The organism is Pseudarthrobacter sp. SORGH_AS 212, assembly GCF_030818145.1.
Classification (GTDB): domain Bacteria; phylum Actinomycetota; class Actinomycetes; order Actinomycetales; family Micrococcaceae; genus Arthrobacter.
This window is the reverse complement of sequence record NZ_JAUTAA010000001.1, coordinates 171,398-286,740: the sequence shown is the minus strand read 5'-3', so window position 1 is coordinate 286,740 and position 115,343 is coordinate 171,398. Positions and strand designations below refer to the sequence as shown.

88 protein-coding genes and 4 pseudogenes (1 of these 92 cut by a window edge) are annotated in these 115,343 nt (G+C 66.9%); 60 read left to right on the top strand and 32 right to left on the bottom strand.

Translation table 11 applies throughout. The features are described from left to right. Window positions 1-266 precede the first annotated feature (266 nt). The 21 genes and pseudogenes from mraZ to dnaE all read left to right on the top strand — a co-directional run bounded on the left by mraZ (window position 267) and on the right by dnaE (window position 24,935). Window positions 267-695, top strand: a complete 429-nt coding sequence (gene mraZ, locus QE394_RS01255; RefSeq protein ID WP_009358613.1) for a division/cell wall cluster transcriptional repressor MraZ — start codon at window positions 267-269, stop codon at window positions 693-695. A 182-nt stretch (window positions 696-877) separates the two neighbouring features. Then, entirely contained in the window at window positions 878-1,870 is a 993-nt protein-coding gene (gene rsmH, locus QE394_RS01250) for a 16S rRNA (cytosine(1402)-N(4))-methyltransferase RsmH (RefSeq protein ID WP_349033550.1), read from the top strand. Continuing rightward, window positions 1,867-2,511, top strand: coding sequence for a hypothetical protein (locus QE394_RS01245; RefSeq protein WP_045732409.1), 645 nt, complete (start codon window positions 1,867-1,869; stop codon window positions 2,509-2,511). Before rsmH ends, QE394_RS01245 begins: the two co-directional genes overlap by 4 nt. A gap of 44 nt (window positions 2,512-2,555) precedes the next feature. Beyond that, window positions 2,556-4,358, top strand: a complete 1,803-nt coding sequence (locus QE394_RS01240; protein WP_056077561.1) for a penicillin-binding protein 2 — start codon at window positions 2,556-2,558, stop codon at window positions 4,356-4,358. A gap of 79 nt (window positions 4,359-4,437) precedes the next feature. Next, on the top strand, window positions 4,438-6,075 hold the full coding sequence (locus QE394_RS01235; protein ID WP_349033549.1) for a UDP-N-acetylmuramoyl-L-alanyl-D-glutamate--2,6-diaminopimelate ligase: 1,638 nt from the start codon (window positions 4,438-4,440) through the stop codon (window positions 6,073-6,075). Between the two features lie 6 nt (window positions 6,076-6,081). Next, window positions 6,082-7,548, top strand: a complete 1,467-nt coding sequence (gene murF / locus QE394_RS01230) for a UDP-N-acetylmuramoyl-tripeptide--D-alanyl-D-alanine ligase (RefSeq protein ID WP_349033548.1) — start codon at window positions 6,082-6,084, stop codon at window positions 7,546-7,548. Next, entirely contained in the window at window positions 7,545-8,654 is a 1,110-nt protein-coding gene (mraY, locus tag QE394_RS01225; RefSeq protein ID WP_056077552.1) for a phospho-N-acetylmuramoyl-pentapeptide-transferase, read from the top strand. The genes murF and mraY overlap by 4 nt, the downstream gene beginning before the upstream one ends. Beyond that, window positions 8,636-10,213 carry a UDP-N-acetylmuramoyl-L-alanine--D-glutamate ligase gene (gene murD / locus QE394_RS01220; RefSeq protein WP_349033547.1) on the top strand — a complete coding sequence of 526 codons (1,578 nt, stop codon included), beginning with the start codon at window positions 8,636-8,638 and terminating at the stop codon, window positions 10,211-10,213. Before mraY ends, murD begins: the two co-directional genes overlap by 19 nt. A 2-nt stretch (window positions 10,214-10,215) precedes the next feature. After that, window positions 10,216-11,559 carry a putative lipid II flippase FtsW gene (gene ftsW / locus QE394_RS01215; RefSeq protein ID WP_056077546.1) on the top strand — a complete coding sequence of 448 codons (1,344 nt, stop codon included), beginning with the start codon at window positions 10,216-10,218 and terminating at the stop codon, window positions 11,557-11,559. Window positions 11,560-11,565: 6 nt separating this feature from the next. Continuing rightward, window positions 11,566-12,666, top strand: coding sequence for an undecaprenyldiphospho-muramoylpentapeptide beta-N-acetylglucosaminyltransferase (murG, locus tag QE394_RS01210; RefSeq protein ID WP_261620561.1), 1,101 nt, complete (start codon window positions 11,566-11,568; stop codon window positions 12,664-12,666). Beyond that, window positions 12,663-14,058 (top strand): annotated as a pseudogene (murC, locus tag QE394_RS01205) (UDP-N-acetylmuramate--L-alanine ligase). Before murG ends, murC begins: the two are co-directional and overlap by 4 nt. After that, the gene (locus QE394_RS01200; protein ID WP_056077536.1) at window positions 14,051-14,989 is read left to right on the top strand and encodes a cell division protein FtsQ/DivIB; all 939 of its coding nucleotides are present in this window, start codon (window positions 14,051-14,053) and stop codon (window positions 14,987-14,989) included. Before murC ends, QE394_RS01200 begins: the two are co-directional and overlap by 8 nt. A gap of 186 nt (window positions 14,990-15,175) precedes the next feature. Continuing rightward, window positions 15,176-16,423, top strand: coding sequence for a cell division protein FtsZ (ftsZ, locus tag QE394_RS01195; protein ID WP_056077533.1), 1,248 nt, complete (start codon window positions 15,176-15,178; stop codon window positions 16,421-16,423). An 8-nt stretch (window positions 16,424-16,431) separates the two neighbouring features. Beyond that, complete coding sequence (locus QE394_RS01190) at window positions 16,432-17,121, top strand: polyphenol oxidase family protein (protein ID WP_261620563.1); 690 nt, start codon at window positions 16,432-16,434, stop codon at window positions 17,119-17,121. Then, complete coding sequence (locus QE394_RS01185; protein ID WP_349033546.1) at window positions 17,114-17,872, top strand: YggS family pyridoxal phosphate-dependent enzyme; 759 nt, start codon at window positions 17,114-17,116, stop codon at window positions 17,870-17,872. Before QE394_RS01190 ends, QE394_RS01185 begins: the two co-directional genes overlap by 8 nt. Before the next feature lie 70 nt (window positions 17,873-17,942). Beyond that, window positions 17,943-18,473 carry a cell division protein SepF gene (sepF, locus tag QE394_RS01180; RefSeq protein WP_056077525.1) on the top strand — a complete coding sequence of 177 codons (531 nt, stop codon included), beginning with the start codon at window positions 17,943-17,945 and terminating at the stop codon, window positions 18,471-18,473. Between the two features lie 121 nt (window positions 18,474-18,594). After that, window positions 18,595-18,882 (top strand): YggT family protein, encoded by a 288-nt coding sequence (locus QE394_RS01175; protein ID WP_056077522.1) that lies wholly within the window; start codon window positions 18,595-18,597, stop codon window positions 18,880-18,882. Between the two features lie 176 nt (window positions 18,883-19,058). Beyond that, window positions 19,059-19,745: a DivIVA domain-containing protein gene (locus QE394_RS01170; protein WP_349033545.1), complete on the top strand. Its 687-nt coding sequence runs from the start codon at window positions 19,059-19,061 to the stop codon at window positions 19,743-19,745. Window positions 19,746-19,835: 90 nt separating this feature from the next. After that, the gene (gene lspA / locus QE394_RS01165; RefSeq protein WP_349033544.1) at window positions 19,836-20,408 is read left to right on the top strand and encodes a signal peptidase II; all 573 of its coding nucleotides are present in this window, start codon (window positions 19,836-19,838) and stop codon (window positions 20,406-20,408) included. Continuing rightward, window positions 20,401-21,327, top strand: coding sequence for an RluA family pseudouridine synthase (locus QE394_RS01160; protein WP_261620565.1), 927 nt, complete (start codon window positions 20,401-20,403; stop codon window positions 21,325-21,327). The genes lspA and QE394_RS01160 overlap by 8 nt, the downstream gene beginning before the upstream one ends. A gap of 50 nt (window positions 21,328-21,377) precedes the next feature. Continuing rightward, window positions 21,378-24,935, top strand: coding sequence for a DNA polymerase III subunit alpha (dnaE, locus tag QE394_RS01155; protein WP_261620566.1), 3,558 nt, complete (start codon window positions 21,378-21,380; stop codon window positions 24,933-24,935). An 83-nt stretch (window positions 24,936-25,018) separates the two neighbouring features. Here dnaE and QE394_RS01150 read toward each other — a convergent pair whose 3' ends face one another. After that, window positions 25,019-25,519: a flavin reductase family protein gene (locus tag QE394_RS01150; RefSeq protein ID WP_056077511.1), complete on the bottom strand. Its 501-nt coding sequence runs from the start codon at window positions 25,517-25,519 to the stop codon at window positions 25,019-25,021. A 153-nt stretch (window positions 25,520-25,672) separates the two neighbouring features. Here QE394_RS01150 and QE394_RS01145 point away from each other — a divergent pair, with 153 nt between their 5' ends. The 3 genes from QE394_RS01145 to nrdR all read left to right on the top strand — a co-directional run bounded on the left by QE394_RS01145 (window position 25,673) and on the right by nrdR (window position 28,301). Then, window positions 25,673-26,215, top strand: a complete 543-nt coding sequence (locus tag QE394_RS01145) for a hypothetical protein (protein WP_349033543.1) — start codon at window positions 25,673-25,675, stop codon at window positions 26,213-26,215. A 9-nt stretch (window positions 26,216-26,224) separates the two neighbouring features. Then, entirely contained in the window at window positions 26,225-27,601 is a 1,377-nt protein-coding gene (hisD, locus tag QE394_RS01140; protein ID WP_349033542.1) for a histidinol dehydrogenase, read from the top strand. 196 nt (window positions 27,602-27,797) lie between these two features. Then, window positions 27,798-28,301, top strand: coding sequence for a transcriptional regulator NrdR (gene nrdR, locus QE394_RS01135; protein WP_056077502.1), 504 nt, complete (start codon window positions 27,798-27,800; stop codon window positions 28,299-28,301). 203 nt (window positions 28,302-28,504) lie between these two features. Here nrdR and ppgK read toward each other — a convergent pair whose 3' ends face one another. Together ppgK and map are read right to left on the bottom strand one after the other, a co-directional pair. Beyond that, the gene (ppgK, locus tag QE394_RS01130; protein ID WP_056077499.1) at window positions 28,505-29,308 is read right to left on the bottom strand and encodes a polyphosphate--glucose phosphotransferase; all 804 of its coding nucleotides are present in this window, start codon (window positions 29,306-29,308) and stop codon (window positions 28,505-28,507) included. Between the two features lie 90 nt (window positions 29,309-29,398). After that, the gene (gene map, locus QE394_RS01125; RefSeq protein ID WP_349033541.1) at window positions 29,399-30,277 is read right to left on the bottom strand and encodes a type I methionyl aminopeptidase; all 879 of its coding nucleotides are present in this window, start codon (window positions 30,275-30,277) and stop codon (window positions 29,399-29,401) included. A 120-nt stretch (window positions 30,278-30,397) separates the two neighbouring features. Here map and QE394_RS01120 point away from each other — a divergent pair, with 120 nt between their 5' ends. After that, complete coding sequence (locus QE394_RS01120) at window positions 30,398-30,562, top strand: SPOR domain-containing protein (RefSeq protein ID WP_156368347.1); 165 nt, start codon at window positions 30,398-30,400, stop codon at window positions 30,560-30,562. 33 nt (window positions 30,563-30,595) lie between these two features. Here QE394_RS01120 and panB read toward each other — a convergent pair whose 3' ends face one another. After that, on the bottom strand, window positions 30,596-31,486 hold the full coding sequence (gene panB, locus QE394_RS01115) for a 3-methyl-2-oxobutanoate hydroxymethyltransferase (RefSeq protein WP_261621164.1): 891 nt from the start codon (window positions 31,484-31,486) through the stop codon (window positions 30,596-30,598). A gap of 275 nt (window positions 31,487-31,761) precedes the next feature. On the opposite strand from panB, the gene QE394_RS01110 reads away from it, so the two are divergent. From QE394_RS01110 to QE394_RS01100, 3 genes are read left to right on the top strand one after another with little or no spacing between them, the layout of a single operon-like run. Continuing rightward, complete coding sequence (locus QE394_RS01110; protein WP_056077714.1) at window positions 31,762-33,102, top strand: glutamine synthetase family protein; 1,341 nt, start codon at window positions 31,762-31,764, stop codon at window positions 33,100-33,102. Window positions 33,103-33,111: 9 nt separating this feature from the next. Next, window positions 33,112-36,126, top strand: a complete 3,015-nt coding sequence (locus tag QE394_RS01105; protein WP_349033540.1) for a bifunctional [glutamine synthetase] adenylyltransferase/[glutamine synthetase]-adenylyl-L-tyrosine phosphorylase — start codon at window positions 33,112-33,114, stop codon at window positions 36,124-36,126. Then, window positions 36,116-36,664, top strand: coding sequence for a GNAT family N-acetyltransferase (locus QE394_RS01100; RefSeq protein WP_056077488.1), 549 nt, complete (start codon window positions 36,116-36,118; stop codon window positions 36,662-36,664). Before QE394_RS01105 ends, QE394_RS01100 begins: the two co-directional genes overlap by 11 nt. 278 nt (window positions 36,665-36,942) lie before the next feature. On the opposite strand, the gene glnA is transcribed toward QE394_RS01100, so the two are convergent. Beyond that, a complete protein-coding gene (gene glnA / locus QE394_RS01095; RefSeq protein ID WP_015936802.1) occupies window positions 36,943-38,367 on the bottom strand; it encodes a type I glutamate--ammonia ligase in 1,425 nt (474 codons plus the stop codon). A gap of 309 nt (window positions 38,368-38,676) precedes the next feature. On the opposite strand from glnA, the gene QE394_RS01090 reads away from it, so the two are divergent. Continuing rightward, window positions 38,677-39,114, top strand: a complete 438-nt coding sequence (locus QE394_RS01090) for an RDD family protein (RefSeq protein WP_056077435.1) — start codon at window positions 38,677-38,679, stop codon at window positions 39,112-39,114. 22 nt (window positions 39,115-39,136) lie between these two features. Here the strand turns inward: QE394_RS01090 and QE394_RS01085 are convergent, their stop codons facing one another. The 4 genes from QE394_RS01085 to lipB form a co-directional block, all read right to left on the bottom strand. Then, window positions 39,137-39,508 carry a DUF3817 domain-containing protein gene (locus QE394_RS01085; protein WP_056077432.1) on the bottom strand — a complete coding sequence of 124 codons (372 nt, stop codon included), beginning with the start codon at window positions 39,506-39,508 and terminating at the stop codon, window positions 39,137-39,139. Window positions 39,509-39,662: 154 nt separating this feature from the next. Further along, on the bottom strand, window positions 39,663-40,415 hold the full coding sequence (locus tag QE394_RS01080) for a DUF4191 domain-containing protein (RefSeq protein WP_056077429.1): 753 nt from the start codon (window positions 40,413-40,415) through the stop codon (window positions 39,663-39,665). Between the two features lie 86 nt (window positions 40,416-40,501). Further along, window positions 40,502-41,521, bottom strand: coding sequence for a lipoyl synthase (lipA, locus tag QE394_RS01075; protein ID WP_349033539.1), 1,020 nt, complete (start codon window positions 41,519-41,521; stop codon window positions 40,502-40,504). Then, a complete protein-coding gene (gene lipB, locus QE394_RS01070; protein WP_349033538.1) occupies window positions 41,518-42,186 on the bottom strand; it encodes a lipoyl(octanoyl) transferase LipB in 669 nt (222 codons plus the stop codon). Before lipB ends, lipA begins: the two co-directional genes overlap by 4 nt. Window positions 42,187-42,335: 149 nt before the next feature. Between lipB and QE394_RS01065 the strand changes: the two genes are divergently transcribed. Then, a complete protein-coding gene (locus QE394_RS01065; protein ID WP_349033537.1) occupies window positions 42,336-44,030 on the top strand; it encodes a serine/threonine-protein kinase in 1,695 nt (564 codons plus the stop codon). 47 nt (window positions 44,031-44,077) lie between these two features. Here the strand turns inward: QE394_RS01065 and QE394_RS01060 are convergent, their stop codons facing one another. After that, on the bottom strand, window positions 44,078-44,989 hold the full coding sequence (locus QE394_RS01060; RefSeq protein ID WP_056084777.1) for a TIGR01777 family oxidoreductase: 912 nt from the start codon (window positions 44,987-44,989) through the stop codon (window positions 44,078-44,080). Between the two features lie 73 nt (window positions 44,990-45,062). On the opposite strand from QE394_RS01060, the gene QE394_RS01055 reads away from it, so the two are divergent. Further along, a complete protein-coding gene (locus tag QE394_RS01055; protein WP_349033536.1) occupies window positions 45,063-48,623 on the top strand; it encodes a S41 family peptidase in 3,561 nt (1,186 codons plus the stop codon). Window positions 48,624-48,713: 90 nt separating this feature from the next. On the opposite strand, the gene QE394_RS01050 is transcribed toward QE394_RS01055, so the two are convergent. The 5 genes from QE394_RS01050 to QE394_RS01030 form a co-directional block, all read right to left on the bottom strand. Beyond that, the gene (locus QE394_RS01050; RefSeq protein WP_015936811.1) at window positions 48,714-49,142 is read right to left on the bottom strand and encodes an OsmC family protein; all 429 of its coding nucleotides are present in this window, start codon (window positions 49,140-49,142) and stop codon (window positions 48,714-48,716) included. Between the two features lie 199 nt (window positions 49,143-49,341). Then, on the bottom strand, window positions 49,342-49,692 hold the full coding sequence (locus QE394_RS01045) for a hypothetical protein (RefSeq protein WP_015936812.1): 351 nt from the start codon (window positions 49,690-49,692) through the stop codon (window positions 49,342-49,344). Between the two features lie 165 nt (window positions 49,693-49,857). Further along, window positions 49,858-51,612: a 2-oxoglutarate dehydrogenase, E2 component, dihydrolipoamide succinyltransferase gene (gene sucB, locus QE394_RS01040; protein WP_349033535.1), complete on the bottom strand. Its 1,755-nt coding sequence runs from the start codon at window positions 51,610-51,612 to the stop codon at window positions 49,858-49,860. Window positions 51,613-51,726: 114 nt separating this feature from the next. Continuing rightward, the gene (lpdA, locus tag QE394_RS01035) at window positions 51,727-53,109 is read right to left on the bottom strand and encodes a dihydrolipoyl dehydrogenase (protein WP_015936814.1); all 1,383 of its coding nucleotides are present in this window, start codon (window positions 53,107-53,109) and stop codon (window positions 51,727-51,729) included. Between the two features lie 253 nt (window positions 53,110-53,362). Then, the gene (locus tag QE394_RS01030) at window positions 53,363-54,886 is read right to left on the bottom strand and encodes a leucyl aminopeptidase (protein ID WP_349033534.1); all 1,524 of its coding nucleotides are present in this window, start codon (window positions 54,884-54,886) and stop codon (window positions 53,363-53,365) included. Window positions 54,887-55,141: 255 nt separating this feature from the next. Between QE394_RS01030 and QE394_RS01025 the strand changes: the two genes are divergently transcribed. From QE394_RS01025 to QE394_RS01010, 4 genes are all read left to right on the top strand, one after another. Next, window positions 55,142-56,080, top strand: coding sequence for a PAC2 family protein (locus tag QE394_RS01025; RefSeq protein ID WP_056084759.1), 939 nt, complete (start codon window positions 55,142-55,144; stop codon window positions 56,078-56,080). Between the two features lie 51 nt (window positions 56,081-56,131). After that, on the top strand, window positions 56,132-57,478 hold the full coding sequence (locus QE394_RS01020; RefSeq protein WP_056084755.1) for an MFS transporter: 1,347 nt from the start codon (window positions 56,132-56,134) through the stop codon (window positions 57,476-57,478). Between the two features lie 156 nt (window positions 57,479-57,634). After that, window positions 57,635-58,924 carry a DUF4192 domain-containing protein gene (locus QE394_RS01015; RefSeq protein ID WP_349033533.1) on the top strand — a complete coding sequence of 430 codons (1,290 nt, stop codon included), beginning with the start codon at window positions 57,635-57,637 and terminating at the stop codon, window positions 58,922-58,924. A gap of 281 nt (window positions 58,925-59,205) precedes the next feature. Then, window positions 59,206-60,507 (top strand): RNA polymerase sigma factor, encoded by a 1,302-nt coding sequence (locus tag QE394_RS01010; protein ID WP_056084749.1) that lies wholly within the window; start codon window positions 59,206-59,208, stop codon window positions 60,505-60,507. 252 nt (window positions 60,508-60,759) lie between these two features. Here the strand turns inward: QE394_RS01010 and QE394_RS01005 are convergent, their stop codons facing one another. After that, window positions 60,760-60,981 carry a hypothetical protein gene (locus tag QE394_RS01005; protein ID WP_015936820.1) on the bottom strand — a complete coding sequence of 74 codons (222 nt, stop codon included), beginning with the start codon at window positions 60,979-60,981 and terminating at the stop codon, window positions 60,760-60,762. A 257-nt stretch (window positions 60,982-61,238) separates the two neighbouring features. Between QE394_RS01005 and QE394_RS01000 the strand changes: the two genes are divergently transcribed. Continuing rightward, window positions 61,239-63,347 (top strand): DNA topoisomerase IV subunit B, encoded by a 2,109-nt coding sequence (locus QE394_RS01000; RefSeq protein WP_349033532.1) that lies wholly within the window; start codon window positions 61,239-61,241, stop codon window positions 63,345-63,347. Window positions 63,348-63,397: 50 nt separating this feature from the next. On the opposite strand, the gene QE394_RS00995 is transcribed toward QE394_RS01000, so the two are convergent. Further along, window positions 63,398-64,390, bottom strand: a complete 993-nt coding sequence (locus tag QE394_RS00995; RefSeq protein ID WP_056084743.1) for a M56 family metallopeptidase — start codon at window positions 64,388-64,390, stop codon at window positions 63,398-63,400. Window positions 64,391-64,396: 6 nt separating this feature from the next. Then, window positions 64,397-64,780, bottom strand: coding sequence for a BlaI/MecI/CopY family transcriptional regulator (locus QE394_RS00990; RefSeq protein ID WP_015936823.1), 384 nt, complete (start codon window positions 64,778-64,780; stop codon window positions 64,397-64,399). 261 nt (window positions 64,781-65,041) lie between these two features. On the opposite strand from QE394_RS00990, the gene QE394_RS00985 reads away from it, so the two are divergent. From QE394_RS00985 to cydD, 3 genes are read left to right on the top strand one after another with little or no spacing between them, the layout of a single operon-like run. Further along, entirely contained in the window at window positions 65,042-66,646 is a 1,605-nt protein-coding gene (locus QE394_RS00985; protein WP_261620719.1) for a cytochrome ubiquinol oxidase subunit I, read from the top strand. Between the two features lie 18 nt (window positions 66,647-66,664). After that, window positions 66,665-67,714, top strand: coding sequence for a cytochrome d ubiquinol oxidase subunit II (gene cydB, locus QE394_RS00980; protein ID WP_349033531.1), 1,050 nt, complete (start codon window positions 66,665-66,667; stop codon window positions 67,712-67,714). 10 nt (window positions 67,715-67,724) lie between these two features. Beyond that, the gene (gene cydD / locus QE394_RS00975) at window positions 67,725-71,246 is read left to right on the top strand and encodes a thiol reductant ABC exporter subunit CydD (protein WP_349033530.1); all 3,522 of its coding nucleotides are present in this window, start codon (window positions 67,725-67,727) and stop codon (window positions 71,244-71,246) included. A gap of 27 nt (window positions 71,247-71,273) precedes the next feature. On the opposite strand, the gene QE394_RS00970 is transcribed toward cydD, so the two are convergent. Continuing rightward, the gene (locus QE394_RS00970) at window positions 71,274-71,792 is read right to left on the bottom strand and encodes a DinB family protein (protein WP_056084732.1); all 519 of its coding nucleotides are present in this window, start codon (window positions 71,790-71,792) and stop codon (window positions 71,274-71,276) included. Window positions 71,793-71,956: 164 nt separating this feature from the next. Between QE394_RS00970 and QE394_RS00965 the strand changes: the two genes are divergently transcribed. Continuing rightward, the gene (locus QE394_RS00965; RefSeq protein WP_261620722.1) at window positions 71,957-72,757 is read left to right on the top strand and encodes a GNAT family N-acetyltransferase; all 801 of its coding nucleotides are present in this window, start codon (window positions 71,957-71,959) and stop codon (window positions 72,755-72,757) included. 29 nt (window positions 72,758-72,786) lie between these two features. Here the strand turns inward: QE394_RS00965 and QE394_RS00960 are convergent. Then, window positions 72,787-75,295 (bottom strand): annotated as a pseudogene (locus tag QE394_RS00960) (DNA topoisomerase IV subunit A). An 81-nt stretch (window positions 75,296-75,376) separates the two neighbouring features. Between QE394_RS00960 and QE394_RS00955 the strand changes: the two are divergent. From QE394_RS00955 to QE394_RS00935, 5 genes and pseudogenes are all read left to right on the top strand, one after another. Beyond that, a complete protein-coding gene (locus QE394_RS00955; protein WP_349033529.1) occupies window positions 75,377-78,061 on the top strand; it encodes a GNAT family N-acetyltransferase in 2,685 nt (894 codons plus the stop codon). 174 nt (window positions 78,062-78,235) lie between these two features. Beyond that, entirely contained in the window at window positions 78,236-78,979 is a 744-nt protein-coding gene (locus tag QE394_RS00950) for a DUF5998 family protein (protein ID WP_056084721.1), read from the top strand. Next, a pseudogene (locus QE394_RS00945) lies at window positions 78,979-80,230 on the top strand (nucleotide pyrophosphatase/phosphodiesterase family protein). The gene QE394_RS00950 and the pseudogene QE394_RS00945 overlap by 1 nt, the downstream one beginning before the upstream one ends. Further along, on the top strand, window positions 80,223-80,954 hold the full coding sequence (locus QE394_RS00940) for a thymidine kinase (RefSeq protein ID WP_056084845.1): 732 nt from the start codon (window positions 80,223-80,225) through the stop codon (window positions 80,952-80,954). The pseudogene QE394_RS00945 and the gene QE394_RS00940 overlap by 8 nt, the downstream one beginning before the upstream one ends. Window positions 80,955-81,108: 154 nt before the next feature. Next, window positions 81,109-83,115 carry a DUF222 domain-containing protein gene (locus QE394_RS00935; protein ID WP_349035355.1) on the top strand — a complete coding sequence of 669 codons (2,007 nt, stop codon included), beginning with the start codon at window positions 81,109-81,111 and terminating at the stop codon, window positions 83,113-83,115. 99 nt (window positions 83,116-83,214) lie between these two features. On the opposite strand, the gene sepH is transcribed toward QE394_RS00935, so the two are convergent. Beyond that, the gene (gene sepH, locus QE394_RS00930; protein ID WP_349033528.1) at window positions 83,215-84,606 is read right to left on the bottom strand and encodes a septation protein SepH; all 1,392 of its coding nucleotides are present in this window, start codon (window positions 84,604-84,606) and stop codon (window positions 83,215-83,217) included. A gap of 191 nt (window positions 84,607-84,797) precedes the next feature. Continuing rightward, window positions 84,798-85,283 carry a DUF3093 domain-containing protein gene (locus QE394_RS00925; RefSeq protein ID WP_056084712.1) on the bottom strand — a complete coding sequence of 162 codons (486 nt, stop codon included), beginning with the start codon at window positions 85,281-85,283 and terminating at the stop codon, window positions 84,798-84,800. Between the two features lie 139 nt (window positions 85,284-85,422). Here QE394_RS00925 and dut point away from each other — a divergent pair, with 139 nt between their 5' ends. From dut to QE394_RS00905, 4 genes are all read left to right on the top strand, one after another. Then, a complete protein-coding gene (dut, locus tag QE394_RS00920) occupies window positions 85,423-85,944 on the top strand; it encodes a dUTP diphosphatase (protein ID WP_056084709.1) in 522 nt (173 codons plus the stop codon). Between the two features lie 97 nt (window positions 85,945-86,041). Continuing rightward, window positions 86,042-86,755 carry a DUF3710 domain-containing protein gene (locus QE394_RS00915; protein ID WP_261621194.1) on the top strand — a complete coding sequence of 238 codons (714 nt, stop codon included), beginning with the start codon at window positions 86,042-86,044 and terminating at the stop codon, window positions 86,753-86,755. 4 nt (window positions 86,756-86,759) lie between these two features. After that, the gene (locus QE394_RS00910; RefSeq protein ID WP_261621197.1) at window positions 86,760-87,113 is read left to right on the top strand and encodes a hypothetical protein; all 354 of its coding nucleotides are present in this window, start codon (window positions 86,760-86,762) and stop codon (window positions 87,111-87,113) included. Beyond that, a complete protein-coding gene (locus QE394_RS00905) occupies window positions 87,110-87,970 on the top strand; it encodes a DUF3159 domain-containing protein (protein ID WP_349033527.1) in 861 nt (286 codons plus the stop codon). Before QE394_RS00910 ends, QE394_RS00905 begins: the two co-directional genes overlap by 4 nt. Window positions 87,971-88,293: 323 nt before the next feature. On the opposite strand, the pseudogene QE394_RS00900 reads toward QE394_RS00905, so the two are convergent. Next, a pseudogene (locus tag QE394_RS00900) lies at window positions 88,294-88,947 on the bottom strand (TrkA family potassium uptake protein); the annotation flags it as partial. Further along, window positions 88,944-89,618, bottom strand: a complete 675-nt coding sequence (locus QE394_RS00895; RefSeq protein WP_349033526.1) for a TrkA family potassium uptake protein — start codon at window positions 89,616-89,618, stop codon at window positions 88,944-88,946. The gene QE394_RS00895 and the pseudogene QE394_RS00900, both read right to left, overlap by 4 nt. Before the next feature lie 119 nt (window positions 89,619-89,737). On the opposite strand from QE394_RS00895, the gene QE394_RS00890 reads away from it, so the two are divergent. From QE394_RS00890 to QE394_RS00855, 8 genes are all read left to right on the top strand, one after another. Continuing rightward, on the top strand, window positions 89,738-91,714 hold the full coding sequence (locus tag QE394_RS00890) for an APC family permease (protein ID WP_056084698.1): 1,977 nt from the start codon (window positions 89,738-89,740) through the stop codon (window positions 91,712-91,714). Next, complete coding sequence (locus tag QE394_RS00885; RefSeq protein WP_349033525.1) at window positions 91,711-93,096, top strand: TRAM domain-containing protein; 1,386 nt, start codon at window positions 91,711-91,713, stop codon at window positions 93,094-93,096. The genes QE394_RS00890 and QE394_RS00885 overlap by 4 nt, the downstream gene beginning before the upstream one ends. Window positions 93,097-93,276: 180 nt before the next feature. Continuing rightward, on the top strand, window positions 93,277-96,102 hold the full coding sequence (locus tag QE394_RS00880) for an aconitate hydratase (RefSeq protein ID WP_056084692.1): 2,826 nt from the start codon (window positions 93,277-93,279) through the stop codon (window positions 96,100-96,102). 141 nt (window positions 96,103-96,243) lie between these two features. Continuing rightward, the gene (gene dxs, locus QE394_RS00875; protein WP_349033524.1) at window positions 96,244-98,217 is read left to right on the top strand and encodes a 1-deoxy-D-xylulose-5-phosphate synthase; all 1,974 of its coding nucleotides are present in this window, start codon (window positions 96,244-96,246) and stop codon (window positions 98,215-98,217) included. A 47-nt stretch (window positions 98,218-98,264) separates the two neighbouring features. Then, window positions 98,265-98,849, top strand: coding sequence for a DUF402 domain-containing protein (locus QE394_RS00870; RefSeq protein ID WP_056084685.1), 585 nt, complete (start codon window positions 98,265-98,267; stop codon window positions 98,847-98,849). Next, window positions 98,846-99,406, top strand: coding sequence for a hypothetical protein (locus QE394_RS00865; protein ID WP_056084683.1), 561 nt, complete (start codon window positions 98,846-98,848; stop codon window positions 99,404-99,406). The genes QE394_RS00870 and QE394_RS00865 overlap by 4 nt, the downstream gene beginning before the upstream one ends. A gap of 9 nt (window positions 99,407-99,415) precedes the next feature. Continuing rightward, the gene (locus QE394_RS00860; protein ID WP_349033523.1) at window positions 99,416-100,393 is read left to right on the top strand and encodes an aldo/keto reductase; all 978 of its coding nucleotides are present in this window, start codon (window positions 99,416-99,418) and stop codon (window positions 100,391-100,393) included. A gap of 66 nt (window positions 100,394-100,459) precedes the next feature. Continuing rightward, window positions 100,460-101,485 carry a nucleoside hydrolase gene (locus QE394_RS00855; protein WP_268158047.1) on the top strand — a complete coding sequence of 342 codons (1,026 nt, stop codon included), beginning with the start codon at window positions 100,460-100,462 and terminating at the stop codon, window positions 101,483-101,485. A gap of 71 nt (window positions 101,486-101,556) precedes the next feature. Here the strand turns inward: QE394_RS00855 and QE394_RS00850 are convergent, their stop codons facing one another. After that, a complete protein-coding gene (locus tag QE394_RS00850; RefSeq protein WP_349033522.1) occupies window positions 101,557-102,981 on the bottom strand; it encodes a mycothione reductase in 1,425 nt (474 codons plus the stop codon). 245 nt (window positions 102,982-103,226) lie between these two features. Here QE394_RS00850 and QE394_RS00845 point away from each other — a divergent pair, with 245 nt between their 5' ends. From QE394_RS00845 to QE394_RS00835, 3 genes are read left to right on the top strand one after another with little or no spacing between them, the layout of a single operon-like run. Further along, window positions 103,227-104,069: an ECF transporter S component gene (locus tag QE394_RS00845; RefSeq protein WP_349033521.1), complete on the top strand. Its 843-nt coding sequence runs from the start codon at window positions 103,227-103,229 to the stop codon at window positions 104,067-104,069. Between the two features lie 12 nt (window positions 104,070-104,081). After that, entirely contained in the window at window positions 104,082-104,825 is a 744-nt protein-coding gene (locus tag QE394_RS00840) for an energy-coupling factor transporter transmembrane component T (protein ID WP_349033520.1), read from the top strand. 2 nt (window positions 104,826-104,827) lie between these two features. Next, complete coding sequence (locus QE394_RS00835; RefSeq protein ID WP_349033519.1) at window positions 104,828-106,492, top strand: ABC transporter ATP-binding protein; 1,665 nt, start codon at window positions 104,828-104,830, stop codon at window positions 106,490-106,492. 26 nt (window positions 106,493-106,518) lie between these two features. Here QE394_RS00835 and QE394_RS00830 read toward each other — a convergent pair whose 3' ends face one another. The 7 genes from QE394_RS00830 to QE394_RS00800 all read right to left on the bottom strand — a co-directional run. Then, window positions 106,519-108,684, bottom strand: coding sequence for a 3-hydroxyacyl-CoA dehydrogenase NAD-binding domain-containing protein (locus QE394_RS00830; protein ID WP_349033518.1), 2,166 nt, complete (start codon window positions 108,682-108,684; stop codon window positions 106,519-106,521). Further along, window positions 108,681-109,976: an acetyl-CoA C-acyltransferase gene (locus tag QE394_RS00825; RefSeq protein WP_349033517.1), complete on the bottom strand. Its 1,296-nt coding sequence runs from the start codon at window positions 109,974-109,976 to the stop codon at window positions 108,681-108,683. Before QE394_RS00825 ends, QE394_RS00830 begins: the two co-directional genes overlap by 4 nt. A 127-nt stretch (window positions 109,977-110,103) precedes the next feature. Then, window positions 110,104-111,435 (bottom strand): HRDC domain-containing protein, encoded by a 1,332-nt coding sequence (locus QE394_RS00820; RefSeq protein WP_349033516.1) that lies wholly within the window; start codon window positions 111,433-111,435, stop codon window positions 110,104-110,106. A 70-nt stretch (window positions 111,436-111,505) separates the two neighbouring features. Next, window positions 111,506-112,156 carry a DUF3000 domain-containing protein gene (locus QE394_RS00815; protein WP_056084653.1) on the bottom strand — a complete coding sequence of 217 codons (651 nt, stop codon included), beginning with the start codon at window positions 112,154-112,156 and terminating at the stop codon, window positions 111,506-111,508. Window positions 112,157-112,211: 55 nt separating this feature from the next. Beyond that, complete coding sequence (locus QE394_RS00810) at window positions 112,212-113,309, bottom strand: low specificity L-threonine aldolase (RefSeq protein ID WP_261620544.1); 1,098 nt, start codon at window positions 113,307-113,309, stop codon at window positions 112,212-112,214. 73 nt (window positions 113,310-113,382) lie between these two features. Then, window positions 113,383-114,117, bottom strand: coding sequence for an SDR family NAD(P)-dependent oxidoreductase (locus QE394_RS00805; RefSeq protein WP_056084649.1), 735 nt, complete (start codon window positions 114,115-114,117; stop codon window positions 113,383-113,385). After that, on the bottom strand, window positions 114,114-115,343 hold the 3' portion of the coding sequence (locus QE394_RS00800; RefSeq protein WP_349033515.1) for a DUF6421 family protein. The gene runs 135 nt beyond the window's last position; only the last 1,230 of its 1,365 coding nucleotides appear in the window; its start codon lies off the right edge, out of view — the gene reads right to left on this strand; it ends in the stop codon at window positions 114,114-114,116. Before QE394_RS00800 ends, QE394_RS00805 begins: the two co-directional genes overlap by 4 nt.

Here is a 115,343-nt window from a genome sequence, read left to right as displayed (position 1 = left end):
CGGCGGGTCTTTTCCTGTTTAACGCTGTTAGCGGCCATTTCACGCAGTTGCCGGCTTTCCGCTTCCCGCTGCGCCCTGGAAATCCACTCCACTTCCCACCACCCGCAGAAAATGGCGCCATTCCGCGGCCGATATCCCAATTTCGCGGTTCACCACGCCCGATTTTGCGTTGACTGTGGGGGAAAGTGGAGTAATGTGGAGGACATAAGAGGGTGGTTGCAACATAGGGGATGTGCATTTCCTGATATCGGACAGGCGGTGGGCCAGTGTTTCTGGGCACTCACTCGCCGCGCCTGGACGAGAAGGGACGGATCATTCTCCCCGCCAAGTTCCGTGAGGAACTGGCTAGCGGGCTGGTGCTCACAAGGGGCCAGGAACGTTGCATCTACGTCTTCAGCGAGAAGGAATTTGCACGGGTCCACGAGCAGATGCGGGAGGCGCCAATCTCCTCCAAGCAGGCACGTGACTATATCCGTGTCTTTCTCTCTGGGGCCTCTGACGAGGTACCTGACAAGCAGGGGCGCGTGACAATTCCTCCCGCGCTCCGGGAGTACGCAGGACTCGGAAGGGAACTGGCCGTCATCGGCGCAGGCTCCCGTGCCGAGATCTGGGACGCCCAGGCCTGGAATGAATACCTCGCGGAGAAGGAAACAGCCTTCTCTGAAACGGACGATCCCATTCCGGGCATTCTCTGAATCCCGGAGCGGTACGCAGGAGTTTCACGCAGGAAGTTTCCTGGATGAGATCTCCAGCCGGCCGATCGGCCAGCCAACCTGACTCACTTCCCCGGAGCCAGGCAGGCGGGACGGTAGGTACGGATGGGGATCTGATCCCGGAAACGAAAAGCAGCTACCACAACGGCGAGAAAGGACGAGGCATGAACGAACAACCGAAGCCAACGTCCGAACGCCATGTGCCGGTCCTGCGGGACCGGTGCATCAATTTGTTGGCCCCCGGATTCGAAGCTGCACGGCAGCAGGGCAGGGCCCCGATCGTCATCGATGCCACGCTGGGTATGGGCGGGCACTCCGAAGCCATGCTCCAGCGGTTCCCGGACCTTCACCTGATCGGCATTGACCGTGACGAGGAAGCACTCGCCCTTGCGGGGGAGCGGCTTGCACCGTTCAGCGCGAGGACGGACCTGGTCCACGCCGTTTACGACGAAATCCCCGAAGTCCTCGCGGACCTCGGCGTAACCGAAATTTCCGGCATCCTGATGGACCTTGGCGTTTCGTCGCTCCAGCTTGACGAACGGGAGCGCGGCTTCGCCTACTCCTTCGACGCTCCCCTGGACATGCGGATGGACACCAGCCGCGGGCAGACTGCTGCTGACGTCGTCAACACGTACAGCGAGGAAGAGCTGGTCCGGATCATCCGGAAGTGGGGCGAGGAGAAGTTCGCTGGCCGCATCGCGAACCGAATCGTCGCTGCACGTGGCGGGAAGCCGTTCACCACCACCGGAGAGCTGGTGGAGCAGATCCGGTCAGTCGTCCCTGCCGGAGCTGCCAAGTCGGGTGGACATCCGGCCAAGCGGACCTTCCAGGCGTTGCGGATCGAAGTCAACGAGGAGCTCGACGTCCTGGAGCGCGCCGTCCCGGCCGCCGTGGATGCGCTGGCCATGGGCGGGCGAATCGTGGTCATGTCCTACCACTCCCTGGAGGACAAGATCGTCAAGGCCGTCCTCCAAGGCCGCTCCAAGTCCTCCGCCCCGCTCGGGTTTCCGGTGGAACTGGAAGAGCATAAACCCGAACTCAAGATCGTGACCAAGGGCACCGAGGTGCCCACCGCCGTCGAAATCGCCGAGAACCCCCGTGCCGCCTCAGCCAGGCTCCGTGCGGCGGAACGAATCAGAGCCAGGAGAGCTGCATGAGCACCGCTGCCGTCAAGAACTTTCCCGCCGCTCCCGGCAATCCGGCGCAGCGCGAGGAACGGAAGAGCCGTACCCCGCTGTCCGTGGTGCGCAGCATGCCCCGCAAGCGGCGTGCTCCTTTCGTCGTCCTCTGCTTCGCCATGCTTGCGGTAGCACTGGTGGCAGTCCTGGTCCTGAATATCTCGGTATCCACTGCGCAGTACCAGCTGGTTGAACTGCGCGCCAAGCAAAGCACGCTGACCAAGCAGAACCAGGACCTCACCCAGCAGGTGCAGAATTTCGAGGCCCCGCAGAACCTTGCGGCCAAGGCCAAGGACCTGGGAATGGTGGCTTCAACCGTCAAGGGCCAGATTGACCTTTCCACGCTGTCCGTCACTGGCAAGGCCACGCCGGCAGTGAAGGGCGCCACTGAAGGTGCCGTCATTCCTGCCCCGGCCGTCCCCGGGCAGCTGATCGTCGTGCCGCCGGCCTCAACGGGTGAACCCCTGGCAAGCCGCAAACCGGCGGCAGAAACCCCGCCCGCCGCAGCGGCTCCTGCCGCTGAGGCGCCCGCAGCGGCAGCGCCCGCCCGCCAGGCCTCAGCGGCAGAACTTAACGGCGGCACGGTTCCCGCACCGCAGCAAAAGGTGCCCGGACAGTAAGAGCGGGACTGGCAGGCACGAGGGACGAACAGCAAGGAAGATCAGTGGCGCAGAGGACCGGTAAGGCAGCGAACGGCAAAGCGCCCAACCCCACCAGGCGGTTGCGCCTGGGCCTGGGCATCATGCTCACGCTCCTGCTGGTGGTTGGCGGAAAGCTGTTCCTGGTACAGGGCCTGGACGTCGGTGGCATGGCTGAAGCCGCCCTCAACAAGCGGATGACAGAAACGGTCCTGCCTGCCGAGCGCGGCAGTATCCTGGATGCCAACGGCACGGTCCTGGCAAACAGTGTGATCCGCTACAACGTGGTGGTGGACCAGCAGCTCAATACAAAGACCGAGACCTACCGGCGCCTGGATAATGTAGACGGTAAGGAAAAACTCGTCGAGGTCAGCCGCGACCAGGGCCTCACCGAGCTGGCAGCAGTCCTTGGCATGGACAAGGACGCCATCGTCAAAGCCGTTACCGGTGAGTCGCGCTACTACATCGTGGCCAAGGACGTAAAGCCGGACGTCGAGGACCGCATTTCCAAACTCCAGGTGCCCGGCATCGTGACCGAAGGCGTCAGCAAGCGCGTTTACCCCAACGGCTCCGTGGCGGGCGGCATCATCGGCTTCCTGCAGGAGGGCGGCAGCGGACAGGCCGGAATCGAACAGACGCAGGACGCCCTCCTGAAGGGGTCGGATGGCAAGCGCCTGTTCGAAATCGGGGCCGACGGACTCCGGATCCCGGTGGGCGTGGACGAGCTGACCGCACCGCAGGACGGCAAGAACGTCAAGCTCACCATCAACTCCGACCTCCAGTACTTTGCGCAGCAGGCCATCCAAAGCCAGGCGGACAAGCTCAGCGCCGAATGGGGCGTCATCATTGTGATGGACGTCAAGACCGGCAACCTGGTGGCCATGGCGGACACCAACTCCCCGGATCCGAACAACCCGGGCCTCGTGGCGGCCAAGGACCGCGGCGTCCGCGCCGTTACCGCAGCCTACGAGCCGGGTTCGGTGGAGAAGATGCTGACCGCAGCGGCCCTGATCGAGGAGGGCAAGGCCAACCCGCTCAGCGAATACACGCTGCCACCCTCGTATACGGTCAACGGCCAAACGTTTACCGACTCCTTTTCACACGGCACCGAGAAGCGCACCCTCGCGGGTATCCTGGGCTACTCCATGAACACGGGCACCGTGATGGCCGGCCAGGCCCTGAGCAAGGACCAGCGCCATGACTGGTTGCAGAAGTTCGGCATTGGCGAGGCCCCGGACATCGGGCTCCCCGCTACCGCCTCCGGAATTCTGACCCCCGCAGACCAGTGGGACGGGCGGCAGGAATTCACCGTCCTCTTCGGTCAGGGGGTGTCACAGTCCACCCTCCAGACCGTGCGGGCCTTCCAGTCAGTGGCCAACAACGGGGTGATGCTCCAGCCGCGACTGATCGACTCGTATGTTTCCCCCGACGGAACCGAGGAAAAGGTACCGGCAGCACCCGCCACCCAGGTTGTTTCTGACAGCACCGCCCAGCAGGTCCAGGACATCCTGGAAAGCGCCGTCACCGAGGGCCAGATCAAGGATGCCTCCATCGACGGCTATCGGGTCGGTGCCAAGACCGGCACCTCGGAATCGCCCTGCGACGACGGCAAGTCCGGTTTCTGCGGCTACACCGCCTCCATGGTGGGCATGGCGCCGATGGATGATCCGCGGTTTATTGTTGAGGTGGTACTCCAGCGGCCCAAGGGCAGCATCTACGGGATTACCAACGGGCCGGTCTTCCGGTCGGTCATGAGCCAGGCACTGCGGACCTACAACGTCCAGCCGTCCACCGGCGAACCGGCCAGGCTGCCCCAGTTCGCCAAGTAGCACCCCGGCGCCACCACGCTGCAGCAGCGCCCGCTGCGGCCACAGCCGGGCACGGTCCACTAGCACCATCGGAGATTCCTTGTCAGAGTTCACGCCGTCCCACAGCAGCGCCGTTCCGGCCGCTCCTGCCAGCAAAGCCAGGTTCCGGCCCGCCGCCGTCGAACCGGTCCGGCTGGAGAGCATCGGCGTCGCCGTAGGCGTCGCAGTTCCCGGACATGCAGCAGGCGTCACGGTAACGGGAATCACCCTGAACTCCCGGGCCGTCGAAGCCGGAGACCTGTACGTCGCCCTTCCCGGAGCGTCCCGCCACGGTGCGGACTTCGTGGCACAGGCCGTGGAAGCGGGGGCGGTGGCCGTCCTGACCGACGACGCCGGTGCGCGCCTGCTGGCGCTGGGTAATGACACCCCGGTGCCGGTCCTCGTGGTGGACAAACCCCGCAACGTGGTGGGCCCGCTCTCCGCGGCCATCTACGGCAGCACCGACGCCGCCGACGAGGACTTCACGCTGTTCGGAGTGACAGGCACCAACGGCAAGACCACCACCACGTACTTCATCAACTCACTGCTGCGCGCCCTCGGCACCCGGTCCGGCCTGATCGGCACCATCGAGATCCTCGCCGGCACGGAGCCCATTCCAAGCCTGCTGACCACCCCCGAATCGACCGAAGTGCACGGGCTGCTCGCACTCATGCGCGAACGGGGACTGGGGGCGGCAGCCATGGAGGTTTCCTCGCACGCCATCTCATACCAGCGCGTGGACGGCGTGCTGTTTGACGTGGCCGGTTTCACCAACCTGACGCAGGACCACCTGGACCTTCACGGCACCATGGATGACTACTTCGCCACCAAAGCCGACCTCTTCACACCGGCGCGCGCCCGCAGGGCAGTAGTGACGGTCGACGACGAGTGGGGCCGCCGCCTGGCCGGCACCGCCGGCATCCCGGTCACCACCCTCAGCACGGACGGGCAGGCAGCCGCAGACTGGGCGGTGGCCGCCACAGAACCCCGGGCCCTCGGCACCTCGTTCACCCTCAAAGGCCCCGACGGCGCAGAACTGCGCCTGCACACCGGGCTGCCCGGCAGCTTCAACGTCGCCAACGCCGCACTGGCGGCGGTCATGGTCCTCTCCGGCGGTGTGGACCCCGCCGTGCTTCAGGACGCCCTGGACACGGCCGACCCGTTCACCGTTGCCGTCCCCGGACGCATGCAACTCGTCGCCGAGCAGCCGGCCGCCGTCGTCGACTTCGCCCACAACACCGATGCGCTGGCCCGTGCCCTCGAAGCCGTCCGCCCGCCGGCGCCGGGCTCCCGGCTGATCGTCGTCTTCGGTGCCACCGGCCAGCGCGACCAGGGCAAGCGCCCCGCCATGGGCGCGGTGGCCGCCCGCCTGGCGGACACTGTCATCATCACTGACGACGACCCCCACGACGAGGACGCAGCTGCCATCCGCGCCGACGTCCTGGCAGGTGCGGAAGACGCGCGGAGCAGCGACGCGCTGCCCTGCGAGATCCTGGAGGTCTTCCCCCGCGATGAAGCCATCCGACGCGCAGTGGAGCTCGCAGGCCCGCTGGACAGCATCCTTGTGGCCGGACGCGGCCATGAAGTCTGGCAGGAAGTCAAAGGCGTCAATCTTGCCCTTGACGACCGCGTGGAACTGCGCAGCGCCTTGACAGCCAGGGGATTCAACGTTCTCCAAGACGACCGGATAGAGTCCTAGACCGAGATGATTGCTTTTACTGCGGCCGAAATCGCCGACATCACCAAGGGGCGCCTGGACGCCGATCCCGGAATCACGCCTACATCGGTAGTGACGGACTCCCGCGAAGCCACACCGGGCTCGCTGTACGTGGCCAAGCCCGGAGAACACGCTGACGGGCATGACTTCATCGCTGCAGCGTTCGAATCCGGCGCCGTCCTGGCTCTCGTGGAGCGCCCGGTGGCCAGGCCTGACGGCAGCTCCTACCCATCTGTACTGGTGGAAGACGCCGTCCTTGCCATGGGTGCACTGGCCGCGGAGGCCGTAAGGCGCATCCGTGCCGCCCGCGCCGCAGCGGGCCAGGTACTCACCGTCGTCGGCATCACCGGCTCGGCAGGCAAGACCACCACCAAGGACCTCCTGGCGGGGCTGTTCGCCTCCCAGGGCTCAACGGTGGCGCCGAAAGGTTCCTACAACGGCGAGGTGGGCGTTCCGCTGACCGTCTTTCAGGCGGACGAGGGCACGTGCTATCTCGTGATCGAAATGGGAGCAACCGGGATCGGGCACATCCGGTACCTCGCCGACATGGTGAAGCCGGACATTGGCGTGGTCCTGGCCGTCGGCACAGCCCACGCCGGCGAATTCGGGGGAGTGGCGAACATCGCCCTCGCCAAGGGGGAGATGGTTGAAGGCCTCTCCGCCGGCGGGACCGCGATCATCAACCTCGACGACGACAGGGTGGCCGCCATGCGCAGCCGCACCGCGGCCACCGTGCTCGGCTTCAGCGCTGAAGGACGCGACGGAGCCGCCGTGCAGGCCCTTGGCGCCGACACCAACGAACAGGGCAACCCGGAATTCGACCTCCAGCTGCCCGGCGGTGACGGCCCGCACCACGTGGCCAGCAAGCTCATCGGGTCCCACCACACCGGCAACCTGCTCGCCGCGGCGGCTGCGGCCTTCGCAGCCGGCATGTCCGGCGCAGACATCGCCGCCGGCCTGAGCCGCCAGGGCGCGGTAAGCCGCTGGCGGATGGAACGCACCGAACGTGCGGACGGCGTCACGGTGATCAACGATGCCTACAACGCCAATCCCGAATCCATGCGGGCGGCGTTGCGCACGCTCGCCGACCTGGGGCGCGGCAGGCGCACCTGGGCGGTGCTTGGCGCCATGCTTGAACTCGGTGCCGACTCGATCCGGGAGCACACCGCCGTGGGCACGCAGGTGGTCCGGCTCAACATCTCCAGGCTGGTGGTGGTGGGCCGGGAGGCGCGGGCCCTGTATGTCTCAGCTGTCCAGGAAGGCTCCTGGGGCGACGAATGCCTGTTCGCCGAAACTCCTGAGGAGGCCTATGAACTCCTCAATGCCGAACTCCAGCCGGGCGATCTGGTCCTCTTTAAGTCCTCCAACAGCGTGGGCCTGCGCCATCTGGGCGATCGGATAGCATTACCCCCACAAACCCCCCTGAACGCCGATGAAAGGAGCACACTGCTGTGATTGCACTTTTGATCGGCGCCGGGCTGGCCCTGCTCTGCGCCCTCGTCGGAACGCCGCTGTTCATCAGGCTGCTGGTCCGCCGCGGCTACGGCCAGTTCATCCGCGACGACGGACCCACGTCACACCACACCAAGCGCGGAACGCCCACCATGGGCGGCACCGTGGTGGTGGCCGCCGTCCTGCTCAGCTACGGGCTCACACACCTCATCATGTTCCTGATGAACCCGGATTCCCCGGGGCCGTCCGCCTCCGCCCTGATCCTGCTGTTCCTCATGGTGGGCATGGGCCTCGTCGGGTTCCTCGACGACTTCATCAAAATCTCGCGGCAGCGAAGCCTGGGCCTGGACGCCAAGGCCAAACTGATCCTGCAGGCCGCCGTCGGCGTCATCTTCGCCGTACTGGCACTGAACTTCCCGGACGAATCCGGGCTCGCACCCGCCTCCACCAAGATCTCGCTGGTCCGTGACCTGCCCTGGCTCGACCTCGCCTTCGGGGGGACCGTCCTCGGGGCCATCCTCTTCGTGGTCTGGTCCAACCTGATCGTCACTGCCGCCACCAACGGCGTCAACCTCACCGACGGCCTGGACGGGCTGGCGGCCGGCGCCTCCGTCATGGTCTTCGGCGCCTACACCCTGATGGGAATCTGGCAGAGCAACCAGGCCTGCGGTTCGCCGCGGGAAGCCGGCAGCGGCTGCTACTCCGTCCGCGACCCCCTGGACCTCGCCCTGCTGGCGGCCATCATGAGCGCAGCCCTGGTGGGCTTCCTCTGGTGGAACACTTCTCCGGCCAAGATTTTCATGGGCGACACCGGCTCCCTGGCGATCGGTGGTGCCATTGCCGGGTTCGCGATCCTCTCGCGCACCGAACTCCTGCTGGGCATCATTGGCGGACTCTTCGTCCTCATCACCCTCTCCGTCATCATCCAGGTGGGCTACTTCAAAGCCACCGGCGGCAAACGGGTCTTTAAAATGGCACCCCTGCAGCACCACTTCGAACTCAAGGGCTGGGCCGAAGTCACGGTGGTGGTCAGGTTCTGGATCCTTGGCGGCCTCTTCGTCGCCGTCGGGCTGGGTATCTTCTACGCTGAATGGGTTGTGCTGCTGTGACCGTTTCCCCCCGCCTGGAAAACCTCGTTACCTGGGACTCTGACTGGTCCGGGCTGCGCGTGGCAGTCACCGGCATCGGCGTCTCCGGCTTTGCCGCCGCGGACACGCTGATCGAACTGGGCGCCCGGGTAGTGGTGGTCGACGCCGCCACCAGCGACACCGCCAAGGCCTCAGCAGACACCCTGAAAATCGTCGGTGCCGCCGATGTCCTTCTTGGCGAAGAAGCTGTTACCCGCATTCCGCGGATCGACGGTGAACTGCCGGAACTGATCGTCACCTCGCCGGGCTGGCGTCCGGACCAGGCACTGTTGGCTGCAGCAGCCCGTGCACACATCCCGGTCTGGGGCGACGTCGAACTTGCCTGGCGGGTCCGCCAGCGCGAGGGACGCAAGACCGCCGACTGGCTGGCCATCACCGGCACCAACGGCAAGACAACCACCGTGGGCCTCACCGAATCCATGCTGCGGGCCGCAGGGCTGAAGGCCATCGCGGTGGGCAACGTGGGCAAGCCCATCCTTGACGCCATCCGGGAACCCGTCGAATACGACGTGTTCGCCGTCGAACTCTCCAGCTTCCAGCTGCACTGGGCGGAATCTCTGTCGCCGCTGGCCAGCGTGTGCCTCAACGTTGCCGAAGACCACGTGGACTGGCACGGCTCCTACGACTCCTACCTGGCGGATAAGGCCAAGGTCTACGAACAGACCCAAAAGGCCTGCATTTACAACGCCGAGCAATTCGAAACCGAGCGCATGGTGGAGAACGCCGACGTCGTGGAAGGGTGCCGTGCCGTCGGCTTTACCACCGTCACTCCGGCGGTCAGCATGCTCGGCGTCGTGGAGGGCCTCCTGGTGGACCGGGCCTTCATCGAAGAGCGGCGGGACAGCGCCGCGGAACTCGCGGCCATGGCAGACCTTGGTCCGATCGCTCCCCGGCACATGGTGGCCAACGCGCTTGCCGCCGCGGGACTTGTCCGCGCCTACGGGGTCGACGCCGCAGCTGTCCGCCAGGGGATCCGCGACTACGTTCCCGGCGACCACCGCATCCAGCCGGTAGCCCGCCACGAAGGCGTGCTGTGGATCAACGATTCCAAGGCCACCAACCCCCACGCCGCCGCAGCTTCACTGGCGGCTTTCACCAACGTCGTCTGGATTGCCGGCGGCCTCTCAAAAGGCGTCACCTACGACGACCTGGTCCGCGAGCAGGCACACCGGCTCAAGGCCGTGGTACTGATCGGAATGGACTCCTCGGAGCTTGCCGGGGCCCTCCAGCGACACGCGCCGGATGTCCCCGTGATCGCGGCGGCGCCGGGTGACACTGAAGAGGTGCAGACTGCTGCAGCGGAAGGTGCCACCGGTACCCGTTCCCCCCTTCCCGGGGAACAGGTCATGTCCCTGGCCGTTGCGACAGCAGCCCAGCTGGCCGGCTCCGGCGATACTGTGCTGATGGCTCCCGCAGCTGCTTCCATGGATCAGTTCTCTTCCTACGCACACCGCGGCAACACATTCATCGAAGCTGTCCGCGGGCTGGTGGAAGGGCAGGCCAAGACCGGCGAGGAGTAAGAATGGTCAGCACGCCAACGCGCCGGCAACCAAGCGGGCGGCCAGGCCGTCCGGCCGGCACCGGCTCCACCGCCACAAAGGCGCAGCGCCCGGCACCCGTCACGGTCCGGCTCAGAAACGGCTACCGCAGGTTCTGGTCAGCCCTCGAAGGCACCGGAACGTCGCGGAACGGTTCCACGTATTACCTCATCCTCGGCTCCACCCTGGCACTGACGGCGATCGGGATCATGATGGTCCTGTCGGCCTCCAGCGTGGAATCCATTGCCGCCGGAAAATCGCCCTATGGAGACGCCCTGAAGCAGGGCATGTTCGCGGGCATCGGCATCTTCACCATGTTCGTCCTTTCCCGGATCAACGTGGTGTGGCTCAAGCGCCTCGCCTGGCCCGCAATCATCGCCGCCATGGTCCTGCTGGCCCTGGTGCAGGTGGTGGGCGCGGAAGTCAACGGCAACAAGAACTGGATCGACCTCGGCGGCATCACCTTCCAGCCCTCCGAGGCGTCGAAGCTCGCCCTGGCACTATGGATGGCCACCGTACTGGCCATGAAGGGCAAGTTGCTCCGGCGCTGGCAGCACGTCTTCGTCCCGGCCATCCCGGTGGCGGTCATCGTTATCGGGCTGGTGCTGATCGGCAACGACCTCGGTACGGCCATGATCATCATGATGATCGCCGCTGCCGCGCTGTTCTTCGCGGGCGTACCCCTTTACTTCTTCGGCATCGCCGGGCTGCTGGGGGCCGCCGGTGCGGCAGTCATGGCCATCACCAGCTCCAACCGGATGTGCCGCATCACCTCCTGGTGGACAGGCGAATCCTGCGCCGACGGCATCGACGCAAACTACCAGGCCACCAACGGTCTCTACGGGCTGGCTTCGGGCGGCTGGTTCGGTGTGGGGCTGGGACAAAGCCGGCAGAAGTACAGCTGGATCCCCGAGGCCCACAACGACTTCATCTTCGCCATCATCGGCGAGGAACTCGGCCTGGTGGGCACCGTCGTCGTACTCATCCTTTTCGCGATCCTCGGCGCCGCCATCTACCGCGTGGTGGTGGCGCAGGAAGACACCTTCCACCGCGTCCTGGCCGGCACCATCATGGTGTGGCTCCTGGGCCAGGCCACTGTCAACATGTCCGTGGTGACCGGCCTCATGCCGGTGATCGGCGTACCCCTGCCCTTCATCTCCTATGGCGGCTCCGCGCTGCTGATGTCCCTCTGCGCCATTGGCGTGGTGCTTTCCCTGGCCAGGGAGCAGATGGCGCCTGCCATCCGTCCCAAGCGGATGCTGAAGTTCAAGGCCACAGGGCGGGAGAAAGCCCCCCGGAACAAGAAGACTGCAAGAAAGCGTGCCTGATCCCACATGAACCCGAAGAACCCCTCCATCGTCCTCGCGGGCGGCGGCACAGCCGGCCATATCAGTCCCCTCCTTGCCATCGCCGCGGCCGTGAAGAATGCCTCGCCGGACGCCGCCATCCTCGCCGTGGGCACGCCGTCCGGGATGGAAACCCGCCTCGTCCCGGCAGCAGGGGTTGAACTGGCGACGATCGACCGGGTCCCGTTCCCGCGCAAACCGTCGGCCGACCTGTTGCGGCTCCCGGCCAGGCTCGCCGGGGCGGTCCGCCAGGCCGGCGACATCCTGGACCGCGCTGACGCCGACGTGCTGGTAGGCGTGGGCGGATACGTGTGCACGCCGATGTACCTCGCGGCCCGGAAGCGCAGGATCCCCGTCGTCATCCACGAGGCGAACGCCCGCCCCGGGCTCGCCAACAGGGTGGGCGCGCTGATGACTTCGCGCGTGGCCGTCGCTTTCGAAGGAACTCCGCTGCGGCACGCCGTCCACGTCGGCATGCCCATGCGGACGGAAATCTCGGGCCTGGACCGGAACGCTGCGCGGACTGCCGCCCGGGAGGCCCTAGGACTTGATCCCCGGCAGCCCACCCTCATCGTCACCGGCGGATCCTCCGGTGCCCAAAGCATCAACCGCACCATCGCTGCGTCTGTGGGGCAGCTGGCTGCCGCTGGGATCCAGACCCTGCACATCACCGGGCGCGGCAAGTCAGTCCTGGACGGGGCCGGCCAGCCGCTGGCCGCACCGGGCTACCGCCAGGTGGAGTACGTGGACGGAATGGAACTCGTCTACTCGGCGGCAGACGTGCTGCTGGCCCGCTCCGGCGCGGCGACCGTCTGCGAAGTGGCAGCAGTGGGCGTGCCCGCCGTCCTGGTGCCGTTGCCGATCGGGAACGGGGAACAGGCACTGAATGCAGCCGGCCTGGTGGCCGCCGGCGGCGCCCTGCTGGTCCAAGACCGCGACTTTACTGACGAATGGCTGGCCAAGGAACTGGTCCCGCTGGTTACCGACAAGGAACGGCTGGCCACCATGGAGGCCAACTCCTACCGGCTGGGCGTCCGTGACGCCGACCGGCGGATGGCTGCCCTCATCCTGGAAGCGGTGTCCGCATGAGCAACCGTGACCTTTCCGGCAGTAAAGCCCAGGGTTCCCTGGCATCCCTGGGCCGGGTTCACTTCATCGGGGTGGGCGGAGTCGGTATGTCCGCCGTGGCCAGGATCATGGTGGCGCGCGGCGTCCCCGTCAGCGGATCCGATGCCAAGGACCTTCCCGTCATGGGCGACCTCGCCGCAAAGGGTGCCAGGATCGCCGTCGGCTACGACGCCGGCAACCTGGGCGATGCCCAGACCGTTGTGGCGGGTTCGGCGATCAGGGCGGACAATCCCGAGCTGGCTGCGGCCCGGCAAGCCGGGCTGCCCGTGCTGCACCGGTCCGAAGCGCTGGCTGCCACGATGGGGGAGGACACGGTGGTGACCATCGCCGGTACCCACGGCAAGTCCACCACTACGTCCATGGTCACGGTTTTGCTTCAGGGCGCCGGCCTGGACCCATCGTTTGCCATCGGCGCCAACGTCCCGTCCCTGGGCGTTAATGCCGCGAACGGCACGTCTGGAATCTTTGTGGCGGAGGCCGACGAATCCGATGGTTCGTTCCTGAACTACCGGCCGCGCATCGCCGTCGTGACCAACGTCGAAGCCGACCACCTGGACCACTACGGCACAGCCGAAGCCGTGTACGAGTCATTCGACAAGTTCGCCGCCCTGCTGCCCGCCGGCGGACTCCTTGTGGCCTGCGCCGACGACCCCGGCGCGCGGGCACTGGCCGACCGCACCCGCCAGGCTGGCAACACCCGGGTCCTGCTGTACGGCACCGCCGGCGACGCCGACCTGAAGCTTCACGACGACGGCCCCGGCAGCGTTGCCGTGTCCACCGCAGAAGGGCGGTTCGACCTCGCTCTGCAGGTACCCGGCCGGCACAATGCGCTGAACGCGGCGGCCGCGTTCGCCGTCGCGCTTGAACTCGGGGTTGCACCCGGCGCTGCCGCGTCAGCCCTGGCCTCCTTCTCCGGCGCGTCCCGCCGGTTCGAACTGAAGGGCGAAGCCCGCGGCGTGCGGGTGTTCGATGACTACGCACACCATCCCACCGAGGTCCGCGCTGCCCTTTCCGCCGCGCGCTCCGTCGCGGGGGGAGCACAAGGTGCATGTGCTGTTCCAGCCGCACCTGTTCTCCCGTACCCGGGAATTTGCCCGGGAGTTCGCTGAGGCCTTGGACCTGGCGGATACTGCGCTGGTCCTGGACATCTACCCTGCCCGCGAAGACCCCATCCCCGGCGTCACCAGTAAGCTCATTGCCGACCACATGGCCGGCCGGGGACGCCTGGTGAGTGCAGACGAGGCCGTCGCCGCCGTCGCGGACGCGGCCACCGACGGGGACATTGTGCTGACCGCCGGCGCCGGCGATGTGACCGGATACGGTCCGCGGATCGTGGAGGCCCTGCGTGGCTAGCACGCGCCGTCCCACCTACACCCCGACGGGCCGTAAAGGCCCCGCGTCCGGTACCGGGCGGAGCAAAACGGATGCCGCAGGCTCCCCGGATGCGGACGAGGTGATTTCGGCGTCGCGGAGCGTACCGGTCCAGGCATCAGAGAAGCCGCCCGCACGCACCAGCGGGACAGGCGGCAGGAAAGCGCCAGCAGCTGATTCCGGCCCGGCCGCCAACGTCCTCGCCTTCCCGGAACCCAGGGGAAAGCGGCGCAGGCGGAGGTTGCTTGTGGTGGTGTGCACTGTGTGCGCGCTGGTGGCTGCCCTCCTGGCCGGTGCCGTGTACTCGCCGGTGCTTGCGCTGCGCACCATCTCCGTGTCCGGCACGTCACTGCTGACCCCTGCCCAGGTCCAGGCGGCGCTCGAACCGCTGCAGGGGAAGCCGCTGCCGCAGATCGGCGACGACGACGTCAGCCGGCTCCTCGAGCCACTGGTCCAGGTCAAGTCCGTGTCCGCTGAGGCCAGGCCGCCCTCCGGGCTTGCCGTCACCGTGCACGAACGGGTGCCCGTGGCCCTGGTCAAGCAGGGGGAGCAGTACCAGTTGGTGGACGTGGACGGCGTCCAGCTGGCTACCACCGCGGACCCGGCGTCGGTATCCCTGCCGCTGATCGACGGCGGCGCCGGTGCCATTGGACAGGACCTGTTCAAAGCCACCGCCGCTGTGCTGGGCGCCCTTCCCGCGGATGTCCTGGCGAAGTTGTCGAACGCTTCGGCCAAGTCCGTTGATGCGGTGGAGCTCAAGCTGGTGGACGGCCAGACCATCGTGTGGGGCAACGCCTCCGAGAAGGAACTCAAAGCCAAGGTCCTGGCCGCGTTGCTGAAGGTTCCGGCTGATGCGAAGAACCCCGTACGGGTCTACGACGTCAGTGTTCCGCGGCATCCGGTGACACGGTGAGCCGCTTTCTTTTCCGGTATTAATCCGACACGCGGACCCGGTTATTGAATGTGGGAACCAGAGGAAATACCGTCACAGACATGAGTTACTTGACATAACTATAACCTTCAACTCGAAGGTTAAGGTTACAGGCTTCAAGCTCACCATCAGTTTTTCGCAATAAGACACGAACAAGGGACACGTAACGTGGCAGCTCCGCAGAATTACTTGGCCGTCATCAAAGTCGTCGGCATCGGCGGCGGTGGCGTGAACGCAGTCAACCGCATGATCGAGGTCGGCCTCCGAGGTGTTGAATTCATCGCCATCAACACCGACGCCCAGGCACTGCTGATGAGCGACGCCGACGTCAAGCTCGATGTAGGCCGGGAACTGACCCGCGGCCTCGGAGCCGGCGCCAACCCGGAGGTGGGCAAGCAGGCTGCCGAGGACCACGCCGACGAAATCGAGGAAGTGCTGCGCGGAGCCGACATGGTCTTTGTGACCGCCGGCGAAGGCGGCGGAACCGGCACCGGCGGCGCGCCCGTCGTCGCCCGCATTGCACGTTCCCTTGGCGCCCTGACCATCGGTGTCGTTACCCGTCCCTTCACCTTCGAAGGCCGCCGCCGCGCGGGCTCGGCCGAATCCGGCATCGACGCGCTGCGCGACGAAGTGGACACCCTGATCGTGATCCCCAACGATCGCCTGCTCTCCATCAGCGACCGCAACGTCTCGGTCCTCGACGCCTTCCGCTCAGCCGACCAGGTGCTGCTCTCCGGCGTCCAGGGCATCACCGACCTCATCACCACCCCGGGCCTGATCAACCTCGACTTCGCCGACGTCAAGTCGGTCATGCAGGGTGCCGGCTCCGCGCTCATGGGCATCGGCTCCGCACGGGGCGAAGACCGCGCCGTCAAGGCCGCGGAGCTTGCCATCGCCTCGCCGCTGCTGGAGGCCTCCATTGACGGCGCCCACGGTGTGCTGCTGTCCATCCAGGGCGGCTCGGACCTCGGCCTCTTCGAGATCAACGAAGCCGCACGCCTGGTCCAGGAAGTTGCCCACCCCGAAGCGAACATCATCTTCGGTGCCGTCATCGACGACGCCCTCGGCGACGAAGCGAGGGTCACCGTCATCGCAGCAGGTTTCGACGACGTCAAGGCCACCTCGCCGTCCATGGACCAGTCCCAGCCGCAGGCACAGGCTGCGCCGCAGCGCCCGGCAGCACCTGCCCCGTCGCAGGCGCCGTCCGCCGGTAACCACCAGGGCGGCAGCCACCAGTCGAACGTCCAGCCGGTCCACGCAGGCGTCGGTGCGGCCGGCCTGAGCAACTGGGGCCAGCAGCGCCCCACGGCGGTACCCGCAGACTCAGGTTTCGACGTGGACCTGCCGTCCGTCGTGGAGCCGGACCTTACCGGCAACCACCAGGACGACCTGGATGTCCCCGACTTCCTGAAGTAGGCAGCGGCTTGTTCCACTGGCGGGCCGGCATCCTTCCGGGGGTGTCGGCCGCTTTCACGAACAGCGACGCCGGTAACCTGGCACTCCACGTCGGAGACGATCCCGAGTCGGTTCGGCAACGCCGGGCACGGCTCGAACAGGAGCTCGGCGTCAGTGCCGGCAGCCTCCGGTTCATGAACCAGGTCCACGGAACTGACGTGGCCCTGATGGATGCTGTCAGTCCCGCTCCCGAGGCGGATGCGATGGTGTCACGCGGCACTCCGCTGGCCGTGATGGTGGCGGACTGCATCCCCGTTGTCCTGGCCGGCGCGTCGGCCGACGGACCCGTCCTGGCGGTAGTCCACGCCGGCCGTCCCGGCCTTGCCGGCGGAGTCATCCCCGCGGCCCTGGAGCGCATGGCCTCATTAGGGGCCACCGGCATCCGGGCCTGGCTTGGGCCATCTATTTGTGGGCGCTGCTACGAGGTTCCTGGTGCCATGCAGGAGGAAGTAGTTGCCGCAGTGCCTGCCACCCGGAGCACAACCTCCTGGGGCACTCCCGGCCTCGACCTGCCAGCCGGCGCGCGGAGCCAGTTGGAACACGCCGGAGTGACTGTCGAATACAGCGGGCCTTGCACCCTTGAGACGCCGTCCCTGTACTCCTACCGCCGGGACCGCCACACCGGCCGATTTGCAGGGCTGGTGTGGTGCCATGAATGACGCCGCAACAACTGGTGATCCCCGCTTCCGTGAACTCGCCGGGCGTCTGGACGCGGTACGGGAGCGCATCGCCAGGGCAGTCGGGTCGGCCGGGCGCGAAGGCCAACCGCCCAGGCTGATCGTGATCACCAAATTCCATCCGGCGGATGACATCCGCCGGCTGGCAGCCCTGGGCGTCACGGACGTCGGCGAGAACAGGGACCAGGAGGCCGCGGCCAAGGCGGCCGAGCTGGCTGAGGCTGGCCTGGCGTGGCACTTCGTCGGCCAGCTGCAGACCAAAAAGGCCAAGTCGGTGGTGCGCTATGCAGCTGCCGTGCACTCGGTGGACCGGCCCCAGCTCGTTGATGCGCTGGCCAAAGCGGTGCTCAACGAACAAGACGCCACAGGGCGGGCGCCATTGGACTGCTTCATCCAGGTCAGTCTCGAAGACGACGCCGGAGCGCACCGGGGCGGCGCGTTGCCCGCTGACGTTCCGGCGCTGGCCGATCGGATCGCCGCCGCGGAGGGGTTGCGCCTGGCAGGTGTCATGGCGGTGGCTCCGCTCGGTGCCGCACCCGAACCGGCCTTCGAAAACCTCCGCCGGGTCTCGGAACTGCTGGTGCAGGCCCACCCGGCGGCATCCGGTATTTCGGCCGGCATGAGCCAGGACCTTGAAGCTGCGATCAAATTTGGGGCGACACACCTGCGGATCGGCTCCGATATTCTCGGATCGCGTCCGGCCGTGGGGTACAGTCGGGACTGTTGGAAGTGATGGGCGGGGGACTCCAGTGCTGTTCAAGTCATTGGGCGGCCCGCTTACGGGACACGATTAGGAGTCGACCATGGCCGGCGCTCTGCGCAAGACAATGATCTATCTTGGGCTCGCCGACGGCGATGAGCATTACGAGTCCGAGGAACTGAACACACGTAAGGATGAGGACGAAACGATGGAAGCAGACCGCGAGGAACGCCGTGCACCTGCACCCGTCCGCGAGGTCAGCCGTGAAACGTCCTACACCCCCGAAGAGGAATACCGGGCCCCTGTGACCCCCATCAAGCGTGCGGCCTCCAGCCGCGAAGAGACCTCAGGCCTCCGCCAGATCACCACTATCCATCCCCGCTCCTACAACGATGCCAAACTCATCGGTGAGAGCTTCCGGGACGGCATTCCTGTGATCATGAACGTTACCGACATGGGTGAGTCGGATGCCAAGCGGTTGGTGGACTTCTCCGCCGGGCTGGTGTTCGGCCTGCGCGGCAGCATCGAGCGGGTCACCAACAAGGTGTTCCTCCTGTCGCCGTCCTACGTTGAGGTCATCGGCGACGACAAGAAGGCCAGCGACACCCAGGCCAGCTTCTTCAACCAGAGCTGACCCGCAGACGTTGAACAGATGCCAGGCAGGGACACCTGTCTGGCATCTGTGCTGAAATAGACACAACACATCGGCGCCACCGCGGCATCGGCTTTTTGAACATGGAGATATGAGTTAAGGCATGGGAATTGTTTTCGGACTTGTCTATCTCGCGCTCCTGCTGTTTTTTGTTGCCCTGATCATCCGCCTGGTATTCGACTGGGTGCAGATGTTCGCCCGGGAATGGCGGCCCCGCGGCGTTGCCCTGGTGGTGGCGCACGCTGTCTACTCGATCACGGACCCGCCCCTCAAAGTGCTGCGCCGGCTGATTCCGCCGCTGCGACTGGGCGGGATCTCGCTGGACCTTGGCTTCCTGATCCTCTTCATCGCTGTCAGCATTGCGATGGGAATCACCAGGAGCTTCGCCTGATTCAGAGATTTACACCCATGCAACGCAAGACGGTGCCACCGGGACCGGATAGTGTAAAGCAGGGAAACTCGAGTTTGACACTGCAGTGTTGAATTAGAGATAGCAGACCAAATTTAGGTACCGTAGTTTTGACGGCCGGAAGGCCTACTGACTAACCAGACCAGTGAGGTGACCAGATGGCTTTGACGCCAGAAGACGTTGTCAACAAGCGCTTTCAGCCGACCAAGTTCCGCGAGGGCTACGACCAGGATGAAGTTGATGACTTCCTGGACGAGATCGTCGTTGAACTTCGCCGCCTGAACCAGGAGAACGACGAGCTCCGCAAGAAGCTCTCCGAGGCTGGTTCCAGCGTTCCGGCAACCGCCGCTGCCGCCCCTGTGGTGGAGAAGGTTCCCGCGCCCGTCAAGGCTGACAAGGACGAAGCCCGCGAAAAGGCCGAGGCTGAGGCCAAGGCTGCCGAAGCGAAGAAGAAGGACGTCCAGCCGGCCGCTCCCGTCGCCGCAGCCCCTGCAGCCGCAGCGGCCTCCACGTCCACCCCCTCCGCTGAATCTGCTGCCGGCCTGCTGGCCATGGCGCAGCAGATGCACGACCGCCACGTCGCCGACGGCCAGTCGCAGAAGGACAAGATCATCGCCGAGGCGCAGATCGAAGCCAGCAGCCTCGTCAACGACGCCCAGGAAAAGTCCCGCAAGATCCTCGGTGCACTCGAGCAGCAGCGCTCCGTCCTGGAACGCAAGGTGGAGCAGCTCCGCGGCTTCGAGCGCGACTACCGTTCACGCCTGAAGGCCTACATCGAAGGCCAGCTGCGCGATCTGGATGCCCGTGGCTCCGTGGCGACGCCGGAAGTCAGCGAAGCCAACTAGCACGTACAGCACGTATTCTGAAAGCCGGTGGCTGAGGATTCCTCGGCCACCGGCTTTTGGCATTGACCCGGTTTTACGAATGAAAGCACCATGACTGACGAACTTGCCGCCGACGCTGCACGCCCTGTCCCGCCGTCACCCCGCCCACAACGCGGGGTGCTGCTGTCCTTCTTCGCCGGATTCGCAGTATTTGCCTACGTCTTCGACCAGCTGACCAAGGTGTGGGTGACATCCGCCATGGTGGAGGGTGAACGCATCCCGGTTCTGCCGCCCCTCCTGCACTGGTACTTCATCCGGAACTCCGGTGCAGCCTTCTCCATCGGCGAGAACGTCACGTGGGTGTTCTCCATCATCATGGCCGCCGTCGCTGTCGCCATCCTTTTCCAGGTCCGGAAGCTGGGTTCTGTCTGGTGGGCCCTTGCGCTGGGCCTGCTGCTGGGCGGGGCGCTCGGCAACCTGACGGACCGGCTCTTCCGGGAACCTTCATTTGGCATGGGCCATGTGGTGGACTTCATCCAGCTGCCCAACTTCGCCATCTTCAACATCGCCGATTCCGCGGTGGTCTCCGCTGTGGCCATCATCTGCATCCTGACTCTCCGCGGCATTTCCCTGGACGGAACCCGGGTGCATGCCGAACGGAAGGGCACGGACGCTGATGCCTGAGCAAATTATCGTCACGGAAGAGTATGGTGGCACCCGCGCGGATGCAGGCCTTGCAGCCATTATGGGAATCTCGCGCTCAGCCGCCGCCGCCCTGATCGCGGAAGGGCACGTACTCAGCCGGGGTAAAGCCCTTGGCAAGTCAGCGAAACTGGCGGCCGGCGACACGCTGGAGGTCACCATTCCGGAGCGGCGCGATCCGCTGGAAGTCGTGGAGGAAATTGTGGAAGGCCTGAAGATCCTGCTGGACGACGACGATTTCGTCGTCGTCGATAAACCGGTGGGGGTCGCCGCGCACCCTTCTCCCGGCTGGGTTGGGCCCACCGTGGTGGGTGGGCTGGCCGGTGCCGGCTACCGCATCTCCACGTCCGGTTCGCCGGAACGGGCCGGGATTGTCCACCGGCTCGACGTCGGGACGTCCGGCGTGATGGTGGTGGCCAAGTCCGAGAGGGCCTACACAGCCCTCAAGCGGGCGTTCAAGGAACGCACGGTGGACAAGGTGTACCACGCCGTGGTCCAGGGCCTGCCGGATCCCCTGACCGGAACCATCGATGCCCCCATCGGCCGCCACCCGGGGCACGACTGGCGGTTTGCCGTGACGGAAGAGGGCCGGCCATCCGTGACGCACTATGAGGTATTGGAAGCCTTTGGCAAGGCGTCCCTCGTGGAAGTGCACCTCGAGACCGGCCGCACGCACCAGATCCGCGTCCATTTCTCCGCACTCCGCCATCCCTGCGCGGGCGACCTCACGTACGGCGCCGATCCGCGTCTGGCCGCAACCCTTGGACTCACGCGGCAGTGGCTCCATGCGCGGGAACTCGGCTTCGACCACCCGGTGACGGGTGAGCGGGTGCGCGTGGCCAGCGACTATCCCCAGGACCTGGCCTTCGCCCTCGACGTGCTCGCCTCGGGACAGGCCTGAGCGGCATCGTCCTGGCAGTGCCGTAACCAGCCAGCGCATAGAATAGTGCGGTGACTTCCAGCAATGATTCGTTTGTCCACCTGCACACCCATACCGAATACTCCATGCTGGATGGAGCCGCCCGGCTGGGGGAGCTGTTCGACGAAACCGAACGGCTGGGCATGCCTGCGCTGGCTACCACGGACCACGGCTACCTGTTCGGTGCGTTCGATTTCTGGCAGAAAGCCCAGGCCAAGGGCATCAAGCCCATCATCGGCGTCGAAGCCTATGTGACCCCCGGAACAGCGCGGACTGACAAGGAACGCGTGCGGTGGGGCGACGAATCGCAGCGCAAGGACGACGTCTCCGGTGGCGGTTCGTATACCCACATGACGCTCCTGAGCTACAACAACGTGGGCATGCGGAACCTTTTCCGCGCATCCTCCATCGCATCCCTGGATTCTGTCTTCGGAAAGTGGCCGCGGCTCGACCGGGAACTGCTCAACACCTACTCCGAGGGCCTGATCGCCACCACCGGCTGCCCCTCCGGCGAGGTCCAGACCCGGCTGCGCCTTGGCCAGTACCGCGAAGCCGTGGAAGCCGCGGCGGAATTCCGGGACATTTTCGGTGCCGAGAACTACTTCTGCGAACTGATGGACCATGGGCTGGACATCGAGCGGCGCGTCACCGGTGACCTGCTGCGCCTGGCCAAGGAACTGAACCTGCCGCTGGTGGCCACCAACGACCTCCACTACACCCATGAGCACGATGCGAAGGCGCACGAGGCGCTGCTGGCCATCCAGTCCGGCTCGACCCTGCTGGAGCCCACCTACGACAACGGCGGCTCCCGTTTCGCGTTCTCCGGCAGCGGCTACTACCTGAAGTCTCCGCGGGAAATGCGCGAGCTCTTCCGCGACCACCCTGAGGCCTGCGACAACACCCTCCTGATCGCCGAGCGGTGCGAAGTGTCGTTCAACACGAACGCCAACTTCATGCCGCGGTTCCCCTGCCCTCCGGGTGAGGATGAAACCTCCTGGCTGGTCAAGGAAGTGGACCAGGGCCTGCAGTACCGGTACCCCAAGGGCATCCCGGACGAGGTCCGCAAGCAGGCGGACTACGAACTGGGCGTCATCACTTCGATGGGCTTCCCCGGCTACTTCCTCGTGGTGGCGGACTTCATCAACTGGGCCAAGAACAACGGCATCCGCGTCGGCCCCGGCCGTGGCTCCGGCGCCGGTTCCATGGTGGCGTACGCCATGCGAATTACGGACCTCGACCCGCTGCGGCACGGCCTGATCTTCGAACGCTTCCTCAACCCGGACCGCGTTTCCATGCCCGACTTCGACGTCGACTTCGATGACCGGCGCCGCTCTGAGGTCATCGACTACGTGACGCGCAAGTACGGCGACGAGCGCGTGGCCATGATCGTGACCTATGGCACCATCAAAACCAAGCAGGCGCTCAAGGACTCCTCGCGCGTGCTGGGCTACCCGTTCAGCATGGGGGAGCAGCTCACCAAGGCCCTGCCCCCGGCCGTCATGGCCAAGGACATTCCGCTGGCCGACATCCAGAACCCGGAGGCCAAGCGGTACAGCGAAGCAGGGGACTTCCGGCAGCTTGTCAGCACGGATCCGGAGGCCGCCAAGGTCTTCGAGACAGCCCTGGGCATCGAGGGCCTGAAACGCCAGTGGGGTGTGCATGCCGCCGGCGTCATCATGTCCTCGGACCCGATCATCGACGTGATCCCCATCATGCGCCGCTTCCAGGACGGCCAGGTGATCACCCAGTTCGATTACCCCACGTCCGAGGGCCTGGGCCTGATCAAGATGGACTTCCTGGGCCTGCGGAACCTGACGATCATTTCCGACGCCCTCGAGAACATCAAGATGAACCGCGGCATCGACCTGGACCTCGAAAACCTGGAGCTCGACGACGCGCCGTCCTACGAGCTCCTGGCCCGCGGCGACACCCTGGGCGTTTTCCAACTCGACGGGGGACCCATGCGGTCCCTGCTCAAGCTGATGAAGCCTGACAACTTCGAAGACATTTCCGCTGTCCTTGCGCTCTACCGGCCGGGTCCCATGGGTGCCAACGCCCACACCGACTATGCGCTCCGCAAGAACGGCATCCAGGAAGTCATCCCTATCCACCCGGAACTGGAGGAGCCCCTTAAGGAGATCCTCGGCGGCACCTACGGCCTGATCGTTTACCAGGAGCAGGTCATGGCCGTGGCGCAGAAGCTGGCCGGCTACTCGCTGGGCCAGGCAGACATCCTCCGCCGCGCCATGGGCAAGAAGAAGAAATCGGAACTGGACAAACAGTTCGCCGGCTTCTCCCAGGGCATGCAGGACAACGGCTACTCCATGGCGGCCGTAAAGACCCTCTGGGACATCCTGCTCCCGTTCTCCGACTACGCGTTCAACAAGGCCCACTCGGCCGCGTACGGCGTTATTTCGTACTGGACCGCTTACCTGAAGGCGCACTACGCGCCCGAATACATGGCTGCGCTGCTGACGTCTGTGGGTGACGACAAGGACAAATCGGCCATCTACCTCAACGAGTGCCGTCGCATGGGCATCACCGTCCTGCCCCCGGACGTCAATGAATCGGCCCTGAACTTCACCCCTGTGGGCACGGACATCCGCTTCGGCATGGGCGCCATCCGCAACGTCGGCGTCAACGCGGTGGAGGCCATGGTTGCCGCCCGTGAGAGCGAGGGCGCCTACACGTCCTTCAAGGATTACCTGATGAAGGTACCGGCGGTGGTCTGCAACAAGCGGACCATCGAGTCGCTGATCAAGTCCGGCGCCTTCGACTCCCTGGGCCACCACCGCCGCGCGCTGGCGATGATCCACGAAGAAGCCATCGACTCCGTGATCACGCTCAAGCGCAACGAGGCGATTGGCCAGTTCGACCTCTTCGCGGGCTTCGAGGAGGCCGAGTCCGAAGCGTCGCTGAGCATCGAGATCCCGGACTTGCCTGAGTGGGAGAAGAAGGACAAGCTTTCGTTCGAGCGCGACATGCTGGGGCTGTATGTCTCGGACCACCCGCTCCAGGGCCTGGAAGGCGTCCTGAGCCAGCACGCGGAAATGAGCATCACCACCATCCTGGGTGAAGACGGGCCGCAGGACGGCGCAATCCTCACCATCGCAGGCATGATCACCTCGCTCAGCCGCAGGATCGCCAAAGCCAGCGGCAACGCCTACGCACGCGCCGAGGTGGAGGACCTTGGCGGTTCCATCGAGGTCATGTTCTTCGGCCAGGTCTACGGACCCATCGCCTCAGTGCTCGCCGAGGACCTGATCGTGGTGGTGAAGGGCCGCCTCCAGAAACGCGACGACGGCGCCATCACCCTGAACTGCATGGAACTGTCCGTCCCCGACCTCAGCGAAGGCCTGAACGGCCCCCTGGTCATCACCATGCAGACGCACAAGGCCACCGAGGCTGTAGTGACCGAACTCGGCGATGTGCTCCGTACCCACCGGGGAAATTCCGAGGTCCGGCTGCACCTCCAGGGCGACACCCGCACCGAGGTCATGGGCCTCCCTGTGCACCTGCGGGTCAACCCGAGCCCCTCGCTGTTCGGCGACCTGAAAGTCCTCCTGGGCCCCGCCTGCCTGGACGCCTAGGCGCTCTTCCCCCAGGGAAGCACGACGGCGGAAGTCGCCTTCCGCCGTCGTCCGCCCTTCCGCGGGAGGTGTCTTCGCCGGGGCTAGATTTCGTAGTCGAGGGGGACAGGCTGGCCGTAACCCCCGGCGTGGTACAGGAGGGGAGTGCCTTCGCCGCCCACCTGGCCGTCCACCACCTGGACCACCACCACGGCGTTGTTTTCGAAGGAAAGGCGCATCTGAACTTCGCCGATCAGCCAACCTGCAACGTCCTTCAGCACGGGAACCCCGTGCGGCCCGGTTGCCCAGTGGTCGCCCTCGAAACGGTTTCCGGCGGCCGAGAACCGTGCGGCCAGCTGCTGGTTTTCGAGCCCCAGCATGTGGACTCCGATATACGTGGTGTTGGCCACGGCCGGCCAGGAACGCGAACTGCGGGCCATGTTGAAGGTGAAGCGTGGCGGCTGGGCGGAGAGCGAAGCCACTGACGTGGCCGTGAAGCCGTAGGGCTCGTCCTGGTAGTTGACCGTGATGATGGCCACCCCGGCTGCGTGGCGCCGGAACATTTCCCTGAATGTCCGCTCGAACTGCGCGCTGTTGTCGGTCACCCGGTACTCCTGAAGGCTGGATGGGCAGTTGCTTGTTTCCTAACCCTATTGTCCGCCTTCCCCGGGAGGGCAACATTCCGACACTGGCGGGAGGGCAACATCCCGTGGCTGGGCCGCGGTCCGCGGGCAGGAACATTTGTTAAGGTTTGTGGCATGACACTTACACCCCGCCGGGACCGGCCGCGCCTGCCGTGGGCCCTCTTCGCCGTTCCTGCGGTTGCCGGCATTCCCGCCGGAATCCTGTGGTGGCTGCTGGCGCCGGGCGGCCTCAACCTGATCACCCGGGACCCGGCACTGGCTACCGGCTCCAACCCCTCGGTCTGGCTGCCGCGGGACCTCACGCTCGCTGGCCTGATGGTCCTTGCCGGCTGCCTCCTTGCGGTGTTCCTGGCCGACCGCCGGCGCCCCCGGCCGGAGGCGTCGTTGGTGCTGGGCCTGGCTGGGGCGGTGATTGGCAGCGTCCTTGCCTGGCAGACCGGTATGTTGGTCGGACGCCTGTGGGGCACTCCGGTGGACACCTCCGTGAATGCAAGCCTGGCGTTTTCGCTCCGCGCACTGCCGGTGTTGCTCCTGTGGCCGGCAGCCACCGCCATTTCCGTTTTTGTCCTGGAACTCCTGGAACAGCTTGGCAGGAAGCCCGGCGCCGGGAACCGGCTGGAGGATGCCGCTGGCAGCAGTGGCCGCGGCGCCCCGTAAAATGGTCCGGTGACCATTTCATCGGAGTTCCCCGCCACCCCCGCCACTGCCGTGAACTTCCGGACGGTGGACGTCCGGGGCCGAAACCTGACGCTCGCCGGGCTCCGCGCGGCCGTGCCCCGCGCGCAGGGACAGACGGTGGCCAACGCCGAAGAGAAGGTCCTCGACATTATCGGCGCCGTCCGCGCGCGCGGGTTCGGGGCGCTGGCTGAGCTGGCCCTCCGGTTCGACGGTGTGAAGCAGTCCCACCCCCGGGTGCCCGCGGAGGCCCTCGACTCGGCCCTGGACAACCTGGACCCCGCCGTCCGGAAAGCCCTTGAGGAATCCATCCGGCGTGCCCGCATCTTCGCTGACGGCCAGCGTCCCCGCAATGTCGACGTCGAACTCGGCGACGGGGCCCTGGTCAGCCAGAACTGGGTTCCAGTGGCACGCGTGGGCCTCTACGTGCCCGGCGGCCTGGCCGTTTACCCGTCGTCGGTCATCATGAACGTGGTGCCGGCACTGGCCGCCGGTGTGGAATCCATCGCCCTGGCGTCGCCACCGCAGAAGGAGTTCGGCGGCTTGCCGCACCCCACCATCCTTGCCGCGGCCGCCCTGCTGGGAATCACTGAGGTGTACGCCATCGGCGGCGCGCAGGCCATCGCAGCGTTCGCCTACGGCGTTGAGGCGGCGCAAGCCGGCCCGGCCCTGGAACCCGTGGACGTGGTGACAGGGCCCGGCAACATCTTCGTCGCCACTGCCAAGCGCCTGGTGAAGGGTGTGGTGGGCATCGATTCCGAGGCAGGCACCACCGAGATTGCAATCCTCGCTGACTCCACCGCACAGCCTGCCCTGGTTGCGGCCGACCTGATCAGCCAGGCGGAGCACGACCCCCAGGCGGCGTCGGTCCTGATCACGGATTCGGAGGACCTCGCCGCTGCAGTGCGCGCGGAGCTGGACGTGCAGGCCGCTTCGACCAGGCATTCCGACCGTGTCCGTCAAGCCCTGTCCGGCCCCCAATCGGGCGTGGTGCTGGTGGACGGCCTGGAGCAGGGTATCGCGGCGTGTGATGCCTATGCCGCCGAGCACTTGGAGATCATGACCGAGGACGCTTCTGCCGTCGCGGCGCGGATCAGGAACGCCGGGGCGATCTTCGTGGGGGACTACAGCCCGGTCAGCCTTGGTGACTACTGCGCCGGCTCCAACCACGTGCTCCCCACCAGCGGAACCGCGGCCTTCTCCTCCGGCCTGAACGTCACCACGTTCCTGCGCGCCATCCAGGTGGTGAACTACAGCCGGGACGCCCTTGCTGAAGTCAGCAACCACATTGTAAACCTGTCGCGCGCAGAGGACCTGCCCGCCCACGGTGACGCGGTCACGGCGCGTTTCCCGGGCGCCGCCGGCTAAGCCCGGACAGGGCATTGGCACTACATGTAGTTGGTACGCCCACTACATGTAGTAATGACACGCTTGTTATTCACCCGCGAGCCGCCGTAAACTGGAGGCCGCGGCAGTAATGCCGCGAACCTGTGCCACCATAGTCTTCACCTGCCGACTGCCGATTCCACAGTCCCCGAAGGGACCCCTGCGAGAGAGGGACGCCATGTACTGTCCGTTCTGCCGCAATCCCGATTCCCGGGTCGTGGACAGCCGGATGGCTGACGACGGGTCCGCCATCCGCCGGCGCCGCCAGTGCCCGGAGTGCGGGCGCAGGTTCACCACCGTGGAGACCACCAGCCTGTCGGTCATCAAACGGTCCGGTGTCGGCGAACCCTTCAGCCGCAGCAAGGTCATCAACGGCGTCCGCAAGGCCTGCCAGGGGCGCCCTGTGAGTGAAGACGACCTCGCCATGCTGGCGCAGGAAGTCGAAGAGCAGATCCGCGCTTCCGGCGCCGCGGAAATCGACGCCCATGAGGTGGGCCTGGTCATTCTTGGTCCGCTGCAGAAGCTGGACGAGGTCGCCTACCTTCGCTTCGCGAGCGTCTACCAGGCCTTCGAATCCCTCGAGGACTTTGAGGCAGCCATCGCCCAGCTCCGCCACGAGGCGCAGGAAGATGCCACTGAAAGCCCTGCCACGCCGCGAAAGCCGGAAAAGACTTCCCTATAAGACTTCCGGCGGCAGCTGCGGAGGGGAAGCCGCAGCTGCCGCCGGTACCTCACCCGCCCATGGCGCGGCACGACCAGCCGCGAACGTCCACTGCCGCCGCCCGGTGGATTACTAAAAGGCAGAACACCAAAACGCAGAACACCCCTTCCGGATCCGGAAGGGGTGTTCTGCGTAGGCCGGGTGGGCCGGCGTCGCGGCGCAGCCTACTTGGCGAGTTTGTGCTTGAGGGCTATTTCGACTGCGGCGCCCACAATCCCGGCTTCGTTCCGGAGCACCGCCGGGACAATCGGGGTGCGGAGCTTGAGGTTGGGCAGGTATTCGTCGGCACGCTTGGAGATGCCGCCGCCAACAATGAACAGTTCGGGGGAGAACAGGAACTCGACGTGGGAGAAGTAGCGCTGCAGCAGTACGCTGTATTCGTCCCAGGACAGCCCGTCCCGCTCACGTGCCACGGCGGAAGCCTTGGTCTCTGCATCGAAACCGTCCACCTCCAGGTGGCCCAGCTCCGCGTTCGGGACGAGCTTCCCGTCGAAGATGAAAGCCGAGCCGATCCCGGTGCCAAGCGTGATGACCAGGACGGTTCCCTTCACGCCTTCGCCAGCGCCGTAGCGGGCTTCCGCGAGTCCGGCGGCATCGGCGTCGTTGATCACCTCAACCGGGCGGCCCAGCCGGGCAGTGAGGAGGGCATCGATGTCGGTGTCGAGCCAGCTCTTGTCCACATTCGCGGCGGAGTGGACCACGCCGTGCTGGATGATGCCGGGGAAGGTCACCCCGACCGGTGAGCCGGCCTCCGGGGCCTCCGGACGCGCGGAAAGCTCAGCTACCACCAGTGCCACGGCCTCGGCCACGGCCTCTGGGGTGGCCGGCTGCGGTGTGGGCACACGGAACCGGTCGCCCAGGAGCTTGCCCTTTTTCAGGTCGACGATGCCGCCCTTGATTCCCGTGCCTCCGATGTCGATGCCGATCAGCGGGGCGTTCTTGTGCGACTTCTCGTCTTTCTTGGCCAATGGGTTTCCGTTCGTGGCAGGGGACGGGCAGGGAATAGGGTGCAGGTGGCGTGCAGCTCCCGCGGACCTGTTAGGTCGCAGTGCGGCGCGTTACGGCAGGGTGAGGACTTCGGCGCCGTTATCGGTGACGAGGAGGGTGTGCTCGAACTGGGCGGTGCGCTTGTGGTCTTTGGTGACAACGGTCCAGTCGTCGGCCCACATGTCCCATTCCACAGTGCCCAGGGTGAGCATCGGCTCAATGGTGAAGACCATGCCGGCTTCGATGACGGTGTTGTAGGCCGGGGCGGCGTCGTAGTGCGGGATGATCAGCCCGGTGTGGAAAGCCTCGCCCACGCCGTGCCCGGTGAAGTCCCGGACCACACCGTAGCCGAAGCGCTTGGCGTAGGACTGGATGGCGCGGCCGATGACGTTGATTTCGCGGCCCGGGGCAACGGCCTTGATGGCCCTGTTCAGGGATTCCTGCGTCCGTTCAACCAGCAGCCGGGAATCCTCATCCACGTCCCCCACCAGGAAGGTGTGGTTGGTGTCGCCGTGTACACCGTTGATGAAGGCGGTGATGTCGATGTTGATGATGTCGCCGTCCCGGACCACCGTGCTGTCCGGGATGCCGTGGCAGATGACCTCGTTCAGCGAAGAGCACAGCGATTTGGGAAAGCCCCGGTAGCCGAGGGTGGAGGGGTAGGCGTTGTGGTCGAGGAGGAACTCATGGCCCACCTTGTCCAGCTGGTCGGTGGTGACACCGGGCTGAATGTGTTTTCCCACCTCGACGATGGCCTGCGCCGCGATCTTCCCCGCGATGCGGATCTTTTCGATGGTCTCCGCGGATTTCACCTCGGAGCCGGTGAACTTGGCCGGGGCGGGTTTGCCCACATACTCCGGGCGGGGGATGGACTCCGGGACGGGACGCTGCGGGCTGACGGTACCGGGGGTGAGGGTGCCGATGGGTGCAGTCGAGGCAAGGGAAGGCATAGATTGATCATATAAGGCACCACAGAACGCCTAACAACCGCGAAGCCGGGTATGCCGCCGTACGAATCAACGTTACGCGGATCACGTTCCGGACGCGCCGGCCGAACCCGAGGAGCAGCAATGCCTGAGTACTGGTACAACGTCAATACCCACGAGGTCGAAGAGGACAGGCTTTCCGACTGGAGCCAGCTGATCGGGCCCTACAAGACGAGGGAAGAGGCCGAGCACGCGATCGAGAAGGTCCGCGCCCGGAACGAGACCTGGGAAAAGGGCGACGACGACTGACGGGCAGGTGCCCGCCCGGAAGCAGGTGCCGGCCTAGAAGGAGTGCTCGGGTCCAGGGAACTGCCCGGTCCGGACGTCGTCGCCGTACTGCGTGGCTGCGTCGAGCAGCGTGCTGCGCAGGTCCGCGTACTGCTTGACGAACTTGGCCATCCGGCCGCCGCGAAGTCCGGCCATGTCCTGCCAGACGAGCACCTGGCCGGTGGTTTCCTTGCCGGCCCCGATGCCCACGGTGGGAACGTCGACGGCGGCGTCCACGGCGGCCGCCGTCTCCGCCGGGACCATCTCCATCAGGACACAGAACGCGCCCGCCCCGGCCAAAGCGACGGCGTCGTCAATCAGGCGCTGCGCATCGTCGCCGCGGCCCTGGACCCGGTAGCCGCCCAGGGCATGTTCGCTCTGCGGGGTGAAACCGATGTGGGCCATGACAGGTACACCGGCCTGGACCATGGCCCGGACGGTGGGGGCATAGTAGGCGCCGCCTTCGATCTTGACCGCATGAGCCAGGCCCTCTTTCAGGAAGCGCACGCCGGTGGCCACGGCCTGCTCCGCGGAGACCTCGTAGCTGCCGAAGGGCAGGTCCGCCACCACCAGTGCGCGTTTGGCGGTACGCGCAACCGCCCGGCAGAGGGGGAGGAGCTCGTCAACGGTGACGGGCAGGGAGGTCTCGTTCCCAAAGACATTGTTGGAAGCGGAGTCACCCACCAGGAGGACCTCGATCCCGGCGGCGTCGAAGATTTCGGCAGTGTACTGCTCGTAGGCGGTCAACATCGCGAACCGGGTCCCGTCCCGCTTGGCCTGCTGCAGGTGGTGGATACGCACCTTGGCCGGCTTCCGCTCAGCTGCGGGCGCCGGCTGCGCGGGGCCGCTGCCGTAGGGGGCGGGTACTTCGGCGGACGCGCGTGATTCGGAGCTGTTGGAGGCCATGGGACGAGCGTAGTGCGGTACCGGCCGTCCAAGCTACCGCGGGGGCGGGCGGCAAAGGTGATAACCGTCATACCCAAGGGCGCCGGCCCGCTGCCGGGGAACGGGAAAACCGGCGCCGCGGGCTGCCGTGGACCGTGCGGCAGGTTAATGCTGTGTTACGTGCGGCGCAGGCTCAAGCATCGGCGTCGAATGCTTAGTACAGTGTTTGTGAACTGCTGCCGGCTTTCCCCATGCGTGGACCCGGAGCATGGACGTTGACCGGAGAAGAGGCCATCATGGACCGCCAGCAAGAGTTTGTCCTGCGCACAATCGAAGAGCGCGACGTACGTTTCGTGCGCCTGTGGTTTACCGACGTCGTGGGATCGCTGAAGTCCGTGGCGCTGGCGCCGGCCGAGGTTGAAGGGGCGTTCGAGGAAGGCCTCGGCTTCGACGGCTCCTCCATCGAAGGCCTGGCCAGGGTCTTTGAATCGGACATGCTGCTGCAGCCAGACCCGGCAACCTTCCAGATCCTGCCGTGGCGTGGCGAGACTGAACAGACCTCACGGATGTTCTGCGACATTCTGACCCCTGACGGCGAGCCTTCCACCGCTGATCCACGGAATGTCCTCAAACGGACTCTTGCCAAAGCCGCGGACATGGGCTTCACCTGTTATACGCACCCTGAGATCGAGTTCTACCTGCTCAAGTCCCAGGAACCAGGCCCCGACGGCGCGCCGGTACCGGTGGACGAGGGCGGCTATTTCGACCACGTGCCCGGCGGCGTCGCCCAGGACTTCCGCCGGACGGCCGTGACCATGCTGGAGTCGGTGGGAATCTCGGTGGAGTTCAGCCACCACGAAGGCGGCCCGGGCCAGAACGAAATCGACCTCCGCTACGCCGACGCCCTGCAGACGGCGGACAACATCATGACGTTCCGCACGGTCATCAAGGAGGTCGCCCTCCAGCAGGGAACCTACGCCACCTTTATGCCGAAGCCGTTCACCGCCCACCCCGGCTCAGGCATGCACACCCACTTCTCGCTTTTCGAAGGCGACAGCAACGCGTTCTTCGAAGCCGGCGCGGAATATCAGCTCTCCAAGACCGCCCGACAGTTCATCGCCGGCATCCTCAAGCACGCGCCGGAATTCACCGCCGTCACCAACCAGTTCGTCAACTCCTACAAGCGGCTCTGGGGCGGCGGCGAGGCGCCCAGCTACCTCAGCTGGGGCCACAACAACCGCTCCGCACTGGTCCGCGTGCCGCTGTACAAGCCGGGCAAGGGCCAGTCTGCCCGGATCGAATACCGCGGCATCGATTCGGCCGCCAACCCCTACCTGGCCTATGCGGTGCTCCTGGGCGCCGGGCTCAAGGGCATTGAGGAAGGCTACGACCTCCCCGCCGCAGCCGAGGACGATGTCTGGTCGCTGAGCTCGGCCGAACGCCGGGCCATGGGCCACGACCCCCTGCCGGCCAGCCTCCATGACGCCATCCGCACCATGGAGGACTCGGAACTCATGCCGCAAATCCTGGGCGAGCAGGTCTTCGAGCACTTCCTCCGCAACAAGCGCGCGGAATGGCAGGACTACCGGCTGCAGGTGACGCCCTACGAACTGCAGCGCAACCTCGGCATCCTCTAGGCGGCGGGCGTGAGCCTGGCACGCCGCCTCATCGCGGCCGGTTTCAGCGACCTGGACAAAGGCGAACGCTTCCTGGGGGCCCGTGAGCTGGAGGGGCTGGACCAGGACCGGCTGTTTGCCGGGCTGCACATTGCGGCGAGTCCTGACGCCGCGCTGCAGTCCCTGGTCAGGTTGATCGAGAAATATCCGGACCTGCGGGCCACCGCGGGAGCTGACCTTGAGACCAGCGAGCCGCTGTACCGGGTGCTCGGCGCTTCCGAGGCGCTGGGCGAGTTCCTCATCAGGCACCCGGAGCACCTGGCGGCTTTCGACGTCCGGACCAGCCCGGAGCCCTTGCCGGCCGATCCCGCGGACCTGCGGGCCACACTGCTGCAGGCCGTGGGCGCCGACCCGCGCGCATCACGGCCGGTGGCGTCGACCACCGGTCCTGACGCGTACGCTGCCCTGCGCACGGCGTACCGCAGGGGAGTGGTGGACCTGGCCATCAAGGATCTCTGCGCAGCGGACCCGCTGGACTTCCTGCCCTCCGTGGGAGGCGAGTTGGCCGACCTCGCCGGCGCGGCCATCGAAGCCGGCCTTGCCGTGTCGCGGGCCGAGGCGGCAGAACAGTTCGACGCCGCCGACGTCGCCGACGTGGGTTTGGCGGTCATCGGGATGGGCAAATGCGGCGCCCGCGAGCTGAACTACATCTCCGACGTCGACGTCATCTACGTCATTGATGCCGGGCAGCTGGAGGACGCGCAAGCCAACACCATCGGAACAGCGCTGGCCAGCGGGATCTCCCGCGCCATCTCCTCCGTGGCCCGCGAACCCGGCCTCTGGGAGGTCGACGCGAACCTGAGGCCGGAGGGCAAGTCCGGGCCGCTGGTTCGCACCTTGGCTTCCCACGAGGCCTACTATGCCCGCTGGGCTGAAAGCTGGGAGTTCCAGGCGCTGCTGAAGGCGCGCACCATCGCAGGGGATGCCCGGCTGGGCCGCCGGTATGAGGAAGCGGTGGCCCCGCTGATCTGGAATTCCGCCAGCCGCGACGGGTTCGTCGAGTCGGTGCAGGCCATGCGCCGCCGGGTGACCGAGCACATCCCCGCTGCCGAGGAGCAGCGGCAGATCAAGTTGGGCCGCGGCGGCCTGCGCGATGTGGAGTTCACCGTCCAGTTGCTGCAGCTGGTCCACGGCAAGGCGGATGAGACATTACGACGCCGGGACACCACGTCGGCGATTGCGGCACTGTCGGCGGGCGGCTACATCGGACGCACGGACGCCGCAGCCTTCGACAACGCCTACCGGTACCTTCGGCTCCTGGAGCACCGGATCCAGCTGTTCCAGCTGCGCCGCACCCACCTGATGCCGGTGGCCGAACCGGCATTGCGTGCCCTGGCGAAGGCGGTTCTTGGCCCGTTCTCCAATGAGCGGCCGCACCCCGATGCCCTGCTGGCCGCCTGGCAAAAGACCAAACGGTCCGTCCGGGAACTGCATGAACGGATCTTCTACAGGCCACTGCTCAACACGGCGGCCAAACTCAGCAGTGAGGATGCCAGGCTCACCCCTGAGGCAGCGCAGGCCCGGTTGGCGGCGCTGGGATACAGTGACCCGCAGGGCGCCATGCGGCACATCGAAGCCCTGACGGCCGGTGTCAGCCGGCGTGCTGCCCTGCAGCGCCAACTGCTACCCATCCTCCTCGACTGGCTCGCCGAGGGGGTGGATCCCGACGCCGGCCTGCTGGCCTTCCGCCGGGTCAGCGAGGCCCTGGGAACCACCCACTGGTACCTTGGCCTGCTCCGCGACTCGAACGCCGCCGCCGAACGGCTCTGCCACATGCTTTCCAACTCGCGGCTGATTGCCGACCTGTTGGAAGTGTCCCCGGAATCGGTTGCCTGGCTGGGGCAGGACAAGGACCTTGTTCCGGTGTCCTTCGAGGCGCAGTGGCAGGAAATTACGTCCAAGATGTCACGGCACTCGGATCCGGAAAGCGCCATGCGCCTGATCCGGCTCATCCGCCGGAGGGAAATCCTCCGCATCGCCGTGGCTGATTCGGCCGGGCTGCTGGACCAGGACCAGGTGGGCTCTGCCCTCGCGGATACGGACCGGGCCGCCGTCCTGGGTGCCCTGCGCGTGGCCGAGGGGATCGTGTCCGCCGGTGGCCCCCTGAAAACCGCGGTGCTGGTGGTTGCCATGGGCCGGCAGGGCGGGCGGGAAATCGGGTACGGCTCCGACGCCGATGTCATGTACGTCCACCGGGCCCTGCCGGGCTTTTCCGAGGCTGAGGCCCAGGAACAGGCGGGGAGGATCGTCGCCAAGGTGTCCAGCCTGCTGACCCAGCCGTTGAAGCCGGCCATTATGGCCGAACGCGTCCTGCAGATGGACGCTGACCTTCGGCCGGAAGGCAAGAACGGGGCCATGGTCCGCTCCCTGGAATCCTTCGCCGAGTACTACCGGCGGTGGTCACTGATCTGGGAAGCCCAGGCGCTGCTCCGCGCCCGTCCAATGGCCGGTGACGACGGCCTCGCCGCCGACTTCCTGGCCCTGATCGACCCCATTCGCTATCCCGAGTCCGTCGCGGGGCAGGACATCCGGGAGATCCGCAGGGTCAAGGCCCGGGTGGAGTCGGAACGGCTGCCCCGCGGCGCCGATCCCGCCCGGGGGCACCTGAAGCTGGGCCGCGGCGGCCTGAGCGACGTCGAATGGCTTGTCCAGCTGCTCCAGCTCCAGCACGCCGGAGAACACCCGGAGCTGCGGACCACGTCCACCCTTCCGGCGCTGGAGGCCGCGGCTGCGCTTGGGCTGCTGTCCCGGGACGACGCCGGGACGCTGGCGCAGGCCTGGCGGCTCGCCAGCAGGATCAGGTCCGCGAACGTCATCTGGAACGGCAAGGCCTCCGACCTTCTGCCCTCATCCCGGCGCGACCTGGAAGCGGTGGCCCGGTGGTGCGGCTACGAGCCCGGCCACGCCGCAGCCCTGGAGGAGGACTACCTGCGGGTCAGCCGGCGTGCACGTGGAGTCTTTGAGCGCATTTTCTATGGGCACTGACGGATTCTTCGGGTCAGTTTGGATCATCCCGCTGCGGGACCTGGATGCGGACGCCCAGGCAATCCAGCTGGACGCTGTGGCAAGGCTCCAGCTCGGGCCCGGCCAGGAGAGATTCGTGGGTGATCCTCTGCGGATGGCCCTCACGGGCCTGGCCGAAGAGGGGCGGCACCCCTTCGTGATGGAGGCCGGCGGGCGGGCCATAGGCGTGCTCACCCTGCAGTCAGGAGCAGCCACCCTGGCCGGCTGGCCGGAGGACGGCTCCGCCTGGCTGCTACGGGGATTCCTTGTGGACCGGCGCCACCAGGGCAAAGGCCTGGGAACGCTGGGAGCTGCCGCCGCCGTGGTGGCGGCAGGAAAACTCGAGCGCCGGCACCCAACGGGTGCTTCCGGCGTCGTACTCTCCGTCAACGAGGCCAATGGCCCGGGGCTGGCCGCATACCTGAAGGCCGGCTTCGTGGACCACGGCCGGTACACCGGTGGATCTGCGGGGCCGCAGCGGACCCTGTTCATGCCGTTCGCCCAGGCCACAATGAGGTAACACCCGCGGGCCGTTATTGCGTTGGGAAACCGTTTATTCGATGATGTGGAATGGCGGTGTTCTTCAACCTTGTTGGGGGGAAGGCTCGAACAGTCTTCGTCTCGGGGGGCATTCGTCAGGAGGCCTGGCTCCCGGTCTCAGCACGTCTGGAGCCGGGCCTCCACCTTTTAACCACTCCGGGCATTCGGCCCGGGAACGCGAAAGGCGGCCACCGGATCACCGGTGGCCGCCTTTTGCTGTCTCAGCGGGCCTGGCGGTACTGCCAGGCGGAGTGGAGACTAGACGCCGTAATAGAGCTCGAACTCGTAGGGGTTCGGGCGCAGGGACAGCGGGCGGATCTCGTTCTCGTACTTGTACTCGATCCAGGTGTCAATCAGGTCCTGGGTGAAGACGCCGCCGGCCTGCAGGAACTCGTTGTCCTCGCGCAGTGCTTCCAGGGCTTCTTCCAGGGTGCCCGGAGCCTTGGGGATGTCCTTGGCTTCCTCGGCGGGCAGTTCGTAGAGGTCCTTGTCGATCGGTGCCGGGGGCTCGATGCGGTTGCGGATGCCGTCAATGCCGGCCATCAGCTGGGCAGCGAACGCCAGGTACGGGTTCGAGGAGGGGTCCGGAGCGCGGAATTCGATGCGCTTGGCCTTCGGGTTGGAACCGGTGATCGGGATGCGGATACCGGCGGAGCGGTTGCCCTGCGAGTACACCATGTTGACCGGAGCTTCGAAGCCCTTGACCAGGCGGCGGTAGGAGTTGACCGTCGGGTTGGTGAAGGCCAGGACGGCGTCGGCGTGCTTCAGCAGGCCGCCGATGTACCAGCGGGCAGTGTCGGACAGGCCGGCGTAGCCCTTCTCGTCGTAGAACAGCGGATCGCCGTTGCTCCACAGCGACTGGTGGCAGTGCATGCCCGAGCCGTTGTCACCGAAGACCGGCTTCGGCATGAAGGTGACCGACTTGCCCCAGGCGTCAGCGGTGTTCTTGATGACGTACTTGAACTTCTGCAGGTCATCGGCAGCGTGGGTCAGGGTAGTGAACTTGTAGTTGATCTCGGCCTGGCCGGCGGATCCAACTTCGTGGTGGCTGCGCTCGACCTCAAGGCCTGCCTCATCCAGGGCAACACACATGGCGTCGCGCAGGTCGGCCTGCTTGTCCGTGGGGGAAACCGGGAAGTAGCCGCCCTTGACGGGGGTCTTGTAACCGAGGTTTCCACCCTCTTCCTCACGGCCGGTGTTCCAGTGCGCTTCTTCGGAGTCGATCTTGTAGAAGCTGCCCTGCGGGGAGGACTGGTACTGGACGTTGTCGAAGACGAAGAACTCGGCCTCGGGAGCGAAGAACGCGGTGTCGGCGATGCCGGTGGAAGCCAGGTATGCCTCGGCCTTCTCGGCCACGCCGCGGGGGTCCCGGTGGTAGGGATCGCCGGTGCGCGGGTTCACGATGGAGAAGTTCAGCGCGAGGGTCTTTTCCATGCGGAAGGTGTCCAGGAACGCGGTGGTCACATCGGGGATCAGCTGCATGTCCGATTCGGCGATGCCCTGGAAGCCACGGATGGAAGAACCGTCGAAGAGCTGGCCGTTGACGAAGAAGTCAGCATCAACGCTCTTAGCCGGAACGTTGAAGTGCTGCTGGACGCCGGGAAGGTCGGTGAAGCGGATATCGACGAACTTTACATCTTCGTCCTTGATGAACTTGAGGACTTCGTCCGCAGTCTTGAACATCTATGCTCCTAACGCATATGTAAATATCTGGCCTCAGCCATATGATCCAGCGCAATCCGAAAGCAGGGAAGACGCAAGGTTTTCCCTGCTGTGGCCCTGCCGCAGATACCTGCCGGGGAGATTGCTTGAAACTGCTAACAGCCTATGGACGCGGCATTTCCCGTCCGTGTCCACATTGTTTCGGGCAGGTTACAGAATGCCCTGTTATGACCACGCTATCGGGTGTCCACACTGTGGTCTAACCCCATCCGCGATGTGGGCGCCGTACACCGGGCCGGCGCGTGGGGTCGAGCCCGGTAAACTTGAACGGTGGTAGATCGCAAAGACCTTGGCTCCTGGCTCACCGGGCCGGACACGTCCGGCATTTCCAAGTACCCCGGTGAGCGCCTGGGCTTGCCCGAATCGGGGCCGGGGTCCATTGCCCGGGCGGGCCGGCGGATCGTTGCCATCATGATCGACTGGGGCATCGCCCTGCTGATCAGCAACTTCGCCTTCGCCGGCGACGCATGGGCAACCTTGGGAATCTTCGCCCTTGAGCAGATCCTCCTGGTGGGCACGCTCGGATACAGCATCGGCCACCGCGTGGTGGGTATTTCGGTGGTGCGCCCCGGCGGCGGGACGCCCGGGCCGTTGGCCGCCTTGGTGCGGGCCGTACTGCTGTGCCTGGTGATCCCGGCCGTGATCTTTGATCCCGACCAGCGCGGCCTGCACGACAAAGCGATGAACACACTGCTGATCCGCCGCTAGCAGACGCGGGTGGGGGCTGGCGCTAGGCCTGGCTTTCTTCCGACACCTTGGACCGGCTGGTTTCCGGGGCCGGTGCGACGGCGTCGGCGGCAGCCAGCAAACCGCGCTTATCGGCCCAGCGTTCGAAGAGAATGGTGGCGAACGGGAAGACCGCTGAGAGTCCGGCAAAAAGCGCCACGGTGAACGGCCAGCGCTGCAGGCGCCAGAGCACCAGGGCCGCCACGCCGTAGCCAACAAACAGAGCTCCATGGATAGGTCCGGCCACCTGCACACCGGTCTCGGTGGTGCCGGCAATCCATTTGAAGTACATACCGATCAGCAGGGCTGCCCAGCTGAAAGCTTCGGCGACGGCGAGGATACGGAAAGCGCGGATGGCCACGTTGCGAAGGGGCATGGGTTGTCCTGTCCTGTAAGGCGGTCGTCATCGTTGGTTGGCGGGGCGCCGTTAACTGCTTGGGCGGGGTATTTTGCTGGCCTACGGAAACGGCCTGTTCAAGAAAAACGCCCCGGCTGCCGGAGGGATCCGGTGGCCGGGGCGCTGTTTAGGCCTAGCGTCCGCGGTTGGGGCGGGCTTTGTAGGGGTCGATGCCCTTGGGGATGGGCAGCCGGTTCCCCAGGGATGCGATCCGCTTGGAAACGGCATTCACTTCAAGCTTGGTCAGTTCCTTCTTCAGCTTGCCCATCTTCTTTGCCACCTGGCTGATGGGCACCTGGCCCTCGCCGCGGCCGCTTTCGATGACGTGCACCGTCACGTTGGGCAGGATCCTGGCAAGGCGCTTGCGCTCGGCGTCGAGCAGCGGCTTCACCCGGAGCGTGGGGCCTTCGCTGACCAGTACGACGCCGGGACGGCCGATGGCGCGAAAGACGGCATCCTGCGTGCGCGGGTTGACGGCGACGGGCTGTTCCTCAGTGATCCAGCCGCGGCGGAGGGTACCCAGTGCGGCGCCTGAAGCCCCGGGCTGGTTTTCGATCTGGGCGAAGGCCGCCCGTTCCGCGCGCCGGGACAGGATCAGCGTGGCGCCGAGCAGGCCCAGCGGAATGCCGATGATCAGGCCGGTGATCCAGTTTTCAAGCCAGTAGCCCACCAGGAAGCTGACGGCCACAACGCCCAGGAAGACCAGCAGCATCAGCCACGGGACCATGGGGTCGTGGCGGCGGGTCATGTTGAAGACCTCGCCGATCTGCTTGAGGCGGCTGGGCTTTTTGACCTTCGCCTCTTTCGGCTTGCGGGAGAACAGGCCGCGCTTTGCCGCGCTGGAGTCCGCCGGGGTGGAGTTGCTGGAGTCAGGGGATTTCGCCATAGTGCCTCAATTCTACGTGACCAAAGCCGAAGGGCCGGACGCCGGAAAGATCCGGTGTCCGGCCCTGGGCGGCTGTGGCTGCCGGGTCAGGAACGGGCGGCCAGGAGGGTGCTGGCTTCCTGGCGGGTGGTGCCGGAGTCCTGGATGCCGTCGGCGATGTGGGCGAGTTCGGCGGGGATGTCGCGGCCTTTTTTGCGCATGGCGGTGGCCCAGAGGCGGCCGGCGCGGTAGGAGGAGCGGACCAGGGGGCCGGACATGACGCCGAGGAAGCCGATCTCTTCGGCTTCGTGCTGGAGGTCGACGAATTCCTGGGGTTTGACCCACCTGTCTACGGGGAGGTGGCGTTCGGAGGGGCGGAGGTATTGGGTGATGGTGATCAGGTCGCAGCCGGCCTGGTGGAGGTCGCGGAGGGCTTCGGAGATTTCTTCGCGGGTTTCGCCCATGCCGAGGATGAGGTTGGATTTGGTGACCATGCCCAGGTTCCGGCCCTGGGTGATGACGTCGAGGGAGCGTTCGTAGCGGAATGCGGGGCGGATGCGCTTGAAGATCCGGGGGACGGTTTCGACGTTGTGGGCGAAGACCTCGGGTGTGGAGTCGCAGATCGCCTTGATGTGGCTGGGGTTGCCGGAGAAGTCGGGGATGAGGAGTTCGACGCCGGTGCCGGGGTTCAGTTCGTGGATTTTGCGGACGGTTTCGGCGTAGAGCCAGACGCCTTCGTCTTCGAGGTCGTCGCGGGCCACGCCGGTGACGGTGGCGTAGCGCAGTTGCATGGATTGGACGGAGCGGGCCACTTTGGTGGGTTCGAACCTGTCCACGGGGGAGGGTTTGCCGGTGTCGATCTGGCAGAAGTCGCAGCGGCGGGTGCATTCGGAGCCGCCGATGAGGAAGGTGGCTTCCTTGTCTTCCCAGCATTCGAAGATGTTGGGGCAGCCGGCTTCTTCGCAGACGGTGTGCAGGCCTTCTTTTTTGACCAGGTTCTTGAGCTGGACGAATTCCGGGCCCATCTGGACTTTGGCCTTGATCCATTCCGGTTTGCGTTCCACCGGGACAGCCGCGTTGCGCTGCTCGATCCGCAGCAACTTCCGGCCTTCGGGTGCCAATGTCACAGTAGAGCTCCTTCGGGGCTTGAAACGAGTGCTTCTTCGTGCTTGCGGAATTCTTCCACGAAGCGTTCGGCGATGTCGGCGGGACGGATGTCCTTCCCGGTTTCCCGGGACATGGTTGTAACGCCGGCGTCGGTGATGCCGCAGGCGATGATCTGCCCGTAGGGGGCGAGGTCGTTACTGCAGTTGATGGCGACACCGTGCATGGTCACGCCGTTGAGGACACGGATGCCGATGGCGGCGATCTTGCGGTCGGGCCCGTTGGCGTCGGCCTTGACCCATACACCGGCGCGGCCCTTGATGCGTTCAGCTCGGATGCCGTAATCGGCCATGACGGCGATCATGACGGCTTCGAGCCGCTCCACATAGTCACGGATCCCGGCGCGGTTCCTCAGTTTCAGGATGGGGTACGCGATGAGCTGGCCCGGACCATGCCAGGTGAGCTTGCCACCGCGGTCCACGGCCACCACGGGAGTCCCGTCGAAAGGCCGTTCGTGGTCCTCGGTCAGCTTGCCTGCGGTGTAAACGGCTGCGTGCTCCAGCAGGAGCACGGTGCTGGGTGCCTCACCGGCCACCACTTTTCCGTGAAGTTCGCGTTGAAGGTCCCAGGCGTGCTGGTAATCAACGAACTCCGGGGCAAGACCCAGCCCTGAAAACTCAAGAGTCATGCCTTCCAGCTTAGACCCCGCAGCGCCGCGGACTGGGTTTAGTGTCTAAGCTCACCAGCGGCCTTCACCTGCGCCCACAATGTGACTGAAGGCCGCTCCGGCTGTGGATAACTTCTGCAGCCGTCTGCGGATTCCGCTAGACATGGGACATGGATGATTTGCAGGCTCCCGACGTCCCGGGTTTTGCGGTTGACCGGCTCCTGGGCCGGGGAAGCAGCGCGTCCGTCTGGCTTGCCGCTGAGCAGGCTACGGGCAGGAAATACGCCGTAAAGTGCTTCCACCCCGGCTCCGGTGAGTCACGCTGCCGGGGAGAGACGTCGGAGGAGGCGGTGAGAAGGGAAATCCGGATCCTCTCCGTCCTGGACCACCAGCACCTGGTCAGGGCCCACGACGCCGTCAGCCTGCACCCCGGGCCGCCCGGCGACGCGGAAGGACGGGCTCCGACTGCCCTCATCATGGACTACGCGTCCGGTGGCTCCCTGGGGCAGCTCCTTGGCTCCCGCGGCCGGCTCAGCGTCGGTGAAACCGTAACGGTACTGACTCCCATCGCCCAGGCGCTGTCCTATCTCCACGGGAAAGGATTCACGCACGGGGACGTTTCGCCCGGCAACGTGCTGTTCACCGGCCAGGGCAAGCCGATGCTGTCGGACCTGGGAATCGCGCGGATGCTGGGGGACCCCGCCGGCGGAGCAGGCCACGGCACTCCCGGCTTCGTGGATCCTGCACCGGTGGATGCGGTCCGCGCAGGGCTGCAACCCGAGAGGGACGTCTATGCGGCGGCGGCCCTCGGATGGTTCTGCCTCACCGGTGCCGCGCCCCCACGCACGGCAGACCGGCCACCGCTGCCGCTCCTGGTTCCCGGTGTACCTGTGGACCTCGCTGCAGCCCTGGAAGCAGGTCTCAGCGAAGACCGCAGGCTCCGTCCCACCGCCGGTGCCTTGGCAACCGCTGTCTACCGCAGCGCCGCGCCCGTGCCGGTGGACCTTTCTGCCGCCGTCCATCCCACCGTCATCGCCGAGCTCCTGACGCGCAGGCACGTGCCGCCGCCCTCACCGGGCCGGCTGAAGGAACGGTTGGGGACATTGCGCCGGCGGGTGGCCACGCCGCCGCGGCTGACGGCGGTCCCCGCCGCAACGGGCGAACCAGCACGGCGGAAGGACACGGGTGGTGCCCCTGTGCGTTCCCGGAAGCACGCAGGCGGGCACCGGAACGGGGCTCACCGCAGTGTGACTCCAACCGGTGTTCGCCAGCGCCGGACCGTCCTCGCAGCAGGCGCGGCTGCCGGTGCGGCGATGGTCCTGTGGCTGACTCCTTTGTCCCAAGTGGCCCTGGGCACCCTGGATCCCGCCGGCGATGGCAGGGCTGCGGCAGAGGCAGCTTCCGCCACTGCCGGAGACTCTGCTGCGGTTCAGGCCGGCGGCCCTGCCGCACTGGACGAGGCCAGGGCCCTGGCGGCGTCCGCACAACCTGCGGACGCCCTGCGTGGCCTTGCGGCGCTGCGTGACCACGCCTTCCGCAGCGGCCAGGTGGACCTGCTGGCGGAAGTCAACGCCTCCGGGTCGCCGGCGGGCGCTGCCGACCATCTCACTGCGGAGAGGCTGTCAGCTTCGGGCAGGGTGCTTTCAGGCTTCATCAGCACGCTCTCGGACATCCGGACCGAACCGGGTCCAACGGATTCGCGCGCGGTTGTCCAGGCCACCGCCGCCACATCAGCCTGGGAAGAGAAGGACACCACAGGAACTGTTGCCGCAAAAGGTGCTGCTGCACCCGGCCAGCCCCTGCGTTTGGTCCTCATTGCGGAGGACGGAAAGTGGCGGATCAGCGAGATCCTCCCTGGCTCCTGAAACCGCGCCCCGCCGCTGCAGCCCGCACCAGGCTCACCAGGTCAGCGTCAGGCCGGGTCCGCGGCCTTGTCGTTGCCGGCAACCCAGGCGGCCGCCTCCGTCAAACCAGGATGTTCCCAGCGGAAACCGGCCGCCGACAACACGGCAGGCTCCATCCTCTGACTGGCCAGCAGCAGCTCTTCGGCCAGGTCGCGCATCAGCAGGCGCAACACCGGGCCCGGGACCCGCAGGACAGCAGGCCGGTGCAGCGCATGGGCCAGTGCGGCCACGATGCTGTTGACGTCAGCCTGTTCGGGGGCGCACAGGTTAACGGGGCCACGGATGTCGGATTCCAGCAGGAACAGGAAAGCCCTTGACACATCCGGCAGGGAAATCCAGGGCCAGTACTGGCGGCCGTCCCCGAACGGTCCGCCGATGCCGAGGCGCAAGAGGGGGAGCAGCCTGCCCAAGGCGCCGCCTGAGTGGCTGAGGACAACGCCGGTGCGGGGCGTGACAGTCCGCACGCCTGGCGGGGCGGCGGCAGCGGCCTGTTCCCATTCGACACAGATGCGGGACAGGGTGCCCGACCCCGCGGAGGCATCTTCGCGAAGCACGGTGTATCCCGCGTCGCCGTAATACCCGGAGCCTGATTGGCTGATGAAGGTGGGCGGCGGGCTGTCCACCTGCTGCATCGCCCGGACCAGGGTTTCCGTAGACCGGAGCCGCGAACTGAACAACTCTTCAACCCGCTTGCGCGTCCACGGGCGGTCGCCGATTCCGGCACCGGAAAGATTGACGACGGCATCCGCGCCCTCAAGTGCCCGGGGATCCAGTTCTCCGGCGGCCGGATCCCAGCGGACTTCGGCGGCCGTCTTCGGTTCCCGGCGCACCAGGGACACGACGTCATGCCCGGCCTCCCTGAAGGTGGCGGACATGGACGTGCCGATCATTCCCGAGGCCCCGGACATAAGGATGCGCATGCTCCATCACACCACGGACCCGGCCCCAAGGCACGTCCCGCGGCGCCGGGTAAGGGATGACTATGATCGAACGATGACCTCTTCGAGCTACTTCCGTTTTCCGCATCTTCACGGCGATCTGGTCACCTTCGTGGCCGAGGATGACGTCTGGATTGCGCCACTGGACGGGGGCCGCGCGTGGCGTATCTCCTCGCTCCAGCTGCCCGCCCGCAACCCGCGCTTCACCCCGGACGGCAAGAAGCTGGTGTGGACGGTGGTCCAGGGAACGGCGCCGGAAGTGGTCGCGGCGGACGTCGACGGCGGCGGTTACCGGCAGCTGACCTACTTCGGCCACAGCACCACCCGGGTCAAGGGCTTCACCGCCGGCGGCGCCGTGGTGGTGACCAGCGCGTTCCGGCAGGCCGAAAGCCGCCACACACATGCGTACAGCGTGCCGCTCGAAGGCGGCTGGGCGGAAGAACTGCCGTTTGGTCCCGTGGAGTCGGTGGCCTTCGGCCCGGAAGTGGGAGATGAGCGCCCCGTCGTGGTGGCCAGCGTGCTGTCCCGCGAACCCGCCTGGTGGAAGAGGTACCGCGGCGGCACGGCAGGGAAGCTGTGGATCGATACTGACGGCAACGGCGAATTCGAACGGCTGCTGCCGGACCTTGAAGGAAATTTTGCCGATCCCCTGTGGGTGGGTGGCCGGGTGGCCTTCCTCTCCGACCACGAGGGCTACGGCAACCTCTATTCGGTCCTTCCCAACGGCATGGACCTGCGCCGGCACACCGACCACGAGGACTTCTACGTCCGCCACGCCGCCACGGACGGCAGCCGGGTCATCTTCGAATCCGCCGGTGAACTGTGGGTACTGAAGGACCTTGGGTCCGAGGCCGTCCGCCTTGATATCACCCTCGGGTCCGCCTCGCAGTCCCGCCGCCCCGCCCTCCTGAAGACTTCAAAGCACCTGGGTGCCGCAGTGCCCGATGCCACCGGTTCAGCCAGCGCGGTGGAGGCGCACGGCACCATCCACTGGCTCCGCCACAAGGACGGGCCTTCGCGCATCATCGAGGCCACACCGGGCGTGCGCGGCCGCCTTCCCCGGCCGCTCGGCGACGGCCGCATCGCCTACATTGCGGACCACGGCGGCATCGAAGCCCTGCACATCAGGGACATCGTGGCAACCATCGACCACCCGGCCATGCCCGCAGGCGCCGTGCCGGCAACGCCGTCCGCCGGCGACACGCCGGAGGCAGCCAATCCCGTGGAAGCAGACACCGGTTCAGGCTCCGGGCGGGCGGATGCCGTTGCCTTGCCCCAGCCCGTGCCTGCGGCCGGCGCCGCGGTGCTGGCGGGATCTGCGCAATCTTCGCCTGTTGTGCCGGCCAACTCCCGCACGGGTGGCAGCGACGAACAGCAACCGGAGGTGGCCGCGGAGGAGGGGACCGGCAAACCTGCCGCACCCGCCTCGGCTCCCGCTGCCGCGCAGATTGCCGTTCCGACGCCGTCGCGCGTAAGTGCCCTTGAGGCGAGCCCCGACGGACGGTGGCTGGCCCTGGGGACGTCGTTCGGCGACGTGTACCTCGCCGACGCCGCCTCGGGCGAACTGACCCGGGTGGCCAGCATCGGTGAGGGAACCATCTCCGACCTCGCCTGGTCCGGCGACTCCGCCTGGCTGGTCTGGTCCGAGCCTGTCACCTCCTTCGGCTCGCGCAGCCGGCTGCGGGCTGCCAGCATCGCTGCCCCGGGCTCCGATCCCGTGGAGGTTACCGACGGACGGTTCTGCGACAGGTCGCCGGCGTTCACCCCGGACGGGAAGTACCTGGCCTTCCTCTCCAACCGCAGCTTCGACCCCGTCTACGACGGCCACTCCTTCGATCTGTCCTTCCCCAGCCCCATCAAGCCTTACCTCGTGGCCCTCGCCGCCGGTACGCCATCGCCGTTCGGACCGGATGTGGCGCCCGGGGCAGTTGGTGCAGACGCCGCTGGGCCCGATGCCGCTGATGCGGACGCACAGGACGGGCCGCCGGCGGTCCGCGTGGATCCCGAGGGCCTGGCCCACCGGGTCATCGGTGTTCCGGTTCCGCAGGGTAACTACACCGGTCTCTCGGCAACCAAGGGCGCGCTTCTGTGGCTTGACGCTGCCCTCTCCGGCGTCACCGGCGACGGCAAGGCAAGCCAGGAGGACAAGGACACCCGTCCCAGCCTGGTCCGGTACGACCTCGGCCGCCGCAAGCAGGAAACCCTGGTGGAGTCCCTGGACAGCTACCGGCTCTCGGGCGACCGGACCAAGGCCGTGGTCATTGCCGACAAACAGGTCACTGTGGTTCCGTCCGACGCCAAGGCGGATGAGGAATCCGGCAAGCTGGTCAAGGTGGACCTGGGGCGCATCCGAGTGATGATGAACCCCGTCAGCGTCTGGGGGCAGGCTTTCGACGAGGCCTGGCGCCTGCAGCGGGACTTCTTCTGGGCCGAAGACATGGCGGGCCAGGACTGGGACTCGATGCGCAACCGGTACCGTCCCCTGGTGGACCGGCTGGGCTCGCATGACGACCTCGTTGACCTGCTGTGGGAGCTCCACGGCGAGCTGGGCACGTCGCATGCCTACGTCCGCCCAGCGGCCGTGACGGAGAACGGGAGCCGCGGTCAGGGCCGGCTGGGAGCCGATCTGGCCCATACCGCGTCGGGCTGGGAAATCACCCGGATCCTCGCCGGCGAGTCTTCGGATCCGCTGGCCACCTCACCACTAAACCGTCCCGGGGTCGACGCAAGAGCCGGCGACATCCTGCTGGCCATCGACGGCGTGCCGCTGGCTGAATCTGTCACACCGGCCATGCAGCTGGTCGGTGCTGCGGGCCGCGCCGTCGAACTGACCCTGCTGAACGGTGCCGGGCACGGCGATACCGCCGGCACCCAGCGCCGCGTCGCCGTCGTTCCCGTCAAGGACGAGGAGCGGCTGCGGTACCAGGAATGGGTTGCCTCGAACCGCCGCACCGTCCGGGAAGCATCCGGCGGCACCTTCGGCTACCTGCATATCCCGGACATGATGGCCAACGGCTGGGCCCAGCTGCACCGGGACCTGGACACCGAGACCGCGCTGGACGGGCTGATCGTGGATGTGCGGCGCAACCGCGGCGGACACACGTCGCAGCTGGTGGCCGAACTGATTGGCCGCAAGGTGACCGGCTGGAGCATGCCGCGCGGGGAAAAGCCGCGCACCTACCCCCACCACGCACCCAGGGGACCGGTGATCATCCTCGCGGACGAATTCGCCGGCTCCGACGGCGACATCATCACCCAGGTATCCAAGCTGCGGGGAATTGGCCCGGTCATCGGAACGCGCACCTGGGGCGGCGTGGTGGGCATCGACAACCGCTTCGCCCTGGCTGACGGAACCGGCGTAACCCAGCCGCGCTACGCCACCTGGTTCGGCGGCGGCGTCGGCTGGAGCGTGGAGAATTATGGCGTGGACCCGGACATCGAAGTGACCTTCCCGCCGCATGCCTACGCCGCCGGCCGCGATCCGCAGCTGGAGTACGGCATTGGCGCGCTCAAGGAAATGGTCCAGGAGCTGCCCACGGACCGTCCGCCGCTCCGTGAGGGCTACCGCCGGCTGCGTCCTGCGCCGCTCCCGGCGCGGAGCCAGGCCAAGGCCTAACCTGACGGGCTGCTGCCTGCAGCCGAAGCGCAAAAGGCCCTGTTCCCGCCGGACGAACCGGCAGGAACAGGGCCTTTGGCGTTAATCGGGTCAGGAAGCGAGCGTGGCGTCCAGGCTGATCTCGATGCCGGCCAGCGCCTGCGATACCGGGCAGCCCTTCTTGGCTGCCTCGGCGATGCGCTGGAAGTCTTCCTCGGAGATGCCGGGGATGCGGGCATTCAGGGTCAGGTGGCTGCCGGTGATGCCGGTGCCCGGCTGGAAGCCCACCTCCGCCTTGGTGTTGACTTCTTCCGGGGTGAAACCGGCCTGGCTGAGTTCGTGGCTGAAGGCCATCGAGAAACATGCCGAGTGTGCGGCTGCGATGAGTTCCTCGGGGCTGGTCTTGCCCTCGGCCGCTTCGGTGCGTGCCTTCCAGGTGACATCGAACGTGCCCAGGCCTGAGCTGTCCAGGGTGGTGTTGCCGGAGCCCTCAGTCAGGCTGCCCGTCCATACCGTGTGCGCGTTGCGTGTTGTAGCCATGTCACTCCTCAACATTGATTCGATCCGGGCGCCGGCATCCGCCGCAGCCCGCCGTTCCCCATCCTAGGGATTTGGCAGCACCGGTGCACGGGTTGTCCGCTGAGAGAGGATTGTGACCAGCCTGAACAACGCACGACGGCGGCGCTCCCGCGCAGGGGGAGCGCCGCCGTCGTCTGTGGCAAGCGGAGGTACGGGGCAGCTACCGCCAAAGCGTCGCGATGGCGACGTTCAGCAGTGCCAGGCCGCCCACGCTGTGGGCCAGGCCGATGGAGACCGGTTCGCCCTTCTTGAATTTGCGGCTGCCAATGAAGGCCAGGACGGCAACCACCAGTGCAATGACGAGCTTGATGCCCAGCTTGGCGTAGTTGGCGTCCATGTCCAGGGCGGGGATCAGGCCCATCATCGCCACACCGGTGAGGAGCTGCAGGGCAGCACCATCGAACTGGCGCGGGTGGACGGTGGGCTTCTTCATCTGCCCGATCCAGATGCCCACGATCATGGCGGCGCCGACGATGTGCAGGAAGACCATGACGTTGTAAACGATGTTCATGGGATCAGTCTATCGGGATTCTTCTACGCTCTGTAGTAACCGGCGGATGCGTGCCCTCCGCAGCGCGTGCCTGCCGCAGTAGCGCTTAAATGCCGCAGCGGCCGGCCGGACTTCCAGTGGAAAACCACCGGAAGCCGGACAGCCGCCGCGGACTGCTTGCCGGGCTTAGAGGCCCAGGTCCGCTTCGAAGGCGCCCTCTTCGAGGCGTGCCTTCAGGGTCTGGAGGAACCGGCCCGCGTCGGCGCCGTCCACCAGGCGGTGGTCGTACGTCAGCGACAGGTACATCATGGAGCGGATGGCGATCGAGTCGTCACCGTTTTCGTCAGCAACCACTACGGGGCGCTTGACGATGGCACCGGTGCCCAGGATGCCCACCTGCGGCTGGTTGATGATCGGGGTGTCGAACAGGGCGCCCACCGAACCGATGTTGGTGATGCTGAACGTGCCGCCGGACAGCTCGTCCGGACCGATCTTGCCGTCGCGGGTACGGGAAGCCACATCGGCGATCTTGCCGGCGAGGCCGGCCAGGTTCAGGTTGCCGGCGTCGGAGATGACCGGAACCAGGAGGCCCTTGTCGGTGTCGACGGCGATCGCCAGATGTTCGGCGTTGTGGTAGGTGATTTCCTGCTTGTCCTCGTCGTACGCAGCGTTGAGCTTGGGGTGCTGCTTGAGGGCCTCGGCCACGGCCTTGGCAATGAACGGCAGGAAGGTCAGCTTGGTGCCGTTCTGGGCCTGGAACGAGTTCTTGGCCTTGAGGCGGAGCTTGGCAACCTTGGTCATGTCCACTTCGTGGACCTGTGTCAGCTGCGTGGACACCTCGAGGGATTCGCGCATGCGGCGGGCGATGACCTGGCGGATGCGCGGAGCCTTCTGGGTGGTGCCTCGCAGCGAGGAAACCTGGCCGCTGCCGGCTGCCGGTGCGGCTGCGGCCGGTGCAGCAGCGGGAGCTGCCGCTGGTGCGGCCTTGGCCTCGGCGGCGGCAATGACATCCTGCTTGCGGATGCGGCCGCCGACGCCGGTACCGGACAGCGAGGAGATGTCCACGCCGTGCTGGTTGGCCAGCTTGCGGACCAGGGGAGTGACGTAGCCGGACTCGCCGCCTGCCGCCGGTGCCTCGGCTGCTGCCGGGGCGGCCTGCGGTGCAGGTGCGGATGCCGGAGCGGGGGCGGCTGCGGGTGCAGGCGCTGCTGCCGGTGCTTCCTGCGCCGGAGCGGCCTTCGGGGCTTCCTGCTTGGGTGCTTCCTGGGCGGGGGCGGCCGGGGCGGCCGGGGCGGCCGCCGGTGCTGCCGCAGCGCCCGAGCCGATGACGGCGAGGACGGAACCGACCTCTGCGGTCTCGTCCTCGTTCACGCGGATTTCCTGCAGGGTGCCTGCAACGGGGGACGGGATTTCGGTGTCGACCTTGTCCGTGGAAACCTCGAGCAGCGGCTCGTCGACCTCAACGGTGTCGCCCACGGCCTTCAGCCAGCGGGTGACCGTGCCTTCGGTGACGCTCTCGCCCAGGGCAGGGAGGGTGACGTCGTGGCTTTCGCCACTGCCGGCAGCAGGTGCTTCGGCGGCTGGAGCGGACGGTTTTTCTTCCGCGGGTGCGGCGGGAGCTTCCTGGGCGGGTTCAGCCGCGGGCGCCTCTTCCGCCGGTGCAGCTGCGGGCGCTTCTTCGGCGGGCGCGGAACCGCCGCCGGAGCCGTCACCGATGCGGACCAGCGGTGCGCCGACCTCTGCGGTCTCGTCTTCGGCGACCAGGATTTCCTCAATCACGCCAGCGACAGGAGAGGGGATTTCGGTGTCGACTTTGTCGGTGGAGACCTCGAGCAGCGGCTCGTCCACCTCTACCCGGTCACCTACCTGCTTCAGCCAGCGGGTGACGGTTCCTTCGGTGACACTCTCACCGAGGGCGGGCAAGTTAACGGATTCAGACATGTCGTCCCCGTTCTCCTTATTGATCTTTAGTGCGAATGATTGCTGCCTTGTTGGAAGCCTAGTGCACCCGGTCTGCGGGACCGGGTGCACCGGGCTCGGTAATGCTGTGGGGAATCAGCCGTGAAGCGGCTTGCCGGCCAGAGCCAGGTGGGCCTCGCCAAGGGATTCGTTCTGCGTGGGGTGTGCGTGCAGCAGCTGGGCCACATCTTCCGGGTACGCTTCCCAGTTCACGATCAGCTGGGCTTCGCCCACCTGCTCGCCCATGCGGGCACCGATCATGTGGACGCCCACCACGGGGCCGTCCTTCTGGCGGACAAGCTTCACCAGGCCGGAGGTGCCCAGGATGGAGCTCTTGCCGTTGCCGGCCAGGTTGTATTCCTGTGTCTGGACCTGGTCGTCGCCGAACTTTTCCTTGGCAGCCTTTTCGGTGTAGCCGACGGTGGCGATCTCGGGCTCGGAGTAGGTGACCTTGGGGATGTTGATGTCCTCGACGATCACGGGCTTCAGGCCCGCGATTTCCTCGGCCACGAAGATGCCCTGCTGGTAGCCGCGGTGTGCCAGCTGGACGCCGGGGACGATGTCGCCAACGGCGTAGATGTTGCCGACGCCGGTGTGCAGGCGCTCGTTGGTGATGACGAAGCCGCGGTCAATGGTGATGCCTGCGTCCTCGTAGCCAAGGTTGGCGGTGACGGGGCCACGGCCCACAGCGACCAGGAGGAGGTCTGCTTCGAACGTCTTGCCGTCCACCAGGGTGACCTTGACGCCGTCGGCGTTCTGCTCGACGCCCTGGAAGAACACGCCGGTGGAGAACTTGATGCCGCGCTTCTTGAAGGCGCGCTCAAAGTTCTTGATGATGGTGGCGTCCTCGTTGGGAACCAGTGAGGGCAGGCCTTCCACGATGGTGACGTCCACGCCGAAGGACTTCCACACCGAGGCGAATTCGACGCCGATGACGCCGCCGCCCAGGATGATTGCGCTCTTGGGGATGGAGTCCATGGTGAGGGCCTGGTCGGAGGTGATGACCTTGCCGCCGATTTCCAGGCCGGGCAGGGTGCGGGAGTAGGAACCCGTGGCCAGGATGATGTTCTTGCCCTTGTAGGCGGTGCCGTTGACCACGACGGTGTCGGTGCCCTGGAGCTTTCCTTCACCCTCGATGACGGTGATGCCCTTGGACTTGATGAGGCCCTGGAGGCCCTTGTACTTGCCGGCGATGATGCCGTCCTTGTACGCGTTGACGGCGGTCATGTCGATGCTGTCAAGGGTGACGTTCACGCCGTACTTGGCGGAGTCGCGGGCGTGGTCGGCCAGTTCGGCAGAGTGGAGCAGGGCCTTGGTGGGGATGCAGCCATTGTGGAGGCAGGTGCCGCCCAGCTTGGCCTTCTCCACGAGGCCGACGGTGAGGCCGAGCTGTACTGCCCGGAGCGCCGCGGCGTATCCGCCGCTGCCGCCACCGAGTACCAGGATGTCGAATTCTTGCGCAGTTGCCTGATCGGCCACTTAAACGCTCCCTCGCGTGAACGATGACGCGTTCTGCGCGCATCATCTGGTCTTGGAATTGCACTGCCGTGATTATGTCAGCAGGTCAGTTCTCTTGCATTTGTGACTACCGTGGTTCACCTTAGCGAACCACCCATCCATGCTCCACCTTGGCGCAGCGTTTGTGGAGCGCTTGTGTCCAGTGTCACGCGGCCCTGTGGCACAGGGATCACCCGTACCGCAGGGCCGCGTGCACCCCTGCAGCGTCGCGGCGTCAGGCTGCGGCCAGGATGTCCTCCACGTAGGCCACCAGGGTCCGGACCGTGCAGCCGGTGCCCTGCTTGTGCGTGTAGCCGTACGGGCTGCCGTTGTTGAAGGACGGGCCGGCGATGTCGATGTGCGCCCAGGGGATCTGTTCGCCTTGCTTGTCCTGGCCCACGAATTCGCGCAGGAACACGGCCGCGGTCATCATGCCGCCGTGCCGTTCGCCGATGTTGGCCAGGTCCGCCACTTGGGAATCCAGGGTGGGGCGCAGTTCCTCGGGCAGAGGCATGGGCCACACAAGTTCTCCGGCGCGGTCCGCAGCCGACTTGAGGGCGCCGGTGACGCTGTCCGAGCCCATGACGCCCGCGGTCCGGTTGCCCAGGGCGATGAGCTGCGCACCCGTGAGGGTTGCGACGTCAATAATGGCGTCCGGGTATTCGCGGCTGGCTGCGACGATTCCGTCGGCCATGACCAGGCGTCCTTCGGCGTCCGTGTTGAGCACTTCCACGGTCTTGCCGCCGAACATCGTGAGGACATCGGCGGGACGGGACGCAGCACCGGACGGCATGTTCTCGGCAATGCAGAGCCACGCGGTGGCCTTGACCGGCAGGCCCAGTCCGGCGAGGGCCAGGACAGTGTTAAGGACGACGGCGGCACCGGCCATGTCGCTCTTCATGTCGCCCATGCCGAGGGCCGGCTTGATCGAGATGCCGCCGGTGTCGAACGTGATGCCCTTGCCCACGAGCGCGATGCTGGACGCAGCCTTGGCGGGGGAGTACTCCACCTTGACCAGGCGCGGCTGGCGCGTGGAGCCCTTGCCGACGCCCATGATGCCGCCGAAGCCCTCTTTTTCCAGGCGCTTCTCGTCCCAGACCGTCACCTTGACGGGCAGGCCCTTGGCCAGGTCCTTGGCTGCCTCGGCGAACGATTCCGGGTACAGGTGGCTGGGCGGGGTGTTGACCAGGGAACGCGTGGCGTTGACAGCCTTGGCTACCAGGCCCGCGCGCTTCAGGGCAGTGCCGAGTTCCTTCTGCTCCACCACGTCGGTGAAAATCAGTGCGTTGCGGACCGGATCCTTGAGCCCGTCCCTGGAGGACCGGAACTCGGTGAAGGAGTAGGCACCCAGCGCCGCACCCTCGGCGACGGCCTCGACGTCGGCGACTGACGCCGTCGGGAACGCCAGCGCCACCGTTGCCAGCCCGGCGAGTTGGCGGACCGCGGAACCGGCGGCACGGCGAAGCGATTCTGCGGCGAGTGGCTTGCCTGCCTGCACCTTGCCCACGCCCGCCAGTACCAGGATGCCGGCACCGGTTTCCGGCAGGCCGGGCATCCGGACCACCTGGTCTGCCGCGCCGGTGATGCCCAGCGCCTTGAGGGAATCGGCGAGGGCCTCGGCCGATTTCGCCGTCAACGGGTTGTCCAGCAGGACCGGCCCGTCAGTTCCCTGCCCAACCCCGATGACCACGGCGTCGCTGGGGCTCTTCTTCAGGTCCCGGGAGACGGTACTAAGGTTGATTTCAGTATTCTTGACCACAGGGATGAGTCCTCAATTCTCGAAAAGATCGGGCGGGGATGCATGTTTGGCTCCCGCCATGGTGGCCCGGAGGCGGCCGTTCCGGACGCGGCCCGGGCGAAAGCAGGCCCGGCTGGCAGGCCAGTTCCGATCGTAGCCCTTTGGTGGCACGGCGGGAGAATTTCCTGAGATGTGCACCACATGGTCCCGCGGAATGTCCGGTCCGCCGGATGCGTTAGGACTATTGACCACCCCAACCCGTGAAAGGACCATGGCGTGCTTGAAAGGATCTCCGGCTCCCTGCTGGACCCCGACGCTCTCTATGCGAGCAACATCGAGCTGTTCCACAGCCCGGAGCTTCGCGGCCTGAACCTGGTGATGGGGTTTACCGGATTCGCGGACGCCGGCCATGTGGTGAAGCAGATCAATGCCGAACTGCTGGACTCCCTTGATGCCCAGCCCGTCGCCGTCTTCGACGCCGACCAGCTGATCGACTACCGGTCCCGCAGGCCCCACGTGAGCTTTGTCGAAGACCATATCCAGGATTACCAGGAGCCGCGGCTGGCGCTCTACCGGCTGGTTGACGGGCTGGGGAAGCCTTTCCTGCTGCTGGCCGGGTTCGAGCCCGACCTCCAGTGGGAGCGCTTCGCCCGTGCCGTGGTGGGCATCGTCGAGAAGCTGGACGTCAACCTGGTCACGTGGATCCATTCGATTCCCATGCCAGTGCCGCACACCCGCCCGGTGGGTGTAACAGTGCACGGAAACCGGCCCGAGCTCATCGAGGGTATCTCCGTGTGGAAGCCAACGGTGGAGGTGCCCGCCGCCGTCGGCCACATCCTGGAACTGCGCCTCGTCGAGGCGAACCGCAACGTTGCAGGCTATGTCATCCACGTGCCGCATTACCTGGCTGAAGCCGAATACCCCACCGCCGCGGTGGCGGGCCTGGAGTACCTGGGGGCGGCCACATCCCTCATGCTGCCCACGGACCGGCTGCGCGAATCGGGCCGCGACGTCAGCCGCCAGATTGCCGAGCAGATCGAGGCCTCGGACGAGGTCCAGCAGGTGGTTTCACGGCTGGAAACCCGTTACGACGAAAAGTCTGACGGCATCGTCCGCCGCTCACTGCTCGCCGACGAGAACGACGAGCTTCCCGACGCCGATGTGCTGGGTGCCGCCGTCGAGGCCTACCTCGCCCGGGAGAACCCCGGGCAGTAGCCGGCGGCGCGTGTTGCGGTGGGGCCCGTGGCATGCGGGCATAATGAAGACGTGACTGCACCCCGCGCCTGGCTGATTTGGACCGTCGGTGTTTTCGGGTACCTGGTGGCCGTGTCCCAGCGCACGTCCTTCGGCGTGGTGGGACTTGAGGCCACCGAGCGGTTCCATGCCAGCGCGTCGGCAATCTCGTTCTTCACCGTCCTGCAGCTGCTGGTTTATGCGGCCCTGCAGATCCCCGTGGGGCTTCTGGTGGACCGGTTCGGGTCACGGGCCATGATCGCCGGTGGCGCGGTCCTGATGGGCTTGGGCCAGTTTCAGCTCGCCTTTGCCGACAGCATTCCCGGCGGTGTCCTGGGCCGCGTCCTGGTGGGCGCCGGTGATGCGATGACCTTTATTTCCGTGATCCGGCTGATCCCCCTGTGGTTCGCGCCGGCCAGGGTTCCGCTCGTCACCCAGCTGACCGGCATGTCCGGCCAGCTGGGCCAGCTCATCAGCGTCATCCCCTTCGCCTTCGTCCTGCACTCGTCCGGCTGGACGCCCGCGTTCCTGATGCTCGCCGGCATGTCCGCTGTCGCCGCGGTGCTGGTGGTGGTCCTCCTGAAGGACGTTCCGCCCGGCGTCGAACGGCCCACATCGCAGCAGGGGCTGAAGGCAACGGGCGTGTCCCTGGCCCGCGCATGGCGCCAGCCCGGCACCCGGCTGGGAATGTGGAGCCACTTCACCATCCAGTTCAGCGGAACCGTGTTCGCCATGACGTGGGGCTACCCGTTCCTGATTTCCGGACAGGGCCTGGATGCCGGCACTGTTGCATCCCTCATGGCGCTCTACGTGGCTGCGGCGATGGCGGTGGGTCCGTTCATTGGCCGCTTCGTCTCCCGGCACCCGCTGCGGCGCTCCACGATGGTCCTGCTCATTGCGGCGGTGACGGCGGCCGCGTGGGCAGCGGTCCTGCTCATCCCGGGCCGCGCCCCGCTTTGGCTGCTGGCCATCCTGGTGGTGGCCCTGGCCATAGGCGGTCCCGGGTCCATGATCGGCTTCGACTTTGCCCGGACCTTCAACCCCGCGCACCGCATCGGCACCGCCACCGGGATCGTCAACGTTGGCGGCTTTATCGCTGCGCTGACGGCCATCTTCCTGATCGGCCTCGTGCTGGACCTCCTGTACGCCAGTGGATTCTCCAACGGAGTCCTCTATGGGCTCGATCCCTTCCGCATCGCCCTCAGCCTCCAGTTCCTCCTCCTCGGGTTCGGCGCCGCCGCAGTGATTGGCTGCCGGCGTAAGGTCCGGCGCCGGATGGCCGAGCAGGGCGTGGTGGTTCCGCCGTTGCGGACTGCCCTCGCCAGGCAGCGCCGCGAGAACCTGGCGCGGCGCAGCCAGAACACTCCCTCCGGCGACTGACCAGTCCTCCACAACCGGTATCGGCCGTCACTGGGCGGCGGTTTTTTGGGTGTTTGTTGGTGGACGCAGCCGCCTGCGGACGGCGCCTGGCTGGACTTGTCCACTTAGGCAGGGCCACGCCTTCCCGGTGATGGCTGCCCGGCGGATTGTGGAGCCATGACAGCTCCCGAAAGACTCACCGTCACCGGACCCGCGGACATCCTCGGTTTCATTCCCCATTCGCTGGGCTATTGGCCTTCCGACAGCCTCGTGGCCATGACCATGCACGGCAGGCAGCTTGGTGCCACGCTTCGGCTCGACCTGCCGGCACCTGGCGGGGCCGCCGCGCCGGAGCACTATCTGCAGGCGGTACGCGGCTACCTTGATGCTGACACGAGTGCCGACGGTACGCTGCTGGCCGTCTTCACCAGCGACACGCACCTGGCCGCAGGCACTTATGGAGGGCTGCTGGCCGGCCTGGCACCCGTGCTGGATCAGGCCGGCATGCCGGTCCGGGACGCCTGGTACGTCGGCGGGGACTACTGGCGTGGCGCTTTCTGCCTGGATGCCGAGTGCTGCCCATGTCCCGGACGCGCCGTCCAGGAAATCCGCGACAGCGCACTCAACGCCGAAATGGTGTACCGCGGAAGCAGCGTGGGGCCGGCTCCGGAACGGCAGGACACCGCTGCCCGGCCGCTTCCCGCCATGCACCGGGCCGCCGCCATGGAGGCGGAGGAAGAGTGGGAACGCGGGCTGTCGCCGCGGAGCCGCAGCCTGGCACAGTTCCGGCTGGTCCTGGATGTGTGGGAGGACCTGCTCGCCCGGCCTGCCGGGCTGCCCTGGGTACCGGATGTGGACCGCGACGGCTTCATGTGCGCCTCCCTTTTGGTCCCGCATTGGCGGGACGCTGTGCTGGTGATGAGCGCAGCAGGGAGGAAAGCGGCCGAGGCCGGCGTTGAAGGCTTTTACCTCTTCGACGATGCCGTTCAGCTGGAGGCGATCAGCCCGCAGTTGGTACCAGGCAATGGCGCCGGTGCGCACGGCGGGGCGGGTGGGCCAGGCAGCACCGCAGGGGAGCGCTGGGGGCCTGAACGGTTTTACTCGGCGCACAGTACGGAACCGGTGGCCGTCGACGGGGAAGTGCCCAACTATGGGGCGGTCCTGATGGGCATGGCGCCGGCCGTCCCGGACTGGGCAGGCATGGACGGGTTGGACTGCATCCTGGCGGAGTTGGCCGCGTTGGGCGGCCAGGCGGCTGCAGCGGCGCTGACCGGCCGCGGCTGGATCTCATGGTGCCGTGGCCGCGGCTCCTATGCCGCCCGGCACCTGAGTGACGCACTGAGCGCCGAACCCGGGTACCGGCTTGCGGAACTGATCCTGGAGCTGGTGGGACGAGGATCCATTTGCGGATGGGCGGCCAGGAAGGAATCCGCGTGGCAAAAGTTCGGTCCCGGAGCCGCTGCATGAGGGTTGACCGCGGATAGGGACGGCACCTACGGAAGCGGCCCGTGGGAGCCGGGGGAGGCCCGGTGCGGCGAAACATGAGACAATGGATGCCGAGACCCGGTTGGGTCCGTGTATTGAGCACCAGCAGTATTGCCCTTCGGGGAACAATATGGCCGCTCCGGTAGTTGTCTTAACAGACTCTGCCGGCCGTGGTGGCGCTTGATTTACATCACGGACTTGACAGGGTCATAGTGGTGTTGCCCGTATGGCGATTCCACAGACCACCGCAAGAAAGGTTTTCTGTGACCCCGTCTTCCACGAAGAAGGACCCCGCCGCCCAGGACAATGTGTCCGCCGAGGAGAAGCAGGCTGCGACCAACGCCAAGCGGGCCGCTACGCGGGCAGCCAACAAGGCTTCCTCCGGTGCGGACGGCAAGCCCGAGCCCAAGAAGCGCGGGCCCAAGCCCGGCGCCAAGGCAGCCGCCGAGGCCGCCAACAAGGCCTCTGCCGACGACGCTGACGAGGCTGAGGACGCCGAGGAGGAACTCGACGAGAGCCTCCTGGAAGGCGCCGAGGCTGCTGAAGAAAGCGAAGCCACCACTGCCAAGGGTGCCGTAGGCAGCGGCAAGGGCTTTGTCTACTCTGACGCCGACGACGACGACGCCCCCGTGCAGCAGGTCATGTCGGCCGGCGCTACGGCCGACCCCGTCAAGGACTACCTGAAGCAGATCGGTAAGGTGGCACTGCTCAACGCTGAGCAGGAAGTGGACCTTGCGCTGCGGATCGAAGCCGGCCTGTTCGCCGAAGAGAAGATCGCCGCTGACGACGGTTCCATGGAGCCGAAGTACAAGCGCGAACTCGAATTCATCATCCACGACGGCAAGCGCGCCAAGAACCACCTGCTGGAGGCCAACCTCCGCCTGGTGGTCTCGCTGGCCAAGCGCTACACCGGCCGCGGCATGCTCTTCTTGGACCTGATCCAGGAAGGCAACCTGGGCCTCATCCGCGCCGTGGAGAAGTTCGACTACACCAAGGGCTTCAAGTTCTCCACGTACGCCACGTGGTGGATCCGCCAGGCCATCACCCGTGCCATGGCCGACCAGGCCCGCACCATCCGTATCCCGGTGCACATGGTGGAAGTCATCAACAAGCTGGCCCGCGTCCAGCGCCAGATGCTGCAGGACCTGGGCCGCGAACCCACGCCCGAGGAACTGGCACTGGAACTGGACATGACTCCTGAAAAGGTTGTCGAGGTCCAGAAGTACGGCCGCGAACCCATCTCCCTCCACACCCCGCTGGGAGAGGACGGTGACTCCGAGTTCGGCGACCTCATCGAGGACTCCGAAGCCGTGGTTCCTGCCGACGCCGTGAGCTTCACGCTGCTGCAGGAGCAGCTGCACTCCGTTCTGGACACCCTGTCCGAGCGCGAAGCCGGCGTGGTGGCCATGCGCTTCGGCCTGACCGACGGACAGCCTAAGACTTTAGACGAAATCGGCAAGGTCTACGGAGTCACGCGCGAGCGGATCCGCCAGATCGAATCGAAGACCATGTCCAAGCTGCGCCACCCGTCACGCTCACAGGTGCTGCGCGACTACCTCGACTAGGCATCACGCGCCGGCCGGGCCTGAAGGCTCCGGCGGCAAGGCAGGCCAGCGGGCCGGTCGGGATCCATCCATCATGGCTCCGGACCGGCCCGCTGGCGGTTCCGGCCTCATTCGCCTGAACCGGCCCCGTTCGGCTGTACCCGCCCCGGCCCCGGTTCGGCCGAGCCCCGCATCGCAGCAAAGCGCCGTTAAAGCAAAAGGGTGGGACCCCTCCATTCGGAGGGATCCCACCCTTTGGACGTTGTGCTGTCCCTAGTCGATTTCCACGGCTTCCTTCTGGTGAAGCTTGGCCGTCTCATCGTGCCAATCCGAGCTCAGGGGCTTGAGCGTCGCTTCGACGGCACGGGCATGGTGGCCGCAGAACAGCAGCTCACCGCCGGAGGACTCGAGTACAACCCGGACATACGCTTGAGCTCCGCAACGGTCGCACCGGTCGAGTGCGTTGAGTGTGCGGTCTGCCACTGCTGTTGTCATAATCGGCCTCCTTAGTAGATCTGTACGTCTATATAACCAGTATTCGTATCCAAACCGTCGCAAGGATGGACCAAGTTCGCTGTCCGCGTATCCGCAAGTTTCGGTCAAGATTGGCCCCCGCCGGGCACGCGGCGGCTGAGTGGCGCGGTGCACACGGGCTGCAAGGAGTGGCAACCGCAGCTCCGGTCCCGGGCCGACTACCCTAGAGGGAGCGCTTTATGCGCCTGCTGTTCCGTCCCTGAAGGAGTTCATCACCAGTGGCACCAAGCTCTGAGTACACCGCCCGGCATCTGTCTGTCCTGGAAGGCCTGGAGGCCGTTCGCAAGCGCCCGGGCATGTACATCGGCTCAACGGACTCGCGCGGCCTGATGCACTGCCTTTGGGAAATCATCGACAACTCCGTGGATGAGGCCCTGGCCGGCTTTGGCCACGACATCCGCATCATCCTGCATGCGGACAACTCCGTGGAGATCCACGACGACGGCCGCGGCATCCCCATCGACAAGGAACCCAAGACGGGACTTACCGGCGTCGAAGTGGTCTTTACCAAGCTGCACGCCGGCGGCAAGTTCGGCGGCGGGTCCTACACGGCTTCCGGCGGCCTCCATGGTGTGGGCGCCTCGGTGGTTAACGCGCTGTCCTCCCGGCTGGACGTAGAGGTTGACCGGGGCGGCAAGACCTACCGGATGTCCTTCCGCAGGGGAGAACCCGGCCGTTTCAAGGATGTTGGCAGCAAGATCGATCCTGCCGCTGCGTTCACCCCGTTCGTTGACGACTCGGTGCTCGACATCGTCGGCAAGGCCAAGCGCGGCGTCACCGGCACGCGCATCCGCTACTGGGCGGACCGCCAGATCTTCACGCCGGACGCCAAGTTTTCCTACGACGAACTGGCAGCCCGCGCACGGCAGACGTCCTTCCTGGTGCCGGGCCTGAAGCTGACCGTCCGCGATGAACGCCGGGTTCCCGGAACTCCCGGCGAGGCCGGTCCGCACGAGGAGGTGTTCCACCACGACGGCGGCATCTCCGAGTTTGTCGACTTCCTGGCCGCAGACCCGCCGGTGACCGACGTCTGGCGGCTGCACGGTTCGGGCAAGTTCAAGGAAACCGTCCCGGTCCTCGATGAGCGCGGCCACAGCCAGTTGGCAGAGGTGGAACGCGACTGTGAGGTGGACGTGGCCCTGCGGTGGGGCATCGGCTATGACAGCACCGTCCGCAGCTTCGTCAACATCATCTCCACGCCGAAGGGTGGAACGCACCAGTCAGGCTTCGAGCAGGCGCTCGTGAAGACCTTCCGCAAGGCCGTGGAAACCAACGCCCGCAAGCTCAAGGCCGGCAACGACAAGATCGAAAAGGACGACATTTTTGCCGGCCTGACGGCAGTCCTGACCGTCCGCCTTGCCGAGCCGCAGTTCGAAGGCCAGACCAAGGAAATCCTCGGCACCTCCGCCGTCCGTGCCATCGTGGCCAAGGTGGTGGAACGGGAGATCGTTGCCAAGCTGAACTCCTCCAACCGCAACGACAAGGTGCAGTCGGCGCTGCTGCTCGAGAAGATCGTCAGCGAGATGAAATCGCGCATCTCGGCCCGTGTGCACAAGGAGACCCAGCGGCGGAAGAACGCGCTGGAAACCTCCTCGATGCCCACCAAGCTGGCAGACTGCCGCACGGACGACGTCGAACGTTCCGAACTCTTCATCGTGGAAGGCGACTCGGCGCTGGGAACTGCCAAGCTGGCACGATCCTCCGACTTCCAGGCGCTGCTGCCCATCCGCGGCAAAATCCTCAACGTGCAGAAGGCCTCTGTGGGGGACATGCTCTCCAACGCCGAATGCGCGGCCCTCATCCAGGTGGTGGGTGCAGGGTCCGGACGCAGCTTCGACATCAGTGCGGCCCGTTACGGCAAGGTCATCCTGATGACCGATGCCGACGTGGACGGAGCGCATATCCGAACGCTCCTGCTGACGCTGTTCTTCCGCTACATGCGGCCAATGATCGAGAAGGGCAGGGTGTTCGCCGCCGTCCCGCCGCTGCACCGGGTGGAGGTGGTCAACGCCGGCCAGAAGGCCAACGAGATGATCTACACCTACTCCGAGGCCGAGCTGCACGTGCTGCTGGCCAGGCTGGCCAAGGAAGGCAAGCGGTACAAGGAGCCCATCCAGCGGTACAAGGGCCTGGGCGAAATGGACGCCGAGCAGTTGGCCGAGACCACCATGGACCCCCGGCACCGGATGCTGCGCAAAGTGGGGATCGCGGAACTGGAGGAGGCCGAGAAGACCTTTGACCTGCTGATGGGCTCTGACGTGTCCCCGCGCAAGGACTTCATCATCGCGGGCGCCGCAAGCCTGGACCGGGAGCGCATCGACGCCTGACGCAGGGTGGTGGGCCGGGCATCCGCCCGCAACGCCCGACGGCGGGAGGTTCAGCCCAGCAGGCCGGGCACCACCAGCAGGGCGGTGGGGAGCGCCAGCAACAGCACGGACGCGGTGAGGACCAGGCTCCGTGCAGCGCGCGGCAGTTCGGGCTGTGGCGAGAGCAGGCGGCTGACCCGGGACGCAGTAGTGCGGGTGGAGTCGGAGCCGGCAGTACCCGCGGCGGCCTCAAGGCCGGACAGCGCCATCCCGGGAGCGGCCTGGCCGGTGCCGTGCCCGTTGGTTCCGGCAGCCGAACCGCTGGCCACGATGGCGATTGCCTTGATGAGGGTGGCTTTGCTGGCTGTTCGAAGGGCAACGTCGTCGGCCAGCATTTCGATCAGTGAGCTCACGGATTCCTGCGCCAAACGCGTGGTGGGCAGCCAGGGGAGGGCCTGGCGCCACGCAGCGAACGCCCACAGCAGCAGGTGGTGCCGCTGGCTCAGGTGGGCGTTTTCGTGGGTCAGGACGGCTTGAAGCTCTGCTGGCTCAAGGGCCGCCATGAGGCCGTCAGAGAGGACCGTGACAGACCGTGCTCCGCCAGGCAGGCAATAGGCCACCGGGGAGTCATGGCTGATGACCAGCGTGGCGGTGTCCTGGCCTGACGGGGACGCCAGCAGGGCCAGCAGTTCCCGGTGGCGCCGCCGCTGCCGCTGGATCCTGTAGTACGTCAGCAGCAGGGTGAAGACAAGGTGGGCCGTCAGCAGGGCTGCTGCCGACAGGGCGAAGATGTGCCAGAAGCCCAGGGCCGTGGTGGGGGCGTTGAAGAGCACCATGCCTGCCAGGGACCGGAGCCCGGCGATCAGGTTGTCCCCGATGGGCTCCAGGCCGTACACCAGCATGGCGCCGATCATCGACAGGCCACCTGCCAGGGCGATGGCCTGCCAGAGCAGCATCGCCGTAAACGGCGACCGTGCCGGCCACTGCGCGCGCGACAGCAGGATGGGTACCGGCCACGCCAGTATGATCGCCAGGACCGCCAGCAGGTATGAGGCCCAGAACATGGTGGGCTAGACGTGACCCAGCAGTTTGCGCAGCGTTTCGGCTTCACCCTCGGAGACGGATCCGATGAACCGGGCCAGTACTGCTTCGCGGTCCGGAGCCGATCCCAGCACCTCATGCATGAGTTCGGCCGTGTGGTCCGCCCGGCTGGATACCGCCTGGTAGCGGTGCGGACGGGTTCCACGTTCCCGCTCCACGAGGCCCTTCTTTTCCAGCCTCGACAGCACCGTCAGCACGGTGGTCACCGCGAGTTCCTTGCCCTCGTGGCCGGGGCCGCCCTGCGCGGCGGATGTGCGGGCCAGCTGGTCCCGCAGAGTGTTGGCCGTGGCTGCTTCCTGGCCCGCCCAGAGCAGGTCCATCACTGCCCGTTCAAGTTCACCAAGACTAGCCATTGCACTTTTCCTTTATGTCCCCGCACCGTGCGCGTCCTGCGCCGGTGACTGCTCAACGGTTAAACAACTACAGGTTCAAATTTACCCTGAAACCGCCGGACTTTCTACGTTGGGTAGAACACGTGGCGCGCTGGGCGGTTTGGCGCCATGCTGGTAACGGGCGGGGCGTTTTCCGTCGGACAGCAAGTTGTTCTACACTCTGTAGAAGTTGAACTTCTACGAAACGTAGAAGTTTGAGTTGGCCTAGAGTAGGGACCCGCGTTGGACGCCTTGGAAATCGCACGCTGGCAATTCGGCATCACCACCGTCTACCACTTCATGATGGTCCCGCTGACCATCGGCCTGGGCCTGGTGGTGGCCGTCATCCAGACGGCCTGGCACCGCACCGGCAAGCCCGAGTATCTGCGGATGACCAAGTTCTGGGGCAAGCTCTTCCTCATCAACTTCATCATGGGCGTGGCCACCGGCATCGTCCAGGAGTTCCAGTTCGGCATGGCCTGGAGCGAATACAGCCGGTTCGTCGGCGATGTGTTCGGCGCGCCGCTGGCCCTGGAAGCCCTGCTGGCCTTCTTTGTGGAGTCCACCTTCCTGGGACTGTGGATTTTTGGCTGGAAGCAGCTGAAACCGGGCATCCACCTGGCCTGCCTCTGGGTGGCGGTGATCGGATCGGTCTTCTCCGCCTACTTCATCATTGTGGCCAACAGCTGGATGCAGCACCCGGTGGGCGTCGAAATGATCGACGGGCGTCCGGTCATGACCGACGCCTGGGCCGTCTTCACCAACAACACCGCCCTCGTTGCCGTCCCGCACACCCTCTTCGGCGCCCTTGCGGTGGCCGGTGGCTTCCTGCTCGGCATTGCCTGGTACCACTTGTGGCGCCGGCGCCGCGACGGCATCGACACCACGGGTGCCGACGGCAAGGTCATTCCCGGCGAGTCCACCACGATCCCCGGCCGTGACCGGGCAGACCACAGCGTCTGGATCCGGTCCCTGCGCATCGGCGCGGTGGTAGCCATGATCTCCTTCGCAGGAACCGCTCTCACCGGGGACCTGCAGGGCAAGCTCATGTTCGAACAGCAGCCCATGAAGATGGCCGCAGCGGAAGCGGCCTGCCACGACGGCACCGGGTTCTCCGTGCTGAGCATCGGCAACATCGGATCCCAGAACTGTGACGACATCGTGGCCGTCATCGAGGTCCCCGGAATCCTGTCCTTCCTGGCCAAGGGCGACTTCACCACCGAGGTGAAGGGCGTGAACACGCTGCTGCCCGAGTACAAGGAAAACTACGGCACCCACCTGCCGGACAACCCCATCTACGGTGAGCGTGCCGGCCAGGAAATTGAGTACCTGCCGGTCATGGAAGTCACCTATTGGGGCTTCCGGATGATGATCGGCTTCGGCGGACTCGCCGCGCTGGCGGCCGTGGTGGCCCTGTGGCTGACCCGGAAGGGCACAGTGCCGGAATCGCCGTGGCTTATGCGCCTTGCCGTCTTCGGCATCCTTGCCCCGTTCGGCGCCAACGCCGCTGGCTGGATCTTCACCGAGATGGGCCGGCAGCCGTTCGTGGTTGCCCCCAACCCCGATCCCAGCGGCATCGACCAGGTGTTCATGTTCACGGCCGCGGCCGTCTCACCCGGGGTTTCCGCGGGCGAGCTGGTGGCTTCCCTGGTCACCCTCACAGCGGTCTACGCCGTGCTGCTGGTGGTGGAGGTCAAGCTGCTGGTGAAGTACATCCGCGGCGGTGTGGTGTCCGCCATGCCCGAACTGGCCCATGTCCCCGCCGACGAGAACGAGGACGAAACGCCGGGCTCCGGCGGACCGGGCGGCGCCAAGCCCGCCGACGACGTCCTGGCCTTCGCGTACTAAGAGCAGAGGAATTCGATAATGGAACTGCTGCCCACCATTTGGTTCATCGCCATTGCGGTGCTGTGGACCGGCTACCTCTTCCTTGAGGGCTTTGACCTCGGCGTGGGGATGCTGATGAAGATCTTCGCGCGGAACAACACCGAACGCCGGGTCCTGCTGAACACGGTCGGCCCAGTCTGGGACGGGAACGAGGTCTGGCTGCTGACCGCCGGCGGTGCCACGTTTGCGGCGTTCCCACTCTGGTACGCCTCGCTGTTCTCGGCCCTCTACCTGCCCCTCCTGGTGGTCCTCGTTGCGCTGATCTTCCGCGCCGTAGCCTTCGAGTACCGCGGCAAAGTGGATACGGACCGCTGGCGTGCCCGGTGGGACTGGGCCATTACCCTGGGATCCTTTTTCGCCGCCTTCGGGGTTGGAGCCGCGCTGGCCCTGACCACCACCGGCCTGCCCCTGAATGCCAACGGCGACCGCGAAGGCGGCCCCTTTGCCTGGTTCAGCGGCTACGCCGTACTGGGCGGCGTGGCCGTGGTGGGCTTCTCGCTGGTCCACGCGCTGGCCTTCCTTGCACTGAAGACCGACGGCGAGGTGCGGCACCGTGCCCGCGCCTGGTTCGTGCGCCTGCTTCCGGTGCTGATCCTTCCCATCGCAGCCTGGGCGCTCAGCATCCAGTTCCTGGACGGCAAACCCTGGACCTGGGCCCTCGTGGTGCTCGCGGTGGCCGCCGCCGCCACCGCCTGGATACTGGCCCGCGCCGGCGCCGAAGGCAGGGCGTTCCTGGCGCTCGGCGCTTTCCTGGTGCTCGGCACGGCCTCCATCTTCGGCGCCGTGTTCCCCGTGGTGCTGCCCTCCACCCTGGACACCGCCTTTGACCTGACCATCTCCAACGCCTCGTCCTCGGATTACACCCTGGGGCTCATGACCATCGTGGCCGCGTTCGGACTTCCGCTCGTGATTGCCTACCAGGCATGGACCTACTGGGTGTTCCGCCGAAGGGTCAGCACCGATTCCATTCCGGAGGCCCACAGCTTCCTGCCTGCCATCGCCGTCAAGGCGTTCACCACCAAGGGCTGACGTGCGGCCCATGCTCCCGCCGGGACCCGCCACCCGCTCCGCTGTCTACTGGCTTGGCCTGCTCGCAGCGCTGAAGGCACTCTCGCTCGTGCTGATGAGCCAGGCGGTGGCGGCCGCCCTTGCAGGACTGGCGGTCGGGGAAGCCGTACATCCGGACCAGTTCACGCTGGGTATGGCCGGCGTCGTCCTGCGGTCCATCACCGTATGGGGGCAGGCCGTGGCCGCCCGCCGCGCCGCGCTTGGCATCAAGGAGGAACTGCGGGCCGGGCTCCTGGAGCGGACGCTGCGCAACGGGGTACGCGAAACCGGTCCGGCGGACGGTGGCCTCGCCGTGCTGGCCACCCGCGGCCTGGACGCGCTGGACAGCTACTACACCCAGTTCCTGCCGGCGCTCGTGAACTGCGCCGCCGTGCCGCTGCTGCTCGGTGCAAGGATCCTCTTCGCGGACTGGGTCAGCGCGCTGGTGATCGTCCTGACCGTGCCCCTGGTCCCGCTGTTCATGGTGCTGATCGGCCGCTACACGGAAGACAACGTGCGCGAGGCACAGGCGTCGCTGGCCAGGCTTTCGGCACACATGCTGGAACTCGCCAAGGGACTGCCCGTCCTGGTGGGCCTGGGCCGGGCCACGGCCCAGCGCAAAGCCCTCGAGGAGATCTCCGAGGAATACCGCTCGCGCACCATGGGGACCCTGCGGACCGCGTTCCTCTCCGCCCTGGCGCTGGAACTCATTGCCACTATCTCCGTGGCCGTGGTTGCCGTGTTCATCGGCGTGCGCCTGGTGCACGGCGACATGCCACTCGAAGCCGGGCTGCTGGCCCTGATCCTCGCGCCGGACTGCTACCTGCCGCTTCGTGAGCTGGGCACGGCGCACCACGCCAGCGACGACGGCCGGGTAGCCCTGGCCGGCGTCACCGCGGTCACGGACGCACCCGAGGCGAAGCCGCTGCCTGCCGTGCCGGCGGGAAGGCCAGGAGCACCGCTCACCGTCACCGGCCTCACCGTGACCTACCGCAGAAGGTCCCGCGCCGCCGTCGGACCCTTGACGTTTGAGGCGCCGCAGAGCCGGATCACCGCCTTGGACGGTCCCAGCGGTGCCGGCAAGAGCACGGTACTGGGCGTCCTGGCCGGCACCATCGGGGATGGGGCAGGGGCATCCGTTACCGGGACCGTGGCCGGGTTGGACCGGAACGCGGTGGCCTGGGTGCCGCAGCATCCCGTGCTGGTGGCCGACAGGGTGCTGGACGAAGTGATGCTCTACCTCGGTGCCAACCCCCGCAACGCCCGGGACGGTGCGCTGGCTGAGGAAACCGCCCGCGCCTGCCTCACCCGGGCGGGCGCCGGCCACCTGGCCGCGAAACACCCTGCGGAGCTGAGCCCCGGCGAGCTGCGGCGCGTTGCGCTGGCACGCGGGCTGGCGAGGATCGACGCCGGAGCAACAGTGCTCCTGCTCGATGAGCCCACCGCGCACCTGGACAGCGATTCAGCGCGGGCCGTGGAAGACGCCATCCACGGGCTGCGCGGCCAGGTCACCGTGATCCTGGTGGCCCATGAAGAGCGGACCCGCAGCCTCGCCGACGTGCTGGTGCCGGTCGCTGCCACGGCGCCGGAATCTACGCACCAGCCGGACACGGACACCGTGCCGGCACGGGTTTCTCCCGCCGGAGCAACAGGCCTTCCCGCGGCGGCTTCAGCGGCGCCGCCCGCGGCCAACCGGCCCGCCACCAAACCGCCCGCCGCGGCCCCGCGCGCTGACGACGCCAAGGCCGGAACCGCGGGCCGTTCCGGCGGAAGCGTCATGGGACTGCTGGCTCAGCTGCTGGCACCGGTACGGGGACGGTTCGCCGCGGCCGCCATCGTGGGCACCTTCGCAGCGGTCTTCGCGGTTGCGTTGTCCGGGTTGTCCGGCTGGCTGATCATCCGCGCCAGCGAGCAGCCACCCATCCTCTACCTGCTGACCGCCATTGTTGGCGTGCGCTTCTTCGGCATCGGCAGGGCGGTACTCCGGTACTGGGAACGGCTGCTGCTGCACGATGCCGTGTTCGCCGCGCTGACCAGGCTCAGGGGAAGGCTGTGGGCGTCACTGAGCCGCCGGGCCCTGGCCCTCCGCCGCCTCCTCCAGGGCGGGAACGTGCTGGGCACCGTGATCGACGACGTCGACACGGTCCGGGACCTCCTGCCCCGGGTGGTGCTGCCCCCCGTCACGGCCGTGGCGGTCGCCGTTTTGGCGGTGGGAACCACCTGGCTGGTGGTCCCGCCGGCACTGCCTGCGGTACTAGCCGCCTCCGCTGCCAGCCTGGTGCTGGCGCCCGCGCTTGCGCTCTGGGGCGACCGGAAGTCGGCGACGGCAGAGCAGGTGCTGCGCTCCGGCGTGCTTCGCCGCATCTCGGCTGCGCTGGATGCCCGGGCGGAGCTGTCCGCCAACGGTGTGGCGCCGCGGGTGCTGGACGGACTCCGCGGCGAAGACCGCAGTGCCACCCACGCCTCCCAGCGTTCGGCCTGGGCAGAGGGCCTGGGCCACGCGGTCACCGCTGCCGCCTGCGGTGCCGCAGCGCTCGCCAGCGCGTGGCTGGCAGCCCCCGCCGTCCTGGACGGACGGATCGGGCCGGCCACGGCCGCCGTCGTGGTCCTGCTGCTGCTGGCCCTGGTGGAACCCTACTCGGCGATGACGACGGCGGTGCGCCAGTTCCCGGCCCTGCGCGCGGTGCTGCAGCGCGTGGCTTCGTCCGGGGCGCTGGACGCGTCCGGCGTTCGGGACGACGACGGCGGCACCGCAGACGGGTTGCAGCCAGTGCCGGCGCGTGACGGCGGCCGTCCCGGGCTGGAGCTGGCGGATCTCGCGGCGGCGTGGCCTGGCGGCGAACCGGTCTTTACCGGTCTCAATGCGGTTGCGGGGCCCGGGCATTGGCTGGCGGTCACAGGCCCGTCCGGTTCCGGGAAGTCAACGCTGCTCTCGGTCCTGCTGGGATTCCTGCCGCCGGCCGCAGGACGTGCCCGGGTCTCCGGCGGGGTGGCGTGGTGCCCGCAGGAGGCCCACCTCTTCGACTCGACCATCCGCGGTAACCTCCTGCTGGGGCGCGCCGGGGCGGGTCCGGACAGCCGGGGACAGGGCACTCCTGGACAGGACACCCCTGGACAGGACAAATCGGGGGAGGGCGCGACCGAACGGGACATTGCAGCGGTGATTGCCGCCGTCGGCCTCACCGGCCTGATGGACCGGCTGCCCGCGGGACTGGACACGCGGATCGGTCCCGGTGGCGCTTTCCTCAGCGGCGGCGAACGCCAGCGCCTCGCCGTGGCCCGCACCCTGATGACCGGTGCCGAGGTGATCCTGCTGGATGAACCCACCGCGCACCTGGATGCCGAATCAGCCAGGGCCATGCTGCACGACTTGAGGGCCGGACTGCGGGAGCGGACCGTGGTGCTGGTAACCCACCACGCCGCCGATATCCAGGCCGGAGACGTTCGCTTGGCGCTTGCGCCGACTGGGGAACGCCGGGAGCCTGGCCGGGCAGCCGCGGGGCTGCGGGCCTGACGCCGGCGCGGCCGGGAGCCGGCGGAACTATCCGTCGACGTCGTGCAGGTGGTGGATGACGTCGTGCAGGAAGTAGCGCGCGAGCGTCAGGACCGTGAACTCGGAACCGTTGCTGCGAAGTCCCTTGCGGTCCCATTCGGATTCGCGGACCCCGGCGAAGGACTCCGCCACCTGCTGGCCTTCGGCGGCCAGCTCGGTGTTCACCACTGCCGGATCGGCGTTGGCATAGTCCTTCTCGATGGCGGTCAGGTCCTGGTCCCAGTTCTCAAACTTTGCGTCGTCGGAGTCCAGCATCAGGTTCAGGCGCTGGTCGAACAGGCTGAACACATCGCGCACGTGGCAGGCGTACTCCAGCGCAGACCAGGTGTTGTCATCGGGGCGCTCGGCGACCTCCGGCCGGCGCAGGACGGCCCGCCACCGGGGCAGCATGTTTTCGATGGTGCCGGGGACCGTTGCCGGTGTGGTGGTGGAGGGGTCGAACGAGCACTCGGGGCAGGGGCGGTCCAGGACCCAGGTCCAGTCCTTCTCATCAGGCACGATAGGCATGGGAGCAGTCTAAGCGGAGAGCTGTTACATTGGCCGTTCGCGGCGCCCGCGCCACGGGAACCCGCGCCCCGGGACCCGGATGCGGCACGTGCAGCTCAAGAGGCCGGCAGGCTCATCATCTGATGCCTGGTCCGGGCCCATCGACCCATCGGAAAGTACACGCAATGAAGCACCCGGACGCTGCACGGTTCCTCGCGGCCTACGATTCCCAACTGCGCCTCGCCCCCGAAGTGGCCGGCGCCAGGTCAGTGCTCCCGCTCGGCCCGCTGCGGCTCGCCACGTTCGACGGCGGCCGCGGGTTCGTCACCTACACCGGCCTTGGCGGGGCGTCCGCGGCCACTGTCGCGGAATGGGTGGACCAGGCCGTGGCGCACTTCCGCGCGGACCCGGCGGTCCAGTCCGTAGAGTGGAAAACCCGCGGGCACGATGCCGCGCCTGGCCTGCACGGGGCACTGCTGGCCCACGGTTTCGTGCCCGCCGACGCCGAATCGATCATGATTGGCGCCGCTGCCGCCCTGGTGGCGGACGTTCCCCTGCCACCCGGAGTGTGGCTTCGACAGGTCACCGGGCCAGCGGATGTCCGCGCCGTGAGCGCCATGCAGGATGTCGCTTTCGGGGACAGCATCTCGGAAGCGCGGGCCGAAGACCTTCTGCGGCGGTTGTCCGCCGGTGGTGGAACCGAGCTGTGGGCAGCAGGCCACGAGGGCTGCGTCGTCAGTGCCGGGCGCCTTGAACCGGTGGCGGGGACGGACTTCGCCGGCATCTGGGGCGGGGCCACCCTGGCGCCGTGGCGCGGGCAGGGCATTTACCGGGCCCTTACCGCACAGCGTGCCCGGTCCGCCCTGCGGCTCGGCAAGACCCTGATCCACAGCGACTCCACCGAATACTCGCGCCCCATTCTTGAGCGGTATGGTCTGGTCAAGGTCTCCACCACCACGCCGTACAACTGGAGCAGGGAAAACTGATCCGGCGCAGCGGTGGCGGGCGGGGCGGACTACGCCTCGGCGGCCTCCGGCCACGCCATCGCGGCCCCCACCACGTCCACGGCTTGGGACAAGGGGACACCGGAACCATCGCGGCGGCCGTGCTCCTGCGGAAGTGACCTGGCTACGCCTGCGGCCGAGGACGCCTTGGCCGGACCATGCCCGGCCCACGCCAGCAGCAGCGTGTCCTCGCCCTTCAGGAACCGGTGCGCGCGCACCCCCGCGGTGGCACGGCCCTTCACCGGGTATTCGGAGAACGCGGTCACCTTCGCCGTGCCCGGGGCAGTCCCCGGTAGGGCGCCGTTGGTGCCGGCAATGGTCACCACGACGGCGGCTTCGTCCTGGGCGCGCACCGCGCCGAAGAATGTCACGCGGTCGCCCGCGGCAAGTTTGATGCCGGCCATTCCACCGGCCGTCCGGCCCTGCGGACGCACGGCGGAGGCGGCAAACTTCAACAGCTGGGCCTGGGCCGTCAGGAACACCAGTTCGGTATCATCAGCGGCAGCCGGTGCCACGCCCACCACGAAATCCTTGTCCTTGAGCGCGATGACTTCCCAGTCCTCGCGGTTCAACGGGTAATCCGGCTGGACCCGCTTCACCACGCCCTGGGCGGTGCCGATGGCGAGAACCTCGTCCAGCGGGGCGAATGCCACCAGGGTTTCGCCCTTCAGCAGCGTCAGGAAGTCCTTCGCCGGGACACCACCGGCCATGTTGGGCAGGCCTGCCACGGGTGGCAGGACCGGCATGTCCATCACCTGGAGGCGGAGCATCCGGCCCTGGGAGGTGATGGCAGCGATCTCGCCGCGTGCCGAGGTCTTTACCACCGACGTGAACACGTCGTGCTTGTTCCGCGGGCCTGCCTCGGCCAGCGGTTCCTGGTTGCTGGTTCGCCCGATCTGCCCCGAGGCGGTCAGGATGGCCCAGCAGGGGTCGTCGGCGATCTCCAGGGCCAGGGGAGCAGGCTTGCCCTTCCTGCTGCCGGCAAGTTCTGCCGCAACGGTGGGGGAAACGGCTTCGGACTCCAGCAGGATGGTCCTGCGCGGGGTGCCGTGTTCCTCGGCAATCGCTGCGAGTTCATCGGACACCAGCGAACGGAGCAGTTCCTCGGAGTTGAGGATGGCTTCGAGTTCGGCGATCTCGCGGCGCAGCTGTTCCTGTTCCTTCTCCAGCTCGATCCGCGAGTATTTGGTCAGCTGGCGGAGCCGCAGTTCCAGGATGTAGTTGGCCTGGATCTCGGTGAGGTCGTAGATGGACATCAGGCGCTCACGGGCGGCGGCGGCCTCATCGGAGGACCGGATGATCTGGATGACCTCGTCGATGTCCACGATGGCGATGAGGAGGCCCTCCACCAGGTGCAGCCGGTCCTTCTTCTTGCCCAGCCGGAAGATGGTGCGGCGGCGGACAACGTCGATGCGGTGGTTGACGTAGACGGAGAGCAGGTCCACCAGGCCGAGGGTCTGCGGCGTGCCCATCCACCAGCGTGACGTTGTTGATGCCGAAGGAATCCTCCATCGGCGTGTACCGGTAGAGCTGCTGGAGCACGGCCGTGGGGTTGAAGCCGTTCTTGAGCTCGATGACCAGGCGCAGTCCGTGCTTGCGGTCCGTCAGGTCCACGATGTCGCTGATGCCGGTCAGCTTCTTGGCGTTGACGGCGTCCTTGATCTTCTCGATGACCTTTTCGGGGCCAACCATGTACGGCAGTTCGGTGACCACCAGGCCGGTGCGGCGGGCCGAGAGCTGCTCCACTTCCACCTTGGCACGGGTCTTGAAGGACCCCCTGCCGGTGGCGTACGCGTCACGGATGCCGTCCAGGCCCACGATCCGGCCGCCGCTGGGCAGGTCCGGGCCGGGAACGAAGCGCATGAGGTCTTCGAGCGTGGCGTCCGGGTTGGCGATCAGGTGCCTGGCCGCGGCGATGACTTCCACCAGGTTGTGCGGGGCCATGTTGGTGGCCATGCCCACGGCGATGCCGGTGGCGCCGTTGACCAGCAGGTTGGGGAAAGCCGCCGGAAGGACGTCCGGCTGAGTGAGCTGGTTGTCGTAGTTGGGGACGAAGTCCACCACGTCTTCATCGAGGTGGTTGGTGAGTGTGAGGGCAGCGGGCGCCAGCCTGGCCTCGGTGTACCGCGGAGCTGCCGGGCCGTCGTCGAGCGATCCGAAGTTGCCGTGCCCGTCGATCAGGGGCAAACGCAGCGAGAAGTCCTGCGCCATGCGCACCATGGCGTCGTAGATGGCGGCGTCACCGTGCGGGTGCAGCTTACCCATGACTTCGCCCACCACCCGGGCGCTCTTGACGTGCCCGCGGTCCGGCCGCAGGCCCATATCGCTCATCATGTACAGGATGCGTCGCTGCACCGGCTTCAACCCGTCGCGGGCGTCGGGCAATGCCCGCGAGTAGATCACGGAGTACGCGTACTCCAGGAACGAACCCTCCATCTCGGAAGTGACGTCGATGTCGACGATGTTCTCCGTGAAGGGAGTGGTGTCCGCGACGGGTGCTGGGCTTTGGCGGCGGGCCATGGGGGTGGTGAATCCTTCGGTTACTGGGGTTGCCGGGCAGGGTGCTGCTGCGCTGCGGCAGTTTTTGGCTAGGCTAAGCCTATGGTGGATCAGCCCGGGGACGGCGAATATCCGGAACATTGGGAAGCCGATGTCGTCCTGCGCGACGGCGGGACAGCCCATTTGCGGCCCATCCATCCGTCCGATGCGGAGGCCATCCAGACCTTCCATACCGGACAGTCGCAGAATTCAATTTACATGCGCTTCTTCGCCTTCAAGGCACGGCTGTCAGCCAAGGAGCTCAAGCGGTTCACCGAAGTGGACTACAAGGACCGGGTGGCGTTCGTCATCACCATGCGCGGGGAAATCATCGGGATCGGCCGCTACGACCGGCTGGATGATCCCACCGAGGCCGAGGTTGCCTTCAACATCGCCGACGCGCACCAGGGCCGCGGAATCGGCTCCATCCTGCTCGAACACCTCGCCGCCGCCGCCCACGAAAACGGGATCCAGCGCTTCAGCGCCGAGGTGCTGCCCGAGAACCGCAAAATGCTCATGGTCTTCTCGGATGCCGGCTATGACGTCAAACGCCACTTCGACGACGGCGTCGTCAGCCTCGAATTCAACATCGACCCCACCGAAAAATCCCGGGCCGTGATGGAATCCCGCGAGCACCGCGCCGAGGCCAGGAGCGTGCGGGACCTGCTGACGCCGTCGTCCGTGGCCGTCATCGGCGCCAGCCGCAAGTGGGGGACCGTGGGCTACCAACTGCTGGAGCACATCGTGGAAGGCGGCTTTCCCGGGCCCGTCTACGCCATTAATCCCGAGGCGCTGGAACTGGCCGGCATGCTGTCCTACGGGCGGCTGACCGAAGTACCCGAGCCCGTGCAGCTCGCTGTGATCGCCGTGCCGTACGAGGAGGTTCCCTCCGTGGTGGAGGACTGCGCCGCCGCCGGCGTCAAAGGCCTGGTGATCGCCTCGGCAGGTTTCGCGGACGACGGCGAACGCGGCCTCCAGCGGCAGCGGAACCTTGTGCGCCAGGCGCGCGCGAGCGGGATGCGGGTCATCGGCCCGGCGTCCCTGGGCATTATCAACACGCACCCCGAGGTCCGTCTCAACGCCTCCATGGCGCCCACCCTGCCGCGCCGTGGCGGGCTGGGGCTGTTCAGCCAGTCGGCAGCCATTGGCGTCTCCCTGTACGCTGCGTCCAGCCGCCGGCGCCTCGGCATCTCGACGTTCCTCTCGGCCGGGAACCGCGCCGACGTATCCGGCAACGACATCATGCAGTACTGGGAAGACGATGCGGACACCTCCGCCGTGGGCCTCTACCTGGAATCGATCGGCAACCCCCGCAAGTTCTCCCGCATCGCCCGCCGCCTGGCCCGCACCAAACCGGTGATCGTAGCCAAATCCGACACCATGGGCCTGCGCCTGCCGCCGGGCCACGCCGTCCGCACCACCCAGGCGCCAGGCGGGGCGCTGGACTCCATGCTGCGCCAGTCCGGCGTCATCCGCGTCGAAACCATCGAGCAGCTGGCGGACGTGGCCCAGGTCGTCGCGGGCCAGCCGCTGCCAGCCGGGCCCGGCCTGGCCATCCTCAGCAACTCCCAGGCGCTGGGCAAGGTAGTGGCGGACAGTGCAGCAGACCACGGCCTCAGCGTGGAGCAGCTGGTGACGGGGGTAGACCTCGATGCCGGCCGCTCGGTGGCCTTGCCCGCCCTGCGCGCAGCGCTTCTCGAGGCGCTGCGCCCGGCGCACGTCCATGCCGCCGTCGCAGCACTCCTGCCGGCCCGCGGACTCACAGTGGACAGCATCGCGGAATCGCTGGCGGACGTCTCCGCCGAGGCCGGCAAGCCTGTGGTGGCGGCATTCACCGGCATCCTTGACGACTCCGTCTACGTTGAAGGCATGGTGGGGGCCGCGGACAAGGCCGTACCGTGCTTCTCCAACCCCGGCGCGGCCGTGGCAGCGCTCGCCGCCGTGGTGAGGTACTCGGAATGGGTGTCGCGGGACCACGGCCACTTCGTGGAACCGTCGGGCTGCGATCCCGCCCGTGCCCGCGCCGAGCTCGAAGTCCAGCTCCGCGACGTCAGGGGGGAGCAGCTCAAGCAGCTGGACCCCGCAGCGGCCGCGTCCCTGCTGGGGCACTACGGCATTTCCGTACTGCCGTCTGCGGCCTTTGACACCCCTGACGAAGCGGTGGAAGCCGCCGAGGCTCTTGGCTGGCCGGTGGCGGTGAAGACGACTGACCCCGCCCTGCGGCACCGGCTCGACCTGGGCGGCGTCCGCCTGGACATCCAGGACGCCGAGTCGCTGCGCCGGGATGTGCTCCAGATGCGCCGTGCCCTTGCCCTCTACGGCGACCCGGCCCTGGAGGTGCAGTCCATGGCACCGGTAGGCCAGGCGTGCACGTTCCGGGCCATTGAGGACCCGCTGCTGGGGCCGGTCATCTCCTTCGGCCTGGCCGGCGATGCTGTGAACCTCCTGGACGACTGGTCGCACCGGGTACCGCCGCTGTCCGCCGCGGACGTCCACGACTTCATCCGGGCGCCCCGGGCGGCGCGGAAGCTTTTTGGCTACCAGGGCCTTCCCGCCGTCGACGTTTCCGCCCTGGAGGACCTGGCAGGCCGGCTGGCCTGGATGAAGGACAACCACCCCGAAATCGCTTTGGTGGAGTTCAACCCGGTGCTCTGCGGGACGAGCGGGGCAACCATCCTGGCGGCCGACGTCCGGATCGGGAACGCCGCCCAACGCACGGACAGCGCACGGCGGGCAATGCGGGGCTGACACTGCGTCGATCCACGGGCTTGCCGGCGGCGTCATCTGCCGGTTTGTCTCTGCCGCATCCCTTTCCCCACATTGCTAACTTGTCCTTCGCTTCTCCTGTGATTGCCGTTCGTTTGTCCGCTGCGGGGAGCGGGCGGTTGGCAAAGTAAGCAGCGCATCTGTGAAAATGGAGGAATGAGCTCCCAGCCTCCCGCCTCGGCGCCTGAAACGCCCGGTAATGAAGACCAGGCCATCCGCCACCACAGCTCACACAGCCACGGTTCCCAGGGCCAAAGCCTGGAAGGTGCCCTCCAAAAGGCAGGTTTCTATCCGCGCCTCGTGGCAGATGTGGTGGATGACGCCCTGGACGGCCGCGACTGCGTGGCGCACCTGGTGCACCTGGAAACCCACTTTGACCGTGCGGAGGTCCGCCGGCACATCACGGTGCTGGTCCTCACGGCGGACATGCTGGTGATCACGCACGTGGACGACCAGCAGCTGGATGAGGCAGGCGAGCAGATCGTTGCCCAGATCTCCACGGAGTCCGTTCCCGTGGCCCAGATCCGTTCGGTGGTCCTCAGCTACATGTATGCCCAGCCGCAGAACTACAAGCCGTCCGATCCCGTGCGGGAGCTGACACTGTCCATCGCCTGGTCCGGTGGCCAGCGCCTGGATATGGGCCCTGCCAGCTGCGGCGATCCCCAATGCGAAGCAGACCACGGCTATACCGGCACGATTGCGCAGGAGGACATCGTCCTGCGGATCAGCGCGGAGGCCGACGGGCTGCAGGCAGTCCAGGACGCGAAGCTCTTTGCCCGGGCCCTGCGGGCCGTCAATACCGGGTCCACTTCGCCCGTACCCCACGTGCAGTCACTGCCGCCCCGGCCGCGCGCCGGCGTGTTCGGCACGCGCCTCAGCCGCGGCCACCAGCAGCGCTGATGCCCGAAGAGCGCCCCCAGGTACCCCCAGCCGCCCCTGCAAATGCCGCCGCACTGGCCGGACCGGCGTCGGACCTTCCCCCGGCACCGGCCTACGGACACCGTTCCGTCGCCGAGGTGCTGACCAGCGCCGCCGCCAGCCTCGGAATCGGCGGGTTTGAGAACACGCTGAAGCTGCCGCCGTCGCAGCGGGTTTGCGTTGTGGTGGCGGACGGCCTGGGCCGGAACCTGCTCAAGCAGAAGTCCGCCCACACCCCGTTCCCTACGCTCGGTCATCCAGGCCGGGCAGGGCTTGGTGCCCGTCTGGCTCGACTCCGCGTTTCCTTCCACCACCGCCGCAGCCCTGTCCAGCCTTGGCACCGGCCTGCCGCCCGGCCAGCACGGCATGGTGGGCTACGACGTGCTCGACCCGCAACAGGACAAGGTGGTCAACCTGCTGGGGAACTGGGACCCGGGAGTAGACCCCAACGACTGGCAGCCCCACCCCACGGTGCTCGAACGGGCGGCCGAACATGCCGACGTCACCACCATCAGCCTGCCGCAGTTCGCGGATTCGTCCATGACCCGTGCAGCCCTGCGCGGTGGGCGGTTCATCTCCGGCACCACATCCCATGCGCGCACCGCAGCCGCAGCGGATGCCATGTCCGGCAGCGGGCCATCGCTGATGTACTTCTACCTGAACGAACTGGACAAAGCCGGGCACCGCTACGGCTGCCAGTCCCAGCAGTGGGAACACCAGCTCGAGGAACTCGACGCCACCGTCAAGCGGCTCAGCACCTCGCTTCCGGCCGGGACCACCATTCTCCTGACCGCTGACCACGGAATGCTGGACGTGCCGGAACCGCACCGGATAGATTACTCCGCCGAGCCCGCACTGGTGGAAGGCGTACGGCACACCGCCGGCGAACCCCGCATGGTCCACCTCTACCTCGAGGAGACGGCCGGAACAGCGGGCCGGGACCGGCTGCTGACCGCATGGCGGAACCGGTTCGGCAGCAAGGTCTGGGCTTTCACCCGGGACGAAGCCGTGGCCGCCGGCCTCTTCGGTGCGGTGCGGCCTGCCGTCGAAGGCAGGATTGGCGACGTGATGATCGCAGCCCGGGATTCCCTGGCCCTCTACGACACCCGGCGCAGCCGCCCCACCGCCATGGAAGTGGTGGGCCAGCACGGGTCACTGACCAAGGCGGAACGCGAGGTTCCTCTGCTCTGCCTGACCGCTGGCGGCGGCAAGGGTGGCCGCCGCCGTGGCTGAACTTGTCTTCTTCTCCGGCACGATGGACTGCGGCAAGTCCACCCTCGCGTTGCAGATGGACCACAACCACCGGGTCAGGGGCCGCGGCGGCGTTCGGTTCAGCCGGAACGACCGTGCCGGTGAGTCACGGATCTCCAGCCGCCTGGGCCTGGAAACGGACGCCGTCGAGGTGGTGGACGGCACGGATTTCTGGGAGGAAGTCATGCGCCGGCGCACCCACGGCCAGCGCGTCGACTACCTGATCTGCGATGAAGCACAGTTCTACACGCCCGAGCAGGTAGAGCAGCTCGCCAAAGTGGTGGATGAGATCGACGTGGATGTTTTCGCGTTCGGGATCACGGCCGACTTCCGGACCAGGCTGTTTCCGGGCTCGCAGCGGCTGATCGAACTCGCTGACCGCGTCCAGGTCCTGCAGGTTGAGGCTTTGTGCTGGTGCGGGCGCCGCGCCACACACAATGCCAGGACGGTCGACGGCGTCATGGTCACCGAGGGCGCCCAGGTGGTGGTGGGAGACGTGGACATGGCAGTGGACGGAGCCGTTGCTGCCGCTGGCCACCACGTCCCGGTGGTGGGGTACGAGACTCTCTGCAGGCGGCACTTCATGCGGCGTGTCACCGCCCACGGGGCCAACCTGATGGCTGAGCAGGACCAGCTCCTGCCGTTCGACGTTGACGCATGCCTCTGGCACGGATCCGGGGGACCGGCCGCGGGGACCGGGGCCTAGCTCCTTCCGTTGCCCTTCCCGGACGCGGAACCGGGACCGCCTTGAGTGGGGTCCGTCCGGGGTGGCTGTACGTTCCGGCAGCAATGTCAGACCCTCGCGCGAGAATTCTTTTATGGGAAACGCGGCGGATTCTCCGGTCGAGGAGACAGAGGTGATGGAGGGTCTTCGGGCCTCTGTCGCCAGCCTCGACGTGCTGTTCCTGAAGGACGCGGAACTGGACCGGGCTGGCTCGGATGTGTTTGGCGCGAACGCTCCATATGTGGCTGGTTCCGGCGGTGCTGATGTTGATGTGTTGGAGCGGAAGTCTGAGCTGCGGCTGCAGCGGTTGGCGTTCTGGAAGCAGTTGGCGGCCCAGGCCGCGGCCGGAATGGCAGCGGACGCCGCGGAGTTCGCGGAGTTTCAGGAGGCGATGACACCGCCTGACGCCACGGGGTCGGAGCGGGCGTTCGTGGAGATGTCCACGACGGCGGAGGTCGCCGGGGTCCTGACGCTCAGCCCTGGCGCCGCTACGTCGTTCATCAGCCAGTCACGCAAAGTCTGTGCGATGCCGGCGGTCGCGGGTGCGCTGGCTTCTGGGTTGTTGTCGTGGCGGCATGCGGTGATTGTGGCCGACGAAACGGACTGCCTGGCCCCCGAGAGTGCTGAGGCGTTGGTCGCGCACTTCTTCGACCCCGACGCCCCCAGCCGTGCCCGCGGGTTGGCACCCGGTGATCTCGTGGCGCACCTGTTCCGCCGGAAGGTCAGGACCTGGCGCGAACGCACCTACCCCGCGTCCGTCCAGGAACGGCACGTCAGGTGTGTGGCGGAGCGGCGGATGGAATACCGCCCCGGCGCCGATGGGATGGCATCGATTACCCTGATCCTGCCGGGGGACACCGCCTGCGCCATCTGGAACAAGACCACTGCGATCGCCCGGGGCCTTCAGGGACCGGGCGAGACCCGCACCCTCACCCAGTTGCGGCCGGACACCGCCGCCAGATTCCTCCTCGGCACCCACACCGGGGCCGCTGCCACAGGCCGGTTGGACGGTGGCGAAGGATCTGGCAGCGCATCCGGGGCCGATAGTCTTCCCGGTGCCAGTGGCAACGGGACCGACCCATACTTCGTTGACCTCAGCAAGATCCCCGCGCCGAAAGCCGACGTGCTGGTCACCATTCCGATATTTACAATGTTGGGCAGCACTGACGAACCGGCAGATTTGGACGGGTACGGGCCCATCCCGGCGGCCATGGCACGGAAACTCGTCGCCGACGGGGCGACCTCGTTTTACCGGGTCCTCGTCGATCCCCGCGACGGTGCGCCCTTGGAGATCGGCCGGACTAGTTACCGGCTGACGGAGGCGATGAAACGCTGGATCAGGATGCGCGACGGGCACTGCACCTTCCCCGGCTGCACCAACCCCAGCACAGACAACGACACCGACCACCTCACCGCCTGGCAGCACCACGGGACAACCGGGGTCAGCAACCTGGCACAGCTCTGCCCGAAACATCACCGGCTCAAACACAGCAGCGGCTGGACCCCCACACCAGCAACCGGGACTGAACCACCCGGCTGGACCTCCCCCACAGGCCGCCACTACCCGGGCCAACACCCCGACCCACAAACACCACACTGGCCACCCGCACTCCTCGAACTCGAACAGGACAGGGCCCTGACCGGAGACTATGTCGAGGCTGGCGACTGTGCGGTGGCGGGCGTCTCTGCAGCGAACCGGGACGTAGGCGTGGTCGGGGAGCCAGGAGTGACCGCAGATGTTGGTGCGGCGGGGGAGGCCAACATGACCGCAGACGTGCGCGTGGGCAACGATGTGATCTTGTCGGGCGGGACGGACGCGCCCGAAAGAATAGGCCAAGCGCAGGAACCGGCGAAGCAAACGCGTCCAAAGCAACTGCCGGAGGAAAGAACTGCCCACGGATCAGATGATGCGCCGTGGTCGTTGGAGGAGCAGATACTTGCCGGCATTGTCGTCTGTCCGGAACACCTGCTCGCGGACCCACCCGACGACGAAACAGTGGACAGGGAACTACTCGGTGAAGACCTCATCGAACCCGGCGATCTCTCCCCGGACGATCCGCTGTGGGAGGCCTTCTACGCAACACCCTTCATACTGCCCGCCGATCCATGGGGAAACCGCACAGACTGGTTGCTCCACGCCTAGCAGCCGTCAACTCCACAAGGACCAGGCATAGCAGAGGCTCGGTTTTCTCTTCTGCACGGCGAAGGGCCCGGATGTGGACAGGAGCTGCGCGACATACCGCTATTCGCTGCGGGTGCCGAAAACAATCTCGTCCCAGGACGGGACACTGGACCGCTTGGGGCGGGAAGGCTGACGCTCGGGCGCCTCAGCCTCCGGCGACTGCCCCTTCACGCTTGACTGGCCGTCGTCGTTCCTCGACGCGAACCGGCGCTGGCCGCCGCCCAGCAGTTCGTCCAAGCCGGCATTGGTGTTGCCGTCACGCCCGGAGGGAGCCTCGTCGGAGGTTGTCTCGGCGGGGCGTTCGGGAGCGGGCTGGCCGTTCTGCGAGGGTGCGCTGTTCTGCGGGGACGCGACGATGGTGACTTCGCGCGTTTCCGTGCTGACGCCGTCGTGCAGTTTCAGGACGTCGTCCTCAACGTCGCGGTGATGCGGGATCAGGCTCAGGCGGGACAGCATGGACGGCCTGGCATCGCGGCGTCGGATGAAGGAGTCGCCCTTTGCTGCGGGAGCATCCGGTTCATCGTCATGCTGCCCGTCGTCCGGTTCTTCGACACCGGCCTCAACGTCCGCCTCGGGTTCAGGGACAACTTCCGAAGGCCGCGGGTGCGCCGCCGGCACACCCTGGGTCAGGAGCATGGCGAGGGCATCATCGGAGTCCTCGTCGACGCCCAGGCGCTGGCCGCGGCGGGAACGGAGCATGTCGAGCAGCCCATCGGCTTCCTTGCCGGGACCTGCAACGACACCCTGCGGGCCAGTCCGCACCGCGTCGGCGTCGGTTTCGAAATCGAACGGCCGGTCAGAGACGGCCGACAGGCGGCGGGCCGGAACGGGTCCATCCAGCGGCTCCAGTTCGCTGAGCTGCTGGGCCCAGCGGTTGGCGTTTTGCAGTGCCTTCCGGACGGGGTTGAAAGTCCATTTCGCCGGAGGTTCCTCGCCGATTCCGGCAGTGCCATCAGTCTTTGCCGTGAAACTGGCGGTAACGGTCCAGGTTCCGTCCTGCCTGCGCCACGAATCCCATTCCACTGCTGAGGGGTCGATGCCGTGAGCGGTCAACCGGTGCGACACCATCTCATCCAGGGTGGCGGGGTTGTCGCCGAAAGCGGACCTGTATACGTCATGGCCGGGGGAGGGCGTGGCTACTTCGACCTTGCGGGCCTGCTGCGCAATGTATTCCCGTTCGGCAAGGACCGGGCCTTCGTAGCGCTCGACTTTTGCAAGCGGCAGCCCGGAAAGTTCTGCGACGTCTGCGGCCGTGGCGCCGGCGCGGATCCGCGCCTGGATGTCCCGGGGGGACATCGGAATGGCAGGCCGTTCCGGCGTCGGCTTCGGAGCCGACCGGCCCGCTGTTCGGAGCGCTTCATCGATCGGCAGCCGGAACATCTCGCCGCCGGCCCCGCTCAACAGGAGGTGAGTCCCGTCGTCGTGCACGCCTACAAGCCGTAGATCCTGCATACAAATCCTCCACCCTGGCATCACTATCAATCGAAACTCTGCCACCCGGTGGGCGTTAATTGCCTCAAGGGGCAGGGCGCGCCGCGATATTCCGGCGTTTCCGGCGATGCCACCGCGTTTCTATCCGAGAGCGAAGGTCCCTGCGTTGCTAACCGTTCCGTTCCCTGGCCGGCACGGGCGTGACCGACTTATCAGTTGCGGCTGAGGGCCGCCGCGAGTTCTTCCGGGTGCCGCGTCGAGGTCAGCCAATAGGGCGTCTTGTCGGCAGGATCGGTGATCTCCACCTTGACTACGGGGTCGATCCACCCTCGGATGCAAAGGTAGGCAAGGCCGTTGAGCCTGGTGCCCCGCTCCGCCGTTGCTTCCCCGCCGCTGAAGTGTTCGACGGCGCCGACGAACTTGCGTTCGATGGTGGCGCGGCCGACGGTGAAGGTTTCCGGGGTGACCAGGAGGGTCGGTGTCGACAGGATCAGGAGCACCGCCATGATGGCGAAAAGGACCACTGCCGCAGTGATGCCGGCAAACATGCTGATCGGCGCGAACACCAGGATCCCCGCCGCCGAGATTCCAGCCGCAATGATCCAGATCCACACGTTGGGCCAAAGCTTCTCCCTATAAGTGGCCGAAGACCCTGTAGACGGGCTGGGCGTGGGGGCTGGGGAGCTTGTTTCGGGCATAGGCCAAGCTTTCCACCTTTGCCGGGCTATTTCATCTTTGCGTGCAAACCGCACATGCCGTTCTCCCCGGCCATGGGCCTTCGCCCTTCAGGGGCCCACCCTAGGTCTGATCCTGAGGCGCGGGTTAGAGTGAGTGACTGTGACTGATCAACCCGCCGCAGCAAGCACCGTTTTCGATGAAGCGCCGGAACTTCCGGCCTCCGCTCCCACCCTGCAGGTCCAGCTGAAGATGCTGGATCCGGAACTGGAAGCGCCCTCCTACGCCCATCCCGGCGACGCCGGCGCGGACCTCCGCGCGCGGCAGGACGTTACCCTGCAGCCCGGTGAGCGCAGGCTCGTTCCAACGGGCGTAGCCATCGCCCTTCCCGAGGGATTCGTGGCCCTGATCCACCCCCGTTCCGGCCTCGCCACCAAGCACGGCCTCACCATCGTCAACGCACCGGGAACGGTCGACGCCGGCTACCGCGGCGAGATTTCGGTCACGCTCCTGAACACTGATGTGAGCCAGGCCATCGAGCTGCGGCGCGGCGATAGAATTGCCCAGATGGTCATCCAACGCGTCGAGCATGCACAGTTCGTTCCAGTCACGGAATTGAGCGGCTCCGTGCGCGGCACCGGGGGCTTCGGCTCCACCGGCGGGTTCAATCTGCCCGGAGCCTGATTCGGCCCGTGGCAGCTGGTGCCACGGCCAACGCAGTACGGCGACGGTACCTCCCAGGGCCGGACCGGAACATTCACATTAAAGGAGAAACATCCTCATGGCCTTTGGGTTCGGCAGGAAAGCCAAGACGGAGCAACCGGACGCACCGGACGGGTTGCTCGCTGACGATGCGCCCGCAGACGGCGAAGCGGAGGCAGCCGACCAGCGAGCCAATGGCCCCTTGGATGAGTCTGAAATCAGCAGCCGCGACGGTTATGTGGATCTCGGCGCCCTGCTGATCACCCCAAGCGAGGGCCTCCAGCTCCGCCTCGAGGTTGAGGAAGCCACCCAGCGGGTGGTGGCAGTCACCCTGGACCTCAACGGGTCCAGCCTGCAGCTGCAGGCCTTTGCCGCGCCCAAGACCGAAGAGCTCTGGGAAGAGATCCGCAGCCAGATTGGCCAGTCGGTGGGTGCGCAGGGCGGCCAGGTGGAGGACATCGAAGGCCCCTTCGGAACAGAACTCGTGGCAAAGCTTCCTGCTGGTCTTCCCGACGGCAGCCAGGGATTCCGCGTGGCGCGCTTCATCGGCGTCGACGGCCCCCGCTGGTTCCTTCGTGGCGTGCTCGGCGGACCTGCTGCGCTTGAACGTGACGCGGCCGAACCGCTCGAAGCACTGTTCCGGAAGGTGGTGGTGGTCCGGGGTGACAGTCCCATGCCACCACGCGACCTTCTCCAGTTGCGTCTCCCCAAGGATGCAACCACCACACCGCCTCCGGGCGCTCCGAACCTCTCGGAGCCGGAACGCGGCCCCGAAGTCACCCAGATTGGCTGAAGCCATGGGTGGGGGATCGCCGGCGTCGCATGGCAGGGCTCCTGTTCCCCTGGACCAACTGCCGGACAAGGGGCGCGTCCTGTGCCAGGGCCGCATCGAATCCGTCACCTACGTTCCCGCTGACCGGACAGCAGCCTTCAGCGCGATCGTCTCCGACTCCGGTGCGCTCCGTCCAGGGTCCGTCCGGGCCGGCGCCGCGAGGGCGCGCCTGCGGGTGGTGTGGCTGGGTCGGCGCCGGGTTCCCGGCATTGAAGCCGGGACCGAACTCAAGCTCGAAGGCATGCTGTCCAGGAGCGAGGGGATGCCCACCATTTTCAACCCGCGCTACGAGATACTTTCCCATCAGGAGAACGAATGACCGCGCACCAGCCAGACCCGTCTCCCGGCGCGGCCCACCCGGACACCACCGGCAACTCCGCAGCTAACGGCGGGCAGGACGGTCAGTCACCGTCCACCAGGGACCAAACCAGCAACTTCCAGGCCGGTGACACCCGGGACAACGGCCCACGGAACGGCGGGGAGTCCTCGCCAATGGCAGGCATGGCCGCCGACTACGCGGCCAAAGCGGGGCTGCACAGGACCCACGACGGGCGCGTCGACGTCCTGAAGAGCGCAGGCGGGGTCCAGGGCATCGCCGAGAGCATCCTGCCCGGGCTGGTCTTCCTCATTGCCTTCACGGTGACCCAGGACCTCACCCCCTCTCTGGTGGCGGCGCTGGCGTCCGCGGCGGTGTTCACTGTGGTGCGGCTGATGCAGCGGCGGCCGCTGACCCAGGCCCTCGCCGGCGTAGTCGGCGTCGGGATTTCCGCGTGGCTTGCCAACACCACGGGCAAGGCCGAGGATTTCTACCTGCCCGGGTTCTTCACCAACGGGGCATACATCATTGCGATGGTGATCTCGATCTTCGTGAAATGGCCGGTTGCGGGGCTGCTGTTCGGCTTCATCCGCAACGAAGGGCTGGACTGGCGCAAGGAACCGGCCCGTGTGCGTGCCTACCAGCTGGGCACCTGGATCATTGTCGGCGTCCTGGCACTGCGGCTCCTGGTGCAGGTCCCGCTGTACCTGATGGGACCGGAGGGACTCGCAGCCCTGGCGACCACGCGCCTGATCATGGGCGCCCCGCTGTACATCCTGGGCGTCTGGATAGCCTGGCTGGTCACCCGTCCCGCTGCCGCCGCGGATGCAGCAGGCAGCGAAACGGCGCCGAAGGGCTAGGCTCGCCGGGGTTCCCCCGCCACAGCCCAGGCCGGCCACCGGTGGCCGGCCGGGCCACGCCACAGGCGCCGGTCCGGCTACCCGTCGAACCCGTCGTCCTCCAGGGACGACTGCCGGGCCTGCCGGGAATCCTGCGCCGTACCGGGACGCCCAGCATCAGCCGGTGCGGCGTCACCGTTCCCTGGGGCAGCATCGGCGTTCTCCGCACCGCCACTCACGGCGCCGCCGTGATCCCCGCCGGCAGATGCTGTACCTGCGCCTGACGGCACCTGACCGCCGGGTGTTTCGCCTTCCTCCGGCTGCGCCACTGATTCGGCAGCATCGGGGGAGAGGAGGGCACGCAACTCGTCCTCCGCTGCGATGGTGGTCACGAAGAACAGTTCGTCGCCGCCGTCGATGACGTCATCCCGGCTGGGCGTGATGGGCGCATGGTCCCGCAGGATTGCCACCAGGGTGGAATCATCGGGCCACTCGATGTCGCCCACGGTGCTCCCGATGACATGCGAGTCGTGCGGAACCGTGAACTCCACCAGCGAGGCAACGCCCGTCTGGAGGGTCAGGAGCCGGACCAGGTCGCCGATTTCCACGGCCTCTTCCACCAGTGCAGTCATCAGCTGCGGGGTGTTGACAGCAACGTCCACGCCCCAGGAGTCGTTGAACATCCAGTCGTTCTTGGGGTTGTTGACGCGGCCCACCGTACGGCCTACGCCGAACTCGGTTTTGGCCAGCAACGAGACCACAAGGTTGACCTTGTCATCGCCCGTGGCGGACACCACCACGTCGGCTTCCTCAACCTTCGCCCCTTGGAGTGTGCTCAGCTCGCAGGCGTCACCCACCATCCAATGCGCGCCCCGAAGGCCGCTGCGGCCGATGACCTCGGGCTTAAGGTCGATCAGGAGGATCTCGTGCTTGTGGGACAGCAATTCCCTGGCAATGGACGATCCGACGCTGCCCGCGCCAACGATCACGACTTTCACTGCAACTCCTTAGCGGGGGCTTTGGCCAGGACCTGGGCGATCTGGGAGGTGCGGTCCACCTGGAGCATGGCGTGCACGGTGTCGCCGTCCTGGTAGGCCGTGCCGGCATCCGGCAACAGCCCTTCTCCGAAACGGGTGAGGAACGCCACGCGAACGCCGGCAGCCTTCTCGATGCTGCTGATCCTGTGGCCCACCCATCCGGCGTCCAGGTCCAGCTCCGCCAGCACCAGGCGTCCGGAGGGTTCGCGGTAGTCGCCGGCAAGATGCTGCTCCGGAAGGATCCGGCGGAGCACCTGGTCGGCGCTCCAGCGGACCGCCGCTACCGTAGGGATGCCCAGGCGCTGATAGATCTCGGCGCGGCCGGGATCGTAGATCCTCGCCACCACATGCGGTACATGGAAGGTCTCGCGGGCCACCCGGGTGGCCAGGATGTTCGAGTTGTCGCCGCTTGATACAGCTGCGAAGGCGTAGGCCTCTGCCACGCCGGCCTGTTTGAGCGTTTCCCGGTCGAAGCCGACGCCGGTGACCTTCCGCCCGGTGAACCCCTGCCGGAGCCGGCGGAACGCGCGGTCGTCCTGGTCGATGATGGCCACTGAGTGCCCGGCATCTTCGAGCGTGTGCGCCAGTGTCGCCCCCACCCGGCCACATCCCATGATCACGAAATGCGCCACCGTATCTCCTCTGTATTCCGGTCCAGCTTCTGCAGCTAGAACTCTACCGGCAGCGCCCCTGCTTCCTGCCGCCCGGCTGCCGTCATGACATCATCCGGGAATCAGACTAGCTTTGTGGAGTGCTGACAATATTCAACGCGGTTAAGCGCGTTCTGGTGGGCAGGCCGTTCCGGAATGACAGGATGGCCCATACCCTGCTTCCGAAGAAGATCGCCCTTCCGATCTTCGCGTCTGATGCACTGTCCTCCGTCGCGTACGCGCCGGACGAAATCCTGCTCACCCTGGCCCTTGCCGGTGTCAGTGCCGTGGCCTTTTCCCCGTGGGTTGGCCTGGCCGTCATGGTGGTCCTGCTGACCGTGGTGGCGTCCTACCGGCAAAATGTCCACGCCTACCCGTCCGGTGGTGGCGATTACGAGATCGCCAATGAGAACCTGGGCAAGTACGCCGGGCTCACTGTCGCCTCAGCACTCCTGGTGGACTATGTCCTCACCGTGGCGGTGTCCATGTCCTCGGCGGCGGCGTATTTGACGACGGCGGTGCCCTCGCTCCACGGCCAGCAGGCCGCCATCGCCACCATCGGTGTGATCATCCTGGCCCTGGTCAACCTGCGCGGCATCAAGGAAGCCGGCAGCGTCTTCGCCGTCCCCACGTATATCTTCATGGCCTCCATCTTTGGCATGACGGCGGTGGGCGTCTACCAAGTGGCCACCGGGCAGTTGGGCGAGGCCCCCTCCGCCGCCTTCACGATCGTCCCTGCGGCAGGCTTCGACGAGGGCCTTGTGGGACTTGCCGGCGCCTTCCTCCTGCTGCGGGCCTTCTCCTCGGGGGCGGCGGCCCTCACCGGCGTCGAGGCGATCAGCAATGGCGTGCCGAATTTCCGTCCGCCCAAGAGCAAGAATGCCGCCACCACGCTGCTTCTGCTCGGCGTTATCGGCGCGTCGATGCTGGCCGGGATCATGTTCCTGGCGCAGGCCACCAAGGTCCACATTGTCCTGGACCCGGCCAGGGAGTTCCTTCTCAACGGCAGTCCGCTGCCCGAGGACTACATCCAGAACCCGGCCATCAGCCAGATTGCCCAGACGATTTTCGGCCCGGGCTCGATTCCGTTCTACATTGTGGTGGCCGCCACCGGCGTCATCCTGGTGTTCGCCTCCAACACTGCGTTCAACGGGTTTCCGGTTTTGGGTTCCATCCTCGCCCAGGACGGGTACCTGCCGCGCCAGCTCCGCACCAGGGGTGACCGGTTGGCCTTCAGCAACGGTGTCCTGGCCCTGGCTGCCGGTGCCCTGGTGCTGATCATCGCGTTCAACGCCGATGTCACCAAGCTCATCCAGCTCTACATCGTTGGCGTCTTCATTTCCTTCACGGCCAGCCAGCTCGGCATGATCCGGCACTGGGGCCGGGAGCTGAAGCTCGCCAAGGACAAGGCCGTGCGGCGCAGGATGGTGAAGTCCCGCACCATCAACACCATCGGCTTCGGCATGACAGCGCTGGTCCTCGTGATCGTGCTCATCACCAAGTTCGAACAGGGAGCCTGGATTGCGCTGCTCGCCATGTTCATCCTGTTCCTCATCATGTGGAGCATCCGGGCCCACTACGACAACGTGGCCAAGGAACTGGCCGTGGACGAGGACTCTTCGCCCCGCGCGCTGCCCACCCGCGTCCACGCCGTCCTCCTGGTGTCCCACGTGCGCAAGCCGGTGCTCCGCGCCCTGGCCTACGCCCGCGCGTCGCGCCCGTCCCGGCTGGATGCCATCACCGTCGACATCGACGCCGCCGAAACCGCGCACACCGTCAACGACTGGGAGAAACTGGACATCCCCGTTCCCCTGACGGTGCTGGCGAGCCCTTACCGCGAAACCGTCACGCCCATCATGGAATACATCAAACAGATGCGCCTCGACTCACCGCGCGACCTGGTGGTGGTCTACATCCCCGAATACGTGGTGGGCAAGTGGTGGGAGCAGCTGGTCCACAACCAGACGGCCCTGCGCATCAAGACCAGGCTGCACTTCGAACCCGGAGTCATGGTGGCCAGCGTGCCATGGCAGCTCAAATCATCCGAAGAAGCCAAGAACCTCCAGGACGTGCAATGACCCCCAGAACTTCCACCGCCGCCGCCGGCGCCGCAACAGATCCGCACGCCGGGGAGGAACTCGTCGTCGAGGTCGGACCCGTCGCCCACGGCGGCCACTGCGTAGCCCGCCACGAAGGACGCGTCATCTTCGTCCGCCACGGCATCCCCGGGGAAAAGGTCCGGGTGCGCCTCACCGACGCAGGAGACAACGCGAAGTTCTGGCGCGCCGACGTCGTTGACGTAGTGGACGCGTCACCGGACCGTGTGGACCACTTTTGGCATGCAGCCGATTCCACCCGGGCTTGGGCGCACGGGCATCCTCCGGTGGGCGGTGCGGAGTTCGGCCACATCAGCCTTGACAGGCAGCTCCGGCTGAAGGCCGAGGTGCTGGACGAACAGCTCAGGCGGTTGGGCGGGGCGGGACAGCCTCCGGCCGGCTGGAGCGGCGCCGTGGAGGCCGTGGGGGAAGCGGCCGACGGCGGGACGGGCCTTGGGTGGCGCACGCGGGCCAGCTTCTCGGTGACACCCTCGGGGAAGCTGGGCATGCACGCGCACCGCTCCACGCAGGTCCTCCCGGTTCGGGAGATGCCGCTCGCCACGGACGCCATCAATGCCCTGCAGCTGTGGAACATCGACCTGCAGGGCATCGAACGGGTGGAAGTCGCGGCCCCGGCCAACGGTTCCCGCCCGCTGGTGCTGCTGGCTCCGGCGGAGGGAACGAAACCCAAACGCCTGGCAGCCGTTGCAGCGGCCCTGCCGGATGACGTGTCGGCAGCCGGGCTCGACCCCCTCTCGGGGGAGGTGACCCGGTTGCGCGGCCGTTCGTGGGTACAGGAATCCGCGTCCGGACACGACTACCGGGTCACCGGCGCCGGGTTCTGGCAGATCCACCGCGACGCGCCCGGGACACTTGTGGGGGCTGTCACAGATTTCCTGCATGGTGGCGGGTTCCTGCACCGCGGTGCCGTGGTTGCGGACCTTTACGCCGGCGCCGGACTGTTCACCGCGGTGCTGGCCGACGCCGTGGGGGAGACCGGCTCGGTCCTCTCCGTTGAGGGCGCACCGGGAACCAGCAGGGATGCGCGCAAGAACCTGCACGCTGCCCCGCAGGTGGAAATTGTCCAGGGCCGGGTGGAGCGTGTCCTCCGCCAGAAACCGCGGAATTTCGACGCCCTGGTCCTGGACCCGCCCCGCGCCGGTGCCGGCAAGGCTGTTGTACGGCAACTGGCGGATGCGCACCCGCGGGCCATTGCCTACGTATCCTGCGATCCGGCGTCGTTCGCCCGTGACGTGTCCTACTTCCGGGACGCGGGCTGGGAGCTCGCCCACCTGCGGGCCTTCGACATCTACCCGCACACGCACCACTTGGAGACGGTGGCGCTGCTGACGCCCCGTTCCTGACGGCACCATCCATGATGGCCACGGCGTTTTCGACTACGATGGCCGTAGTAGTCCCACGTCGCGCCCCGTATTCGCGGGCGGCTGTGTGCCATTTTCGGGTCCTGAGCTAATTAGGACCACCTAACTAGCAGGCGGTCAACCGCGCGACAAAGATGAAACTGTTGCGAGAGGAGTCCTGCGATGAGCACTGTGGACAGCTTCGGTTCAAAAGGCAAACTTAATGTAGCCGGAACCGAGTATGAAATTTTCCGGTTGAACTCCGTTGAAGGTGCAGAAAACCTTCCGTTCAGCCTCAAGGTATTGCTTGAAAACCTGCTGAGGACCGAGGACGGCGCGAACATCACTGCCGATCACGTCCGCGCCCTGGCAGGCTGGGATCCCAACGCGGAACCCGATACAGAAATCCAGTTCACGCCGGCACGCGTGATCATGCAGGACTTCACCGGCGTCCCCTGCGTGGTGGACCTGGCGACGATGCGTGAAGCCGTCAAGGAACTTGGCGGCGACCCCAAGCGCGTCAACCCGCTTGCACCGGCCGAAATGGTCATCGACCACTCGGTGCAGATCGATGCCTTCGGCAACTCCGGCGCGCTGGAGCGCAACATGGAGATCGAATACCAGCGCAATGGTGAGCGCTACCAGTTCCTTCGGTGGGGCCAGACCGCGTTTGACGACTTCAAGGTTGTCCCCCCGGGAACCGGCATCGTGCACCAGGTCAACATCGAATACCTGGCCCGCACGGTCATGACCCGCGAGGTAGGAGGCGCCCTGCGTGCCTACCCGGACACCTGCGTCGGCACCGACTCCCACACCACCATGGTCAACGGCCTGGGTGTGCTCGGCTGGGGCGTCGGCGGCATCGAGGCCGAGGCTGCCATGCTCGGCCAGCCGGTCTCCATGCTCATCCCGCGTGTTGTCGGCTTCAAGCTCAGCGGCAGCATCCCGGCCGGCGCCACCGCCACCGACGTTGTGCTGACCATCACCGAAATGCTTCGCAAGCACGGCGTTGTGGGCAAGTTCGTGGAGTTCTACGGCGAAGGCGTTGCAGCCGTCCCGCTGGCTAACCGCGCCACCATCGGAAACATGAGCCCGGAGTTCGGCTCCACGGCCGCGATGTTCCCCATTGATGACGTCACCCTGGACTACCTGCGCCTCACCGGCCGGGCTGACCAGAACGTAGCCCTGGTGGAGGCCTACGCCAAGGAACAGGGCCTCTGGCACGATCCGTCACGCGACATCAAGTTCTCCGAGTACCTGGAACTGGACCTGTCCACGGTTGTTCCGTCCATCGCTGGCCCCAAGCGTCCGCAGGACCGCATCGAACTGACCGAGGCCAAGGACGAGTTCCGCCACGACCTGAAGAACTACGTCTCCCACGACGCCAACGCCGGCACCCTGGACGAGTCGCTCGAGGAAACCTTCCCGGCCTCGGACGCACCGTCCTTCACCGGCGGAGCGACCCACGTCTCGGATACGGACCGCGAACCGCCGAAGTACTCGGCAGGCCACGGGGGAGCAGGACGCCTTTCCCAGCCGGTCCCGGTCAAGATGGCTGATGGCCGCGAGTTCGAACTGGACCACGGTGCAGTCACCATCGCCTCCATCACCTCCTGCACCAACACCTCCAACCCGTCCGTCATGCTGGCCGCCGCCGTCCTGGCACGCAACGCCGTGGACAAGGGCCTGACGTCCAAGCCGTGGGTCAAGACCTCCGTCGCCCCCGGCTCGAAGGTTGTCACGGACTACTACGAAAAGTCCGGCCTGACCCCGTACCTGGAGAAGCTCGGCTTCTACATCGTGGGCTACGGCTGCGCCACCTGCATCGGCAACTCCGGTCCGCTGGAGACCGAAGTTTCGGAAGCCATCCAGGCCAACGACCTCGCCGTCGCTGCTGTCCTCTCGGGCAACCGCAACTTCGAAGGCCGCATCAACCCGGACGTGAAGATGAACTACCTGGCGTCCCCGCCGCTGGTCATCGCCTACGCCCTGGCCGGATCCATGGACTTCGACTTCGAAACCGACGCCCTGGGCCAGGACCAGGCCGGCAACGATGTCTTCCTGAAGGACATCTGGCCCAACCCGGTTGAAGTCCAGCAGGTCATCGATTCCTCGATCGACAAGGAAATGTTCGCCAAGGGCTACGAAGGCGTCTTCGAGGGTGACGACCGCTGGAAGGCGCTCGACACTCCCGCCGGTGACACCTTCGCCTGGGATCCGAGCTCCACCTACGTCAGGAAACCCCCGTACTTCGAGGGCATGCAGGCGCAGCCGGAGCCCGTCAAGGACATCACGGGCGCCCGCGTGCTCCTGAAGCTGGGCGATTCGGTCACCACCGACCACATCTCCCCGGCCGGTTCCTTCAAGTCCGACACCCCGGCCGGCCAGTACCTGCTGGCCAACGGTGTGGAGCGCAAGGACTTCAACTCCTACGGTTCCCGCCGCGGCAACCACGAGGTGATGATCCGCGGAACGTTCGCGAACATCCGCATCAAGAACCAGATCCTGGACGGCGTCGAAGGTGGCTTCACCCGCGACTTCACCCAGGACGGCGGCCCGCAGGCCTACGTTTACGACGCCTCGCAGAACTACCAGGCGGCCGGCACCCCGCTGGTGGTCCTGGCAGGCAAGGAATACGGTTCCGGTTCCTCCCGTGACTGGGCGGCAAAGGGCACCGCGCTGCTGGGCGTCAAGGCTGTCATCGCCGAGAGCTACGAGCGCATCCACCGCTCCAACCTCATCGGCATGGGTGTCCTGCCGCTGCAGTACCCGGCCGGCGAAAATGCTGCCAGCCTGGGCCTCACCGGCACGGAAACCTTCTCGGTCGAGGGCGTCACCGCCCTGAACGAAGGCACCACACCCAAGACCCTCAAGGTCACGGCAATTGCCGAAGACGGCTCTTCGAAGACCTTCGACGCCGTCCTTCGCATCGATACGCCGGGTGAAGCGGACTACTACCGCAACGGCGGCATCCTGCAGTACGTGCTGCGCCAGATCTCCGCGAACTAGCGGAGCCTGCCAGCAGGCAGAACCTCTCCGAAGCCCCGGCCGGTCACCGACCAGCCGGGGCTTCGGCCGTCCGGCTGGGCCTTGTCCGCGGACCAAGGCGTTAGAGTTAAACGGCACGTCTACCACCCGAAGGAGGGGTCATTGGGAATCTTGGACACCATCCGGAATCCGCAGGACCTGAACGATCTATCCGACGAGCAGCTGGAACAGCTGGCCTCGGAGATCAGGGAATTCCTGATTACCAACGTTTCCCAGACGGGCGGCCACCTCGGACCCAACCTCGGCGTCGTGGAACTTACGCTGGCCGTGCACCGCATCTTCGACTCACCGCGTGACAGCATCGTCTTCGACACCGGACACCAGTCCTATGTCCATAAGCTGCTGACCGGGCGGCAGGATTTCAGCACCCTGCGCCAGCAGGGCGGCCTCTCCGGGTACCCGTCGCGGGCCGAGTCGGAGCACGACGTCGTGGAAAGCTCGCACGCGTCCTCGTCACTGTCCTGGGCCGACGGGATCTCCCGCGCCCGGCAGCTCACCGGCGAAGGCGACCGCCACGTCGTCGCCGTCGTGGGGGATGGCGCGCTGACCGGCGGGATGGCCTGGGAGGCCATCAACAACATCGCGGCCGACAAGAAGCGCCGCGTGGTCATCGTCGTCAACGACAACGGCCGCTCCTACGCACCCACGGTGGGTGGCTTCGCCGATTACCTCGCGTCCCTGCGCCCCACCATCGACTCCTTCCGTGCAGCACCTGCCTACGAGGTGGCGCTGGACTGGTGGAAGAAGAAACTCCAGAACGGCGGCCCGGCGGGCCAGTTCACCTACAAGAGCCTCCACGCCATGAAGAAGGGCGTCAAGGACTGGTGGGCGCCGCAGGGCATGTTTGAAGACCTCGGCATGAAATACATCGGTCCCGTGGACGGGCACAACCTCCAGGCCCTGGAACACGCCCTCGCCACCGCACGGAATTACCACGGCCCGGTGATCGTCCACGCTATGACCGAAAAGGGCCACGGCTACGCGCCCGCCCGCGCCCACGAGGCAGACCAGTTCCATGCCGTCGGCATCATCGATCCGGAAACTGGCGAACCTACCGGTACTGCGGGAGCAAAGTCCTGGACGTCGGTCTTTGCCGACGAAATCGCCGCCATCGCCGACGAGCGCAAGGACGTTGTGGGCATCACCGGCGCCATGCTCATCCCGGTGGGCCTGCACAAGTTTGCCGCCAAGCACCCGGACCGGGTCATCGACGTCGGAATTGCTGAACAGCATGCCCTGACGTCCGCAGCCGGCATGGCCTTCGGCGGACTGCACCCCGTGGTGGCCGTCTACGCCACCTTCCTCAACCGTGCCTTCGACCAGCTGCTCATGGACGTTGCCCTGCACAAGGCCGGCGTCACCATCGTCCTGGACCGGGCGGGTGTCACCGGCCCGGACGGCGCGAGCCACCACGGCATGTGGGACATGTCCATGGTCCAGATTGTCCCCGGCCTCCACTTGGCAGCGCCCCGCGACGCGTCACGCCTGCGCGAGGAGCTGCGCGAAGCCGTGGCCATCAATGACGCGCCCACCGTGGTGCGTTTCTCCAAGGGATCCGTCGGCGCCGAAATCGAAGCGCTGGAACGCCTCAGCGACGGCGTTGACGTCCTGGCACGCCGGCCCGTGGGCTCCACCGCCAACGATGTCCTCATCGTCAGTGTCGGCGCCATGTCCGAGCTCGCCCTCGACGTGGCGAACCGGCTCGGCGCGCAGGGGATCAGCACCACCGTGGTGGACCCCCGCTGGGTGCTTCCGGTCCGCCGTTCCATCATTGCCCTGGCCTCGCACCACCGCCTGGTGATCTGCATCGAGGACGGCGTCCGCGCCGGCGGAGTGGGATCGCGGATCCGGCAGGAAATGCGGGCGGCAGGGGTGGACACCGCACTGAACGAGGTGGGCCTTCCGGTCGAGTTCCTGGACCACGGCACCCGCAGCGAGGTGCTGGAGCGCGTTGGCCTCACCGCCCAACAGATCACGCACGACGTCGTCGCACAGGTTTTGGGGACAAAGGTCCCCTTTGCGCGTCCATTGCCGGGGCAGCAACACCCCACCACCGGCAGCCTTCCCATCCTGTGAGGCGGGAAGAAAGGCTGGAGGACCAAGGCGGGCGCGCTTATCCCGGCATGCTGGGGGACCAGCACGAAACCGGCCACCCCGGCGCAACCCGGACACCGCAGGGACTCGAACCCGGCCAGTTGGTGGTGGCCCGTAACCGCAAGTGGAATGGCAAAGCACACTGGGTGGTGCCCGGCCGCTACCTCGGCGAAGACGGGCACGGCTGGTGGATCTTCCAGGGCACCAATGAGTTCTGCTCCCGCCCCGGCGCGGCGTTCTACACCAGGTCCGACGCCGTCCTCCTTGTCCCGCGCCACGGCGACTGGGTAGCCACCTTCTACGATGATGCCCACCCTGGCGGCGTCCGGACCTACATCGACCTGGCCGTGGGCCATGAGTGGAACCCCATTCGGCCGCACGTCACGGAATTCCACGTCATCGACATGGACCTGGACGTGGTCAGCACAGCGGGCCGCGGCGTCTTCATCGACGACGAGGACGAGTTTGAGGACCACCGCGCCGCCATGAACTACCCCGCTGCACTGGCGGAGTCCCTCGAGGCTTCCGCCGCAGAACTTTTCCAGGCCGTTAAGGCGCAACAGGCACCGTTCGACGGCACGGACGTCGGCTGGTTTACCAAGGGACGAATATGAGCGACAACATGCGGGTCTACAAACGCGACGATGAGGGCGCCCTCCACTTCCGGGAGGCCTGGTACGACGAAGAGTACGGCCAGTTCGTCATGAATTTTGGTGCCGTGGGGCACCAGAGCAAGACCCAGGAGACAGACGTACCGGATGCTGACGCCGCAGAAGGACTGATGGATGCCTTCGCCGCGCAGTGCACTGAGGATGGCTACGCCGAGATCCCCGCCGAAGACCAGTTCTGGGTGGTGGCCCAGTTTGCCCTGAAAACCCGTGAAGGCACGGCCCGCGACCACCACCTTGCCCAGAAGGCGTCCGACGCCCTCATCAGCCACCTCGCCTGGCGGGGCCTGGGCACCGTGGACCGCAGCGGGTTCAGCGACTTCAAGCTCAACATCTTCTGCCTCTGCCCGGACGTGAACAAGGCCGTCGCCGCCATCAAGGTATGTGCCCGCGGTGAGGACCTGGACTTCACCAAGCTGAGCATCGGTGCTGCCCCGTTCACCGATCCGGAAAACTTCAAGCTCAAGCACTCCGCCAAACCCGCCAACAGCTTCAGCCTCTAGGAGTTCACTGTGACAACGTACCGCCGCGTCGGAAAATCGGGCCTGACCGTCTCCACGGTAGGCCTCGGATGCAATAACCTGGGCCGCGCCAACACCGTTACCGAATCCCAGGAGGGCACCGACGCCGTCGTTTCCGCGGCACTGGATGCCGGCATCACGCTGTTCGACGTGGCGGATAACTACGGCCGGGAGCCCGGACTCAGCGAAACCATGCTGGGCAAGGCGCTCGGCAGCCGCCGGGACCACGTTGTGGTGGCCACGAAGTTCGGAATGGATGCCAAGGGCGTCAATGGTCCGGACTTCGGCGCGCGCGGTTCCCGCCGGTACATCATCCAGTCCGTCGAAGCGTCCCTGCGGCGCCTTGGCACCGACTGGATCGACCTCTACCAGTTCCACACCCCGGATCCTCAGACGCCCATTGACGAGACCCTCTCGGCCCTGGACGACCTTGTCCGCAGCGGGAAGGTCCGATATATCGGCCATTCGAACCGCGCCGGCTGGCAGATCGCCCAGGCCGAGTACGTGGCGCGCGAACTCGGCGGGGCCCGCTTCATTTCCACCCAAAACCACTACAACCTGCTGGACCGCCGGGCGGAACTGGAGGTCACCCCCGCTGCCGGGGAATTCGGCCTGGGCGTCCTCCCGTACTTTCCGCTGGCCAACGGCCTGCTGACGGGCAAGTACGCGCCGGGCCACGCGCCGGACGGTTCGCGGCTCAGCCACACACGCACCAACATGGTGGACGACGCCGACTGGGACCAGCTGGGCAAGTTCAGCCTGTTCGCCAAGGAACGCGGTTTGGGCGAAGTGGAGGTCGCCTTCTCCTGGCTCGCCGCCCAGCCGTCCGTGGCCAGCGTCATTGCCGGCGCCACGAAACCGGAGCAGGTCCGGCAGAACGCGGCAGCGGCCCACTGGCAGCCCTCGGCGGACGACCTCGCGGAATTGGACACCATCTTCCCGGCCGTGCCCAAGGTAGCCCTCTTCTAGGGCCGGACACCGGCACCCCCGGCAGCTCAACCTCAACGACCGAACCCCGCAACCGGACCCGAAACCATGACCGCATTCCTGCTGGACGTCGACACCGGCATCGACGACGCCCTGGCTCTTGCCTACCTGGCCGCCCTGCCGGACACGGAATTCGTGTCCGTCACGGCCACCCCCGGAAACGTGGACGCGGACCAGGTGGCACGGAATACCCTGGCGCTGCTGGAGCTGTGCGGACGCCCCGGGGTTGAGGTGGCTATCGGGGCACGGGTACCGCTGTCCGTCCCGTTGGTCACCACGCCGGAAACGCACGGTCCGCAGGGGATCGGCTACGCCGTACTGCCCGAACCGGACGGGCAGGTCTCGGCGCGGAACGCCGTCGACCTCTGGATCGACCATGCCCGCGCGCGGCCGGGCGAACTCACCGCGCTCATCACTGCGCCGCTGACCAACTTTGCCCTGGCCCTCCGCAAGGAGCCGGACCTGCCCGAGCTGCTGGCCGGCGTCGTGATCATGGGCGGAAGTTTCTATTACCAGGGGAACACCACGCCCACCGCAGAGTGGAACACCCACGTGGATCCCCATGCCGCGAAGGAGGTGTACGCCGCCTACCGCGGCAGGCCCGCCGCGAAGCTGCCGGTGGTCTGTTCGCTGGACACCACCGAGCGGATGGAGATGCGGCCTGAACATGTCCGGCAGCTTGCTGAGGCGGCCGGTGCCTCCGTTCCCGAGCTTGTGCTCCCGGAGCAGGCTGAGGGCCGGCGCAGCACCTCTGACAACCGCGTCATCCGGCACCTCTCGGACGCGTTGCGGTTCTACTTCGAGTTCCACCGGCTGTACGAACAGGGCTACCTGGCGCACGTCCACGACTTCTTTGCCGCAGGCGTTGCCGCGGGCACGCTCGAGTACAGTGCGCGGCCGGCAACCATCGACGTCGAGGCGGACTCGCCGCTGCTGATGGGAACAACTGTGGCGGACTACCGGGGACTGTGGGGGAGCGCGCCGAACGCCCGGATCGTCTCGGCCAACAACCCGGAGCAGGCGTTCCGGGAACTCATCACAGCCGTCGGGAACCTGGCCGCCCGGTTGGGCTGACACCGCGCGATAACGCGGCCCCGGCTGATGGCATTCCGGGCGGCACAGACTGTCCAGGTGACGGGGACAGCCTAGAGCGGGGCGTCGGCCGGTACGTCAGTGTCCAAGGCCAGCAACGCGTTCTCTACCACTTCCATCAGCGCCGGGTGGATCCAGTACGGGCCGCGGGCCAGTACGTGCACGGGTGTTCCCTGGTACATGGCCTGCACCAGCGGCTGGATCAGGTTGGACGCTTCGTGGCCCAAAATGTGGGCCCCCAGCAGCCGTCCTGTCGAGCGCTCGGCGATGAGCTTGACCACCCCCTCCTGGTCCTCCATGGCCCAGCCGTACGCGGTACTGCCGTACTCCTGCAGGGCGGTGACAACATCGGATCCGGACGCAGCGCCGGACCGTGCCTCCTCTTCCGTCAGTCCCACCGACGCGATCTGCGGATTGGAAAACACGGCGGAGGGGACGGCGGTGTAGTCGATGCTGCGGAGCTTGTCCGGGTGCTCAAGATTGTGGGCCACCACCCGGGCTTCCCGGTTGGCCACGTGTTTGAGCTGGTACGGGTTGGCGGCGTCACCCAGTGCGTACACCCCCGGGAGGGGTTCGCCTCCGGAGAGGACCTGGAGCCTGGAGTCCACGGCGAGTATCCCGTCCTCGCGCAGGTCAAAGCCCGCAGCCCCGGCGGCCAGCCTGTCGGTGTTGGGAACCCGGCCCGTGGCCATCAGCACGAGGTCAGCCGGCACCCGCAGCTGCTCGCCGCCGCGGCCCGCGAAGACGGCGGTGACGCTGCTATCACCGTTGTCCTCCACGGAGTCGAGCGCAAAACCGGTCCTGAGCGTCCAGCGTTCGGCGGCAGCGGCTGCGAAACGTTCCGCGATGTCCGTATCGTGGCCGCGGAGCAGTCGCCCGGACCGGTTCACCTGAGTCACGTCGGAGCCAAGGCCGGCAAAAATGCTGGCGAACTCTGCGGCGATGTAGCCCCCGCCGACCACCACCACCCGCCGGGGCAGCCCGTCCACCCGCATCACCGTGTCCGAGGTGTGCACCTGGGGCAGGTCCATGCCGTCAACGTCCGGCACCACCGGCCGCGAACCCGCGGCAACCACGACCTGGTCCGCCGTGATCTCCACCCCGGACTCCGTCCGCAAAGACCGCGGACCGGTGAAGCGCGCGTGCTCCTCGTACAGGTCAACGTTGTCCAGCTCGTCCGCCCGGTACCGGCGGCCCGATGCGGAAATGGCGTCAATCCGGCCAAAGATCCGGTCCCGGATGCCGTTCCAGTGCACCTTGTCCAGGCTCAGGTCCACGCCCAGCCGACGTGCCTCCGCCGGCGCGGCGGCAAGCCCGGCAGGATAGACGAACATCTTGGTGGGGATGCAGCCCACATTCAGGCAGGTTCCGCCGAACACGCCGCCGTCGATCAGGGCTACCCGTTTGCCGTCCCAGTAGGGGGTGATCAGAGAGTTCCCTGATCCGGATCCAATGATGGCGAGTTCGTAGTGAGGCATGCGGCCGACTTTCAGTGGAGGACCCCCTGCCAGGGAGGGCCGGTGTTCTTCGGGCGGGCCGGCAGCCCAACTGCCGGTGCCCCTTCCGGCAGTCTAAGGGAGGACACCGGCCGGCACCCTGCAGCGCCGGTAGACTGTTCCCGTCCGCCGGTTCATTCCGGCGCCTGCCGCCGAGGTGACATAGGCGGCGTTCCGCACGGCCCGGTTCTTCCGTGCCGTCCGTGCCGCACCCCAAAGGAACCTTCATGTCATCGCCCTCCCTGACGCTGCCGTCCCCGGCGCCCGCCGCTGCCCGCCGGCGCCGGCTACTGGAAATCCTCGGTGCCCTGGCAATTGCCGGCACCTACGTCTTCCTGGTCCTCAACCAGCCCGCCGACATTACCGGCGGCCCCGGCAGCGCTTCGGCGCTGATTGCCCTTTCCGGTTTCCTGGTGGGTGCCATCCTGCTGATCATTGCCGTGCTGCCCAGCCTGCCGGCGTCCACCGTCGTGCTGATTCCTGTGGCCCTGGTCCTGAACATCGTGCTGGGCCAGTTCGTCGGCAGCACGCTGGTGCCTTTCTACCTGGACGCGATCGGTACGGTCCTGATCGCAGTGCTGGCCGGTCCCGCCGCGGGTGCGGCCACCGGGGCACTCAGCAGCATCGTCTGGTCCTTCTTCAATCCCACGGTCCTGCCTTTCGCCGCCGGCGCTGCGCTGATCGGCTGCCTCGCCGGCCTTGCTGCACGGTACGGGCTGTTCCGCCGTTTCTACCTGGCACCCGTTGCCGGCTTCGCCACCGGCATCATCGGCGGCGTCGTCTCAGCACCTGTGGCCGCCTTCGTCTTCGGCGGCACCTCGGGGGTGGCAACCGGGGCCATCGTCAGCGCCTTCCGGTCGATGGGCGACACCCTGCTGGCCGCCATCACCAAGCAGGCACTTATTTCCGACCCCATGGACAAGGCCATCGTCTTCACCGTGGTTGCCGTCCTGGTGTATGCGCTGCCGCGCCGGACCAGGTTCCAGTTCCCGTTTGTGCGCCGGCACCGCGTCCTGGCCGGAAAGACTCCGGGAGAGGGTGCAGGGCAGGATTCGACGCCCGCGTCCTGAATCCCGTTTCCCATGCGCCTCCACCCGCTGACCGGCCTCGCCGCGGCCGGCAGCACAGCCGTGATCACGACGGCGGCGGGCAGTTGGCCGCTGTCCCTCGCCGTCGTTGCGGGTGCCCTCGCCGTGTCCGCCGCGGGCGGCACGGCCCGCCGGCTGCTTCCGGCGGCTGCGGCAGTGCTGGTGCCGCTGACCCTGTCCCTCCTGATGGTGCACGGGCTGGCGTATCCCGAGGGCCGCACTGTCCTGGCCGAGTGGGGCCCTGCCCGGGTCACGGCCGAAGGACTCGGTTTCGCCCTGCAGCGGGGCGTGCAGGTATGCGCCGCCGTGCTGGCGCTGCTGGCCTTCTCCTTCAGCGTCAGCGTCCCTGACCTGGTAGCCGCCATGAATGCCAAGGGAGTCAGCGGACGGTTCGCCTTCGTGCTGGCCTCCACGCTCACCCTGCTGCCGGCCATCGCAGCGCAGGCGGAGCATATCCGCACCGCCCAGGAAGCCCGCGGGCTCGTGATCCGCCGGGGGCTGGTCCACCGGGCGGCCGCATTCCGCCTGCAGGCTGTACCGCTGGTCCTGGCACTTGTGGATGATGCCGGTACCCGCGCCGCTGCACTGGAAGCACGTGGTTTCAGCAGCAGCGGACCCCGGACCAGCTACCGCACCGTCCCGGACTCCACCGCCCAGCGCCTCCTGCGCGCTGTGTTGCTGCTCGCTGCGGCTGCCGCCGTCGTCCTGCGGCTGTTGACCTCAGCAGCGGGAGGCTAGGCGTGCCCCTTCCAACCGGTCCGGTCCTGGAGGCCGGCATCCAGAGCTTCACATTCCACGACGGCGGCGGCCCCGTCCTGGAGAGGATCGGGTTCGCCGCCGCGCCGGGCACCCTGACGGCGGTACTGGGCGCGTCAGGCAGCGGAAAAACCACCCTGGGACGGTTGCTGGCAGGCTGGCTGACGCCAGGAAGCGGCGGCACCCTGCACGGCTACCTGGAGCTGGGAGGCACGCGGCTGGACTTCGGGAGCGGACGGGCAGACGCCGGCGCTAACGGCCAGCACCGGGTGGAACCCCGCATCGACCCCGCCAAGTGGGGCCGGCAGGTGGGCTTCGTCCCCCAGGACGCGGCAGCGGCCCTTTCCACTGTCAGGGCTACGGTCGCCGAGGAACTGGCTTTCGGGCTGGAGAATGCAGGAGTACCCCGCCCCGCCATGGTTGCCGCGGTGGCACGCACGGCAGGCCTCCTGGGGCTCACCGGGCTGCTTGACAGGAACCCGGCCCGGCTCTCCGGCGGGCAGCTGCGGCGCCTGGCCATTGGCTGCGCCGTCATCAGCGGGCCTGCCGTGCTGGTCATGGACGAGCCGTTCGCCTCCCTGGACGCGGCAGGGGCTCATGAACTGGCGGCCCTGGTGCGGCACCTCGTGGCGTCTGGAACCGCCGTCGTGATCCTGAGCCAGGTGATCGACGGGCTCCTGCTCGCAGCGGACCAGTGGCTGGTGCTCGCTAACGGGACCATGGCAGCCGCGGGCGATCCTGGCAGCCTCGGCCCGGAGACCGGCCTGGTTCCTGCGGGAATCCGGCGGGTGGGTGGCGCCGCGGGGGTTGACCGGGGCGCCCTGCCAACCGCGCGAACGGCCCCAGCCGCCTCAGGCAATGCGGAGGTTCCAGCCGCAGCAGGCACCGCCGCGGTTCCAGCGGCGCCGCGGGAGACAGCCGGAGCCGGCGCGGCGTTGGAGCTGCGTGACGTCTCCTTCAGATATGGTCCGGACGCCAGGCGGCCCCGCAACAAAGGCCACTGGCTGGCCCGCAGCAGGAACGCCGCCCAGCCACCCCGGCAGCCCCTGGTCCTGGCGGGCATCAACCTGGCGGTGCGTCCGGGGGAGATTGTTGCCGTCACGGGGCCCAACGGTGCGGGCAAGTCGACCCTCCTGCGGCACCTGAACGGGCTGCTGCGGCCGACAACCGGCTCCGTGCTGGTGAACAGCAGCGACATCGCGGGACGTGCGGCGGGGGAGACTGCCGCCGCGGTGGGCCTGCTCTTCCAGCATCCCCGCGACCAGTTGTTCGAACGGACGCTCCTGCGTGAGGTCCGCTTCGGCCTGGACCGCCTGGCCGGCGCTGCCGCAGCAGGCGAACGGGCTGCGGCCGCGCTGGCGGCGGTCGGGCTTCAAGGTGCCGCCCACGGACACCCCGCTGAGCTGCCCGCGTCAGGCCAGCGGCTGCTGGCACTGGCCACCGTCCTGGCCCGGAAGCCATCGGTCATCGCCCTTGACGAGCCCACCGTGGCACTGGACGGCGACGGCCTGGCCGTGCTGGACGCAGCCGTCCGCTCCGCGGCCGCGGAGGGGGCCGCCGTCGTACTGGTCACCCATGACCTGGACTATGCACGGACGGCGGCCCACCGCCTGGTGGCCCTCGACGGCGGCCGGCTCACGGAGCGCTGAGCGGCGGCCCGCAGGCCGCGGCCGGCCTAGCCGGCGGCCGGACCCGACGCCACGCCGGGCGGGAGGAACCGCTTGCCGTTGACCCGTTCGGAGGCACCCACCCGGTCGAGGTACGGTGTGATGCCACCGAGGAACATGGGCCACCCGGCGCCCAGGATCATGCAGAGATCGAGGTCTTCCGGTCCTGCCACCACGCCTTCGTCCAGCATGAGTCCGATTTCTTCCGCCAGGGCGTCCTGCGTGCGCCGCAGCACCTGGCCGGCGGTGGAGGGGCTGGTGCCGAAAGACATCAGCGACAGGGTGGAGTCCGGGATGGCCACCGACCCGTCCGGCCCGGTTTCCCAAAGGCCCTTCACACCGTTGTCGATCAGCTTGTGGAGGTTGGCGGACACCGGGAACCGGTCACCGAAGGCAGCGTTCAGCGACTCCTGGACGTGCTGGGCCACCGGCAGGCCCACCATAGCCAGCAGCGTGAAGGGGGACATCGGCAGGCCCATCGGCTTCAGGGCGCTGTCCGCCGCATCGGCCGGTGTTCCTTCATCGAAGGCGGCCGTCACCTCGCCCATCAGGCGCAGCAGGATCCGGTTGACCACGAAGGCGGCGGCGTCCTTGACCAGGACGCCGGTCTTCTTCAACGTCTTTGCGAGTTCGAAGGCGGTGGCCAGTACGGCGTCATCGGTCCGCGGGGCGCGGACGATCTCCAGCAGCGGCATCACGGCCACCGGATTGAAGAAGTGGAACCCCACCAGCCGTTCCGGGTGCTGCAGGTCCTCGGCCATGGCCGTCACCGAGAGCGACGACGTGTTGGTGGCGAGGATGCAGTCTGCCGAAACGACGGCCTCCAGCTCTGCGAACACCTGCTTCTTGACGCTGAGTTCCTCAAAGACCGCCTCGATCACGAAATCAGCATCCGTGAAGGCCTCCTTGGACACCGAGCCGGACACCAGCGCCTTGGTGCGGTTGGCGGCGTCCGCACTGATCCGCTTCTTCGCCAGCAGTTTGTCCACTTCGCCGTGGACGTAGCCAACGCCCTTGTCCACCCGGGCCTGGTCAATGTCGGTCAGTACCACCGGCACCTTCAGCTGGCGGGCAAACAGCAGCGCCAGCTGGCCGGCCATCAGGCCGGCTCCCACCACACCGACTTTGGTGACGGGGCGGGCGAGTTTCCGGTCGGGGGCGCCGGCGGGACGCTTGGACCGTTTCTGGACGAGGTCCAGGAAGGCGTAGACGGTGGCGCGGAATTCATCAGTCTGCATCAGCCCGGCCAGTGTCTCGCATTCGACGGCTGCCGATTCTGACTGGTTCATGGTGCGGTTGGCTTCCATCAGGTCCAGGACCTTGCCCGGGGCGGGCGCCGCATTCGACGTCTTGGACTCCACGAACTTCCGGCCCGCAGCCACCGCGGCGGCCCAGCGGCCTGCGGTGTCCGGGTGGGAAGGGTCGACGGCGTTGGCGCGTTCCGGGACCAGCTCGCCGGAGATGACTTTCGCGGCCCAGGCAAGGGACTGCTCCAGGAAGTCGGCGGGCTCGAACAGGGCATCCGCGATGCCAAGGTCGAAGGCCTGCGGGCCGCTGAGGGTCCGGTTGTTGCTGAGCGGGTTCTCGATCATCACCTTGACGGCGTTCTCAGGCCCGACCAGGCGGGGGAGCAGGTAGACGCCGCCCCAGCCCGGGACCAGCCCCAGGAGGGCTTCGGGGAGGGCCAGGGCGCCGGCGCCCGTGGACACGGTGCGGTAGGTGGACTGGAGTGCGATTTCCAGTCCGCCGCCAAGGGCGGTGCCGTTGATGAACGCGAAGCTGGGAACGCCCAGGTTGGCCAGCGTTGCATACACATCGTGGCCCAGTTGGGCCATGTGGAGTCCGTGCTCGCGCTCTTCCAGCGATTTCACCGCAGAGAGGTCTGCTCCGGCCACGAGGTAGTAGGGCTTGCCGGTAACCCCGACGCCGGTGATCTCACCGCGGGCGGCACGGTCCCGCAGGCCTTCCAGCACCGTGCCGAGTTCCACGAGCGTGTTGGGACCCAGTGTGGTGGGTTTGCCGTGGTCCAGGCCGTTGTCCAGCGTGACCAGGGCAAACGTTCCGGGGCTCTCCGCGCCTGGGGCAGCCGGAAGCGGAATGTCCTGGACGTAGGAATGGGTGACGGTTTCGTTGGGGAACAGGCTGGCGAATCCGGTGAAATCTGCGGCGCTCATGCTGTGGCTCCTTCGGTCTGGACTGCTGCCGGGGCGGTGGTTGCTGTTCCTGCGGTGCCGGTGCCGCCACTGTAATCGGCGTGGTGCGGGTTTTCCCAGATAACGGTCCCGCCCATCCCGAGTCCCACGCACATGGCGGTGATGCCGTAGCGCACTGACGGGTCCTCTTCGAACTGGCGGGCCAGTTGGGTCATCAGCCGGACGCCGGAGGAGGCGAGGGGGTGGCCCACGGCAATCGCGCCGCCGTAGCGGTTAACCCGGGGGTCGTCGTCGGCAATGCCGAAGTGGTCCAGGAAGCTCAGGACCTGGACGGCGAACGCCTCGTTGATCTCGAAGAGGCCGATGTCGCCGATGGTGAGGCCCGCGTTCTGCAGTGCCTTCTCGGTGGCCGGGACCGGGCCGATGCCCATGACTTCAGGCTCCACGCCGGCGTAGGCGTAGCTGACCAGCCGCATCTTCACCGGGAGGCCAAGCTCAGCCGCCGCTTCACCCGAGGCCAGGACGGCGGCGGTTGCGCCGTCGTTGAGGCCCGCGGAATTGCCGGCGGTTACGCGGCCGTGCGCGCGGAAGGGAGTGCGGAGTCCGGCGAGGTCGGAAATGGTGGTCCCGGGACGTGGCGGTTCGTCCACGCTGTGTACGGTCCATCCCTGGCCCGGTTTCCGGCCGGCTACCGGCACCAGGTCGGGCTGGATCCGGCCCTCGCGGTAGGCTGCGGCCAGCTTGTCCTGGGATGCGACGGCGTAGGCGTCGCTGCGCTGCTTCGTGATGGCGGGGAAGCGGTCGTGCAGGTTCTCGGCGGTGTTGCCCATGTTCAGGGCGGCGGGGTCCACCAGCCGTTCGGACATGAAACGGGGGTTCGGGTCGGCGCCGGAGCCCATGGGGTGGTTGCCCATGTGCTCCACTCCGCCGGCGATGACGACGTCGTACGCGCCGAAACCGATGCCGCCGGCCGTGGACGTCACGGCGGTCATGGCGCCGGCACACATGCGGTCCACGGCAAAGCCCGGGACGGTGCGTGGCAGTCCGGCCAGCAGCGCAGCGGTCCTGCCCAGGGTGAGGCCCTGGTCGCCGGTCTGGGTGGTGGCGGCAATGGCCACCTCATCCACCCGCTCCGGCGGCAGCGAGGGGTTCCTGCGCAGCAGCTCGCGGATGCACTTTACGATCAGGTCGTCGGCGCGGGTACCGGCATGGATCCCCTTCTCACCGGCCCGGCCGAAGGGCGTGCGGAGGCCGTCAACAAAGACGACGTCGCGGACAGTGCGCCGGGGGGCGCCGCTTCCGGTGTGGCTCACGTGTAACTCCTCATCGAGACGTAGGCGCCGCGCACATGCCGAAGGACGGCAGGGTGTGCGGCAGTACGTCCGATGTTACTCGCGAGTAACTTAGGCTGCAAGGCCAGAGTGACAGGGCGCCGGAAGGCTAGCTGCCCGCGGCGACCGCGGCTTTTTGCTCTTTGGGCGGAAGCGGCTGTGGGTCCAGGAATGCGCGGGTGATGAGCGGGGCGGTGAGCTCCACCTGCCACTCGCGCGCACCGAGTCCGCGCAGCTCACCGGCTACCGACTCTTCGCTGATCGCTGCCGGCGGGCGCCATGCAACCCGGCGGAGGTAGTCGGGCGTGAGCAGGTTTTCCACCGGGAGGTTCAGCTGGTCGGCGCGCTCCTGCAGCAGCGGCCTGGCCGTGGCGAGCCTTGCGGCAGCCTCGGGGTCGCGTTCCGCCCAGACCCTGGGCGGCGGCGGGGCGTTGGTTGCCAGATGCAGCGGGGGAAGGTCGTCCAGGTCCCGGGCGGCGGCGATGCAACGGAGCCAGCGCGGAGCCTCACGCTGCGCCGCACGGCCGTGGAAGCCCTTGGTCCCCAGGAGCTGGGGAACGGTGGCGGGCATGGCCTTGGCGGCGGACACCAGTGCGGAGTCCGGGATCAGCCGGCCGGGTGCGACGTCGCGCTTGCGGGCCAGCGCGTCGCGTTCCAGCCACAGTTCCCTGACGGCGGCCAGCTGGCGCCGGTCCCTGATCTGGTGCAGGCCGGAGGTCTTCCGCCACGGGTCCAGCCGCGGCGGAGCGATGCCCGCTGCCAGGATCGCGGCAAACTCCTGCTCGGCATACTCCAGCTTGCCGTCGGCCTGGAGCAGTTCCACCAGCTCTTCCCGCAGCTCACTGAGGACCTCGACGTCAAGGGCTGCGTAGCGCAGCCACGGCTCCGGGAGGGGGCGGGTGGACCAGTCGGCGGCGGAGTGTTCCTTGGCCAGGCCGAAGCCAAGCAGCTGTTCGATGACGGCGGCAAGGCCCACGCGGGGAAGCCCTGCCAGCCGGGCGGCGAGTTCTGTGTCGAAGAGTTTGTCCGGCCACATGCCCAGCTCCGACAGGCAAGGAAGGTCCTGGGTTGCGGCGTGCAGGATCCACTCGACGCCGCGGAGCGCATCGTTAATAATGGCGAGGTCATCAAAAGGCTCGGGATCGATCAGCCAGGTGCCGGCGCCTTCGCGGCGGATCTGCACGAGGAAGGCACGCTGGCCGTAGCGGAATCCGGAGGCTCGCTCTGCGTCCACTCCTGCCGGTCCGGTTCCTGCAGCGATGGCGGCTGCGCAGCGTTCCAGCCCTGCCTGGGTCTCAATGACCAGGGGGACGCCCTCACGGGGTGCATCGAGTTCGATGATTTCGGGGATGGGGCTGTCGAAGCCCTCCACGGTGATATGGGGTGCGGTATCAGCAGCCGGAGCGCCGGCCGTGGTGTTTTCCGGGTTGTTAGGGGTCATGATGCCCCCAGTTTACCGGTCCTGCGCGCCGGCAGTCCGCTGGCCGGCTCCCGGCAGGGCTGGACGGGCGTCAGTTCCGGCGCCGTTGCGGCAGGGGCGTGACGCCGTCGGGCAGGGGCGGGAGGCCCGCGAAGGTGCACACCATATCGGACCAGGCTTCGAGGTGTGCCGTGACGTCCGGTGTGGCGGGTGTCCAGGACGCCCGCAGTTCGATGTCGATCGTCCCGGGCCGTTCGGAGAGGGTCCCGAAGCTTTCGGACAGGACCCGGGTGGCGGTCCCGCCGGCGGCCCGGTAGGGGGCGTTGTGGTTTTCCAGGGCCTCCACCAGCCAGGTCCAGGCCACCGTACCGAGCATCTCGTCGTTGCCCATGTCCGGTTCGAGCTCCGCACGGATATAGGTGACGATCCTGAATTCCCCGTCCCACACTGCAGAGCCTTCGGGGTCGTGCAGCAGGATGAAGCGCCCGGTGGCGAGCTCCGTGTCGCTGTCCTCCGCGGTCCCGGCGGCCGCCAGGGCCATTGCCGCCGGTCCGTGCAGGGGAGGTGCTGCGGTCCCGGCGCCCTGGGCCATGACTTCCGCGCCCAGGGCGACGGCGAAGGGTGCCAGGCGGGCCGGCGCGGGGATTTCCGCGAGGTGGAGTTCCTTGCGGCACCGGGCTTTCCTGAGGGTTCCCAGAGCGTGGAGGAAATCCGGGGGAACCTGGTCAAGTGCGTTCACCATGGCAGATTACGCAACCCTTCAGCGCTGTCCGGGGAGGCTCGCCGTCACGTGCGCCTCAGCCGGCCTGCCCGCCGTCGTAGTCACGCAGTTCGTGGCGGATGGCGGCGATGAACGAATCCACGTCCTCTTCGGTGGTGTCGAACGAACACATCCAGCGCACTTCCCTGGCGGCTTCGTCCCAGTCGTAGAACCGGAAGGATGCACGGAGCCGGTCCGCCACTCCTTCGGGCAGCACGGCAAAGACTCCGTTGGACTCCGTCTTCTGGGTGGGCCGGACGCCGTCGATGGTGTCCACGGCGGCGCGGAGCCTGGAAGCCATCGCGTTGGCATGGGAGGCCGAACGCAGCCAGAGGCCGCCTTCGAGCAGGGCAATGAACTGGGCGGACATGAAGCGCATTTTGGATGCCAGCTGCATGTTCATCTTGCGCAGGTACACCAGGCCGTGGGCGGCTTCTGGGTTCAGCGCCACCACCACCTCGCCGAACAGCAGGCCGTTCTTGGTGCCGCCGAAGGAGAGGATGTCGACGCCGGCGTCCCGGGTGAAGGCCCGCAGCGGCACCTGCAGGTGGGCTGCGGCGTTCGCCAGCCGGGCACCGTCCATGTGCAGCTTCATGCCCTTGGCGTGGACATGGTCGGCTATGGCGCGCACTTCCTCCGGGGTGTAGCACGTGCCCAGTTCGGTGGTCTGGGTGATCGAGACGGCCAGCGGCTGTGCGCGGTGCTCGTCACCCCAGCCCCACGCCTCCTTGTCGATCAGTTCCGGAGTCAGCTTTCCGTCCGGGGTGGGGACCTGCAGCAGCTTGATGCCGCCGATGCGTTCCGGTGCCCCGTTTTCGTCCATGTTGATGTGGGCTGTGGAGGCGCACACCACGGCCCCCCAGCGGGGGAGTAGAGACTGCAGCGAGAGGACGTTCGCCCCGGTTCCGTTGAACACGGGGAAGCATTCGATGCCTGGCCCGAAGTGTTCCTCCATGATCTCGTGCAGCCGCGAGGTGTAGTCGTCCTCGCCGTAGGACACCTGGTGGCCTTCGTTGGCGGCGGCAAGCGCCGCAAGGATCTCCGGGTGGACGCCGGAGTAGTTGTCCGAGGCGAAGCCCCGCACGTTGGGGTCGTGCAGCCGAAGGGCCGCGCCGGTCTCTGCTGTGGTTGTCATGGCTTTGCTCACATTCCCAGTCTATGTATGGCTTGCGGGGCGGGCTGCCCCTGTGCGGCGGGGTCCTGACGGGTCACGGAGCCAGCCGGACCCGGGTGCCGTTCAGCTCGACCGCCGGGGCGTCGAACAGCCCCACCACCGCTGCCGCGAGTTCGGCCACGTCCGTGGCTCCCGGGAACGTCCGCTCCGGGTGGCTGCGGCGCAGCCCGTCGTCCACGAGGGCCTTCACCACGAGGACGACGGCGGCCGCCTGCCCGTCGCCGCCGGTCGCGGCCGCGCGGCGGAAACCGTCCGCCACGGCCATGGTCCACGCTTCGGCGGCAGCTTTGGCGGCCACGTAGTTGGCCACGCTGGCCGCCGGACTTTCCACGGCAGTCGAGGAGACCATGGCGAACCTGCCGTGCGGGGAGGCGGCGATGTCGTCAAAAAACACCCGCGTGATGTTGCGCAGCGTCGTGACGGCACCCCGCTCGAGGAAATCCCAGTCCTCGTCGGACTGGTCGGGGATTCCCTGCGCTCCCCGCCATCCGCCCACCAGGTGGATGACGGCGTCGACGGCCCCGGCCTGGAGCGCGACGTCGTCGCGGAGCTGCCTGACGTCGTCGAGCCGGGCGAGGTCGCACGTGAGAGGCGTGACGCCGTCGCCCGCCTGTTGTGCTGCTGCCTCGATCCGCTGCTGATCGGAACCCACCGTGATGACCCGGTGCCCGGCCGCGCGGAGGGCGCCCGCGACCGCAACCCCGGAGGCTCCGCTGCCGCCTGTGACGAGGACGGTGAAAGCCGGAAGCGAGCCGGAGGTTCCGCTCACAGCGCCGAACTGCCGGTGATGCCCGCGGTGGACTCGATGACAGGGCGCATCTTCTTCTCCAAAGCCTCGTAGAACATGGAGAGCGGGAATTCATCGTCCAACACCTGGTCGGTCAAGCCGCGCGGGGCACCGGACAGCGGGAGGGCGTCCGGGCCCTTTGCCCAGACGGACGCGGGGTTGGGCGTGACCGTGCCGGAGATGAGTTCGTAGGCGGCCAGCCAGTGGGCGGTCTTGGGCCGGTCGATGGAGCGCCAGTAGAGATCGTCAATGCGGGCACCCAGTGCCATTACCGCGTCCGGCACGCCGTCCCAGTCAATGGTGAGTCGGGTGTCGGTCCAGTGCAGGACGTGCTGCTGGTGCAGCCAGGCGAACAGCAGCTGGCCGCCCAGGCCGTCGTAGTTGCGGACGCGGCTGCCGGTGATGGCGAAGCGGAAGATCCTGTCGAAGATCACGGCATACTGCACCAGTTTGGCGTGCCGGCGGGCTTCGGGGTCCGCCTCGTCGTCCTTTTCGATGCGCACGGATTCCCGGAAGGCTGTGAGGTCGCAGCGGAGTTCTTCCAGTGAGTAAAGGAAGAAGGGCATGCGCTGCTTGATCATGAACGGATCGAAGGGCAGGTCGCCGCGCATGTGGGTCCGGTCGTGGATCAGGTCCCACATGACGAAGGTGGCCTCGGTCAGGTCCTGGTCGGCCAGCAGCTCAGCGGCGCCTTCGGGCAGTTCCAGGCGGGTGGTTTCCGCGGCGGCTTTGAGCACGCGCCGGAAGCGCGCAGCTTCGCGGTCGGCAAAGATTGCGCCCCAGGTGAAGGTGGGTGTGGTGCTGACGGCCACGGTTTCCGGGAAGAGGACTGCGGAGTTGGTGTCGTAGCCTGCGGTGAAGTCCACGAACCGGATGGGAACAAACAGTCTGTTGGAGTAGTCGCCCGCCTCCAGGCCGGCGATGAACTCCGGCCAGATGACCTCGATGAGGACGGCCTCCACCAGCCGGCTGCTGCTGCCGTTCTGGGTGTACATGGGGAAGATCACCAAGTGCTGGAGGCCGTCCTGCCGCTGCTCCTGGGGCTGGAAGGACAGCAGCGAAGAGAGGAAGTCCGGAACAAGAAATCCGCCGGCCACCCAGGCCGTGAAGTCGGCGCAGACGGTGTCCAGGTACGTGGCATCGTGCGGGAAGGCTGGAGCGAGGGCCCGGACGGCGTCCACGATGGTGTCCACGTGCAGTGCTGCCGT

Bases quoted from the DNA above. Each gene is read 5' to 3' on its own strand.
- rsmH (WP_349033550.1), top strand. From the start codon at position 878: ATGAACGAACAACCGAAGCCAACGTCCGAACGCCATGTGCCGGTCCTG.
- QE394_RS01245 (WP_045732409.1), top strand. From the start codon at position 1,867: ATGAGCACCGCTGCCGTCAAGAACTTTCCCGCCGCTCCCGGCAATCCG.
- murF (WP_349033548.1), top strand. From the start codon at position 6,082: ATGATTGCTTTTACTGCGGCCGAAATCGCCGACATCACCAAGGGGCGC.
- murD (WP_349033547.1), top strand. From the start codon at position 8,636: ATGGGTTGTGCTGCTGTGACCGTTTCCCCCCGCCTGGAAAACCTCGTT.
- ftsW (WP_056077546.1), top strand. From the start codon at position 10,216: ATGGTCAGCACGCCAACGCGCCGGCAACCAAGCGGGCGGCCAGGCCGT.
- murG (WP_261620561.1), top strand. From the start codon at position 11,566: ATGAACCCGAAGAACCCCTCCATCGTCCTCGCGGGCGGCGGCACAGCC.
- QE394_RS01185 (WP_349033546.1), top strand. From the start codon at position 17,114: ATGAATGACGCCGCAACAACTGGTGATCCCCGCTTCCGTGAACTCGCC.
- sepF (WP_056077525.1), top strand. From the start codon at position 17,943: ATGGCCGGCGCTCTGCGCAAGACAATGATCTATCTTGGGCTCGCCGAC.
- QE394_RS01175 (WP_056077522.1), top strand. From the start codon at position 18,595: ATGGGAATTGTTTTCGGACTTGTCTATCTCGCGCTCCTGCTGTTTTTT.
- QE394_RS01170 (WP_349033545.1), top strand. From the start codon at position 19,059: ATGGCTTTGACGCCAGAAGACGTTGTCAACAAGCGCTTTCAGCCGACC.
- lspA (WP_349033544.1), top strand. From the start codon at position 19,836: ATGACTGACGAACTTGCCGCCGACGCTGCACGCCCTGTCCCGCCGTCA.
- QE394_RS01160 (WP_261620565.1), top strand. From the start codon at position 20,401: ATGCCTGAGCAAATTATCGTCACGGAAGAGTATGGTGGCACCCGCGCG.
- QE394_RS01145 (WP_349033543.1), top strand. From the start codon at position 25,673: ATGACACTTACACCCCGCCGGGACCGGCCGCGCCTGCCGTGGGCCCTC.
- nrdR (WP_056077502.1), top strand. From the start codon at position 27,798: ATGTACTGTCCGTTCTGCCGCAATCCCGATTCCCGGGTCGTGGACAGC.
- map (WP_349033541.1), bottom strand. From the start codon at position 30,277: ATGCCTTCCCTTGCCTCGACTGCACCCATCGGCACCCTCACCCCCGGT.
- QE394_RS01120 (WP_156368347.1), top strand. From the start codon at position 30,398: ATGCCTGAGTACTGGTACAACGTCAATACCCACGAGGTCGAAGAGGAC.
- panB (WP_261621164.1), bottom strand. From the start codon at position 31,486: ATGGCCTCCAACAGCTCCGAATCACGCGCGTCCGCCGAAGTACCCGCC.
- QE394_RS01110 (WP_056077714.1), top strand. From the start codon at position 31,762: ATGGACCGCCAGCAAGAGTTTGTCCTGCGCACAATCGAAGAGCGCGAC.
- QE394_RS01100 (WP_056077488.1), top strand. From the start codon at position 36,116: ATGGGCACTGACGGATTCTTCGGGTCAGTTTGGATCATCCCGCTGCGG.
- glnA (WP_015936802.1), bottom strand. From the start codon at position 38,367: ATGTTCAAGACTGCGGACGAAGTCCTCAAGTTCATCAAGGACGAAGAT.
- QE394_RS01085 (WP_056077432.1), bottom strand. From the start codon at position 39,508: ATGCCCCTTCGCAACGTGGCCATCCGCGCTTTCCGTATCCTCGCCGTC.
- QE394_RS01080 (WP_056077429.1), bottom strand. From the start codon at position 40,415: ATGGCGAAATCCCCTGACTCCAGCAACTCCACCCCGGCGGACTCCAGC.
- lipB (WP_349033538.1), bottom strand. From the start codon at position 42,186: ATGACTCTTGAGTTTTCAGGGCTGGGTCTTGCCCCGGAGTTCGTTGAT.
- QE394_RS01065 (WP_349033537.1), top strand. From the start codon at position 42,336: ATGGATGATTTGCAGGCTCCCGACGTCCCGGGTTTTGCGGTTGACCGG.
- QE394_RS01060 (WP_056084777.1), bottom strand. From the start codon at position 44,989: ATGCGCATCCTTATGTCCGGGGCCTCGGGAATGATCGGCACGTCCATG.
- QE394_RS01055 (WP_349033536.1), top strand. From the start codon at position 45,063: ATGACCTCTTCGAGCTACTTCCGTTTTCCGCATCTTCACGGCGATCTG.
- QE394_RS01050 (WP_015936811.1), bottom strand. From the start codon at position 49,142: ATGGCTACAACACGCAACGCGCACACGGTATGGACGGGCAGCCTGACT.
- QE394_RS01045 (WP_015936812.1), bottom strand. From the start codon at position 49,692: ATGAACATCGTTTACAACGTCATGGTCTTCCTGCACATCGTCGGCGCC.
- sucB (WP_349033535.1), bottom strand. From the start codon at position 51,612: ATGTCTGAATCCGTTAACTTGCCCGCCCTCGGTGAGAGTGTCACCGAA.
- QE394_RS01015 (WP_349033533.1), top strand. From the start codon at position 57,635: ATGACAGCTCCCGAAAGACTCACCGTCACCGGACCCGCGGACATCCTC.
- QE394_RS01005 (WP_015936820.1), bottom strand. From the start codon at position 60,981: ATGACAACAGCAGTGGCAGACCGCACACTCAACGCACTCGACCGGTGC.
- QE394_RS00995 (WP_056084743.1), bottom strand. From the start codon at position 64,390: ATGTTCTGGGCCTCATACCTGCTGGCGGTCCTGGCGATCATACTGGCG.
- QE394_RS00990 (WP_015936823.1), bottom strand. From the start codon at position 64,780: ATGGCTAGTCTTGGTGAACTTGAACGGGCAGTGATGGACCTGCTCTGG.
- cydB (WP_349033531.1), top strand. From the start codon at position 66,665: ATGGAACTGCTGCCCACCATTTGGTTCATCGCCATTGCGGTGCTGTGG.
- cydD (WP_349033530.1), top strand. From the start codon at position 67,725: ATGCTCCCGCCGGGACCCGCCACCCGCTCCGCTGTCTACTGGCTTGGC.
- QE394_RS00970 (WP_056084732.1), bottom strand. From the start codon at position 71,792: ATGCCTATCGTGCCTGATGAGAAGGACTGGACCTGGGTCCTGGACCGC.
- QE394_RS00965 (WP_261620722.1), top strand. From the start codon at position 71,957: ATGAAGCACCCGGACGCTGCACGGTTCCTCGCGGCCTACGATTCCCAA.
- QE394_RS00955 (WP_349033529.1), top strand. From the start codon at position 75,377: ATGGTGGATCAGCCCGGGGACGGCGAATATCCGGAACATTGGGAAGCC.
- QE394_RS00950 (WP_056084721.1), top strand. From the start codon at position 78,236: ATGAGCTCCCAGCCTCCCGCCTCGGCGCCTGAAACGCCCGGTAATGAA.
- QE394_RS00935 (WP_349035355.1), top strand. From the start codon at position 81,109: ATGGAGGGTCTTCGGGCCTCTGTCGCCAGCCTCGACGTGCTGTTCCTG.
- sepH (WP_349033528.1), bottom strand. From the start codon at position 84,606: ATGCAGGATCTACGGCTTGTAGGCGTGCACGACGACGGGACTCACCTC.
- QE394_RS00925 (WP_056084712.1), bottom strand. From the start codon at position 85,283: ATGCCCGAAACAAGCTCCCCAGCCCCCACGCCCAGCCCGTCTACAGGG.
- QE394_RS00915 (WP_261621194.1), top strand. From the start codon at position 86,042: ATGGCCTTTGGGTTCGGCAGGAAAGCCAAGACGGAGCAACCGGACGCA.
- QE394_RS00910 (WP_261621197.1), top strand. From the start codon at position 86,760: ATGGGTGGGGGATCGCCGGCGTCGCATGGCAGGGCTCCTGTTCCCCTG.
- QE394_RS00905 (WP_349033527.1), top strand. From the start codon at position 87,110: ATGACCGCGCACCAGCCAGACCCGTCTCCCGGCGCGGCCCACCCGGAC.
- QE394_RS00885 (WP_349033525.1), top strand. From the start codon at position 91,711: ATGACCCCCAGAACTTCCACCGCCGCCGCCGGCGCCGCAACAGATCCG.
- QE394_RS00880 (WP_056084692.1), top strand. From the start codon at position 93,277: ATGAGCACTGTGGACAGCTTCGGTTCAAAAGGCAAACTTAATGTAGCC.
- QE394_RS00870 (WP_056084685.1), top strand. From the start codon at position 98,265: ATGCTGGGGGACCAGCACGAAACCGGCCACCCCGGCGCAACCCGGACA.
- QE394_RS00865 (WP_056084683.1), top strand. From the start codon at position 98,846: ATGAGCGACAACATGCGGGTCTACAAACGCGACGATGAGGGCGCCCTC.
- QE394_RS00855 (WP_268158047.1), top strand. From the start codon at position 100,460: ATGACCGCATTCCTGCTGGACGTCGACACCGGCATCGACGACGCCCTG.
- QE394_RS00850 (WP_349033522.1), bottom strand. From the start codon at position 102,981: ATGCCTCACTACGAACTCGCCATCATTGGATCCGGATCAGGGAACTCT.
- QE394_RS00845 (WP_349033521.1), top strand. From the start codon at position 103,227: ATGTCATCGCCCTCCCTGACGCTGCCGTCCCCGGCGCCCGCCGCTGCC.
- QE394_RS00840 (WP_349033520.1), top strand. From the start codon at position 104,082: ATGCGCCTCCACCCGCTGACCGGCCTCGCCGCGGCCGGCAGCACAGCC.
- QE394_RS00830 (WP_349033518.1), bottom strand. From the start codon at position 108,684: ATGAGCGCCGCAGATTTCACCGGATTCGCCAGCCTGTTCCCCAACGAA.
- QE394_RS00820 (WP_349033516.1), bottom strand. From the start codon at position 111,435: ATGACCCCTAACAACCCGGAAAACACCACGGCCGGCGCTCCGGCTGCT.
- QE394_RS00815 (WP_056084653.1), bottom strand. From the start codon at position 112,156: ATGGTGAACGCACTTGACCAGGTTCCCCCGGATTTCCTCCACGCTCTG.
- QE394_RS00810 (WP_261620544.1), bottom strand. From the start codon at position 113,309: ATGACAACCACAGCAGAGACCGGCGCGGCCCTTCGGCTGCACGACCCC.